This is a genomic window from Mycobacterium sp. 134 (assembly GCF_048282715.1).
Taxonomy (GTDB): Bacteria; Actinomycetota; Actinomycetes; order Mycobacteriales; family Mycobacteriaceae; genus Mycobacterium; species Mycobacterium septicum.
This window is the reverse complement of sequence record NZ_JBLVUN010000008.1, coordinates 2,833,855-2,946,970: the sequence shown is the minus strand read 5'-3', so window position 1 is coordinate 2,946,970 and position 113,116 is coordinate 2,833,855. Positions and strand designations below refer to the sequence as shown.

At 66.7% G+C, this 113,116-nt stretch carries 109 protein-coding genes, 1 tRNA gene, 3 rRNA genes and 4 pseudogenes (2 of these 117 running past the window's edge); 36 read left to right on the top strand and 81 right to left on the bottom strand.

From position 1 onward, the window contains the following. Nucleotides 1-820, top strand: partial view of a metal-dependent hydrolase gene (locus ACNQVK_RS18875; protein ID WP_418030711.1) — the 3' portion only. 80 nt of this gene lie to the left of the window's left edge; the window shows 820 of its 900 coding nt (coding positions 81-900); its start codon lies beyond the left edge, outside the window; it ends in the stop codon at nt 818-820. Between the two features lie 11 nt (nt 821-831). Further along, complete coding sequence (locus tag ACNQVK_RS18870) at nt 832-1,941, top strand: PDR/VanB family oxidoreductase (RefSeq protein ID WP_418030710.1); 1,110 nt, start codon at nt 832-834, stop codon at nt 1,939-1,941. Nucleotides 1,942-1,945: 4 nt separating this feature from the next. Here the strand turns inward: ACNQVK_RS18870 and ACNQVK_RS18865 are convergent, their stop codons facing one another. Next, entirely contained in the window at nt 1,946-2,443 is a 498-nt protein-coding gene (locus ACNQVK_RS18865) for an NUDIX domain-containing protein (RefSeq protein WP_418030709.1), read from the bottom strand. Nucleotides 2,444-2,742: 299 nt separating this feature from the next. Here ACNQVK_RS18865 and ACNQVK_RS18860 point away from each other — a divergent pair, with 299 nt between their 5' ends. Continuing rightward, a complete protein-coding gene (locus ACNQVK_RS18860) occupies nt 2,743-3,042 on the top strand; it encodes a hypothetical protein (protein WP_418030708.1) in 300 nt (99 codons plus the stop codon). A gap of 101 nt (nt 3,043-3,143) precedes the next feature. Next, nucleotides 3,144-3,914 carry an SGNH/GDSL hydrolase family protein gene (locus ACNQVK_RS18855; RefSeq protein WP_418030707.1) on the top strand — a complete coding sequence of 257 codons (771 nt, stop codon included), beginning with the start codon at nt 3,144-3,146 and terminating at the stop codon, nt 3,912-3,914. Here the strand turns inward: ACNQVK_RS18855 and ACNQVK_RS18850 are convergent. From ACNQVK_RS18850 to ACNQVK_RS18840, 3 genes are all read right to left on the bottom strand, one after another. Then, nucleotides 3,911-4,312: a DUF732 domain-containing protein gene (locus ACNQVK_RS18850; RefSeq protein ID WP_418030706.1), complete on the bottom strand. Its 402-nt coding sequence runs from the start codon at nt 4,310-4,312 to the stop codon at nt 3,911-3,913. The genes ACNQVK_RS18855 and ACNQVK_RS18850 overlap by 4 nt on opposite strands. Before the next feature lie 44 nt (nt 4,313-4,356). Further along, the gene (locus ACNQVK_RS18845) at nt 4,357-4,920 is read right to left on the bottom strand and encodes a hypothetical protein (protein ID WP_276128843.1); all 564 of its coding nucleotides are present in this window, start codon (nt 4,918-4,920) and stop codon (nt 4,357-4,359) included. A 71-nt stretch (nt 4,921-4,991) separates the two neighbouring features. After that, nucleotides 4,992-5,792, bottom strand: a complete 801-nt coding sequence (locus ACNQVK_RS18840) for a ketosteroid isomerase family protein (protein WP_418030705.1) — start codon at nt 5,790-5,792, stop codon at nt 4,992-4,994. A 90-nt stretch (nt 5,793-5,882) separates the two neighbouring features. On the opposite strand from ACNQVK_RS18840, the gene ACNQVK_RS18835 reads away from it, so the two are divergent. The 3 genes from ACNQVK_RS18835 (at nt 5,883) to ACNQVK_RS18825 (ending at nt 8,592) form a co-directional block, all read left to right on the top strand. Further along, nucleotides 5,883-6,269 (top strand): hypothetical protein, encoded by a 387-nt coding sequence (locus ACNQVK_RS18835; RefSeq protein ID WP_273736081.1) that lies wholly within the window; start codon nt 5,883-5,885, stop codon nt 6,267-6,269. Nucleotides 6,270-6,382: 113 nt separating this feature from the next. Continuing rightward, on the top strand, nt 6,383-6,820 hold the full coding sequence (locus tag ACNQVK_RS18830; protein WP_044518856.1) for a hypothetical protein: 438 nt from the start codon (nt 6,383-6,385) through the stop codon (nt 6,818-6,820). 101 nt (nt 6,821-6,921) lie between these two features. After that, a complete protein-coding gene (locus tag ACNQVK_RS18825) occupies nt 6,922-8,592 on the top strand; it encodes an acyl-CoA synthetase (RefSeq protein ID WP_418030704.1) in 1,671 nt (556 codons plus the stop codon). Nucleotides 8,593-8,618: 26 nt separating this feature from the next. Here the strand turns inward: ACNQVK_RS18825 and ACNQVK_RS18820 are convergent, their stop codons facing one another. From ACNQVK_RS18820 to ACNQVK_RS18810, 3 genes are read right to left on the bottom strand one after another with little or no spacing between them, the layout of a single operon-like run. Continuing rightward, a complete protein-coding gene (locus tag ACNQVK_RS18820; RefSeq protein WP_418030703.1) occupies nt 8,619-9,077 on the bottom strand; it encodes an SRPBCC family protein in 459 nt (152 codons plus the stop codon). 5 nt (nt 9,078-9,082) lie between these two features. Beyond that, a complete protein-coding gene (locus ACNQVK_RS18815; protein ID WP_418030702.1) occupies nt 9,083-10,267 on the bottom strand; it encodes a cytochrome P450 in 1,185 nt (394 codons plus the stop codon). Next, a complete protein-coding gene (locus ACNQVK_RS18810) occupies nt 10,264-11,100 on the bottom strand; it encodes a mycofactocin-coupled SDR family oxidoreductase (RefSeq protein ID WP_418030701.1) in 837 nt (278 codons plus the stop codon). The genes ACNQVK_RS18815 and ACNQVK_RS18810 overlap by 4 nt, the downstream gene beginning before the upstream one ends. 86 nt (nt 11,101-11,186) lie before the next feature. Between ACNQVK_RS18810 and ACNQVK_RS18805 the strand changes: the two genes are divergently transcribed. The 5 genes from ACNQVK_RS18805 (at nt 11,187) to ACNQVK_RS18785 (ending at nt 16,548) form a co-directional block, all read left to right on the top strand. After that, complete coding sequence (locus tag ACNQVK_RS18805) at nt 11,187-11,780, top strand: TetR/AcrR family transcriptional regulator (protein WP_418030700.1); 594 nt, start codon at nt 11,187-11,189, stop codon at nt 11,778-11,780. Then, on the top strand, nt 11,777-13,294 hold the full coding sequence (locus ACNQVK_RS18800) for an AMP-binding protein (protein ID WP_418030699.1): 1,518 nt from the start codon (nt 11,777-11,779) through the stop codon (nt 13,292-13,294). The genes ACNQVK_RS18805 and ACNQVK_RS18800 overlap by 4 nt, the downstream gene beginning before the upstream one ends. Nucleotides 13,295-13,648: 354 nt before the next feature. Beyond that, nucleotides 13,649-14,209, top strand: a complete 561-nt coding sequence (locus ACNQVK_RS18795) for a hypothetical protein (RefSeq protein WP_418030698.1) — start codon at nt 13,649-13,651, stop codon at nt 14,207-14,209. A gap of 6 nt (nt 14,210-14,215) precedes the next feature. Next, nucleotides 14,216-15,547: a Dyp-type peroxidase gene (locus ACNQVK_RS18790; protein WP_418030697.1), complete on the top strand. Its 1,332-nt coding sequence runs from the start codon at nt 14,216-14,218 to the stop codon at nt 15,545-15,547. Next, entirely contained in the window at nt 15,544-16,548 is a 1,005-nt protein-coding gene (locus tag ACNQVK_RS18785; protein WP_418030696.1) for a hypothetical protein, read from the top strand. Before ACNQVK_RS18790 ends, ACNQVK_RS18785 begins: the two co-directional genes overlap by 4 nt. 9 nt (nt 16,549-16,557) lie before the next feature. On the opposite strand, the gene ACNQVK_RS18780 is transcribed toward ACNQVK_RS18785, so the two are convergent. The 3 genes and pseudogenes from ACNQVK_RS18780 to ACNQVK_RS18770 form a co-directional block, all read right to left on the bottom strand. After that, complete coding sequence (locus tag ACNQVK_RS18780) at nt 16,558-17,649, bottom strand: hypothetical protein (protein WP_418030695.1); 1,092 nt, start codon at nt 17,647-17,649, stop codon at nt 16,558-16,560. A gap of 120 nt (nt 17,650-17,769) precedes the next feature. Continuing rightward, nucleotides 17,770-18,273 (bottom strand): nuclear transport factor 2 family protein, encoded by a 504-nt coding sequence (locus tag ACNQVK_RS18775; protein ID WP_418030694.1) that lies wholly within the window; start codon nt 18,271-18,273, stop codon nt 17,770-17,772. Then, nucleotides 18,270-18,656, bottom strand: a pseudogene (locus tag ACNQVK_RS18770) (short-chain dehydrogenase); the annotation flags it as partial. The gene ACNQVK_RS18775 and the pseudogene ACNQVK_RS18770, both read right to left, overlap by 4 nt. 47 nt (nt 18,657-18,703) lie before the next feature. Between ACNQVK_RS18770 and ACNQVK_RS18765 the strand changes: the two are divergent. Together ACNQVK_RS18765 and ACNQVK_RS18760 are read left to right on the top strand one after the other, a co-directional pair. Further along, complete coding sequence (locus tag ACNQVK_RS18765) at nt 18,704-18,994, top strand: transposase (protein WP_047040760.1); 291 nt, start codon at nt 18,704-18,706, stop codon at nt 18,992-18,994. 5 nt (nt 18,995-18,999) lie between these two features. Further along, complete coding sequence (locus ACNQVK_RS18760; RefSeq protein WP_082901982.1) at nt 19,000-19,884, top strand: IS3 family transposase; 885 nt, start codon at nt 19,000-19,002, stop codon at nt 19,882-19,884. A gap of 14 nt (nt 19,885-19,898) precedes the next feature. On the opposite strand, the pseudogene ACNQVK_RS18755 reads toward ACNQVK_RS18760, so the two are convergent. Beyond that, nucleotides 19,899-20,345 (bottom strand): annotated as a pseudogene (locus tag ACNQVK_RS18755) (SDR family NAD(P)-dependent oxidoreductase); the annotation flags it as partial. A gap of 60 nt (nt 20,346-20,405) precedes the next feature. Here ACNQVK_RS18755 and ACNQVK_RS18750 point away from each other — a divergent pair. Together ACNQVK_RS18750 and ACNQVK_RS18745 are read left to right on the top strand one after the other, a co-directional pair. After that, nucleotides 20,406-21,260, top strand: coding sequence for an SDR family oxidoreductase (locus ACNQVK_RS18750; RefSeq protein WP_418034215.1), 855 nt, complete (start codon nt 20,406-20,408; stop codon nt 21,258-21,260). Further along, the gene (locus ACNQVK_RS18745; protein WP_418030693.1) at nt 21,253-22,554 is read left to right on the top strand and encodes a spinster family MFS transporter; all 1,302 of its coding nucleotides are present in this window, start codon (nt 21,253-21,255) and stop codon (nt 22,552-22,554) included. Before ACNQVK_RS18750 ends, ACNQVK_RS18745 begins: the two co-directional genes overlap by 8 nt. On the opposite strand, the gene ACNQVK_RS18740 is transcribed toward ACNQVK_RS18745, so the two are convergent. Both ACNQVK_RS18740 and ACNQVK_RS18735 read right to left on the bottom strand, forming a co-directional pair. After that, on the bottom strand, nt 22,551-22,955 hold the full coding sequence (locus ACNQVK_RS18740) for a DUF4267 domain-containing protein (protein WP_418030692.1): 405 nt from the start codon (nt 22,953-22,955) through the stop codon (nt 22,551-22,553). The genes ACNQVK_RS18745 and ACNQVK_RS18740 overlap by 4 nt on opposite strands. A gap of 62 nt (nt 22,956-23,017) precedes the next feature. Next, nucleotides 23,018-23,179: a hypothetical protein gene (locus ACNQVK_RS18735; RefSeq protein ID WP_418030691.1), complete on the bottom strand. Its 162-nt coding sequence runs from the start codon at nt 23,177-23,179 to the stop codon at nt 23,018-23,020. Nucleotides 23,180-23,386: 207 nt separating this feature from the next. Between ACNQVK_RS18735 and aceA the strand changes: the two genes are divergently transcribed. Continuing rightward, the gene (gene aceA / locus ACNQVK_RS18730) at nt 23,387-25,666 is read left to right on the top strand and encodes an isocitrate lyase ICL2 (protein WP_418030690.1); all 2,280 of its coding nucleotides are present in this window, start codon (nt 23,387-23,389) and stop codon (nt 25,664-25,666) included. A gap of 15 nt (nt 25,667-25,681) precedes the next feature. On the opposite strand, the gene ACNQVK_RS18725 is transcribed toward aceA, so the two are convergent. From ACNQVK_RS18725 to ACNQVK_RS18710, 4 genes are all read right to left on the bottom strand, one after another. Then, on the bottom strand, nt 25,682-26,452 hold the full coding sequence (locus ACNQVK_RS18725) for an SDR family NAD(P)-dependent oxidoreductase (protein ID WP_418030689.1): 771 nt from the start codon (nt 26,450-26,452) through the stop codon (nt 25,682-25,684). A 16-nt stretch (nt 26,453-26,468) separates the two neighbouring features. Further along, nucleotides 26,469-27,470, bottom strand: coding sequence for a hypothetical protein (locus ACNQVK_RS18720; protein WP_418034214.1), 1,002 nt, complete (start codon nt 27,468-27,470; stop codon nt 26,469-26,471). 88 nt (nt 27,471-27,558) lie between these two features. After that, nucleotides 27,559-28,692 carry a sulfotransferase family protein gene (locus ACNQVK_RS18715; RefSeq protein ID WP_418030688.1) on the bottom strand — a complete coding sequence of 378 codons (1,134 nt, stop codon included), beginning with the start codon at nt 28,690-28,692 and terminating at the stop codon, nt 27,559-27,561. Between the two features lies 1 nt (nt 28,693). Next, a complete protein-coding gene (locus ACNQVK_RS18710) occupies nt 28,694-29,569 on the bottom strand; it encodes an SDR family NAD(P)-dependent oxidoreductase (RefSeq protein ID WP_418030687.1) in 876 nt (291 codons plus the stop codon). Nucleotides 29,570-29,690: 121 nt separating this feature from the next. On the opposite strand from ACNQVK_RS18710, the gene ACNQVK_RS18705 reads away from it, so the two are divergent. Both ACNQVK_RS18705 and ACNQVK_RS18700 read left to right on the top strand, forming a co-directional pair. Beyond that, a complete protein-coding gene (locus tag ACNQVK_RS18705; protein WP_418030686.1) occupies nt 29,691-30,644 on the top strand; it encodes a LysR family transcriptional regulator in 954 nt (317 codons plus the stop codon). Between the two features lie 102 nt (nt 30,645-30,746). Next, on the top strand, nt 30,747-31,088 hold the full coding sequence (locus tag ACNQVK_RS18700) for a hypothetical protein (protein WP_418030685.1): 342 nt from the start codon (nt 30,747-30,749) through the stop codon (nt 31,086-31,088). Nucleotides 31,089-31,166: 78 nt separating this feature from the next. On the opposite strand, the gene ACNQVK_RS18695 is transcribed toward ACNQVK_RS18700, so the two are convergent. The 15 genes from ACNQVK_RS18695 to ACNQVK_RS18625 all read right to left on the bottom strand — a co-directional run bounded on the left by ACNQVK_RS18695 (nt 31,167) and on the right by ACNQVK_RS18625 (nt 46,397). Next, nucleotides 31,167-32,564: an HNH endonuclease signature motif containing protein gene (locus tag ACNQVK_RS18695; protein ID WP_418030684.1), complete on the bottom strand. Its 1,398-nt coding sequence runs from the start codon at nt 32,562-32,564 to the stop codon at nt 31,167-31,169. An 85-nt stretch (nt 32,565-32,649) separates the two neighbouring features. After that, nucleotides 32,650-33,951: an acyltransferase family protein gene (locus ACNQVK_RS18690; RefSeq protein WP_418030683.1), complete on the bottom strand. Its 1,302-nt coding sequence runs from the start codon at nt 33,949-33,951 to the stop codon at nt 32,650-32,652. 44 nt (nt 33,952-33,995) lie between these two features. Beyond that, entirely contained in the window at nt 33,996-34,496 is a 501-nt protein-coding gene (locus tag ACNQVK_RS18685) for a CAP domain-containing protein (RefSeq protein ID WP_418030682.1), read from the bottom strand. Then, nucleotides 34,466-35,080 (bottom strand): hypothetical protein, encoded by a 615-nt coding sequence (locus ACNQVK_RS18680; RefSeq protein WP_418030681.1) that lies wholly within the window; start codon nt 35,078-35,080, stop codon nt 34,466-34,468. Before ACNQVK_RS18680 ends, ACNQVK_RS18685 begins: the two co-directional genes overlap by 31 nt. After that, a complete protein-coding gene (locus ACNQVK_RS18675) occupies nt 35,077-35,613 on the bottom strand; it encodes an Mce protein (protein ID WP_418030680.1) in 537 nt (178 codons plus the stop codon). Before ACNQVK_RS18675 ends, ACNQVK_RS18680 begins: the two co-directional genes overlap by 4 nt. Next, a complete protein-coding gene (locus ACNQVK_RS18670; RefSeq protein ID WP_418030679.1) occupies nt 35,580-37,040 on the bottom strand; it encodes an MCE family protein in 1,461 nt (486 codons plus the stop codon). The genes ACNQVK_RS18675 and ACNQVK_RS18670 overlap by 34 nt, the downstream gene beginning before the upstream one ends. 1 nt (nt 37,041) lies before the next feature. Continuing rightward, nucleotides 37,042-38,163 (bottom strand): MCE family protein, encoded by a 1,122-nt coding sequence (locus tag ACNQVK_RS18665; RefSeq protein ID WP_418030678.1) that lies wholly within the window; start codon nt 38,161-38,163, stop codon nt 37,042-37,044. 33 nt (nt 38,164-38,196) lie between these two features. Next, nucleotides 38,197-39,168, bottom strand: coding sequence for an IS481 family transposase (locus ACNQVK_RS18660; RefSeq protein WP_047328144.1), 972 nt, complete (start codon nt 39,166-39,168; stop codon nt 38,197-38,199). A gap of 58 nt (nt 39,169-39,226) precedes the next feature. After that, nucleotides 39,227-40,522 carry a virulence factor Mce family protein gene (locus tag ACNQVK_RS18655; protein ID WP_418030677.1) on the bottom strand — a complete coding sequence of 432 codons (1,296 nt, stop codon included), beginning with the start codon at nt 40,520-40,522 and terminating at the stop codon, nt 39,227-39,229. 2 nt (nt 40,523-40,524) lie between these two features. Then, nucleotides 40,525-41,850 (bottom strand): MCE family protein, encoded by a 1,326-nt coding sequence (locus tag ACNQVK_RS18650; RefSeq protein WP_418030676.1) that lies wholly within the window; start codon nt 41,848-41,850, stop codon nt 40,525-40,527. Continuing rightward, the gene (locus ACNQVK_RS18645) at nt 41,847-42,875 is read right to left on the bottom strand and encodes an MCE family protein (protein ID WP_418030675.1); all 1,029 of its coding nucleotides are present in this window, start codon (nt 42,873-42,875) and stop codon (nt 41,847-41,849) included. The genes ACNQVK_RS18650 and ACNQVK_RS18645 overlap by 4 nt, the downstream gene beginning before the upstream one ends. Further along, the gene (locus ACNQVK_RS18640; protein ID WP_418030674.1) at nt 42,872-44,251 is read right to left on the bottom strand and encodes an MCE family protein; all 1,380 of its coding nucleotides are present in this window, start codon (nt 44,249-44,251) and stop codon (nt 42,872-42,874) included. Before ACNQVK_RS18640 ends, ACNQVK_RS18645 begins: the two co-directional genes overlap by 4 nt. A gap of 5 nt (nt 44,252-44,256) precedes the next feature. After that, nucleotides 44,257-45,099, bottom strand: coding sequence for an ABC transporter permease (locus ACNQVK_RS18635; protein WP_044518893.1), 843 nt, complete (start codon nt 45,097-45,099; stop codon nt 44,257-44,259). After that, nucleotides 45,096-45,857, bottom strand: a complete 762-nt coding sequence (locus tag ACNQVK_RS18630) for an MlaE family ABC transporter permease (RefSeq protein WP_418030673.1) — start codon at nt 45,855-45,857, stop codon at nt 45,096-45,098. The genes ACNQVK_RS18635 and ACNQVK_RS18630 overlap by 4 nt, the downstream gene beginning before the upstream one ends. Nucleotides 45,858-46,190: 333 nt before the next feature. Then, nucleotides 46,191-46,397 carry a three-helix bundle dimerization domain-containing protein gene (locus ACNQVK_RS18625; protein ID WP_418030672.1) on the bottom strand — a complete coding sequence of 69 codons (207 nt, stop codon included), beginning with the start codon at nt 46,395-46,397 and terminating at the stop codon, nt 46,191-46,193. Between the two features lie 84 nt (nt 46,398-46,481). On the opposite strand from ACNQVK_RS18625, the gene ACNQVK_RS18620 reads away from it, so the two are divergent. Next, entirely contained in the window at nt 46,482-46,733 is a 252-nt protein-coding gene (locus ACNQVK_RS18620) for a hypothetical protein (RefSeq protein WP_418030671.1), read from the top strand. A 92-nt stretch (nt 46,734-46,825) separates the two neighbouring features. Then, nucleotides 46,826-47,476, top strand: a complete 651-nt coding sequence (locus ACNQVK_RS18615; protein ID WP_418034213.1) for a glycoside hydrolase — start codon at nt 46,826-46,828, stop codon at nt 47,474-47,476. A gap of 12 nt (nt 47,477-47,488) precedes the next feature. Here ACNQVK_RS18615 and ACNQVK_RS18610 read toward each other — a convergent pair whose 3' ends face one another. Continuing rightward, nucleotides 47,489-48,703, bottom strand: a complete 1,215-nt coding sequence (locus tag ACNQVK_RS18610; RefSeq protein ID WP_418030670.1) for an oxygenase MpaB family protein — start codon at nt 48,701-48,703, stop codon at nt 47,489-47,491. Nucleotides 48,704-48,783: 80 nt separating this feature from the next. Here ACNQVK_RS18610 and ACNQVK_RS18605 point away from each other — a divergent pair, with 80 nt between their 5' ends. Continuing rightward, nucleotides 48,784-49,422: a TetR/AcrR family transcriptional regulator gene (locus ACNQVK_RS18605; protein WP_418030669.1), complete on the top strand. Its 639-nt coding sequence runs from the start codon at nt 48,784-48,786 to the stop codon at nt 49,420-49,422. Here the strand turns inward: ACNQVK_RS18605 and ACNQVK_RS18600 are convergent. From ACNQVK_RS18600 to ACNQVK_RS18580, 5 genes are all read right to left on the bottom strand, one after another. Next, entirely contained in the window at nt 49,419-49,748 is a 330-nt protein-coding gene (locus ACNQVK_RS18600; RefSeq protein ID WP_418030668.1) for a DUF732 domain-containing protein, read from the bottom strand. The genes ACNQVK_RS18605 and ACNQVK_RS18600 overlap by 4 nt on opposite strands. A 79-nt stretch (nt 49,749-49,827) precedes the next feature. Then, nucleotides 49,828-51,822 carry a tetratricopeptide repeat protein gene (locus ACNQVK_RS18595; RefSeq protein WP_418030667.1) on the bottom strand — a complete coding sequence of 665 codons (1,995 nt, stop codon included), beginning with the start codon at nt 51,820-51,822 and terminating at the stop codon, nt 49,828-49,830. A 1-nt stretch (nt 51,823) separates the two neighbouring features. Continuing rightward, nucleotides 51,824-52,762, bottom strand: a complete 939-nt coding sequence (locus tag ACNQVK_RS18590) for a glutamate ABC transporter substrate-binding protein (protein ID WP_418030666.1) — start codon at nt 52,760-52,762, stop codon at nt 51,824-51,826. Beyond that, a complete protein-coding gene (locus ACNQVK_RS18585; protein WP_418030665.1) occupies nt 52,762-54,069 on the bottom strand; it encodes a hypothetical protein in 1,308 nt (435 codons plus the stop codon). Before ACNQVK_RS18585 ends, ACNQVK_RS18590 begins: the two co-directional genes overlap by 1 nt. A gap of 104 nt (nt 54,070-54,173) precedes the next feature. After that, the gene (locus ACNQVK_RS18580) at nt 54,174-55,538 is read right to left on the bottom strand and encodes a flavin monoamine oxidase family protein (protein WP_418030664.1); all 1,365 of its coding nucleotides are present in this window, start codon (nt 55,536-55,538) and stop codon (nt 54,174-54,176) included. A gap of 429 nt (nt 55,539-55,967) precedes the next feature. Here ACNQVK_RS18580 and ACNQVK_RS18575 point away from each other — a divergent pair, with 429 nt between their 5' ends. The 3 genes from ACNQVK_RS18575 to ACNQVK_RS18565 all read left to right on the top strand — a co-directional run bounded on the left by ACNQVK_RS18575 (nt 55,968) and on the right by ACNQVK_RS18565 (nt 60,122). After that, nucleotides 55,968-56,540 carry a hypothetical protein gene (locus tag ACNQVK_RS18575; RefSeq protein ID WP_418030663.1) on the top strand — a complete coding sequence of 191 codons (573 nt, stop codon included), beginning with the start codon at nt 55,968-55,970 and terminating at the stop codon, nt 56,538-56,540. 250 nt (nt 56,541-56,790) lie between these two features. After that, the gene (locus ACNQVK_RS18570) at nt 56,791-57,237 is read left to right on the top strand and encodes an MmpS family transport accessory protein (protein ID WP_418030662.1); all 447 of its coding nucleotides are present in this window, start codon (nt 56,791-56,793) and stop codon (nt 57,235-57,237) included. Further along, nucleotides 57,234-60,122, top strand: coding sequence for an RND family transporter (locus ACNQVK_RS18565; RefSeq protein ID WP_418030661.1), 2,889 nt, complete (start codon nt 57,234-57,236; stop codon nt 60,120-60,122). The genes ACNQVK_RS18570 and ACNQVK_RS18565 overlap by 4 nt, the downstream gene beginning before the upstream one ends. 6 nt (nt 60,123-60,128) lie before the next feature. On the opposite strand, the gene ACNQVK_RS18560 is transcribed toward ACNQVK_RS18565, so the two are convergent. Together ACNQVK_RS18560 and ACNQVK_RS18555 are read right to left on the bottom strand one after the other, a co-directional pair. Then, nucleotides 60,129-60,608, bottom strand: coding sequence for a hypothetical protein (locus ACNQVK_RS18560; RefSeq protein ID WP_418030660.1), 480 nt, complete (start codon nt 60,606-60,608; stop codon nt 60,129-60,131). 125 nt (nt 60,609-60,733) lie between these two features. After that, nucleotides 60,734-61,030 (bottom strand): hypothetical protein, encoded by a 297-nt coding sequence (locus tag ACNQVK_RS18555; protein WP_418030659.1) that lies wholly within the window; start codon nt 61,028-61,030, stop codon nt 60,734-60,736. 130 nt (nt 61,031-61,160) lie between these two features. Between ACNQVK_RS18555 and ACNQVK_RS18550 the strand changes: the two genes are divergently transcribed. The 4 genes from ACNQVK_RS18550 (at nt 61,161) to ACNQVK_RS18535 (ending at nt 62,918) form a co-directional block, all read left to right on the top strand. Beyond that, nucleotides 61,161-61,913 carry a hypothetical protein gene (locus ACNQVK_RS18550; protein ID WP_418030658.1) on the top strand — a complete coding sequence of 251 codons (753 nt, stop codon included), beginning with the start codon at nt 61,161-61,163 and terminating at the stop codon, nt 61,911-61,913. Then, nucleotides 61,910-62,269, top strand: coding sequence for a hypothetical protein (locus ACNQVK_RS18545; RefSeq protein WP_418030657.1), 360 nt, complete (start codon nt 61,910-61,912; stop codon nt 62,267-62,269). The genes ACNQVK_RS18550 and ACNQVK_RS18545 overlap by 4 nt, the downstream gene beginning before the upstream one ends. Before the next feature lie 88 nt (nt 62,270-62,357). Further along, nucleotides 62,358-62,678 (top strand): nuclear transport factor 2 family protein, encoded by a 321-nt coding sequence (locus ACNQVK_RS18540; RefSeq protein WP_418030656.1) that lies wholly within the window; start codon nt 62,358-62,360, stop codon nt 62,676-62,678. 6 nt (nt 62,679-62,684) lie between these two features. Beyond that, nucleotides 62,685-62,918, top strand: a complete 234-nt coding sequence (locus ACNQVK_RS18535; protein WP_418030655.1) for a hypothetical protein — start codon at nt 62,685-62,687, stop codon at nt 62,916-62,918. Nucleotides 62,919-62,987: 69 nt separating this feature from the next. Here ACNQVK_RS18535 and ACNQVK_RS18530 read toward each other — a convergent pair. The 9 genes and pseudogenes from ACNQVK_RS18530 to ACNQVK_RS18490 all read right to left on the bottom strand — a co-directional run bounded on the left by ACNQVK_RS18530 (nt 62,988) and on the right by ACNQVK_RS18490 (nt 70,519). After that, nucleotides 62,988-63,061, bottom strand: a tRNA-Pro gene (locus tag ACNQVK_RS18530). 80 nt (nt 63,062-63,141) lie between these two features. Next, nucleotides 63,142-64,083 carry a sulfite exporter TauE/SafE family protein gene (locus ACNQVK_RS18525; RefSeq protein ID WP_418030654.1) on the bottom strand — a complete coding sequence of 314 codons (942 nt, stop codon included), beginning with the start codon at nt 64,081-64,083 and terminating at the stop codon, nt 63,142-63,144. Between the two features lie 243 nt (nt 64,084-64,326). Further along, nucleotides 64,327-65,094, bottom strand: coding sequence for a sulfite exporter TauE/SafE family protein (locus tag ACNQVK_RS18520; RefSeq protein ID WP_418034212.1), 768 nt, complete (start codon nt 65,092-65,094; stop codon nt 64,327-64,329). Between the two features lie 85 nt (nt 65,095-65,179). After that, nucleotides 65,180-66,599: pseudogene (gene der / locus ACNQVK_RS18515) on the bottom strand (ribosome biogenesis GTPase Der). Continuing rightward, a complete protein-coding gene (cmk, locus tag ACNQVK_RS18510; protein WP_418030653.1) occupies nt 66,596-67,282 on the bottom strand; it encodes a (d)CMP kinase in 687 nt (228 codons plus the stop codon). Before cmk ends, der begins: the two are co-directional and overlap by 4 nt. Continuing rightward, the gene (locus tag ACNQVK_RS18505) at nt 67,279-68,022 is read right to left on the bottom strand and encodes a pseudouridine synthase (RefSeq protein WP_276130854.1); all 744 of its coding nucleotides are present in this window, start codon (nt 68,020-68,022) and stop codon (nt 67,279-67,281) included. The genes cmk and ACNQVK_RS18505 overlap by 4 nt, the downstream gene beginning before the upstream one ends. Before the next feature lies 1 nt (nt 68,023). Further along, nucleotides 68,024-68,761 (bottom strand): SMC-Scp complex subunit ScpB, encoded by a 738-nt coding sequence (gene scpB, locus ACNQVK_RS18500; RefSeq protein WP_276130855.1) that lies wholly within the window; start codon nt 68,759-68,761, stop codon nt 68,024-68,026. Between the two features lie 8 nt (nt 68,762-68,769). Further along, a pseudogene (locus ACNQVK_RS18495) lies at nt 68,770-69,638 on the bottom strand (segregation/condensation protein A). Then, nucleotides 69,635-70,519 (bottom strand): ParA family protein, encoded by an 885-nt coding sequence (locus ACNQVK_RS18490; RefSeq protein ID WP_418030652.1) that lies wholly within the window; start codon nt 70,517-70,519, stop codon nt 69,635-69,637. Before ACNQVK_RS18490 ends, ACNQVK_RS18495 begins: the two are co-directional and overlap by 4 nt. Before the next feature lie 151 nt (nt 70,520-70,670). Here ACNQVK_RS18490 and ACNQVK_RS18485 point away from each other — a divergent pair, with 151 nt between their 5' ends. Continuing rightward, nucleotides 70,671-71,423 carry an O-methyltransferase gene (locus ACNQVK_RS18485; RefSeq protein ID WP_418030651.1) on the top strand — a complete coding sequence of 251 codons (753 nt, stop codon included), beginning with the start codon at nt 70,671-70,673 and terminating at the stop codon, nt 71,421-71,423. On the opposite strand, the gene xerD is transcribed toward ACNQVK_RS18485, so the two are convergent. The 6 genes from xerD to ACNQVK_RS18455 form a co-directional block, all read right to left on the bottom strand. Next, on the bottom strand, nt 71,420-72,376 hold the full coding sequence (gene xerD, locus ACNQVK_RS18480; protein ID WP_044518921.1) for a site-specific tyrosine recombinase XerD: 957 nt from the start codon (nt 72,374-72,376) through the stop codon (nt 71,420-71,422). The genes ACNQVK_RS18485 and xerD overlap by 4 nt on opposite strands. Continuing rightward, on the bottom strand, nt 72,373-72,993 hold the full coding sequence (locus ACNQVK_RS18475) for an NUDIX domain-containing protein (protein ID WP_418030650.1): 621 nt from the start codon (nt 72,991-72,993) through the stop codon (nt 72,373-72,375). The genes xerD and ACNQVK_RS18475 overlap by 4 nt, the downstream gene beginning before the upstream one ends. Next, on the bottom strand, nt 72,986-74,761 hold the full coding sequence (locus ACNQVK_RS18470; RefSeq protein WP_418030649.1) for a CTP synthase: 1,776 nt from the start codon (nt 74,759-74,761) through the stop codon (nt 72,986-72,988). The genes ACNQVK_RS18475 and ACNQVK_RS18470 overlap by 8 nt, the downstream gene beginning before the upstream one ends. 136 nt (nt 74,762-74,897) lie before the next feature. Then, on the bottom strand, nt 74,898-75,839 hold the full coding sequence (locus ACNQVK_RS18465; RefSeq protein WP_418030648.1) for a copper transporter: 942 nt from the start codon (nt 75,837-75,839) through the stop codon (nt 74,898-74,900). Between the two features lie 15 nt (nt 75,840-75,854). Next, a complete protein-coding gene (steA, locus tag ACNQVK_RS18460) occupies nt 75,855-77,039 on the bottom strand; it encodes a putative cytokinetic ring protein SteA (RefSeq protein ID WP_418030647.1) in 1,185 nt (394 codons plus the stop codon). A 100-nt stretch (nt 77,040-77,139) separates the two neighbouring features. Continuing rightward, nucleotides 77,140-77,661 carry a CGNR zinc finger domain-containing protein gene (locus ACNQVK_RS18455; RefSeq protein ID WP_418030646.1) on the bottom strand — a complete coding sequence of 174 codons (522 nt, stop codon included), beginning with the start codon at nt 77,659-77,661 and terminating at the stop codon, nt 77,140-77,142. A 143-nt stretch (nt 77,662-77,804) separates the two neighbouring features. Between ACNQVK_RS18455 and ACNQVK_RS18450 the strand changes: the two genes are divergently transcribed. After that, on the top strand, nt 77,805-78,266 hold the full coding sequence (locus ACNQVK_RS18450) for a VOC family protein (RefSeq protein ID WP_418030645.1): 462 nt from the start codon (nt 77,805-77,807) through the stop codon (nt 78,264-78,266). Between the two features lie 15 nt (nt 78,267-78,281). After that, nucleotides 78,282-79,184, top strand: a complete 903-nt coding sequence (locus ACNQVK_RS18445; protein ID WP_418030644.1) for a pyridoxamine 5'-phosphate oxidase family protein — start codon at nt 78,282-78,284, stop codon at nt 79,182-79,184. Here ACNQVK_RS18445 and ACNQVK_RS18440 read toward each other — a convergent pair. The 12 genes from ACNQVK_RS18440 to ACNQVK_RS18385 all read right to left on the bottom strand — a co-directional run bounded on the left by ACNQVK_RS18440 (nt 79,181) and on the right by ACNQVK_RS18385 (nt 92,875). Further along, entirely contained in the window at nt 79,181-79,390 is a 210-nt protein-coding gene (locus tag ACNQVK_RS18440; protein WP_211154677.1) for a DUF4287 domain-containing protein, read from the bottom strand. The genes ACNQVK_RS18445 and ACNQVK_RS18440 overlap by 4 nt on opposite strands. An 87-nt stretch (nt 79,391-79,477) precedes the next feature. Continuing rightward, nucleotides 79,478-81,241, bottom strand: a complete 1,764-nt coding sequence (gene recN, locus ACNQVK_RS18435) for a DNA repair protein RecN (RefSeq protein WP_418030643.1) — start codon at nt 81,239-81,241, stop codon at nt 79,478-79,480. A 6-nt stretch (nt 81,242-81,247) separates the two neighbouring features. After that, nucleotides 81,248-82,171 (bottom strand): NAD kinase, encoded by a 924-nt coding sequence (locus tag ACNQVK_RS18430; RefSeq protein ID WP_418030642.1) that lies wholly within the window; start codon nt 82,169-82,171, stop codon nt 81,248-81,250. Further along, entirely contained in the window at nt 82,168-82,977 is an 810-nt protein-coding gene (locus tag ACNQVK_RS18425) for a TlyA family RNA methyltransferase (RefSeq protein ID WP_418030641.1), read from the bottom strand. The genes ACNQVK_RS18430 and ACNQVK_RS18425 overlap by 4 nt, the downstream gene beginning before the upstream one ends. Before the next feature lie 6 nt (nt 82,978-82,983). Continuing rightward, on the bottom strand, nt 82,984-83,190 hold the full coding sequence (locus ACNQVK_RS18420) for a hypothetical protein (protein WP_418030640.1): 207 nt from the start codon (nt 83,188-83,190) through the stop codon (nt 82,984-82,986). 13 nt (nt 83,191-83,203) lie between these two features. Continuing rightward, on the bottom strand, nt 83,204-84,220 hold the full coding sequence (locus ACNQVK_RS18415; RefSeq protein ID WP_418030639.1) for an HAD-IIA family hydrolase: 1,017 nt from the start codon (nt 84,218-84,220) through the stop codon (nt 83,204-83,206). Between the two features lies 1 nt (nt 84,221). After that, entirely contained in the window at nt 84,222-85,076 is an 855-nt protein-coding gene (locus tag ACNQVK_RS18410) for a tetratricopeptide repeat protein (protein WP_418030638.1), read from the bottom strand. Between the two features lie 180 nt (nt 85,077-85,256). After that, a 5S ribosomal RNA gene (rrf, locus tag ACNQVK_RS18405) occupies nt 85,257-85,370 on the bottom strand. 156 nt (nt 85,371-85,526) lie between these two features. Continuing rightward, nucleotides 85,527-88,647, bottom strand: a 23S ribosomal RNA gene (locus ACNQVK_RS18400). Nucleotides 88,648-89,017: 370 nt separating this feature from the next. After that, nucleotides 89,018-90,535: ribosomal RNA gene (locus ACNQVK_RS18395) — 16S ribosomal RNA — on the bottom strand. Together the 16S, 23S and 5S rRNA genes form the textbook arrangement of a ribosomal RNA operon. Nucleotides 90,536-90,949: 414 nt before the next feature. Further along, nucleotides 90,950-92,236: a tyrosine--tRNA ligase gene (gene tyrS / locus ACNQVK_RS18390; protein ID WP_418030637.1), complete on the bottom strand. Its 1,287-nt coding sequence runs from the start codon at nt 92,234-92,236 to the stop codon at nt 90,950-90,952. 27 nt (nt 92,237-92,263) lie between these two features. Further along, nucleotides 92,264-92,875 carry a DNA-3-methyladenine glycosylase gene (locus tag ACNQVK_RS18385; RefSeq protein ID WP_418034211.1) on the bottom strand — a complete coding sequence of 204 codons (612 nt, stop codon included), beginning with the start codon at nt 92,873-92,875 and terminating at the stop codon, nt 92,264-92,266. A gap of 80 nt (nt 92,876-92,955) precedes the next feature. Between ACNQVK_RS18385 and ACNQVK_RS18380 the strand changes: the two genes are divergently transcribed. From ACNQVK_RS18380 to ACNQVK_RS18370, 3 genes are read left to right on the top strand one after another with little or no spacing between them, the layout of a single operon-like run. After that, nucleotides 92,956-93,741 (top strand): ABC transporter ATP-binding protein, encoded by a 786-nt coding sequence (locus tag ACNQVK_RS18380; RefSeq protein WP_418030636.1) that lies wholly within the window; start codon nt 92,956-92,958, stop codon nt 93,739-93,741. Beyond that, nucleotides 93,666-94,493: an ABC transporter permease gene (locus tag ACNQVK_RS18375; protein WP_418030635.1), complete on the top strand. Its 828-nt coding sequence runs from the start codon at nt 93,666-93,668 to the stop codon at nt 94,491-94,493. Before ACNQVK_RS18380 ends, ACNQVK_RS18375 begins: the two co-directional genes overlap by 76 nt. Before the next feature lie 6 nt (nt 94,494-94,499). Next, nucleotides 94,500-95,126 (top strand): TetR/AcrR family transcriptional regulator, encoded by a 627-nt coding sequence (locus ACNQVK_RS18370; RefSeq protein ID WP_418030634.1) that lies wholly within the window; start codon nt 94,500-94,502, stop codon nt 95,124-95,126. Here ACNQVK_RS18370 and ACNQVK_RS18365 read toward each other — a convergent pair. The 3 genes from ACNQVK_RS18365 to ACNQVK_RS18355 form a co-directional block, all read right to left on the bottom strand. Further along, nucleotides 95,109-95,327 carry a Trm112 family protein gene (locus tag ACNQVK_RS18365; protein WP_418030633.1) on the bottom strand — a complete coding sequence of 73 codons (219 nt, stop codon included), beginning with the start codon at nt 95,325-95,327 and terminating at the stop codon, nt 95,109-95,111. The genes ACNQVK_RS18370 and ACNQVK_RS18365 overlap by 18 nt on opposite strands. Nucleotides 95,328-95,336: 9 nt before the next feature. After that, the gene (locus ACNQVK_RS18360; protein WP_418030632.1) at nt 95,337-95,873 is read right to left on the bottom strand and encodes a hypothetical protein; all 537 of its coding nucleotides are present in this window, start codon (nt 95,871-95,873) and stop codon (nt 95,337-95,339) included. A gap of 75 nt (nt 95,874-95,948) precedes the next feature. Beyond that, entirely contained in the window at nt 95,949-98,948 is a 3,000-nt protein-coding gene (locus ACNQVK_RS18355; protein WP_418034210.1) for an acyl-CoA synthetase, read from the bottom strand. A 151-nt stretch (nt 98,949-99,099) separates the two neighbouring features. Between ACNQVK_RS18355 and ACNQVK_RS18350 the strand changes: the two genes are divergently transcribed. Beyond that, nucleotides 99,100-100,887 carry an ABC-F family ATP-binding cassette domain-containing protein gene (locus ACNQVK_RS18350; RefSeq protein ID WP_409550444.1) on the top strand — a complete coding sequence of 596 codons (1,788 nt, stop codon included), beginning with the start codon at nt 99,100-99,102 and terminating at the stop codon, nt 100,885-100,887. Here the strand turns inward: ACNQVK_RS18350 and argH are convergent. The 11 genes from argH to ACNQVK_RS18295 all read right to left on the bottom strand — a co-directional run. Beyond that, nucleotides 100,884-102,311, bottom strand: coding sequence for an argininosuccinate lyase (argH, locus tag ACNQVK_RS18345; RefSeq protein ID WP_418030631.1), 1,428 nt, complete (start codon nt 102,309-102,311; stop codon nt 100,884-100,886). The two genes, ACNQVK_RS18350 and argH, sit on opposite strands and share 4 nt — an antisense overlap. 89 nt (nt 102,312-102,400) lie before the next feature. After that, nucleotides 102,401-103,600, bottom strand: coding sequence for an argininosuccinate synthase (locus ACNQVK_RS18340; protein WP_064928561.1), 1,200 nt, complete (start codon nt 103,598-103,600; stop codon nt 102,401-102,403). A 23-nt stretch (nt 103,601-103,623) separates the two neighbouring features. Then, the gene (locus tag ACNQVK_RS18335) at nt 103,624-104,118 is read right to left on the bottom strand and encodes an arginine repressor (RefSeq protein ID WP_210742105.1); all 495 of its coding nucleotides are present in this window, start codon (nt 104,116-104,118) and stop codon (nt 103,624-103,626) included. After that, nucleotides 104,097-105,020: an ornithine carbamoyltransferase gene (gene argF / locus ACNQVK_RS18330; RefSeq protein WP_418030630.1), complete on the bottom strand. Its 924-nt coding sequence runs from the start codon at nt 105,018-105,020 to the stop codon at nt 104,097-104,099. Before argF ends, ACNQVK_RS18335 begins: the two co-directional genes overlap by 22 nt. After that, nucleotides 105,017-106,192: an acetylornithine transaminase gene (locus ACNQVK_RS18325; RefSeq protein ID WP_418030629.1), complete on the bottom strand. Its 1,176-nt coding sequence runs from the start codon at nt 106,190-106,192 to the stop codon at nt 105,017-105,019. Before ACNQVK_RS18325 ends, argF begins: the two co-directional genes overlap by 4 nt. After that, complete coding sequence (gene argB / locus ACNQVK_RS18320; RefSeq protein WP_418030628.1) at nt 106,189-107,067, bottom strand: acetylglutamate kinase; 879 nt, start codon at nt 107,065-107,067, stop codon at nt 106,189-106,191. Before argB ends, ACNQVK_RS18325 begins: the two co-directional genes overlap by 4 nt. Beyond that, nucleotides 107,064-108,296, bottom strand: a complete 1,233-nt coding sequence (gene argJ / locus ACNQVK_RS18315; protein WP_418030627.1) for a bifunctional glutamate N-acetyltransferase/amino-acid acetyltransferase ArgJ — start codon at nt 108,294-108,296, stop codon at nt 107,064-107,066. The genes argB and argJ overlap by 4 nt, the downstream gene beginning before the upstream one ends. After that, nucleotides 108,293-109,327, bottom strand: coding sequence for an N-acetyl-gamma-glutamyl-phosphate reductase (gene argC / locus ACNQVK_RS18310; RefSeq protein ID WP_418030626.1), 1,035 nt, complete (start codon nt 109,325-109,327; stop codon nt 108,293-108,295). The genes argJ and argC overlap by 4 nt, the downstream gene beginning before the upstream one ends. A 124-nt stretch (nt 109,328-109,451) precedes the next feature. Beyond that, on the bottom strand, nt 109,452-111,953 hold the full coding sequence (gene pheT / locus ACNQVK_RS18305) for a phenylalanine--tRNA ligase subunit beta (RefSeq protein ID WP_418030625.1): 2,502 nt from the start codon (nt 111,951-111,953) through the stop codon (nt 109,452-109,454). Further along, on the bottom strand, nt 111,953-112,996 hold the full coding sequence (gene pheS / locus ACNQVK_RS18300) for a phenylalanine--tRNA ligase subunit alpha (RefSeq protein WP_090430909.1): 1,044 nt from the start codon (nt 112,994-112,996) through the stop codon (nt 111,953-111,955). The genes pheT and pheS overlap by 1 nt, the downstream gene beginning before the upstream one ends. A gap of 92 nt (nt 112,997-113,088) precedes the next feature. Further along, on the bottom strand, nt 113,089-113,116 hold the 3' portion of the coding sequence (locus ACNQVK_RS18295) for an adenylate/guanylate cyclase domain-containing protein (protein WP_418030624.1). Its footprint extends 860 nt past the window's final position; 28 of the gene's 888 nt are visible here — the last part of the coding sequence; its start codon lies off the right edge, out of view; it ends in the stop codon at nt 113,089-113,091.

The following is a 113,116-nucleotide window of genomic DNA, read 5'->3' as shown; positions in this document are numbered from 1 at the left end:
CGACGGCATACCGTTGCACTGGATCCCCGGCCACCCCGTGGCCGCGACGATGGTCAACCTGTTCAACGTGGTGCTGCCGATGGCCGAACACTGGTTCGTCGCGACGTTCAACGAAGCACTGCCCTACGTGCGCGATCCCAAGCTCGCCGATGACATGCGCGGCTTCATCGGCCAGGAGGCCACCCACGCCGAGACCCATGATCAGGTGCTCGACGAGTTCCTGACCGCCCATGGCGTGGACTACCAGCCCTTGATGGCCATGGTCGAGCACGTGTTCACCAAGATGCTGGGCCCGACCGAGTCCACCGACCCGCGCCGCCGGCTGTCCAACCTGTGCGACCGGCTGTGGCTCATCGCGGCCATCGAGCACTACACGGCGGTACTGGGCGACTTCGTGCTGAACTGCACGTGGGAGGACTTCGACGCCGACCCGACGATGACGGACCTGTTCCGCTGGCACGGCAGCGAGGAGGTCGAGCACCGCAGTGTCGCCCACGACGTCGCGATCTACTTCCAGGACAGCTACTTCAGCCGGGTACGGGCCATGTCGATCGCCGCGACGGCCGTCTACATGTTCTTCCAGCGCGGCTGCTGGGCCATGGTCAAGAGTGATCCGACCCTCGACATCAGCTGGTGGCGGATGAACCGGTTGCGGATGCGCGATTCCAAGCTGGGGCTGCTGCCGAAGTTCTCGCGGATGTTCGGCTCCAACACCCTGGCCTATTGCAGGCCCGGCTTCTCCCCCGAGGAGATGGGTTCGACGGCCCAGGCCGTCGCCTACCTGGCGAGCTCCCCTGCGGCGCGGGCTGCCCACCTGTGAGGGCTGCGATGATGTCGCCTCTACTGTCCCGCTACCGCCAGTTACCACCGAGTGCGTCGGGGCGGTTCCGGCACGATCCCATGCTCGGTTTGGCCGAGGTGTCCATCGCCACCATGTGGGGTGTGAACCGCTTGCTGCGGCGGCCCTCGCTTCCGCCCGAGCTCGACCGCACGATCACCTTGACCGTGACGGATCGGCAGGTGGTGGCCCACGATCAGGACGTCATCGCACTGACCCTGGCCGCCGCTGACGGCGGGACGCTGCCACCGTGGTATCCGGGTGCGCACATCGACCTGCACCTGGCCAGCGGCCGGGTGAGGCAGTACTCATTGTGCGGAGATCCCAGCGTGGCCGACCGTTATCGAATTGCGGTGCGGCGCATCCCCGATGGCGGCGGCGGTTCCCTGGAGGTGCACGACAGCCTGCAGGTCGGCAGCCGGGTGAGCACGCACGGCCCGCGCAATGCGTTCGCCCTCACGGTGCCCGGCTACGGGTCGCCCACCCAGCGGTTCCGCTTCATCGCAGGCGGAATCGGCATCACCCCGATCCTGCCGATGGTCGGGTTGGCGGCGCGGTTGGGCGTCGACTGGTCGATGGTCTACGCCGGGCGCAGCCGCGACAGCCTGCCGTTCCTGGATGAGCTCGCGCGGTTCGGCGACCGCATCCAGATCCGCACTGACGATGTCGACGGCCTGCCCACTGCCGAGGATCTTCTCGGCGAATGCCCCGACGGCACCACGGTCTACGCCTGCGGTCCGGCCCCGATGCTGACCGGAATCCGGTCCGCGCTCACCGGCCGTGACGACGTGGAGCTGCATTTCGAAAGGTTCGCGGCGCCACCGGTTGTCGACGGTGCCGAGTTCTCGGTGACCATCGCCTCCACCGGCGCCTCGGTGACCGTCGGAGCCGACGAGACCCTGCTCGCCGCATTGGGCCGGGCCGGCGTGAACGCCCCGTACTCGTGCCAGCAAGGTTTCTGCGGCACCTGCCGGATCAAGGTGACCGACGGGACTGTGCAGCACCGCGATACGTTGTTGACCGACCCGGAGCGTGACGCGGGTTATCTGCTCACCTGCGTGTCACGGGCCGAGGCCGGAGACCGGCTGACGCTCGACCTCTGAGCCCTCACCCGGTCTCCGGGTCACCTTCTCCGTAGCCGGCCAGTTCGGGTGCGGCCATCAGCTGGTCCAACAGCGGACGCTGCCCGTTCAGCAGCTTGGTGCGCGCCACTGCCACCGAAACCCACGCGACACGGTCGATTTCGGGGAATTCGACGAACCGTCCTGACCCTTTGGGCAGCTCCACACTGAAGGTGTTGCTCACGGCCGTCGCGGGATCGAAGTCCCCGCGCACCGCGTAGGCCGTCACCACCTTGCCTCCCGCCTGTCGCACCGGGTCGAGATCGATCCGCGGGCCGGTGGGCGGCGGTGCGCCGAGTTCCTCGGTGAACTCGCGTTGCGCCGCCGACCACGAGTCCTCCCCGTCGGTGTACTCCCCCTTCGGCACCGACCACGCCCCGGTGTCCTTACGGGCCCAGAACGGCCCGCCCGGGTGGGCGATCAGCACCTCCACATCGGTTCCGGCGAAGCGGTACAACAGGACACCGGCGCTCAGCTTTGCCACGGCTTGCACGCTACGCGAGGGCCCGGGCGCGACAACGCGGGTGATCCAGGACACTTTGCTGGATCCTCGTAACTCCGATCACTTCACCGTCGGCACCACGAACCCGCCCGCGGCAGCCGCCCGCCGGTTCCCGAGTGTGACGCAGCCCTCTGCATACCTTTTCGTGCAGCCGGAATTTTATTTGTGAACTGCCGGTTAACTCTTGTGTAACACCTATACGAACAAGCTACGGCGCCAACCGGCATCCCCTACCGGTGCGCCGTACGCGGCATAACAGAACAAGAAAGAAGGCACCAAAGATGATGAGAATCGGATTTGCCACAGCATTGGTTGGCGCGGCAGCCGCAGCGGTGATCGGCCTGGCCGCACCCGCCCAAGCCGCTCCGACCGGACCGGGCAACGCCCAACAGACCATCAGTGAACTGCAGGCCCAGGGCTACAAGGTGGTCGTCAACCACGTCGGCTCCACCCCGCTGGACAAGGCGTCGGTGGTGGCGGTACGACCGGGGCAGACCTTCACCCGGACAGATTCCGGTAACCCGGGCGACAGCTTGCAGACCAACGTCGTCAACAAGACGGTTTACGTGGACGTGAAGTAAGCCCAAACTTCTCGAAACATCAAGGAGGGGCGCCCTTTTCGGGCGCCCCTTCGACGTGTCTGGGTGCTGGGCCCGATCCGGTGCGCGCTAGAGTCCCCAGAGTGCGACGTTTCACCCGGTATGTCGCCCTGGGCGACAGCCAGACCGAAGGACTGTGGGATGGCGACGACACCGTCGGCCTGATGGGTTTCGCCGACCGGCTCGCGGTACGCCTCGACGGGCTCTACCCGGGGTTGGGCTATGCCAATCTCGCCATTCGCGGCCACCGCATCGGCGATGTGCTCCACACCCAACTGCCCACCGCGCTGTCCATGCGGCCCGACCTGGTCACCGTGTGCATCGGGATGAACGACGTGACCCGGCCCGGGCGCTCGTTCACCCGGGCGCTCGGCGATCTCGAGTATGTCTACCGCACCCTCGCGGATTCCGGGGCAACCGTCGTCACCACGACGTTCCCGGACATCACCCAGATCCTGCCGGTGGGCCGGTTGCTCGGAAAACGGGTGATCCAGATCAACGACGCGGTCAACGGTGCCGCCGATCGCTACGGGTTCCACCTTGTCGATCTGTACTCGGCGCCCTCGATGCGTGAACCGGAGACCTGGAGTCCCGATCGGGTGCACGGGTCGGCGAAGGGACACTGCCTGTTCGCCGCGGCAGCCGCGGAGGCACTCGGATTGCCTGGCAGTAACCATGATTGGGCGCTGGCCACCGGTCGTGACCAGACCCAGTCGTTCCGGTCCCGGGCGTACTCACAGGTGCTGTGGACGCAGAACATGCTCATGCCGTGGCTGTGGCGTCACCTTCGCGGCCAGTCGGGCGGCACCGGTCGCTCGCCGCGCCGGCCCGATCTGATGTACCTGAGTGCCTAACCGAAGCCGAGGATCGACCAGGCCAGATCGGCCGGGCCACCGGTCAGATTGCCCTCGCCGGCCTTGGCCACCATCGCGGGACAGAACGTCGAGATCGCGATCCCGGTGAACATCGTGGCCGGCCCCAGTGACATCCCGCCGGCATCGGCGACCTTGGCTGCCACATCGGCGGCGTTCTGCCCCGGCTCGGCGAGCATCGGGCACACCGACTGCCCGAGCGCCACGGCCTGGGCCGGATCTGCCGCGCCCACGCCCGCCTGGCTCAGCGCGTCGACGAAAGTCTGGTCCACCGGATCGGCGTGGGCCGGTGCGGCGATGACGACCGCTGCGATCCCGGTCACCACCGATGCCCCGACACCCGCGAGCACTCGACTGGACCGGATCACGTTGCGCTGCATGGCTTGAATGGTACGGGCCGACGCCCGACGCACCCGCCTCGGTGTCAGATCCCGCCCCACGCGGAGTCGAGCTCCTTGGCGACATCGATCACCTTGGCCTGCTCCGATTCCGGGCTGTCGATCTCACCGGCCACGTGCGCGGCGATGAACCGTTTGATCTCCGCGTCGACGCCCGCCAGGATGCGCAGCAGCTCGGCGCGCAGCGATTTCGAGGTGACGTGGATCGAGATGTCGGACGGACGCGGCTTCTTGACATCGAGGATCAGCAGCAGCGGTTCGGCGGCCAATGCCGAGGCCCGGAGGGCGATTTCGCCGAACACCATGAACTTGGGCCGGTCGATGCGCAGGTCGATCACCATGTCGATCTCCAGCGGGATCCGGATGGAGAATTCGATGGTCTCGCCGACGATTCGGCTCACCCGGGGCTTTTGGATCTTGACCCGCGCGGTCACCTTGGCGATCTTGCCCGGCCCCTGGGCGATCGGACCCAGCTCGAACTCATCGCCGGCGATCGCCCCGATGGCGTCGCCGACCCGGTCCTCGGATACGGCCACCTCGAAGAACCGCCGACCGAATTCCTCGTAGGTGATGTAAGCGTGATCAGCCATGATCCTTCTACGGTCTCACGCCGGTATGTGGGGATGGTGCAGCCGGGCCCGGATGCGTGTTCGTGCCGCGGTCACGTCGCGTCAGCGAAGTACCGCAAGCGGGCGATCGCGTGCGGCCGGCTGCCCAGATCGACGATCACGACCGCCCGGCGGCCGTCGCGGTCCAGCCCGGCCACCAGGCTCTGGCCGGACGCGATCATTTTGCGCCAGGACGCGCCCGAGGTGTGCTCCAGCAGCCCGGACGTACTCAGCGGTACATCGTCGCCCGCGCAGATGACGGTGTCGGCACCCAACCGTCGTTGCACCGCCACCGCGTCACCGCGGCACAGGTCGTCGAGCAGGCCGGCGATCAGGCGCTTGCCTTTGCGGCCCGCGCCACCCATTCCCTTGGCAAAACCGAGCGTGCCCGAAAGCCCCTGGTTCCGCAGCAACGCCGCGCTCAGCCGCAGCCCGACCGGCACGGCGCCGAGTCCGGCCCGGGCGAATTGCCCGATCATCGCCGGCAGCTCCCAGTAGGCCTGCAGTTCGTCGATTCGCGGTCCCTCCGTACCGGGGGCGACGGCGTAGCGCAGGTACGCGGGGATCCGCATGGTGACCGACGGGCTCATGACGACTTCGAGCTCGAGATCGCGGATCACCGTGGACCCGGCGACGAGGTCGGCGTCGCGGTGGAAGGTGATGTCGCGCGGGGCGATGAAGGTGTTGTAGAACCGCTCGATCTGGGCGGCTCCACGGTGTGGCCGCGAACCCACCGGGTCCTCGACCTTTCCGCCCGCAGCGAACAGTCCCACCCATCCCTGGCGGTCGTGTGCACCCGCTGCCTGCGGTGACAATTCGACGGTGGCTAATAGGTCGTCCCGTGTGAAGGCCATATGGTTCGTTTACCATCCCGCTCACCGCCGCGTGCGCGCACACTGGTGTTTGACACGTTGAGATTGCCCACAACCACCGAGGAGAGCGCCATGAGTGGCAGTGGACCGTTCGGATTCGACCCTGAGGACTTCGACCGCGTCGCCCGTGAGGCCGGTGAAGGGTTGCGCGATGCCCTCGACGGGTTGAGCAAGTTCATCGCAAATCCCGGCCAGGCCACCGGGTGGGCCGGCCTGCTCGATGAGGTGACCCGCTTCTCGCGGCCCAGGACCGAGCCCGAGACCACCGGCGAGAAGGGTGACGGGGTGTGGGCCATCTACACCGTCGACGACGCCGGCGGCGCCCACATCGAGCAGGTATATCCCAGCGAGCTCGAAGCCCTGCGGGCCAACGCGGGCAACACCGATCCGGTCCGGCGGGTGCGGTTCCTCCCCTACGGCATCGCGGTCAGCGTGCTCGACACCGATACCGGCGAGTAACAACGGCCCCAAATGGCGACTGCTCGCCTTGGCGACCAGCTAGGCTTCTGGCCCAAAGTCAAAGAACTGGCCAGCCGGATTCGACTGGCGGTCGGCAATGCTGAGGGTGGAACATGATTCGCGAACTCTTCGCCACGACGGCGGTCGCCGCGGCGGCACTGGCAACAGCGATCTCGGCAGCGCCGGGTGCCATGGCCGACGACGGCAGCAACATGTATCCCGACAATCCGGGCCGCTACCCCACCGATGTCCCTGGAATGAGCTACGAGGCGTCCAACGGCGCGCCCTGCTACAGCTGGGAACGCAACGTGTTCGGCCGCGGCCCGGGCGGCACCGCCATGCAGTGCAAGTGGATTCCCAACCAGTGGCCGCCGGTGTACACGGGCTTCTGGACCTACGCCTACCCGTTGAACGGCGTGCAGGAGATCGGGTCGCCGTGCCCGGGGCCGCAAGAGGCCGCTCAGTCGCCTGACGGCCGGCCGATGCTGTGCCTCGGACCGCAGGGCTGGCAGCCGGGCATTCTGACCGGAGACGGCTTCTTCCCGGTCTGACGGGCCCCTTGCCGGCCTGAGGCGCGGGTCACATCCCCCCGGCCATACAGCTGGGCTGTGCATGTATGGTCGTGGGGCCCGAATCCGTGACCAGGAGTGCCATGAGCGACGTCAAGTTCGACCTGTCCACAGTGTTCTCCACGGTGGCCAAAGCCGTCCCCGACCAGACCTTCCTGGTGTGGCGTGATCGCCGGTTCAGTTACGCCGAGTTCGACGCGCGCGTCGACGGCTTCGCCCACTACCTGGTCGCCGCCGGTCTCGGCACGCATACCGAGCGCGACGGGTTGTCCGGGCACGAATCGGGTCAGGACCACCTCGGCATCTACCTGCGCAACGGCAACGAGTACCTCGAGTCGATGATCGGCAGCTACCGCGCCCGGGTGGCACCGTTCAACGTCAGCTACCGCTACGTCGAGGAGGAACTCCTCTACCTGCTGAGGGATTCGAACGCGCGGGCCGTGATCTTCAACGCCGAGTTCGCTCCCCGGGTTGCCGCGATCCGCGACCAGCTGCCCAACCTGCAAGTGCTGATCCAGGTCGCCGACGAGTCCGGCAACGAACTGCTGCCGGGTGCCGTCGATTACGAGGCGATCCTGAAAACCCCTGCGCCGCAGGCGGGGATGCCGACTCCATCCGGCGACGACCTGTACATCCTCTACACCGGCGGCACCACCGGCATGCCCAAGGGCGTGCTGTGGCGCCAGCACGACATCTTCCTGTCGTCGATGGGCGGCCGGCCGTTCGGCAGCGACACCTTCATCGCGTCGTACGAGGAACTCGCCGAGCGGGCCGCCACCGCGGGCGGCGGATTGTCGTTGCTGATGATCCCGCCGTTCATGCACGGCGCCGCGCAGTGGGCCGCCTACAACGCCATCACCATGGGCGGAAAGCTCGTCATTCCCGACGATGTGGTGAAGATGCGCCCCGACAACGTGCTGGCCCTGGCCGCACGCGAACGCGTGCTGAGCATCCCGGTGGTCGGCGACGCGATCGCCCGGCCGCTGATCGACGAGATCGAGAAGGGCGACTACGACCTGTCCGGCCTGTTCACGATCACCAACGGTGGTGCGCCGCTGTCACCGACCGTGCGTGAGCGCATCCTGGCCGCGCTGCCGCACCTGATGTTGCTCGACGCCGTGGGTTCTTCGGAGTCGGGCACCCAGATGAGCACCGCTTCCACCGCGGGGACCGAGTCCGAGGCCGCCACCTTCAGCGCCCAGTCCGACACCGCCGTGGTGGCCGAGGACATGTCCCGGGTGCTCGGCCCCGGCGAGGGCGGCGGCTGGCTGGCCCGACGCGACCTGATCCCGCTGGGTTATCTGGGCGACGAGGCCAAGACCGCACGGACCTTCCCCACCATCGACGGAGTCCGCTGGGCGGTTCCTGGCGACCGGGCAAACGTGTTGGGCGACGGGCGGATCCAGCTGCTGGGGCGCGATTCGGTCACCATCAACTCCGGCGGGGAGAAGATCTTCGTCGAGGAGGTCGAGCGGGCCATCGCCGCGCACCCCGCCGTCTACGACGTGGTCGTGGTCGGCCGCCCGTCGGAGCGTTGGGGTAACGAGGTGGTCGCGGTCGTGCAGTTCGCCGAGGGCGCCTCGGCCACCGACGAGGAACTCGCGACGGTGTGTGAACGCGCGATCGCGCGCTACAAGATCCCGAAGGCATTCGTCCGGTCCCCGCAGATCGTGCGCTCCCCCGCAGGCAAGGCCGACTACCGCTGGGCGAAGACGGTGGCCACCGAGCACGCCGAGGCGGTCGCCACCTCGTAGTCCGAGGAGCCGCTTTCGCGAACCGCTCAGGCCGCGAACAGCTTTCCGATGGCCGCCAGCATCGTGGCGTGGGCGGCAACCGCCTGCTCCACGGTGATCGCCAGCAACGGCCTGGGCGCGGCGATGGTCAGCTCCTCGGTGATCCGGGTTCCGGTCCCCGTGGCCGCGAAGTCCACCCGGCTGTCCAGCCTCACCCGCGGGAACTGCCGGGCCTGCGCGGTCACCGGACCCGCGGTGGGAACGATGAGCCGGGCCCGGTAGGTGATCGGAAGTGCGAACGGCCCCAACGGGATTCGATCGCGCACCTGATAGTCCTGCCGATACCCGTCGGCCAGGTCCACCCGGGATGTGCTGCGTACCCATTGCACGAGCGGGTGCACCTGCGAGATGTTGTCCAGGTCGACGTAGAACTCCCGCACCTTCTCCGGTGGTGCGGGCACCTCACCGCTGACGCTGCGCCGGGCCTGTCCGATCCAGATGTTCACGGTGCTCAGTTCACCACAAGCCGCAGTTGCTCCCAGCCCCGAACCGTCGAAGTCGGCGCGAGTTGCGCGCTGTCGTAGTCGATCTCCCACTCGGGGAAGCGGTTGAGCAGCTCATCGAGTGCGACGCGGCCCTCCAGCCGGGCCAGGTTGGCACCCAGGCAGTAGTGCAGCCCCTTGCCGAAGGTCAGGTGACTGATGTTGTCGCGGTGGATGTCGAAGGTATCGGGGTTGCGGTAGCGACGCGGGTCGCGATTGGCGGCACCGAACAGCAGCAGTACCGCACTGCCGACGGGTACTGTTGTGCCGTTGTACTCGAAATCCCTTGCCACCCAACGTGCCACGTGCGGTCCGGTGGGTTCGAAGCGGAGCGTCTCATCGACCGCGCGGGTCAGCAGTGAGCGATCATCGGCGACCTCGCGACGCTGGTCGGGGTGTTCGGCGAGCACTTTCGCCAGCCAGCCGATGAGCCGGCCGGTGGTCTCGTTGCCCGCCCCGGCCACCACCTGCGTGTAGTGCAGGACTTCTTTGCGCTCAAGCTTGCGGGTGACTCCGAACTCGTCGGTGAACTCGACGTTGAGCAGGGCCGTCATCAGGTCGTCGGACGGGTTGTTGGCCCGCCACTCAACGTAGTCGGCGTAGATCCGGCCGTCGGCGATACGGTCGGCCTGCACGACCTTCATCGGCGCGCCGGGCTTGGTGCGCAAATTGGCGTCGTTGGCGTCACGAACCCCGATCTGCTCGGATTCCGGTATGCCGAGCAGCATTCCGATCACCCGCATCGGCATCATCGACGCCAGTTCGGCGATGATGTCGAACCCGTCCGAGCCGACCAGCGGGTCCAGGCAGCGCACACAGAACTGCCGGATCTGATCCTCGATCTCGGCCATGCGCCGCGGGGTGAACACCCGCGACATCAGCCCGCGCAGCAGGGTGTGCATGGGCGGGTCCTCGAACATCATCACACCTGGCGGCATGTCGAAGTCGGACTTGACCAGTTCGAGGATGTCGCTGCGGCTGTTGGAGAAGGTCTCCCAGTCCGACAGCGCCTTTTCGACATCGGCGTGCCGGGACAACGCCCAGAAGTCGTAGCGCTCGTTGTAGTAGATCGGCGCCTCGTCGCGCAGGCGGGTGTACACCGGATACGGATCGGCGACGATGCCGACGTCGTACGGGTCGTAATAGACGGTCATTTCAGGCAGCTGCCGGCGTCGACGGGCAACGTGACCCCGGTGATGTAACGGGCTTCGTCGGACGCCAGGAACAGGACCGCATTGCTGATGTCCTCGGGTGTGACCCACGGGATGGGAAGCATGTGGAAGGTCTGGCAGATCGGCGCCAGATCGTCCGGTCCCGGATTCTCCAGGTCCGGCCGGAACATCCGATAGGTCTTCTCGTTCATCAGCATCGGGCTGTTGACGTGGGTCGGGTGCACGGAATTCACCCGGATCGAATGCTGGCCCAATTCGACCGCGAAGCTGCGCATCAGGCCGACCACGCCGTGCTTGGCCGCGACGTAGTGCCCCGTGAACGGGTAGGCCTTCGACCCTGCCACCGAGCTGGTCAGGATGATCGAGCCGCCGCGTCCGCCCGCGAGCATATGGGGCACACCGGCTTTCACCGTCTTCCACACCCCACTGAGGTTGACGTCGATCATCTCCTGCCAGAGGTCCTCGTCCATCCGGTCCAGCTTCACCCCGGTGGTGCCGATACCCGCGTTGGCCGCGATGATGTCGAGCCGGCCCAGCTGTTCGACGCCGCTGTCGACCGCTGCCCTGAGTGCGGTGAAATCGCGCACGTCGACCTCGGCGGTGACGATTCGCCGCCCGAGGTTCTTGACCAGATCGGCGGTCTCGGCGAGATCCTCGGCCGTCGCTCCCGAGGCCGGTGACCGGTCGAAGGTCGCGCAGATGTCCACGGCGATGATGTCGGCGCCCTCGGCGGCCAGCCGCACGGCATGGCTGCGCCCCTGCCCGCGTGCCGCCCCGGTGATCAATGCGACCTTGCCGTCGACCCGTCCAGTCATCGCCCACCTTCCGACTTTGGGCGATCGCCCAATAATTACACTCAGGCCATGTCTAGCAGCCGCTGCCGCGCGTGGTCAAGGGTGCGATGAGTACGCAAAAGGCCCCTTCCGGACGCGAATCGACGACCCGCAGGGCGCTGATCCGGGCCACCGCCCAGGTCATGCTCGAAGAGGGGTACGCCGCGGCGACGTCGCGGCGGGTGGCAGCGCAGGCGGGGGTCAAACCCGCGCTCGTGCACTACTACTTCCCCAGCATGGACGACCTGTTCATCGCGGTCCTGGCGGCCGGCGCCGAGACCAACCTGAGCACCCAGCAGGAGGCCTTCGCCGAGGACTCCCCGCTGCATGCGCTGTGGGAACTCAACAGCGCGCAAGGCGCGGCGCTGTGGATGGAGTTCATGGCGCTGGCCAACCACCGCAAGGCCATCCGCAGCGAGATCGCCGGTTACGCCGACCGGTTCCGTGACCTCGAGGAGTCCGCGATGGCCGCGGCGCTGCAGGCACACGGCGTCGACACCGACGAGTTCCCACCCGTGGTGATGTCGATGATCGTGGCGAGCCTGGCGCGCATCCTGGTGCTCGAACAGGGCCTGGGCATCAGCCGCGGCCATACCCAGGCGCAGGATTTCGTGCGGCGATATCTGGACCGGTTCGAACTCCCCCCGGGTGGCCCGGCATGACCCTTCTGCATGAGTTGATCTCGGCGGCGGCCGCCGGTGCGCCTCAGCGCCGGGCCGTGGTGGCCGACGACGGCACCACCGCCACCTTCGCGGAATTCGACCGCCAGATCCGTGGTGTCGCAGGCTGGGTGACCGGCCGGACCGCTCCGGGTGACCGGGTGGCCGTGGTCGCCGACAACAGCGCCTCCTACGCGCAGCTGTACTACGCCGTGCCGCGCAGTGGACGCGTGCTGACGCTGATCAACCAGCGTCTCAGCCCGACCGAGCAGGCCGCGCAGTTGTCCACCGCCGCACCCTCCCTGTTGCTCGGCGACGAGCGATATCTGTCGGCCCTGGCCGGCTCCGGAGCTCCCGTCGAGCAGGCAATCGCGTTCGAAGACGCGCAGTGGCGGACCGCCGCCGCGGCCGATCTCCCCTGCCCTGATGGCACGAACTCGGACGATCCGGCCTGGCTGCTGTTCACCAGTGGGTCCACCGGCGTTCCGAAAGCTGTTGTGCACAGCCATCGTTCGATCCTCACGGCGGTCTGGGGCTCGGTCGAGGGCCGCTCCGTGCCGCCCGGCGGGGTGTACCTGCTGCCGTTCCCGATGTGCCACATCGCCGGATACAACATGCTGGTCCAGCATGCGGTGGCCGCCACGGTCGTCCTGTGCGCACAGTTCCGCCCGGAGGGTTTCGCCCAGCTCGTCCGCAGGCACGGAGTGACCTCGTGTTCGCTGGCACCGACGATGCTGCACTCGCTGCTCGGCCATCTGAACCGCACCGGGACCGGCCTGCCCAGCCTCACGGCGATCGCCTACGGATCGGCCGCGATGCCGCTGGATCTGCTGCGCCGCGCGATCGAGATGCTCGGCGTGGACTTCCACCAGGGGTACGGGATGACCGAAACCGGCGGGAACATCACATTTCTCGGCCCCGACGATCACCGGGCCGGGGCGGCGGACCAACCCGAGCTGCTCACCAGTGCCGGCTATCCGCACCGGGACGTCGAGATCGCAATCGCCGCACCGTCCGGGGACCTGCTGCCATCCGGGCAGATCGGTGAGATCGTGGTGCGCGGCGCCCAGGTGACACCCGGCTACTGGCCAGACGGTGTCACTACCGAGCACGGTTGGCTGCACACCGGCGACATGGGCCGCACCGACCCCGACGGCCGGCTGTTCGTCGTCGACCGGCTCAAGGACATCATCGTCACCGGCGGCGAGAACGTGTCCTCCCGGGAAGTGGAGGACGTTCTGTCCGGCCACCCAGCGGTGGATCAGGTGGCCGTGGTCGCGGTACCCGATGACTACTGGGGCGAGGCGGTATGTGCGGTGGTGGTCCCGGTGCCGGGACGCCGGCCGACCGCCGAGGAACTCGTCGACCACGTCCGCACGGAGATCGCGGGGTTCAAGCGACCGCGGGTGGTGCTGTTCACCGAGGCGCTACCGCTGACCGGCAACGGGAAGGTCGCGAAGGACCGGGTTCGCGCCTTCGCTCGCGCCGCGGTTCTGGCCGGCACCGAGGACGCGTAGAGGTCGGGTCTCATCCGGCCCCGTTCGTCACACCGGTACCAGTACCCCGTTGGCGCCGCCGGCGACACGGCAGGCGCCCGCCTCCATGCCGTGGCAGCCGCGGCCACGGCGAACACAGTCTCCTCGATCCTGCCGTCGCCATCACCTCATCCCTGAGGAATCGGCCTCAAGGACGGCCGCGGCCAACCCCTCAGACGGCCTCGACACAGCGGACGATACGCCCGGCACACGGGATTTCTGAGTTTTCCGGGAAACGCGCAGGCAAATTTTCTCGCCCGTCAATCGACGTCGTGTCGCCGGACGTATTGTGGTGCTACCGTTCAGCCCCGCCAAGACCGCATAGGGGGTTCCAAAATGACTGCCACCGAACCTGACTGGAGCAAGCCGGCGGCGATGGCCATCCCACCGGAGGGTTACTTCGAACTCAAAGAGGGCCGGTATGGTCCTACCTACCCGAGAACCCCTGCCTGCCACGGCTTTTCCATCATCGCGAAGGTGAAAGAAGGCCGCGAAGAGGCGGTCCGCGCGTACGGCAAGCAGATCGAGGAAGCCGTTGCCGCCAGCCCGGAAGTGCTTGCGCCGCTGCGGCTGCACTACTTGCGTTGGCAACTGTTCGATGTCGGCTCGGGTCTGCATTTCCAGTACCAGGGCATCTTCGACACCGACTTCGACAAGTACACCGAGGACGCGGTGCAGTTGTTCAGCGCCACCGGCATCACCACGGTCTTCACCAATCTGGAGGGTTTCCCGGAGGATTGGAAGGAGAACCCGCAGGCGTTCATCGAGTTCGTTCGGGCCCACCAGGTGCCGAGTTTTCTGGAATACGGCGAGTACCCGTACGTGACCGCCGACGAGATCAAAAAGGCCCTGCGCCTGAAGTCTGCTTTCTCCGCCATGCTCGACCAGATGCAGTAGCCGGCCGTGCTCGAGTTCGACGAGATCCAGCACATACTGCTGACTCGCACCCCGGCCATCACCGGGCGCTACGAGTTCCTCACCTTCGACACCCCCGAGGGTGGCCGGGCGTGGCTCACCGAACTCCTGGACAAAGTGTCCTCGGCCGCGGACGCGGTGTCCACCATGGACGAGTCCGACCGCTGGGTCACACTGGCGTTCACCTGGACCGGGCTTCGGGCACTCGGTGTCGACGAGGAGTCGCTCGCGAGCTTCCCGGCTGCGTTTCGGGACGGCATGGCGCAGCGTGCCCCGATCCTCGGGGACACCGGTGAGGCCGCGCCCGAATACTGGTTGGGCGGACTTGCCGGTGAGGATCTCCATGCGATCGCGATCCTGTTCTCGCGCACCGACGAGCAGTGCCGGCGCTCCATCGAGGAGCACGACAAACTGCTGGACCGAACGCCCGGAGTGCGCAGCCTGTCCTATCTGGACCTGAACGCGACGCCGCCGTTCAACTACGCACACGATCACTTCGGATTCCGTGACCGGTTGTCCCAGCCGGTGATGAAGGGTTCCGGGGAAGAGCCGACACCGGGTTCGGGCGACCCGCTGGAGCCCGGCGAGTTCATCCTCGGCTATCCCGACGAGGACGGATCTGTCCCCAACCTTCCCCAACCGGAGGTACTTTCGCGCAACGGCAGCTATATGGCCTACCGCCGGCTGGAGGAACACGTCACGCTGTTCCGGGACTACATCCGTGAGCGGTCCGATTCGCCGGAAGCCGAAGAACTACTGGCGGCGAAGTTCATGGGCCGGTGGCGCAGCGGCGCTCCCCTGGTGCTGGCACCCGACCACGACGATCCCGGGCTGGGCGCGGATCCCATGCGCAACAACGATTTCAACTACAAGGAGATGGACCCCTTCGGCTACGCCTGCCCCCTGGGGTCGCATGCGCGCCGGCTCAACCCACGCGACACCGCGCACTACATGAACCGGCGGCGGATGATCCGGCGCGGCGCCACCTACGGTCCGGCCCTGCCGGACGAGGCACCCGACGACGGAGCGGACCGGGGTATCGCGGCGTTCATCATCTGCGCCGACCTGGTGCGTCAGTTCGAGTTCGCGCAGAACGTCTGGATCAACGACAAGACGTTCCACGAGCTGGGCAACGAGCACGACCCCATTTGCGGCACGCAGGACGGAACCCTGGACTTCACCGTCCCCAAACGGCCGATACGTAAGGTACACAAGGGGATTCCGGCGTTCACCACACTCCGCGGTGGTGCGTATTTCTTCCTGCCGGGCATGTCGGGACTGCGCTATCTGGCCACCGCCGACAGGGAGGCAGTCTCATGACGGGTGCCCGCACGTACAACCAGACACACATCCCCCGCCGTCACGACGGGCGCCGCCGGATCAGCATCTACTGGACCTGGAGCTACCCGTGGGAAGCCCAACGCGATCCGGCGGCCATGGAGAACCGGTTCTCCACCATGACCGAGGTCCGCAACGTGCTGTGGCCGGCATACGAGACGCCCGAATACGATGCCGCCTCCTTCCTGCAAGGCATCGCCGGCACGCTGGAGTTGTTCCACCGTTCGACGCTGGCCTTCCAGGAATTGGCGGGCGAGGTCACCGGGCATCCGGTGGCCGTGTTCCAGCGGATCGATCAAGCCGGCTACCGGCTACCGATCGACGAGCGGGTTCTCGATGACTGCGACACCCTGATGGTGTTCGGCCTCGACCACATCCTGTCCGAACAAGAGGCCGACCCGACCGAGATCGCGGCGATCCGGCGCTGGCTTGAGCGCGAGGGCACCTGCCTGCTGCTGGCACCGCACCACGACGTCGGCGACACCGACGACTTCGCCCGGCGCCAGGTCGAGTACCTGCATCACGGCGATCCGCTGGTGCCACGGCAACAGCGCTTCGGGCAGTACACCCGGTCGCTGATGGCGGCGCTCGACGTCCCGGTTCACAACGTGTGGGGGCTACGTCCGGCCGTCGTCGAGGGCACCACCGAGATCGCGCCGCTGACGGCACTACGCGATCTGGACTCCCCCGGCTTGCTCGCCGATGTCAGCACCTTCAATTTCCATCCGCACCTGCCGCACTACGAACTGACCGCACCGGAAAGCGACGCACTGCGGGTGCTGGGGCGCCAGCTCGTCGACCCCAACCGGCCGCATCCGTTCACCGAGGCGGGCAACGCCGAGTTCAACGCGCTGATCTGGATGCCCCCGACGTCCGGCCGGGCCGGCGACATCGTCCTGGTCGATTCCACCAATTTCACGACGTTGTTCGGCGGCACGGACAGTCTCAGGCACTTCTGGAACAACCTGGCGACCATGGGTTGACCTCCCGCGCTACGGCATCGCGGCGAGCAGCCATCCGCTGATCGGATCAGGTGGAGGTACGGGGGCAGGCGCGGTAGCCGGCAGAGGCGCGGGGGCCAGTGACGGGGCGGGTGCCGACAAGGGAACGGGGGCCGACGCGGGGCCCGGCGACGGATCGGCCGCGATGTGGGCCTCGGCGACAGGCGATTGCGGCTGGACAACCGGCAGATGCGCGGCGGGGACTCCGGCCGACTGCTGCGCCGGCAGGTTCGACGCGACCGGCGCCTGCGCCGGAACAGCCATCTGAACGACTGGAACCGCTTGGGGCACAGCGGTTTGCACCACGGATACCGGCTGGGCGAGTTGCACGGGAGCAACGGGCTCGGTGGGCGTGACGTGTGCGGCCACGACCGGTTCCACCGGTTCCGCGATCAGTGCCCGTTCGGCCCGCTCGGCGACCTGCGCCTGGACGGGCTCCTCGGCGGGCAGCGTCGTCACCGCGCGTTCCGCGAATCGGGGCGCGGCGACGGTGACCAGCCGCGGAGCCGGGGCCGCCGCGGTGACGTCCCCCTCGTCGCCGGCCGGGATCGGTGCGGGTGCGGTGAACTGTGAGCCGACCGTCAGCATGCCCGCCGCAACCGTCGCCGCGGCGGCGGCCACCACGCGTGCGGCTCGGTGCTTGCACGGGGCGGGCGGGCGGTAGCGGGGCAGTTTGGCCGTCGCGGCGACCGCGTTGGTCGCGACAGCCCGCGCGGCAGCCTGCGCGTCGCGCACCTGCGCTTCGTCCTGGTCGAGGTCGTCGGCGCCGGTCTGCTCGGCAACCACACGCACATCGTCGAATCCCACAGCGGCAAGACGGTCGATGAGTTCGGCCAGCTGGTCATCCACACCGTCGGAGTCGAGCCCGTGCCAGGTCACACCGACCGAAGCGACATCCTGACCGCTGGAGGCGGCGATGGTCCGGGCGCTGCGGGCAGCGGCAGCGGCCCGGGCGGCCAGCTGATCGGCGACTTCGACATCGAAGGCGTCGTCATCGAGCACGGTGACATCCGCCGAGCCGCCGTCGACCAGCGCCCAGGCGATGCCGTGCGAAGTCACCGACAGCCCCAGCACTGTCTTCACCCCTGCGACCTCGATTCCCCTCGGCTGACACCCGACCGCGACGAGCCTAAGTCGCCCGGCCTGCATCGGCATCTCGGAGGAGAGATCGGTAACCGCCTGGGCACCGAGAATTCATCTGGGTCAGGTCGCGGGCTCTCCGGCCACACCGGCGATCAGCAACCGGTGTGCTGCCGGGTCGCCGTTGAGCAGGCGGCTGGACCGCCGGGTGATCTGCCAGTGCCCGTCTATTCGGGCCAGTTCGAAGCGATTGGCCGCTGCCCGCCACACCACATACTCGCCAGACCGGTCGTCGGGGGTCTCGCGGCGGACGAGCACCAGGGACTCACACACGGAAACCGCGGCGTCGCCGTCGACAGTCACCACGGCGGGGCCGAGAAAGTGACTGCATCCCTTGGCCACCAGGGCGCGGTGGGATGTCGAGCTGACCATCGCGTGGACGTCTGCCCGGCCTGCCATCGCCCAGCCCTCGACCTCATACCGACCGTCGGTCGCCCACAGCGCAGCGGTCCCGTCGGCGTCGGCGGTGTCCACCAGCGGGCCGTAGGACGCGATCAACCGAGCGATGTCGCGTTCGTCCTCGAGTCGGCGCAGCCGCGCCTCGAGCGCAGCCAGTTCGGATGTCATTGCGGCGCCCGCTGATTGATCAGGTTGCGGATCGCGGCGTCGGACTTGAGCACCACCTGCGCCCGGTCCGGCGCACTGTTCATCTCGGCGCGTTTGGCGTTGCCGCCTGCCACGTGAACCGGTCCCGCACCGAGGTGGTCCAACCCCTCCCGCGCGACGTCGGCCGGATCGTTGATCCGCATTCCCGGTGCCTCGAAGTTCAGGCCGGCGCGTTCCATCGCCGGGGTACGGGTCACGCCGAGCACCAGCTCCAGCACGTCGACGTCGTATTCGCGCAACTCCAGCCACAGGCTCTCCGCGAACAGCCGGCCGTAGGCCTTCACCCCGCCGTAGACGGTGTGCCGCATCGACCCGGCATAGCCCGCCAGTGAACCCACCAGCAGGTGAGGTGTACTACTGATGTGAGACACAGTTTGAAAGGATTGTGCTCATGTCTGCTCGACCTACCTATTCCGATGAGTTCAAGGCTGATGCCGTTGAGCTCGTGGTTTCATCTGGCCGTTCGCCGGCTTCTGTCGCTCCGGAGCTCGGCATTTCCGTCACCGCGTTGAAACGCTGGGTGCGGGTGTCCCGTGAGGGGCAACCAGGCGGTGGGGGGAAACCGGATGATCCGGTGGATCCTGCGAAATACAAGGCGTTGGAAGCACGGATGCGTGAGCTGGAGAGGGAGAACGATTTCCTGAAAAAAGTTTCGGCGTTCTTCGCCAAAGAACAACGGTAGAGGACTTGTACCGAGTTGTTCAGGAGAAGAACGCCGACTTCCCGGTGGCCTGGATGTGCCGCCAGCTTGGTCTCCCACGGGCGACGTATTACCGGCGGCTGGACGCCGGCGACACCCCGACTGCGCTGCGCCGCCGGGAACTGACGGATCAGGTGAAGACCGTCTTCGATTCCTCCGACGGGATCTTCGGGCACCGCATGGTCCATGCGAAACTTGCCGCCGCCGGCATCGAGGTTTCGGTGGGCACTGTCGCGGGGATCATGGCCGAAAACGGGTGGGCGGCAAAGCGGATGAGAGCGTTCAAGCGCACCACGATCGCCTCGGATCCGGATAAAGTCTTCGAGGACCTCATCGGCCGGGACTTCACTGCAGAAGCCCCTGGAACGCGTCTGGTGGGCGATATTACCTACCTGCGCACCGGCGAAGGGTGGCTGTATTTGGCCACTGTCATTGACCTGTGCACCCGCATGGTCGTCGGCTGGGCCATGGCTGAGCACATGCGCGCCTCGTTGGTTACCGGAGCCCTGACGATGGCCAGGGACAGCGGCCACCTGAGCCCCAACGCCATTTTTCACAGCGACCACGGAACGCAGTACACCTCCCGGGAAATGGGCGCCTGGTGCGCAGGAAACAAGATCCGCCAATCCATGGGCGCCACCGGGGTGTGCTGGGACAATGCAGTCGCAGAATCGCTGTTCTCATCCCTGAAAAACGAGTTCTACCATCACCACAGCTTCACCACCCGCCAGGACGCCAGACGGGCGACCATGCGCTACATCGAAGTGTTCTACAACCGCTGGCGCCCTCACACCAACAACGAGGGTCTGCCGCCCGCGACAGCAATGGCCAACTTCACAACCAGAAACCAGCCGCTTCCCGCTGCTGCCTGACCGAAAAGAAACTACCCGACTGTCTCACATCCTTGACACACCTCAAGGATGCCGCCCCGGCCGCGTGCGGCCATCGGCCTGCCGAAGTGCTGGACGAGCTCCATCATCCTGGTGATGTTGAGGTCGACGACATTCTGGAAATCGGCCAGCGGCGCATCCAGGAAGCGTTCGCTGCAGGTGTTGGCCCCGGCGTTGTAGATCAGCAGGCCGATCTCCAGGTCGGCGGTCGCCTCGGCGATCTGCGCGGTCGACGCATCGTCCACCAGATCCACCGCGACAGTGCGCACCTGCACACCCAGGTCCCGGCAGCGCTGCGCGGTGACCTCCAGCGGACCGGCCTTACGCGCCAGCAGGACCAGGTTGAACCCGTCTTCGGCGAGCATCCGGGCGAACTCCGCACCGACCCCCTCGGAGCCTCCGGCGATGAGGGCCCACGGCCCGTATTTGGCAAGGTCGGTCATGTCTCGGATGCTATCTTTGGCCGCCGGACCGGCCCACGATCGGGCCGCAAGGAGGCGATCATCGGCACATACACGGTTACCGGGTCCGCATCCGGCATGGGACTGCAGGCCGCAGAACGGCTGCGAGACCTCGGGCACACCGTGATCGGCGTGGACGTAAAGTCCGGCGAGGTGGTGGCCGATCTGTCCACCCCGCACGGGCGCCGGGCCGCGGCCGATGGCGTGTTGGCAGCGTGCGACGGGGTGCTCGACGGGGCCGTGCTGGCCGCCGGGCTGGGGCCCGGGCCCGGCGCTGACCGGAACCGGTTGATCGCCGAGGTCAACTTCCTCGGCGTGGTGGAGCTCCTGGATGCCTTGCGCCCGGCACTGGCCGCCGCAGATCGAGCCAAAGTCGTTGTGATCGCGAGCAATTCGACAACAACCGTACCGGTCGTTCCGCGCCGGACCATTCGGGCGCTGTTGGCGCGTGACACTGACAAGGCGGTGCGCTCGTTGCGGCTGCTGGGCCGCAACGGGTCGGCCATCATGTACGCGGCCTCCAAGATCGCGGTCAGCCGATGGCTGCGGATCAACGCGGTCACCGCGGCGTGGGCCGGTGCCGGGATCCGGCTCAACGCACTGGCCCCCGGGGCGATCCTGACGCCGTTGCTCGAGGCCCAACTCGCCGATCCGCGCGAGGGCCGCGCCGTACGGTCCTTCCCGGTACCGATCGGCGGCTACGGAGATGCCGGCCATCTGGCCGACTGGATCTGCTTCATGCTGTCGGACTCGGCCGATTTCCTCTGCGGCAGTGTGGTGTTCGTCGACGGAGGCTCCGACGCCTTCTTCCGTCCGCGGGACTGGCCGAAGTCCGTGCCGCTACGGCGGCTGCCGCAGTACCTGTGGCGGTTCGCGCGCGGCGTCCGGCATGGGTGAGACCGGCCAGGCGCCGCTGACCACCGTGCCGCCCGCAGCCGCCGACGGGCACGGGCCGCGCCGGGCGTGGGCGGCGGTCGCACTGCTGACCCTGGTCGGGACCCTCAACTACGTCGACCGGTTCCTGCCGGCGGTGCTGGCCGAGCCCATCAAACACGACCTCGCCCTGTCGGACACCGCGATCGGGGTGATCAACGGTTTCGGCTTCCTCATCGTGTACGCGGTGCTCGGCATCGCGGTGGCTCGAATCGCCGACCGGGGAACGTATGGCGCGGTGGTCGCGGCCTGCCTGACGCTGTGGGGCACCATGACCATGCTCGGTGGCGCCGTGCAGTCCGGATTTCAGCTCGCCCTCACCAGGGTGGGCGTCGCGGTGGGTGAGGCCGGCAGCACCCCGGCCGCGCACGCGTACGTGGCCCGCAACTTCGCCCCGCAGCGTCGCGCGGCACCGCTGGCGGTCCTCACCTTCGCCATCCCCCTTGCCAGCGGCGCCAGCCTGATCGGCGGCGGGCTGTTGGCCGACAACCTCGGCTGGCGAACGGCTTTCGTGGTGATGGGTGCGATCAGCGTGGTGTTCGCACCACTGGTGCTGCTGTTGGTCGGGGTACGCCAGTCACTGCCGGTGACGGCGCCCACGGAACCGGGCACGCAGGTCAAGTGGTGGGCACTGCTGCGCAAACGCAGCTTCCTGTCACTCGTCTGCGGCACCGCGTTCATCGCGGCCGCCGGGTACTCGCTGACCACGTTCACCCCGGCCTTCCTGATGCGGACCCGGTCGATGACGCTCAGCGAGGTCGGGTGGGAGTACGGCCTGGCCACCGGGGTGGCCGGAGTCCTGGGGCTGCTGATCGTGGGCCGGCTGGCGGACCGGCTGGCCGCGCGCGATCCGCGCTGGCTGCTGTGGATCGTGGTGCTGACCACGGCCCTGCTGCTGCCGGCCTCGGTGCTGGCGTTCACGGTGGAGAGTCGCGTGGCATGCGTGTGGTTCCTGGCGCTGAGCTACATCATCGGCACGTCGTACATGGCCCCGTCGATCGCGGCCATCCAGCGTCTGGTGCTGCCCGGGCAACGGGCGACCGCGTCGGCGATCTTCTTGTTCTTCAATGCCACCTTGGGGGCTGTCGGCCCGTTCGTCACCGGCCTGATCAGTGACACGCTGACCCCTGATCTCGGCGCACACGCGCTGGGCCGGGCGCTGCTGATCCTGGTGCCGACGCTGCAGCTGGTGGCCATGGGTTGCTATCTGATGGGCACGCGCTGGTACCGCGGCGACATCGTCGAGGCAGATTCCTAGCTCGCCTGGCCGGTGGCCGGGCCTGCCGCGCGCTCCCGACGGCGGGTGGCGCCCCACAGTCCCACCGCGATGCCGACAACGGCTCCCCCGAGGCCGACGACCTGCTGCGACCGTGGCAGCTGGTCGTGTACCGCCATCCCGCCGAGCAGGTCGGCGGCATCAGCCCCGCCGGAGGCCAGGAACCAACCGCGGGTGTCCCTGCCCCGCAGTCCCGCCGCCAGCAGCAGGCCGCCGATCAGCGCATCGCGATAGCCCATCGACCGCCACATCAGCTGCGCGCTGGCGTCTGGTGTTTCCCGTCCGCCCCACAACCGGTCGGCCCGCTTCGGGTCGACGAGAAACGAGACGCCCGACGCGAATCGGATGGCACCGGCGGCCAGCGCGGCCCGGTCGATCGACATGGCGTGCAGCCTAGGGTCCGGGCGGAGGCCACAGAACCGTTATCTGCGAATCCGGTCCGGCGTCAGGCCTTCTTGTTCTTCTTCGGATCGATGACCGTCGGCGGTCCGTCGGGATGCAGCGCACCGCCCTCGTTGAGCCAGTCGGCAATCTCCGCGGCATCTTCGCGCGTGACCGGCCGACGCCTACTGAACAGCGATTTCACCTTCTTGGTCAGCTTCGCCATACCCCGATCGTAGGTGCGAATCGAGGCAGCGGCCGCGGCTTGGCCAAGTCGGCGAAACCGCTTGTCAAACTGTCTGGAATACAGAGCTTTTCGAAGATGCCCAGACGCGGGCACCGCCGATCACGGTGACGATTTTTCCGCAACCGGTCCCTCGAATCGTCTCCGCCGCGATAATCGAGGGAGCCGAGCTCGAAGAGGAGCAAACCCATGGCCACCATCGAAGCCAACGCAGAGACATCACCGTTCCGGGAGGATGTCGAGGCCACCCAGGCCTACATCGACAGTCCTCGGTTCGCCGGCATCACCCGGCTGTACTCGGCGCGTCAGGTCGCCGAGCAGCGTGGCACGATCCCGTCGGATTATCCGGTGGCCCGTGAGGCCGCCACGGCGTTCTTTCCCTATCTTCGCGATCTGTTCGCCCAGAAGCTGAGCATCACCACCTTCGGGCCGTATTCGCCGGGGCAGGCGGTCGTGATGAAACGGATGGGGATCCGAGGGATCTATCTGGGTGGATGGGCCACCTCGGCCAAGGGATCCATCAGTGAGGATCCCGGGCCTGACCTGGCCAGCTACCCGCTGAGCCAGGTGCCCGACGAGGCGGCCGGGCTGGTGCGGGCGCTGCTGACCGCCGACCGCAACCAGCAGTATCTGCGGCTGCGGATGACCGCTGAACAGCGCGCGGCCACCCCGGCGGTCGACTACCGGCCTTTCATCATCGCCGACGCCGACACCGGTCACGGTGGCGATCCGCATGTGCGCAACCTGATCCGCCGCTTCGTCGAGTCCGGGGTGCCGGGTTATCACATCGAGGATCAGCGTCCCGGCACCAAGAAATGCGGCCACCAGGGCGGCAAGGTGTTGGTGCCCTCGGATGAGCAGATCAAACGGCTCAACACCGCGAGATTCCAGTTGGACATCATGCGGGTGCCCGGCATCATCGTCGCGCGCACCGACGCCGAGGCCGCGAACCTGATCGACAGCCGGGCCGATGAGCGTGATCAACCATTCCTGCTGGGCGCGACGAACCTTTCGGTGCCGACGTACAAGTCGTGTTTCCTGGCGATGGTGCGCCGGTTCTACGACCTCGGTGTCACCGAACTCAACGGCCATCTGCTGTACGCGCTGCCCGCCGGCGAGTACGCGACGGCCGAGGCCTGGCTGGAACGCGAGGGCCTCACCGGCACCATCGCCGAGGCCGTCAAGGCACATGTGGCCGGCGATTCGGTGGACACGATGTTCGACAAGGTCGAGTCGGCATTCGTCGAGGCGTGGCAGGCCGACGCCGGTCTGAACACCTACGGTGAGGCGGTTGCCGAGCTTCTGGAATTCCGCGAACGTGAGGGCGAGCCCGCCGCGATGAGTGCCGCCGACTGGCGCGCCTTCGCTGCCCGGGCATCGCTGTACACGGCGCAGGAGAAGGCGCACGAGCTGGGCGCCGACGTGGCGTGGGACTGCGAGCGGGTCAAGACCCCCGAGGGCTACTACCAGGTGCGCGGCGGCATCCCGTATGCGATCGCGAAGTCGCTGGCGGCCGCACCGTTCGCCGACATCCTGTGGATGGAGACCAAGACCGCCGACCTGGCCGATGCCAAGCAGTTCGCCGATGCCATCCACGCCGAGTTCCCCGACCAGATGCTCGCCTACAACCTGTCACCGTCGTTCAACTGGGACACCACCGGGATGACCGATGACGAGATGCGGGTCTTCCCCGCGGAACTCGGCAAGATGGGGTTCGTCTTCAACTTCATCACCTACGGCGGCCACCAGGTCGACGGCGTGGCGTGCGAGGAGTTCGCGACGTCCCTGCAGCAGGAGGGCATGCTGGCGCTGGCCCGGCTGCAACGCAAGATGCGGCTGGTCGAATCTCCTTACCGCACACCGCAAACCCTGGTGGGCGGGCCGCGCAGCGACGCCGCGCTGGCCGCCTCTTCGGGCCGCACCGCCACCACCAAGGCGATGGGCGCGGGCTCCACGCAGCACCAGCATCTGGTGCAGACCGAGGTGCCCAAGAAGCTGCTGGAGGAGTGGCTGGCGTTGTGGGGCGATTACTACAAGATCGGCGAGAATCTGCGGGTGCAGCTTCGGCCGCGCCGCGCCGGGTCGGACGTGCTCGACCTCGGCATCTACGGCGACGGTGAGGAGCCGCTGGCCAACGTCGTCGTCGACCCCATCAAGGACCGGCACGGCCGCAACATCCTGACGGTGCGCGACCAGAACACCTTCGCCGAGAAGCTGCGCAAGAAGCGCCTGATGGATCTGATCCATGTGTGGCTGATCCACCGGTTCAAGCCGGAGATCGTCTACTACGTGACGCCGACCGAGGACAACGTCTACCAGACCGAGAAGATGAAGGCGCATGGCATCTTCAGCGATGTCTACCAGGAGGTCGGCGAGATCATCGTCGCCGATGTGAACCAGGCCCGCATCGACGAACTGCTTGCACCCGATCGTGAGGCGCTGGGGCGGTTGATCCGCAAGGAAGACTAGAAGTTTCGAGCCGCCTCACTGGCGCATGTGCGACGCGCCGCCGACGTACCAGGTCTGACCGTTGATCCATTCGGCGTCGTCGGACAGCAGGAACGCGGTGACGGCGGCGAGGTCCGCGGGTTTGCCGAGCCGCGTGACCTTGGCCGCCATCAGGAACATCTGCTGTATCTGTAGATCGTTCTGGCGTTCCTGGGTCTCCCCCATCACCAGGCCCGGCATCACGGCGTTGCTGCGAATCCCCTTGGCCCCGTAGTTGTTCGCCACATGCCGGGTGAGCTGGTTGACCGCTGCCTTGGAGGCGTTGTAGGCGACGTGCATCGGGTCGGTTCCAAGTGAGCCCCCCGATGAGGTGTTGACGATGCTGCCGCCGCCGTTTTCGAGCAGATGCGGCAGCACCGCCCGGATGGTGCGCACGAAGCCGAGCAAGTTGACGTCGAGGGTGCGGTGCCATACCTCGAACGGGGTGTCGAGGATCGTGGTGTCACGTCCGAGATTGTCCTCCGACAAGTCGGCACCGACGTTATCCAATCCGTGGACCGCACCGAACTCCGAGATCGTGGCGTCGACGAGGTGCCGGACGGATTCGTCGTCGGCCAAGTCGAATTCGACTGCGATGGCACTGCCGCCGGCGGCCGTGATGTCTTCGGCGGTGGCTTTCGCCCCGGCCGCGTTGATGTCACCGACGACCACCGATGCGCCCTCGGCGGCCAACCGTTTGGCCGTACCGGCACCGATGCCGGTCGCTCCCCCGGCGATGATGAACGTCTTGCCCTCAAGCCCGCGCATGGTTGGTTCTCCCCTTTCAGCCCTGTGCGTCGCCGAGATCGACCTTCTCGATCGGGTTGGATCTTTCGAGCATGCCGAAGGTCTCCTCGCCGTCCCAGCGATAGCGCACGCCGGCTTGTTGCAGGGCCGGGAAGTTCGGGTTCTCCTTCTTCATCTCGCGCACCGAGAAGGTGTTGTCGTTGTGGTGGATGTCGTGGGTCGAGTACACCGTCTCTCCCTCGATGTGCACCGCGCCGTCGGCGGTTTCCAGCACCACCGAGACGTCTTCGCCGAGGGCCTGCAGCTTGGTCAGCCAGGGTGCCTCCACTGCCCGGGCCGGGATCAGCTCACCGTCACCGGTGAAGATGTAGCCCTCGTTGAAGGTGGGTCGGCCATCGTCGCGCGGTGGGTAGGCGATGTAACCAAAAGCCTTGCCGCTGGGGAAAACCGCCGATTGCCAAGCGTGGCCCCAGAAGCTGCCCAGCTTGCGGACCCCCTGCCTGCGGATCCGCAGACCGCTGCCGGTGAAATCCTGACTGTCCCCGTCGATCGTCACCGATCCGTTCGCCCGGAACAGTTGCTCGTAGCGGGGGCCGCCCATCAGCTCGCCTTCCACCGAGTTCTTGATCCGGTCGGCCGCGTCCTGCTGTAACGCCCCCTGGACCCATGGCGGGACGGCCATCTTGGCCTCGACGTGGAACGCCACGTCGACCAGGGGGCCGTCCGACTTGCCTGCGACCAAATCTGCCGCCGACGTCTGAACGGCCTTGCCCGCGTACGTCATCGTCCAGGTGTCGAACGGATCGATGCAGCGGAAGGCCAGGCCGCCGGCTCCGAGAACGGTCGGCTTGCCGTCGGGCCCTTCGGCAGGCAGGGACGGACCGCCGTCGCGCAGGCGGTACACCCGGCCGTCGGGGAACGCGACATTGATCTGCATCTCGTGGTTGTCCCAGTTCGCGGCGACGGCCTCGATCCCGATGCGGGGCAATCCGATCCGCCCGCGGTCGTCGACGGTCCAAAAACTCACCGAGTCCCGCATTTCCGGATTGTCCGGGCGGTGGGCGAACACGTACTCGCGGGACGGGTCGATACCGCCGGTGAGGTCGATTGCCATGTGAAGTCCTGTCCTAGGTGGCGTGGTTGGTCCAACGGGCGCTGTGTTCGGAGTACCGCGCGAAGCGGGGCCGGACCTGCCCCAGGTCGATGTCGAACATTGCCGGGTCGGCATGCGAGCTGGCCTCGCGTTCGGTGGTGGCCACGGTCCACCAACTGTCCATCCGCGCGGCGAACTCGTCGGTCACGGGCTGGCCGAGCCAGGCGTAGAGGCCGGTGACCTCGCCGATCGGATCGCCCTGCATGGCCCGGAAATCGATGTCGTAGAAGCGGTCCTGCGCGCCGTCCGCACGGAAGCGCAAGGCCCGGTCCATGCCCAGCGACCAGTGTTCGACATTGAGCCTGCCGATGTAGGGCCGGTCGATCTCGTCGGTGAAGGTTCCGATGATGTCGGCGTACAGGTCTGCCACGGACAGGATGACATCGGTCGGATCCCGGTGTGTCATCACGAATCTGGCGTCGGGAAACACCTGGCTGACCGCGTCCAGCCACAGCACGTGCGATGGACATTTCAGCCGCCACGGCCGGTCGGGTTCACCCCATTGCAGCAGCTTCATCACCCGCCGCTGATATGCCAGAGTCGTTGTCAGGTCGGCCTTCTCCACGAGCCAGGTGGAGTACGTGGGCACCTGGGCGAAAGACTGGAACAGATGTGACTTGAAGTCCAGGGCCATCAGCTCGTGGCATTCCATGGGACCGTGCGTGTCTGCGGGCACGTGATACCGGGTACCGACCATCTCCCCCTTGTCGGGCGGGACCCGCGGGTCCAGACCCCGAACTGTGGAAGGCGGCGGGCACGGCTGCGAGGATTCCCATCGCCGCAGATACCGGATGTCCGGGTCTTGCGCGAGCAGCATCGACAGCGCCGTAGAACCTGTGCGTGGCAGGCCCAGGCCGATGACGGGCGCGACGATCGGGACCTCGTCGATCTCCGGGTGGCGTCGGTACCAGTCTTCTACGTGCAGGCGCTGGGCCAGATAACCGGTGATGCGGGGGTAGAGGAACGCCTGTCCGCGCTCATTGAGCCGGGCCTCGGTGTCCAACGAGGACAGCAGGATGCCCAGTCCCTCTTCGAACGAATCGTCGCCGAAGTCCGTCAGACCGGTCTGCTCGGCGGCACCGGCCTTGATATCCGTGACAGTCGGCATCTCAGTTCATCCACTGCCCGCCGGCGACATCGATCGTCTGCCCGCACAGGTAATCCGCCGCCTCCGACGCCAGGAATGCCACCATGTTGGCCGCTTCCTCGGGCAGCGACGCGCGGCCGAGTTGCACCTGCGTGGTGATGGCCTCCAGGATCGCCCCCCGGCCCGCGAAATGGGCCGGCGTCTTCGGGTCGAGCAGGTACTCCATCATCTCCGGTTTGATCATGATCCCCGGCGCGACGCCGAGCACGTTCACCCCGCGCGGGGCCACCTCGTGGGCGAGATTGCGGGTGAAGCCGACGACACCCGACTTACAGGCGTTGTACACCACCAGGCCGCGCTGCTGGATGCGGCCGCCCACCGACCCGATGTTGATGATCTTGCCCGACCCCTGCGGGAGCAGGAATTCCAGCGCGGCATGGGCGCCGTACATCATCATGGTCAGGCTGCCCAGCACCGTGTGGTCGATGTCGGCCTTGGTGTGGTTCTCGAACGGACCGCCGACGACCATGACGGGGTTGTTGACCATGATGTCCAGCCCGCCCAGTTCTTCGTGCGCGGTGTGGACCGCATCGTGCACCTGATCCCAATCGGACATGTCGGCCTTCACCGGGTAGGCCTTGACCCCCCACCGCTGTTCGATCTCGGCGGCGCGGCGCTCTACCTTCTCGAAAGTTCGCCCGATCAATGCCACGTCGGCGCCGAGGCCCGCCAAACGGTTGGCGATGGCCTGCCCCAGGCCGTCTCCTCCGGCACCGGTCACAAACGCCTTCTTGCCCGACAGGTCCATCAACTCGGTGACCCGTTTGTCGATGATGTGGCGCGGCAGGCTGTCGAGATTCAGGGCCGCGATGGCCTCGGCGTCGTCTTGCACCGTCATGGGGTGTCTCCTCTCACCATGGCTTCGATCGCAAACGCTATGGCCCGGGACAAGCGGGGAGGTAATACCGATTTCGGGTTCCAGTCATGCCGAGATTCGATGGCTGGTATATCTCGAAGCGATGGACACCCACCGGCTCAAGTACTTCCTGCGCATCGCCGAGGAGCGCTCCATCACGCGCGCGGCCGGCGTGCTGGGCATCGCGCAACCGGCCTTGAGTCGCCAGCTTCAACTGCTCGAAGAGGACCTCGGCGTCACGTTGTTCACCCGTACCCGTCGCGGCGTCGAGCTCACCGAGGCAGGCGAGCGGCTGCGGGCGTCGACGGCCGGGCCGCTGCGGCAGTTGGAACTGGCCGTCCAGTACGCCGGGACCCCGCTGGCCCGGCTCGACCGCACCCTGCGCCTCGGGTTACCCGAGACCACCGTCGACGTGTTGGCCGCACCGCTGCTGGCCAGCCTGACCACCGTCTTCCCAGAGGCGACGTTCTCGGTGACCGTCGGGAGTACCGACCACCTCGTCGAGGCCATGCTGAAAGGTGCGGTCGACGTGGCGCTCATCAACCCGGTGCCCGATGAACGCGTCTTCTATCGAGAGTTGTTGGCCGAAGAGCTGTTCCTGATCGGTGGACCCGAGTCGGACCTCGATGGCGCCAGTGCCGTGGGGTTCAGCGATGTTGTCAAGTTGCCTCTGGTGGTACCCCGGTCGTCATCGGGTATCGGTGTGGCGCTGCAGAATGCGGCGTTGCGCGCCAAGGTCCAGTTCAGTCACCGGACGACGACGGATTCCGTTGCCGTGATGAAGAGCATGATCGAGGCGGGTATCGCCTACGGGGTCCTTCCGCTGTCGGCGTGCCGTCGCGAAATCGACGATGGGCGTTTGAGATTCGTGGTCGTCGCGGATTCCGCGCTCAGTCAGCGTCTCGGCGTCGCCGCAACCGAGCAACTCGACCTGCCTCGTGAGCTCAGCGTGAAGATCGGCGACACCATCCGCGAGGAAGTCGCCGCCCTGGTGAGGACCGGCAGGTGGAGTGCGGAGTTCGTCGCCACTCGACCCTGGAATCCGATGCACGGGTGATCTCGGCGCGTGTAGCCCAGATTGAGGACCAACGTCCCTATTCGCAGCGACCGCGGCGGCACATACTGACAACAGCCACACTCGTTCAGGAGGGCCGCAGACATGACCGAAGCGCCTCAACCCCGACCCGACGAACCAGCCGCCCGGCCCAACCGACTCGGGCAGGCTGCCGCCGTGGTGGGCATCGTCGCCGGGATCCTCTTCATCGTTGCCGTCATCTTCTTCAGTGGAATGATGATCGGTGCAGGCCAGGGCTATCACCACGGCGGCTACCGTGGCATGTCCGATGACCGGCAGACTTCCTGCCCGATGATGGACCACGGCAACATGATGGGACCGGGCGGCATGACGGGTCCGGGCGGGATGATGGGACCGGGCGGCAACATGGGGCCCGGTCGTACCTCACCGATGATGCCGAGCCCGGGACCCGCACCGCGGCCCTGATGCGCCAGGCACTTCATCGGGTTTCGTTGCCTGGCACGCCCGGTGCCTCGATCACCGGGCCAAGCCCGTGATCCACCACTACGGATCGTCACCCTCGTCTTCTTCCGGTGGATGGAAGAGATCCTCGGGATGCCAGTAGTGGTTGACCCGGTCCTGGCCGGTGTCCAGGAGTGGTGGCGGGATCCATTCGACGCGGCCGTCGTCGCGGATGCGGGTGGTCCATCCACCGTCGCGCACCAGCCGGTTGCTTTTCGGGCAGGCCAGGGTGAGGTCGGTGATATCGGTGCGGCCACCTGTCGCGAAATCTTGTCTTGCGTGGTGGCATTGGCAGCGGTCGGGTGGACAGGTGCAGCCTGGCCGGGTGCATCCGCGGTCACGGGCGTGCAAGACGAGACGCTGTGCGGGACTGGCGATGCGCTTGCTGCGCCCCAGATACAACGGCACCTCGCGGTGGTTTTCGAACACCGCCAGGTAGTGATTGGCGTGGGCAGCCATGCGGATGACATCGGCGATCGGTATTTGTGCGCCCGAGGCCGTCAGTCCGATTCCGGCCATGGTCTCGAGTTCCCGCAAGGTGGTGGTAACCACGATGGTGACCGGTAATCCGTTGTGCTGACCGAGTTCCCCCGACGACAGCGCGTTTCGGCCGATGGCGACCAGGGCGTCGTGGTTGCGTTCAGCGACGGTGCGGGTATCTGCCGCGATAGCCTCCGCGCTGGGAGTGCCAGTGGTGCAGGGATGTTCATCGGCGAGGTTGCACATGCCGGGGGCGCCATAGCGGGACAGGATCGGGTCGAGGGTGGCGCGGGCTTCGGGGGTGAGCCGGCCGCGGATTTCGCTCGTGCCGTCGGCGTTTTGGGGCCCGATGATGAGTTCCCCGTGACGTTCGGGTTGTTCGTCATTGGGTGCGTCACCGTCTTGGTTGAGCAGGAACGCGATCCGCTCGAGGCACTGGCCCAGGATTTCTGGGCTGTTGCCGGTGGCGATGCGGGCCAGGTCGGCGTCGATCTGGGCGTGGGTCGCGGCATCCAGCGGCACGGGTGGCTTGGCGAAGAACTTCCGGATGATCGCGAGGTGTTCGGCGTTGATCTGTCCCGCCGCCTGAGCTGCGGCAACTGCCGGCAACACCGGCTCCAACGCCTCACCGGTGACGGTGGTGCGTGGGCCCAGGTTCGCGGCTTCGATGACGCGCCGTTTGGCTTCTTTGGTGCTGATGCGTAGCCGGATGGCCAGGACATCGGCCCAACTTTTCGCACCGATCTCGGCCGCGGTGGTGCGCGACTGCATTTCAGCCAAGAGCCCGTGGTCCACCGCAGGCGCGCACCGGACCTGATGTTCGCGCCGCGACTGCAGTTCCAGCAGTTCAGGCAGGCTCAACGTCTGATAGTTGAGGGCGGCCATTTTCGCGCAAACGGCGTCATACTCGTCGTAGACAGCCAGCACCGTCTCCCGATCGGAGACGGTGTTCGAATACATGTTCGAATTCTACCGCCGATCACCGACTCCCCGAGCAGTTATCCACAGCGCACGATCTATCCACAGATCTTGCCGCACAAGGGAATCAGACCTTGACAGCCCGGCCAGCGGCCGCCCGCGCAGCAATGGCCGCCAGGACGAACCCGCCGAGCGCCGACCAGCCCAGCACGCCGTCGAGGCCGTTCTTGGCCATCAGGGTCAACGCGGCGCCGGCGACACACAACAGCACGCCGGTGACCACCGACCGGGCGCCGCTGATCTGAACCCGGTCGTCCCACCACGGCAGCGGGCGATGCTCCAGCGGCGACAGCAGCCGGAAGGCCGCCGCCATGAGAACAGCGAAAACCACTGCACGCAAAGCCAGATGGGGCCAGAAGGCCGGGGCGTGCGGGTCGAACGCATCCAGGCCGAGGGCATGCAGACTGAACGCGGCGATCGCGATCACCGGGATGTGCCACAGGTACAGCGTCATGGCTCCCCCATTTCCCGTCGCCACCACGTACCAGACTCGCGGACGCGCGGCCCAGCGCCGGATCGGGTCCGCAGCGGCGATGAACAGGCACGGCATCCAGGTGCAGTGCAGTGCCAGCAGAAGTGTCGGCGGTGACACGTTCGACACGTGCTCGGTTCCGGTGACGACGAGGGACACGTCGTAAATGCCGGTGAACGCGAGGATCACCTGCGCGGTGAAGGCGAGGACCGCGATCGCGATCGCCCGCCGCGCGCAGATCAGATGGCGTGCGTAGGCCACCCCGATCACCACCGGAATCAGCCAGACGATGATCAGGTTGGCGGTGCCCGCCTCGGGGGTGCCGACCGCGAAGCGGATCGCATCCACCACTCCCGACGCGGCGATCAGTCCGGCGACCACCCATGCCAGCGCCCGGCCCGTGTGCAGGCGCATCAGTGCCGGGACGAAGGCGAGCACCATCAGGTAGACACCGAGGAACCACAACAGGGCCACGCATTCGCGCCCGAGCGCAGCGGCGGACTCGGCCCCCATCGTCGCGTGCACCACGACCAGTACCACCGACCACACCGCCAGGTACCAGAACACGGGCCGGCACAGGCGCTGGGCACGGGCGAGTAACCACGCGCCCCACGAGCGACCGGAATGCCAGCTGTAGGCACCCGCAGCCCCTCCGGCCAGGAAGAACAGCGGCATCACCTGCAGCACCCAGGTGATCGGGGCCAATGCCGGGAGTGCACCGAGGATGTTGCCGACCCGTACGCCCCCGGAATCGATGGTGGCCAGCAACAGGGCGCAGTGCCCGAAGATCACCACGAGCAGGGCGCCCAGGCGCGCGACATCGACCGCACGGTCCCGGTCGGGCTTGGTGTCCTGGGTGACGGTGTCCTGGGAGGGCACAGCCTCGTCGATTGGCATGACCTCAGTCTGCCGGTCCGGGCGCCGGGTCGGGATGGGTATTACTACGTGTCTGCCGGCTGACCGAGCACGGCCACAACCACCGATCGGTCGAAACTATTGGCCGACCACACGCCGATAGCGGAGTTGGCGCAGTCGGACAGGATCGCGAAATCGATCGGGTCGTAGTACCACTGGTTGAGGATGTCGATGCCGTTGATCGCCAACGCCGGGTTGATGGCGACCGTTTCGGCGACCCGGCCGCGGAATCCGGCAGCCTCGGCCCGCGACTGAGGCGTCGATCCGTCGGAGCCGGCATGGTCGTCCAGGCTGCGGTCGGCGAGCAGATCGTTGGTGTGCCATTCGGCCGCCAACCGCAGCTTCGGGTCTGCCTTCACATTGGTCGTGCAGCCCGCCTGACGCTGGATCGTGAACACGTTGGCGATCACGCCGCTGTTCAGCCGCTGGTTGTCGGCGTGCGCGGGCGCTGGACCCCATGCGCCGGAAACCGCCGACAGGGTCGCGACGGTGGCGATCAGACCGGTTCGAATTGCGAAATGAGCCATCGGTTTTCGACCTTGTCGAGGGTGACCCGCACGCTGGAGGTGGATTTGGTCGGCGGACCGGTGCCGATCGTGGTGGTCTGGTCGACGAGCACCAGGACGACCGCGTGCCGGGGCGACGCCGATACCGACGCGGCAGCCGGCACTGTCGCCACCGCCGAGATCACCTGCTGCTTGGCCCCCGGGATGACGACGTCGTCGATCAGTTGCGTGTACTGGTCGCGGAACTCACCGGTGAGCCGGTCAGTGGCCGCGGGCAGCTCGGTGTCCACGGTGTCGGGTCGGTACGACAGGATCGCCACGGTGCTTTCGCTCGCGGCGCGGACGGATTCCGCGCCCGCCGCCTGTGCCGATCGCGCGGTCCCGTCCTGCCATTTCAGGAAACCCGCCCCAAGCGCCAGGATCAATGCCACGGCGGGCAGCACACCGAACGCCAGCACCCGCGTCCACGAGATGGACCGGCCTCCGGGCTGGTCCTGTTCTGCGGGCCCGGCGTCGTCCTCGATCACTCCTTCGACGGCCAGGTCGTCGGTCTCCAGCTCATCGGCCCTCGGATCGGAGAGCTCCGCTGCGGTATCTGTGGTCATGGCACGAACTCCACATTCGACACTTTGACGTCGTCGCCAACCTGCTCAACGCTGATGCGCATCCGCCAGCGGCGCGGATCTTGTTCGGGTGCAGCGCCGGTCGAGGTCTTCACCGACACGGCGACCAATACGCGCGCCTCGTCACCGGTCTCGGACTCCAGGCCGGCCTCGGCGACGGTCCCACGGGATGTCGACTGGGTCCGCTTGACGATCTCGACGAACGGGCCCGACCGCTTCTCGAAGTCATCGCGGAAGGTACCGGTCGCCGAATCCAGGATCCGCTGGATGTCGGCGTCGGCCTCGGAGTGGCTGATCGAGGTGAGGTTCACCGCCGCCTGGCGCGCCACCTGCACGAACAGGTCGCGCTGCTCCTCGGCGGCGTGGGATCGCTGATCGCGGTAGCCCAGCCAGCCGGTGAGGGCAGCCAGCGCTGCCACGACGACGAGCACCAGCGCGATCGGAATACGGATGCCGGGACGGCTGCCGGTGTCCGGCTGGTCTAGCCGCTCGGCGGTGTCAGCATGCTCTGCCATGTCTTGCCTTTCGTGCTGTCGGCGAGGTCGGAGTCGGTGTAGGACCGGCCGTCCGGCGCCAGATAGGTTCCGGTGGCCGGGTCGTAGGGGACGAAGGCCACCGGCGGCGGCGCGGTGCCGGTGCCTTGCGGGGGCGGCAGTCGCGGATCGGTGCCCGGCGCGTACTGCGGCACGCCCTGGCCGGACAGCGTCTCGTTCGGATCGCCCTTCCAGTTCAGGCCGTCGTTCAGCGGGACGTACTCCTCGTCGCTTTCGCACAGTTCGACGGTCGGCGCACGCTTCCACGGCTTGGTCTCGCACGGGATGTTGCGCACGCCACGAACATTGAGGGCCGAGTCCTGCGGAACCCGGCAGTACAGCTCGCCCGCGGGCCGTTCCGGGTAGTCCTGGTCGGACGGTGACCTCTGTTGGCGCACCGGCAGGAATCCGGTGTTGCATGGTGGCGGCAGGTTGAGGTTCAGATTGAAGTCGAGGTAGATGCCCCGGTACGCCTGTTTTGTGTCGGCGTTGGCCAGGGTGATCGCCGACATCACGGCCGTCCCCTGCGGGTACAGAACCAGCAACTGTTCCAGATCGTTGCGGTAGGTGACGGCGATGTCTCCGAGGCTCACCATGTTGGCCAGCAAGACGGGCAGGGTTGGGGCCACCCGGTCGAACAGCGCCTTGCCCTCCCTCAGTGCCGGCGCTCCTTTGGTCAGCAGATCCGCGAACGCGGCGTCCTGGGTTTTGAGCTGGCCGGTGATCGCGGCCATCCGCTGTGCCCACGTCGCAATCGAATCAGCAGTCTGCACTTGGGAATTGAGCACCGGTGGAGACTGATCGATCAACTGCGCGAGCGGATCGACGGTCTTGCCGCCTTCGATGGCCAGGGCGGTCGAACCATCGATGATGCGGGACAGCTCGGGTCCCAGTCCCCCGACGGCCTTGGCCGACTCGTCCACCACCGTGCGCAGATTGTCCGGCGGAATGGCCTGCAGGGCCTTGTTGGTCGCATCGAGCAGGTTCCCGATGTCGGCCGGGATACGCACCTTGTCGACGCCGATGACGTCGCCGTCGCGCAACGTACCGGTCGCGCCGGGGTCGGGAGTCAGTTCGAGGAACTGCTCCCCGACCGCGGACCGGCTGTGAACGGCGGCCGAAACCGGGGACGGCACTGCGATGTCCGAGTCCAGGGTCAGCACCGCATCGACTCCGGCACGGGTGACGCCGATCGATTTGACCCTGCCGATCTCGGTACCGCGGTAGGTGACCACCGAGGTCGGGTACAGCCCACCCGCGGCGGGCAGTTCGACCGTGACCGTGTACCGGCCGAATCCGATGAGGGCCGGGACCTTGACGAAGCCGAATGCCATGATGCCCACGGCGACGACGGTGATCGTGGACAGGATCGCCAACTGGATCCATACCGATCGGGACAGCCGGATCATGTCAGTACGCCCCCCATTGGTAGGGAGCGATCAGCGGGTTGCCTGCCGTGTACGGGCTGGGCATCTGGCCGATCGTGCGGCCCCACTGCATTTCGAGTTCGGTGAGGTTTCCTTCCCACCGGGTTCCGGTGAACAGACTGCTGTCGATCCGGCTCAAGGTCAGATCGACCACCAGCGTGATGTTGGCGAAGTCGCCGCGGAACCAGTTGGCCACCGTGCTCTTCACCCACGGATACGTCGACAGGAAGTCCAGGCCCCGGGTGAGTGCGGGTCCGGCGTTGGCGAGTTCCCGCAGCACCGGCGCGATGTTGCGCAAGTTGTCGACGAGCGATTCCTTGGTCTGGGCGACGGTCGAGGTGGCGATCGCACTGAACTTTCCGAGTGCGTCGACGGCATCGGCGATCTTGGTGCGCTGCTCGGACAACACGGCGAGCGCCTTCGGGATCGTGGTGAGCGCGGTGTCAACGGTGTTGTCCCGGGCCGCAACCTGACCGGCCAGCGAGTTGAGCCGCTCGGTGGCGGTGATGATGTCATCGGTCTGGGCGTTGAGCCCAGCGATGAAGGTGTCCAACTGGCCGAGGAGACTGCGCATGTCGTTCTCCCGGCCCGCCAGTGCCTTCGCGAAAGTCTGATTGATCTCCTGCAGCTGGGCCAGCCCGCCGCCGTTGAGCAGCACCGACACCGACGCGAGAGTCTGCTCGGTGGTCGGATAGGTGGCGGCGGCAGACAGCGGGATCACCGAGCCGTCGGTGAGTTCGCCGCGTGGCGCCTCGCCCACCGGCGGTGCGAGTTCGATGTGCATGGAGCCCAGCAGGCTGGTCTGTCCGAGTTTGGCGGTGCTGTTGGCCGGCAGGTGGACGCCGCCGTCGATGCGCATGGTCACCAGGGCATGCCAGTCCTGGACTTCGATCTTGGTGACATTGCCGATGTTGACGTCTCCGACGCGCACGCGGGTGTTTTGCTGGATCACCACCACATCGGGCAACTGCGCCTGGATGGTGTACGAGCCGTCTCCGTTGCCCTGAGTTCCCGGCAGACTCAGCGAATTCAGCCCGCGCCATTCACATCCCGGGATCACCGCCAGGCATACGACGATGAGTGCCGCGACCACCAGCCGCCTCATGGAGTCCCCCGGGGAACATCAAGCCCGGGAGCCCTAGTTGTTCTTCACGGGTAGGTTGTGAACGCGTAGGCGCTCGATTGGTGTCATTCCGCCGATGCCGGTGTGGGGTCGGTGGTGATTGTAGTGATGCAGCCAGTGCTGGTAGGTTCCGGCGCGTTCGGCCTCAGAGCGGTAGGTCTGCGCATAGGCCCATTCGGTGGTCAGGGTGCGGTTGAATCGCTCGACTTTGCCGTTGGTCTGTGGCCGGTAGGGCCGGGTCCTCTTGTGGGTGATGTCGGGGCCGAGCGCTTCAGCGAAATTCTTTGACCGGTAACAGGATCCATTGTCGGTCAACACTCGTTTGACGGTGATGCCGTGGTCGGCGAAGAACGCGTTGGCGCGTTTCCAGAATCCCGCGGCGGTTTCTTTGCGTTCGTCGGTGAGGTCCTCGGAGTAGGCCAGCCGGGAGTGGTCATCAACGGCGTGGTGCAAGAACGTGTATCCCATGCCGCAGCGGTTGCGCCGGCCGGCTTGGCGACCCAGCTTGCGATGGCCGCCCCCGTCGGGGATGCGGCCCAGTTTCTTGACGTCGACATGGACCAAGTCGCCGGGAGCCGGGTGCTCATAGCGGCGGGGTTTGGGCCGGCGTACCGGTAACCCGGTGTTTTGGTCCAGGTGCCGCAGCAATGGCATCCGGTAGCGGCGCAGCACCGCCTCAACGGTCGAGCGTGGCAGGTGCAGGTAAGCGGCGATGCGATGTGGGCCCCAGCGCCGGGTGAAGCGCAGGTTGACGATGCGCCGCTCACGTCGTTTCGGCAACCGCAACGGACTGCGATGCGGCCGGCTGGGCCGGTCTACCATCGCTGCTTCGCCACCGTCGCGATAACGGTCGGCCCATTTCTTGGCTGTGGCCACCGAACATTGGAACCGCTCAGCCGCGCGCCGCAAACTCCAGCCCTGATCAACAACCGCCTGCGCAAGCCGCAACCGCCCACGAGGAGTCAACGAAGCATTAGCGTGGACCATGAGGACCTCTCGGTAATCGGATGTGCGTATTTGGTAACCACACCGATACCGGAGGTCCTCACCTACTTCCGCTCACCACGCCGTTCACAACCTGTCTGGGAGTTACACCTAGTGCGGGATCGGTTTGGATCGGCGCAGGCTGGGATTCCGCCGGTGCCGGTGGCGGGGCCTGTGCTGCCGGCGGCAGGTGCGGATTGAGCCGGTCCTCGCTGTATGTGATCTCGTTGGGCCGCGCTGATGCCCCGACGAATGGATTGATCCCGAGCGGCGGGAAGTTGTACTGGCGGTTCTTGATGATCGGCGCGAGGTATTGCACGCACAACTTCGCCGATTGCTCCCAGTCCTTCCGGGACGCGGCTTGTACTGCGCTGCAGATGAACTGGACGGTGTTGGCGAAATTGACCGGCGCCAGGATCCCGGTCACCGCGCTCTGTGCCGGCTGGTAGATGTTCATGAAGTTCTGGAACACCGTCGGCGCGATGTGCAGGACCTGCTTGACGTCGGCGCGACTGTCGTTGAGTGCGGTGGTGATCGCGTTGAGGCGGTCGAACGTGACGCCGAGGCCCTCGCGGTTCTCCGCGACGAACCCGCGCAGGTCGTTGACCGCTACGTCGAGGGCCTGGGTGGCGTTGGCCACCTCGTCGGGGCTGTTGCTCAGCACGGTGCTGATGTCGGCGAGGTTGGTGTTGAACGACGCCAGCAGATCGCTGCTCGAGGTCAGCGCGGATACCAGCAGTTGCAGATTGCGGACGGTGCTGAAGATGTCGGTGCTGTGATCGCCCAGCGCCGAAACTGCTTGCGACAGTTTGATCACCGTGTCCCGGGCGGTATCGCCCTGGCCGCGCAGATTGTCTGCCGCACTGTTGACGAACTCGCCGACCGCACTCGGCCCGCCGGGGGTGGTTGGCTGCAGGGAGTCGGTGAGCTTCTCCAACTGCTGGCGCAGATCGTCCCATTCGACGGGAACCGCGGTGCGTTGCCGTGGAATGGCCGCGCCGTCGGCCAATTTCGGACCGCTCTCATAGGCCGGAACGAGTTGGAGTGCGCGGGCGCTGACCAGTGACGGCGACAGAATCGCCGCCTGGACGTCGGCGGGAACCGGGTATTGCCTGTCTACCGTGAAGGTGACCTTGGCGGCGTCGGGCTGGGGTTCGATGCTCTCGACCGTTCCCACCGCCACGCCGAGGATGCGCACCTCGTCCCCGGTGTAGAGCCCGTTGGTGTTGGCGAAGTAGGCGGTGAAGGTGTTGTCCCTGACCCGATCCCACCACGGGGTGGCCACCACGGTGATCGCGAAGACCAGGATGACGCTCAGCGCCGAGGCGATTCCGATCCGCAGTACGCGTGTCGACATGGTCACCGCCCGCCTTCTGCCGGTACCGGCGGCCCGAAACTGGGCGGCGGGAGTTCCCCTGGCGCGGGGGCCGATGCGGGCGGTCCGGGCGGCGGTCCACCCGGCGGCGGAGCGGGCAGTGGTTCCCGGTACGGATAACGCGGATCTCCCGGCTTGCCGGTGATCGCGTCGGGCAGGTACAGGTTCGGTTCCCCACCTTGTCCGGTGCGCGGGTACGGCATCGGCAGCGGCGGGGTACCCGGCTGGCCGGTTCCCGGATCGACCAGTTGCGACGGCAGCAGCACATTGGGATCCAGGCCCAGATCTGAGAACGCGGAATCGACGAAGGGCTGGGCGATCTGCCCGGGCAGCAGGTTGACCAGCGACGCCTTGAAGAACGGTCCTGCCCCGAGCACTTCGCCGAACGACATCGCATAGCGGCGCAGCAGATACAGCGTGCGCTGCAGTTCGCCCTTGCGGTTGTCCAGGATCTCCAGCACCCCGTTGAGCTTGTCGACTGCGGGTTTGAGTTGCGTGCGGTTGTCGGCGACCAGGCCCGAGATCTGGTGTGACACCGCGGTGAGGTTGTTCATCAACGCGTCGACCGAGTCACGCTGGGACAGCAGTTCGGCCAGGAGTGCGTTGGTGGTCACCACCAGGTTGGCGATCTGGTCGCTGCGCTTGGCGAGCACACCGGTGACCTTGTTGGCGTTGGCCAACAGGTTGCGCAGTTGGGCGTCACGGGAGTTGAGCGTGTCCGAGAACCGGGCCACGCCTTCCAGCGCGAGTTTCAGATCCGGCGGGGTGTCGCGGAATGTCTCCGCCAATGTGGTGAGCGCCGAGGACAGCTGCGTGGTGTCCAGTCCGCTGATCGTGGTGGTCAGATCCCCCAGCGCGGAGGGCAGGTCGTAGGGCGAGGTGGTCCGTTCGATCGGGATGGGTCCGGTCAGTGTGCCGTCGCCTCGGGAGGTCAGCTCGAGCACCTTGGTTCCGAGCACGGTCTCGGTCTTGATCGCCGCCTCGGTGCGCTCACCCAGTTCGACGCCGTCGCGGACGGTGAAGTCCACCAGAACCCGGGCTCCCTGGAGCCGGACCTGTGCGACCCGGCCCACGCTCAGTCCCGAAACCCGCACATCGCTGCCGGATTTGATGCCGCCGGCCTCTGAGAAGTAGGCAGAGTAATCGGATGTGCCCTTGACGAACGGAATCTTGTCGTAGGAGAAGGCCGCCAGCACCGCCGCAGCGAGCAGGAGGATGGCCACGGCACCAACGGCGGGCCGGCTGCGCTCCGCCAGCGGCTTGATCGTGGGCCGCTCGATGGTGAGCCGCTTGAGTTTCAGTCGCGTCATTTCGGCGTGCACCGTCCCGAATCCTGGCCGGCGAGTTTGACATACACCGGCTGGCCGCCTTTTCCGTTGAGCTTGAGAATCGCGTCGCACAGGTAGAAGCCGAAATAGTCGCCGTAGAGCCCGTTGCGAGCGAGCACCTGGTACGCGTCGGGCAGGGTCTTGACCAGGTCGTCCACGTAGTCCCGGTCGGCCATGATCTGCCCGGAGAACCGATCCGTCTGGGTCACGGCCTCTTTGATCGGTTCGCGCGCGGTGGTCAGCAGGTCGGCCACCGAGCCGGCGGCCGCGTTGACATAGGCAGTCCCGGTGGCGATGTCGGATTTGCGTTCGGCCAGCCCGGCAACCAGCTCCGACAGCTTGTCGAGGCCTTCGGCGAACTGTTCGTCGCGTTTGGCGAACGTGCCGAGCACGGTGTTGAGGTTGGTGATCACCTGACCGATCAGCTGGTCGCGCCCGGCCAGCGTGGTGGTCAACGCCGAGGTCTGGGCCAGTACCGACGAGATGGTGCCGCCCTGACCCTGGAACACCTTCAGCAGTTCCCCCGACAGCGCGTTGACCTGATCCGGGTCCAGCGCGCGGAACAACGGCCGGAATCCGCCGATCAGGGCGTCGACGTCCAGTGCGGGCGAGGTGCGCTCCAGCGGAATCGACTGTCCCGGCTGAAGTTTGCGAACAGATCCGGGCCCCTCGTCAAGGGACAGGTAGCGGTCGCCGATCAGGTTCTCGTAACGCACCGCGGCGCGGGTTCCCTCGGTCAACGTCAGGGTCTTGTCGATGGCGAAGTCGACGGTGACTGTCCCGTCCTTGTGCAGCGTGAGGTCCTTGACCTTGCCGACCTCGACGCCGGCGATCCGCACGAAATTGCCCCCCTTCAGCCCGGACACATTGGTGAACACCGCGCTGTAGGAAGCGCGTGCATCGAACCGGAACTGTCCGAACACGGTCACCAAGATGAAGGTGAAGACCAGGCTCAGTGCGGTGAACAGCACCACCCGCGTCGCAACGCGGAAAGTCGCGCGCCTCATGGCTGTCCCTCCTGTGGCGCCGGCTGCGGACCTGGCGGAGGGCCCGGTGGCGGTGGGTAGAGCGGCGCTCCGTCCGGTCCGAATTCGGGGGCGCCGTAAGCAGGTGCGCCCGGGTACGGCGGCAACGGACCCGGCGCAGGCGCGCCCGGATAGCGGATGCTCGGCGGTTCCGGCACCGCGCGGGTGACCGGGAAATAGTTGGCCCAGCCGGGAAATCCGATGCCGGGATTGGGCCGGACGTCCAGTCCCGTGCCGAACCCTGTGTCGGTCACCAGGTACTTCACTGGGAAGTTCTTGCTGACGTCCGGCAGCGAGCCGCAACTCGGCCTGCCACCGGGCCCGCCCGTGGCATTGACCACCGGAAGGTTGTCCGGATACCGGTAGGGATCGTCGCCTGCCAGCAGGGCCGCATCCATGATCACCGATTTTCCGTTGCCGCCCAGCGCATCCCGGCCGCCGTGTTCGAGGAACCAGACCGCCCCCTGGAACAGGCAGGTGTAGGTGGGTGAGTACTTCATGAACAGTGCGGTGGTCGGATCGAGCAGGTTCAGCGCACGCACGAGGTTGGGTTGGTTGGCGCCGAGGGTGTCGATGCCCGAGCGGGAGAAGCCGACCGCGGACAGCAGCAGCTCGTCGAGCGCTCCGGCGTGGGTGCTGATGGTGTTCGCCGTCGTCGAGAAGGAGTCCAGGATCGACAGGATGTCTTGCGCGGCAACGGAGTATGCCTGGGTCGTCGCTCCGAACAACTGCCAGTCCTGACGGATGGTGTCCATCCGGGGGTTCACCGCGAGCAGCACCTTGTTGGCGTCGGTGATGGCCTGGCCGATGACTTCCCCTTTGCCGCGCAGGGATTCGCCGACGGCGGCGAGGACCGCATTGAGTTTCGCCGGGTCGATCGCCGTGACAACGGACTGCAGGTTCTCGAACACGGTATTGACCTCGACGGTGACGTTGCGCGAGTGCAGCACCGCGCCCGGTCGGAGCGGCTCGGTACTCGCACCGCCGTCCGGGACGATGAGGTCCACGTATTTGGCGCCGAAGGCGGTGCTGGATTTGATCTCCGCCTCGACGTTGCCGGGGAGGTACGCGAAGTCGTCGGGATCGATCTTGAGTCGGAGCCTCGCGCCTGCGTCTCCCGCGGTGGCGTCGGCTGCGATCGACGAGACTTCGCCGATCTGGACACCGCGCAGCTTGACCTTGGCGCCGTCCTCCATCACCAGCCCGGCCCGATCGGAGACCAGGGTGAGCGGGACGGTACGGCGCAGCGTGCCGGTGAACAGCAGTGCGGTCAGGGCGGTCACGGCCACGATCACGATGACCAGGACCGGAGCCCACCAGATCGGGTCGATCTTTTCTCGCCGGGGTGAATTGGTCATCGCGGCTACCCCGACAGGTGGAAGTTTCCGGACTGCCCGTACACGGACAGCGTGATGGTCAACAGGATGAACACCCCGGCGGTGATCGAGGTGCGGACCGCGCGGCCGACCGCTTCACCGACGCCGGCGGGTCCACCGGTGGCGGTGTAGCCGTAGTAGGTGTGGATCGCCATCACCGCGGCCGCCATCGCGAGCGCCTCGGTGAACGACCACACCAGGTCGGCTGGGTGCAGGAACGTGGTGAAGTAGTGGTCGTACACACCCCGCGACTGGCCGTAGATGATCGTGGTGCCGAACCTGGTGGCCAGAAACGACATCAACACCGCAACCGTGTAGATCGGCACCACTGCCATCACCCCCGCGACGATGCGGGTGGACGCCAGATAGGTGATCGCCCGGATGCCCATCACTTCCAGCGCGTCGATCTCCTCGTTGATCCGCATGGCGCCCAGTTGCGCGGTGGCACCGGCACCGATGGTGGCGGCCAGTGCCACACCCGCGGTCGCGGGAGCTATGAACCGGACATTGAGAAAGGCGCCCAGAAACCCGGTGAGAGCTTCGATTCCGACGTTGGACAACGTGTTGTAGCCCTGGACGGCGATCAGCGCACCGGTGGTCAGGGTCAGGAATCCGACGATCACGACGGTACCGCCGATCACCGCGAGCGCTCCGGTGCCCATGCCCATCGTGGCGATCAGCCGAAGCACCTCGCCCGGATAGCGCCGCAACGCATCACCGGTGGACAACAACGCCTGGCCGTAGAAGGCGGTCTGCTCCCCCACGCGGCGGGTGCCGTCCACCGCCCGGTTCAGGATTTCAGGCCCACGGTCCTCGGAAGTGGTTGTCACGGAGCCACCTTCACTCCGAACGCGGTGGCCAGGATGTTGATGAAGAACAGCGCCATGAAGGCGAACACCACGGTCTCGTTGACCGCGTTGCCGACAGCCGTCGGGCCGCCGCCCACCGAAAGGCCCTTGTAGCAGGCGATCAGGCCGGCCGACAACCCGAACAGCAGCGCCTTGACCAGGGACACCACGACCTGCGGCAGACCGGTCAGCAGCGTCAGGCCGGCCACGAAGGCCCCGGGCGTGACGTGCTGGACGTAGACCACAAACACGTAGCTGCCGGTGAGCCCGACCACCGCGACCACCGAATACAGCATCAGCGCAACGAAAGTCGCGGCGATCACGCGCGGAACCACGAGCGCCTGCACCGGGTTGACCCCGATGACCTTCATCGCGTCGATCTCCTCACGGATGGTCCGCGCGCCCAGGTCTGCGCACATCGCGGTGGCGGCAGCGCCGGACACCACGATCGCGGTCACCACCGGACCGACCTGGGTCACCGACGCCAGGGCGGCACCGGCGCCGGACAGGTCACCCGCCCCCACCTCGAGCAGAACGATGTTGAGGGTGAACACGATCAGCACCGTGTACGGGATGGACAGCACTACGGTGGGCACAATCGACACCCGCGCCACGAACCAGATCTGATCGAGCAGCTCGCGCCAGGCGAACGGCGGGCGCGCCATCGCGGCGAAGGTCTCGCCGGCCAGGACGACGAAATCGCCGACCGCATAAGCGGGTTTGGCCCAGGCGACCCCCATCACGACCGACTGCCGAGGAAGACAGGCACGGGGTTACCCCGATCGCCGCGGGACGGCGACGCATGACGGCGACAGCGGCGTCGTTGCCGCGCTGTCCGAGCACTCCCGTGCGGATCCCACATTCATTCCCATCGTCGCCGAGCCTGGGCGGGAGGTTAGGAGTGGGCCGATTAGCTGTCAACGCACGTCAACGGGAAACATGGCCGTCAATTACCGATACTCGCTGGCTGCAACGTTTGCGCGGGTTCGGCTCAGGCCGATCAAATCAGGACGATCCGAGCTGTTGCGAGCGGGCCTGGTCGCGCGGATGATGCCCGCGCCCTGGCGCTGCGGTCAGACCCCGACGATCGGCCGGGCGAGCTCCGCTCGCGCGCGCCGCTCCACCAGCAACGGCACGAACTCGCGGATGGGGCTGGACTGGAAGTGTTCCTGGGCGCGGCGGACACATCCTGTGATGTCCTCGTCGGTCGTGTCCGGGTAGGCCGCCCCGAGGCGGATCAGCAGTTCGGCGATCATGATTTCTTCGCTGATCCTGACCATGGCTTCAGAATCCGCTGGACCTGCGCGTTAGTCAAGATCTGGGGAACTGAGCGGAATGAAGACACAGATGGCACGATCCGTAACGTGGACCACTCCGCCGACACCGCACAGGCTCAGTCCCTCCTGGGTGAGTTGTGGCGGCACGTGGAGGACGTGTCGACGCGCCTGGAGAAGGCGGAGCGGCGCAAGAGCCGTGCGTCGGCATGCGATCGCCGCGAGGCCGGCAAGTTGCGTGCCGATCTGTACGAGACGCATCACCTGATCGACGCCATTCATCGCAGGTTCCCCGAAACCTGCCCGCACCGCGAGGCCGAGACGGCACCGGGCGGGCCCTGACGGCCCGATTTCGGCCAATTCCGGGTGCCGTGGAGAAAGACATGAGGTTGCCGGACGCCGTTCCTGTCTCACCGGACTTGCGAGCGCAGTAAATTGCTGCCGTGGGGAAACGACGGTTGGCCGGCGGCAGGGGTCGGTTGCTGGCACTCGCGGTCTCGGTCACCGTTGCCGCGGGCATGGTCTATGTCCAGAACACCGAGTCGAAATGTTGCGCCGAGGTCCCTGCGGCGACGGCGCCCGTAGAGCAGCAGCAGCCGGCGCCGGCGGCTCATCAAGCCGAGTTGGTGGCGGCCAGCGCACCCGTGGTGGCCCGTGACTTCCAGTTCTCCCTGCCGAAGGGCCCGGCACCCGAGGGCGGCCTACAGGTCAAGACCATCTGGGTGGCCCGCGCCATCGCGGTGATGTTCCCCGAGATCACCACCATCGGCGGGTATCGGCAGGATGCGCTGAAGTGGCATCCGAACGGTCTCGCGATCGACGTGATGATCCCGAAGTATCACTCCAAGGAGGGCATCGAACTCGGTAACCAGATCGCCGGTTTCGCCCTGGCCAACGCCAAGCGGTGGGGTGTGCTGCACGTGATCTGGCGGCAGGGCCTCTATCCGGGCATCGGAGCGCCGCATTGGACCGCCGACTACGGGAACGAGACCCTCAACCACTTCGACCACGTCCACATCGCCACCGACGGCGGCGGCTACCCCACGGGCCACGAAACCTATTTCATCGGCTCCATGAGCCGCTAGACGGACTCGCGGTCAGGCCGCGCTGCTCACATACACCGCCGACTCGCCGATAGTGGCCACGCTGTCGCCGATGATGGTTCGCAGCAGGGCTTGCTGCTCGCGTTGTCCGCGGGATACCGCGCGATCCATGCCGCTCGGCGATGCCATCGCCGCGGCGCTGCGCACCAGATTCACCGGCATCTTGACCAGCGGATACCACGGCGGCATGTAGGCGGGCAGCCCGAGGACACGCATCGCACTGGGCCCGAGGAACGCGCTGGTGATCGACAGGTGCTGCGCCCATGCCAGGCGGCGACGCAGGCCCCCGATACCGCGGTAGTGCCACGACATTGGGTCCTCGGCCATCGGAACCGACAACTGCTGCGTCGTCTCGTCGGGAACGGCCAGCGCGGTGGACGTGTGATAGAGCACGCGGATGCTCTCGCGGAAGGTCCTGGGCAGCCATTCGTCCTCCACGCCGATCAGCCAACCGACATAGCGGGTCAGGTGCGCGATGGCGTCGAGTTCGCCTGGCGCAGGCAGGATTCCCATCGCGAGCGAGGCCACCGGCGGCGCGACGAGTGCACCGACCAGTGTCGCGGCCATATCGGTCTGGTTGACGGGTACCCCCCACTCGTCGGCGCGCCAGTCCGGCATCGTCGCCACGTGGCGACGCACGAACGCGTGGATCAACCGCACGTGCAGGGTGGACCGGTACCCGGCCCCCAGGGGGTCGAGGCCGCCGTCGGAGATGACGTCCATCGCCCACTGCATCGTCTCGGCGAAGCGCTTGTTCGACCCCTTCTCCAGGGCACCCGTGCGCAGCAGGGTCTTGTTGAACCCGGAGAACTGATAACCGCCGAGCAGCGACACGTCACGCGCGATCGACATGCCGTCGGAACCGCCCCGCAGCAGTGCGCGCTGCCCTTTGCGCAGTTTGTCGCGGTCCACCCACGCCGGGACAGTCTCGACGCCGATGAAGAACTCGCGCAACGGTTCCGGGGCGTCGGGCACGTTGTCGATACCCTCGGCCAGAGCCTTCTCGAACAAGGGACGCATCTGCGCCATCCCCGCCGACGACATCCAGTCGACCAGGCGGTCCATCGGCTCGTCCCCGACCGTCAATCGCTCGCCCAAGCGGCGCCACTGCTGCGCGTCGGGGTTGCGGACGCCCAGCATCATCGAGAACGTCCGAATGGCACCGGGAACGGCGAGCGGCCGTTCGGGATGGCGAGCCGGGATGTTCAACGTGACCTCCTGGACAGAACGGGCCGAGATGACTGACTACATACGTAGTCAGAATGTAGGCGCCGGGTAGGGTGCTGTCAATGAAGCGCGTACAGGTGGTGCGCGGCTACGGCGGCGTCAGTGCGGCCGACCGCCGCACGGAACGACGAGGCAAGCTGCTCGCCGCCGGACGCCAGATCTGGGGCGAATCCGGGATCACCGAGGTGACCGTGCGGGCCGTCTGCACCGCCGCCGGGCTGACCTCGCGCTACTTCTACGAACAGTTCGAGAGCCGAGACGCCTTGCTGTTCGCCATTTCCGATGACGTGCGGGATCAGCTGCTCACCGCGCTGGTGAACGCGGGCGTCGGGGACCCGGGCACGCTGTCCGACAAGCTGCGGTCGGCGCTCACCGCGTTCCTCGACATCATCGCGGCCGACCCCCACATCCACCGCATCGCCACTGGCGACGTGAGCAGCGTCGCCGGACTGGCAGAGCACCGCACGCACATCCTGGAGATGATCACCGGCCTGATCGTCCAGCTTGCGCCCGATGTCCTGCACGCCGCGACACCGGGCCCTGCCGAGTTGCGCCGCGGCGCACAGTTCATGGTCGGTGGCGTGAACCAGATCATCGAAGCCTGGCTGGCGAATCCCGCCGAAACCACCGAGGAACTCGCGGCCGAATGCGCCGACCTCTGCGTTGCGGTGGTGCGAGGGATCACCCGGGCGGGCGACTAGCTCACGCCCTGTGTGGCCGTCACATCCGGGCAGTAGTTGTGGAGCGCCGCGGTCACCACGAGCGTGGCCTTCTCGAACGGATATGCCGACCGGGCCTCGGCGATCTGCATCGCCAGATCATCGGGCCGCATCGCCGGATCTTCGTGGGCACTCAGACACGCCTGCTGACCGAGCTGCACGAGAACGTCCCGATTGTCATCGGAGACCGGCAGGCCCAGCGAGGACACCTCCGCGAGATAGCCCTGATCGTCGGCGCGAGCCGCCGGGGCCACGGCGAGCCCGGCCGCGGCCGCAGCCACCAATACGGAGATCATCGGCGCCTTCATGCTCGTCACACTGTCAGATCCGCGTCAGGATCCCGCGGACGCGCGCCGTCGGCGCAGCCCGGTTCTCACCGCGCCGGCCCTACATCCAGCTCGGCGGCCTGATCGAATTCGCCACGTCGACAAGCCGGTAACGATGCCGCCGCCGTGGCGAGTGCCGCGCCAGCTCCCGCAGCACCTCCTCGATGCCGACGCGCAAACCGCGTTGGTCGAAGGCATGGCCGAGGATCGGCTCGCCGGCCGAGGGCAGCGCGCCGGACCGGAGCCAGTCCAGCGCGACACCGAGAACGAACGCCCGGATCTGCAGAACGCGCGGCTCGGTCTCGGGCAGAGCAGCCACGCGCCGTGCGGCATCACGCAACTGCGCCTCGGTGATCTCGGCGTTGGTCCGCCCCTCGAGCAGCATCACCGCCGACGTCAGTTGGGCCTCCCCGTAGTGGCGTGAGGTCACCGGGACGTGATCGAGCACATCGATCGCGGCGGGCCGGTCGCCCTGGCCTGCGAGCAGTCGGGCCAGGCCGAACGCCGCGCTGACCATCGCATGGTCGGTGCGCCACAACGTCCGATAGCACCGTTCTGACAACTGCCGCAACCGTTCCGCGTTCGGCGCGTCGTCCGTGGCCAGCAGCAGTTCGGCAGTCGCGGCGGCGGCCAGCTTGGGTGCGGGCTCACCTGGAAGCAGGGCCGCGACCCGCTCGAAACTCGCCAGGGCCGCCCCGAGATCACCGGATGCCAGGCCGGCGATCCCATCGTCCCAGTCCTCCCGCCATTCGTCCTCGGCGTCCTCGACCGGTACCGGTTCCGGCAGGCCGTCCGCGACGTCGCGGGCCTCCAGCGCTACGCTGCGCCGACGCCCGTCGACGAACACATCGGTGCCCTGCAACGCCAGATCGACGCCGAATGTGGAGCGAGGCACGCTGAACAGTGTCGACGTCCGGGGACTCGGCAAGCCCGTCTGCTCGGCGACGATCTCGTGCAGGACGCCCCGGCACTGGTCCGCCATCTCGTCGACGGACGAGAACCGTTGTGCCGGCCGAGGGTTGGTCGCGCGGACGAGCAGCCGATAGAAGGATTCGTACCGCTCGAACAAGGGCACCTCGTCGCGGGCGGGCAATGTCTCGGCATAGCGATCGCTGGGCAGGTCGACGGTCAGCTTGGCCAGGGTTCGGCCCACCGTGTAGACATCGGTGGCGACCGACGGTCCGGTCCGGACGATCTCGGGTGCCTGAAACCCTTTGGTGCCGTAGATGTAGCCGAAATCCCCGACACCGGACACCGCGCCCATGTCGATCAATTCGATGTTGTCCTCGGTGAGCATGATGTTGTCGGGCTTGAGATCGTTGTAGACCAGGCCGAGTGAGTGCAGATACGACAGCGACGGCATGACGTCGAGCAGGTATCCCAGCGCCTGCTCCACCGGCATCATCGGTTTGGCCGGGTCCCCGGACGCTGCCTGCTGTTTCGCAAGGATGGCTTCCAGCGTGGTCCCGCCGATGTACTCCATCACGATGTAGCCGACCGGGCGCCCGTCGAACCCCGGGTGTTCGACGAAGTTGTAGATCTTGACGATGCCGGGGTGGTTCACCATCGCCAGGAACTGACGTTCGGCGACGACGATCGCCTGTGCCTGTTGCGCTTCGGGTTGGAGCAGACCTTTGAGCACCACCCACCGATCGCTGACATTGCGGTCGACGGCCAGATAGATCCAGCCGACACCGCCGTGGGCGATGCAACCCTGAACCTCGTACTGGCCCGCAACCAGCTCGCCGGTCTCCAGTTGTGGTGAGAACGAGAACAACGCGCCGCAATGCGGGCACACCCCTTCGCACGGCCCGGGCCCACCGGCAGTCCCCCGGCCGACCGGTCGGCCGCAGCCACTGCATTCCCGTTTCGACTCGGCGACAACGGGATTGGTGAGTAGCGCGCCGGCAGGCTCGATGTCCTCCCTGATCGGGATCTCGACCAGGCCATCCCCGATCCGACGACGCCCGGTACGCAACCGCGGGCGGGTGCCCTCGACCTTGACCGGTGACGACTCGGTCACCAGGACGGCTCGCGTTCCCTCCTGCTCCGCCATGTCAGTCTCGATACCTCGGCAGCGGCGGACTCGGCGGACCGAGCACCGTGAGCCATTTCCGGTATAGCGACAACCATGTCCCGTCTTGCCGGATCCGTTCCAGGCTCGCGTTGACGGCCCGGACCAGATCCTGACGGGACTTGTTCATGCCGATGCCGTAGGGCTCATCCTCCAGACTCGGACCGACCAGGTGCAGGTACGGATCCTGCACGGCCATCCCGGCCAGTATCGAGTCGTCGGTACTGACCGCATCGGCCTGGCCCTGCTGCAGCGCCACCAGGCAATCGTCCCAATTCTGGACGGCCAGCAGGACCGCTGCCGGCGCCACCCGGGCGACCGTGGCCAGCGATGTCGTGTCCACCTGCGAGCACACCCTCTTGTCCGCCAGGTCGGCCGGTCCCCGGATCGGCGAGTCCTTGGGCACGAGCAGCCGTTGGTGCGCATCGAAATACACCGTGGAGAAGGCGATCTCCTCGGCGCGGGCGCAGGTGATCGTCATCGCCTTCACGACGATGTCGACGGTGCCGTCCTGCAGGGCGGTGATGCGCTCGGGCGAGGTCAGCAGGCGGAACTCCACCTTGCCGGGGTCGCCGAGCAGGTCGCGGGCCACCTCGCGCGCGATATCGACGTCGAAACCGGTCAATTCGCCCGAAACGGGATCGCGAAAACTCATCAGATTGGTGTTCTGATCGATACCGACAATCAGCCGGCCCCGCTGCCGGATCGCCTGCACTGCCGGTCCGGACACCGCCGAAGGTCTCAAACTCGCGGTGGCATCGCAACTCTCGACCGGGACGCCGCGAACCCCGGAGGCCACCACGGCGCCGCTCGGCGTCGGCATCGTGGTGAGCGAGGCCGATACCTGGACAAGCGGTTGGGTCGCGGAACATCCCGTCACCACGGTCGCGGCGACGACGATGAATCCGGCTACGGCCCGCATCAGTGGTACTCGCTCAGTCTCGGCGCGATGCCCGCGGCGACAGCGAGCGCGGCCAGCACACCGATGGCCGCGGCACCGGCGGGCAACGCACTCAGCGCCCCGTACGCACGGGTGATCCCGTCGCGCTGCCGGTCACGCAATCGTGCGATGTCGTCCCCCAACGCCTGGTCCAGCCGGGTGAACTGTGCCGTCGAACCCCGTATTTCGTCGTCTCGTGCGATCGCCACGGCACCGGGATAGTCACCGCTGCCCAGCTTTCCGCGGATCTCGCCGTGTGCGGCTTTCCAGCCGTGCAGCGCGTCCTGCGCCCCGTTGACCGCATGTCTGTCGAGGATCCGTCCCACCTGCGTGGTCCGTTCTTCGAATCGGATGTCGGAGAGTGTGTCGGAGCCGCGTTTGAGCAGCCCGAGGATTTCGTCCGCGCGGGCCTGCTGCACCAGGATCCGGGCGGTCACCGCCGATTCGAGCGGCTCGCCTCCGGCCGCGCGGGCACCGTTGACGGCATGCGTCACAACGAGTCCGGCCACCGTCAGCCACACAGCGAGCGCAATCATCAACACCGATGCCAACAGCAGGCCTGGGTTGATGCGCCGATGGCTGCGCCGGGCGACGAAAACCTGCGCGAACAGCAACAACCCCACTGCCAGCGCGGCTCCCGCGATCAACGCAGGAGGCGCCGCAGCCGACCGTCCCGATGCCATGACGGCCTCGGCCTGCGTCCGGTACAACCGCTCGGCGTCCGGGAGGATGGACTGCTGCATCAGCGTGGAGGATTCGCTGAGGTACGCGACGCCGATCGGGCGGCCGTCGCGGTTGGCCGCACGAGCGGTCCCCATCATGCCGGTGTAGACCGCCAGCTGGTTGGACAGGTCGGTGAGCAACGTCAGCGACTGGATATCGTTGGGCGACACCCCATTCGAAGCGGTAACCAGGCCGGCCGACGCCTCTCCGACCGCGGCGTCGTAGCGATCGCGGACATCGCGCGGTTCCACACCGCCGGCGAGGAAGGCGGTGGCCGCCGTCGTGTTGGCGGACGACAGGGCACTGTAGATCCGTTGTGCGGCATCGGCCAGCGGTTCGGTGTGTGACCGCAGGGTCTGAAGCTCGCGTTGCCGATCGGCCGCCGTCGCCGATGCCGCCACGCCCACGGTCAGTACCGCCGCGATCACGATGACGGCCAGCACCGCGATCCGGCCGGGCGTGGCCCGCAGGAAGTCGACAACCGGGCGGTCTGGTTCCTCGGCGTCGGCCAGCACGGACGCGTCGAGTGTGAGCGCCTGCCGACTCTCCAACTCACCGCTGTGCACTCGACATCACCTCGTCGCGGGCTGGGCCCGGAACAGCGATACCGGACTCGATCGAACGCCGACGAATGCACGGTAGCCCCCGCAAACGCGCTACGTGGGCTTTATTACGCAGCCGCCACGCTCTCGGCGGCCAGCACCTCGGCGGCGGCACGCTCACCCGACCGCACCGCACCGTCGATCCAGCCGCACATGATGGCCGAACTCTCGGTGCCGGCCCAGTGGATCCGTCCGCACGGGGCGCGCAGCGCGGGCCCGAACTCGGTGAGCACACCGGGCGCGGCGTGACTGATCATCCCGCCACCCGAATACCTTTCGACCGTCCAGTTCTGCTCGTGATAGCCCACCGGTGACGCGGCCTTCGGACCGAAGCGGTCGATCAACTCACCGATCACGACAGCTTTGCGCTCGGCGGCGTCGAGCAGCCCCAGCCGACGGGCGGCGGGCCCCTCGGTGATGACGCACATGATTCCGGGAGTGCCGGTGTCGGTGCAGGCGTCGATGGTCAGCGTCGCGGGGCTGCCGGGTGCGGCGGACTGTCCGCACAGCCCGTCGGCCCGCCAGAATGCCGTGTCATAGATGACCGAGATCTTGAAGACGGCACCGCTGGGCATCCGCTGGTGGAGGAACATTCGGTCCACGGGAAGCATTGGCTCATAGATGATCTGGCTCGCCACAGCCAGAGGGACGGCGACGATCGCCTGCCGCGCTCGCACCGTCAGGCTCTCGGCGTGCATCGTCACGCCCTCGTCGTCGTGCGCGATGAGGTGCACCGGCTGCGAAAGATGCAGCGCGCCGCCCAGTTCGGCCGCCATCGGTCCGTAGACGGCGCCCATGCCACCGCGCACCCGGGCGTCCTGCGCGCCGCCCTTGTTGGAGATGACGAAGCCCGGGCCGCCGCCCGACCCCATCTGGTGAAGCGCCCACAACAACGACACCTCGGATCCCGCCGAGGTGTAGATGCCGGCGAGTGCCATCTCGAGCATCTCGCGCGCCTGCTTGGAGCGCATGTGACGGTTGATCCACTCCCCCAGGCTGATCCGGTCCCACTCGACCGCCTTCTTCGCCTCCCATGGGGCATCGAACGGAATGGTCCTGCACATCAACTCCACCTCGAGCAGTCCGGCGCCGAGGTTGGCGATCGCCCACGGGCTCATCGCCCACGGAATCGTGCCGGAATAGCGGTGCTGTTTGCCGTCGAGGATCATCATGGCGTCGCCGTCGACGTACTCCTTGTACTCCTCGACGCCGAACTCGGCCATCAGGGCCTTGATGCGGTCCTGCCCCGGTCCGATCCAGGCCCCACCGCGGTCGATCCACGTTCCGTCATCCAGCACCTCGGTGAAGGTCCGGCCACCGACCCGGTCACGCGCCTCGAGCAGGGCCACGGAGCGGCCCGCCTGTTTGAGCCGCAAGGCCGCGGCGAGGCCTGCGAAGCCCGCGCCCACCACGCAACAGTCGACATCTGTCATGGCTCGACCTCCCGTTTTCGACGGGGCTGGATTCGCTCAAATTACGCCGTCGTCAGCCGCCGCGTAGGCACTGTCGACCGACTGGTGTGGTAAATGCCATAACTTTTGCCCATCTGGGCACACATCACTCCGATCGAGCCCACTTCGGGCCCGCTGGCACACCGTGCCCGCCCCCTGAAATCCGGACCGGTGGCCGCGTGTGCGCTGATTTCTGACCTGCCGATACGCCGGGGTTCGCCCACTGTTCACCTCGCGTTCGCCGGACGCCCGTGCGCGTCAAGCATCGGTTGACGGATGACCGCCGAACTAGTTGCCATCGACAGCACCAGACAACTTCGCGATTCCGGGGATGGTCCACCCCGCCGGTAGGGTCCGGTCCTCGTGGGTAGACACCAGTTGAAAAAGGATCGGCGCCGCCGATCTGCAGCCATGGCTGCCGTCGTCGTGCCTGCCGCCGCACTCCTCGTCGTCGGCGCAGACACGGTGCCGGCCACCAAGGGCGGTGCCGAGGTTGTCGCGCCCCCTGCCGTCCAGCCGGCGGCCGCGCCTGCGGCACCCGCTGCACGTGCCGACCGCGCCGTCCGCCGGAACATGAGGTTCCCGCTACCCGCCGGCCGGGCCTCGGAGAAGGGCCTCCAGATCGAGACCATCCTGGCGGCCCGCGCGGTCAGCGCGCGGTTCCCCGAGATCCTGGACATCGGCGGGGTCCGGGCCGATTCCATGAAGTGGCACCCGAACGGGTTGGCGATCGACGTGATGATCCCGAACTACAGCACTCCGGAAGGCAAAGCCCTCGGAGACCGGATCGTCGCGTACGTCCTCGACAATGCCGATCGGTTCGGCGTGAACCACGTGATCTTCCGGCAGCAGATCTACTCCCGCGGCAAGGCCCCGCGAATGATGTCGGACCGCGGCGGAGCTACCGCCAACCACTACGACCACGTGCACATCGCCACCAACGGCGGTGGATTCCCCACCGGTCACGAAACGTACCTGACGTAATGTCCATCCGCCGACGCCCGACATTGCCATCGGCCGTCGTGGAGTCCCTGCACCCCTCTCTCCGTCGGTAGCCAACCGACCTTCGATCCACAGCCGTCGCCCGATTCCCAGGTGACGCACAGGAACATTCCGCAGCTACGCGGTTGTGGCGCCCGGCCCGGTGCCATACCGTGTCAACCTAGTTGATTAGTCGTCCTAGAGGAATGTTCTTGCGGTCCGCGCCTGTCACCGCGCATTGAAAGGGTCACGGATGCAGCGGTTTTCGATCGGACGCCGGCTGGTCCAACGCTGGATGTACCTGGTGGCGGTAGTGGTGATCGCGCTGGCCGGCTTCGTGGTGTTCCGGCTGCACGGCATCTTCGCGTCTGAGGACGTCACGGCGACACCGATTGGCTCTGGAAGCGACATCGTGCCGTTCAACCCCAAACACGTGGTCCTGGAGGTTTTCGGCCCGCCCGGCACGATCGCGACCATCACCTACATGGACGTCAACGCCCAACCGCAGCGCGCCGACGCCGTCACGCTGCCCTGGACCTACGACACGACCACCACCCAGCCCGCCGTCGCGGTGAACGTCTCAGCGCAGGGCAACGGCGACTCGATCGGCTGCCGGATCAAGATCGACGACGTGGTCAAGGACGAGAGAACAGTGAACACCTTGAACGCCTTCACCTACTGCCTGGACAAATCCGGATGAGCGCCCAACGGGTTCCGGATCTGATCCGGCGGTTCTCGGTGCTGATCGCCCTGTTCTGGTTGGGACTGGCGGTCGTGACGAATGTTTTCGTGCCGCAGCTGGAGACCGTCGCCGAGTCGCACAACGTGTCGCTGAGCCCCCAGGACGCGCCGTCGTTGCAGGCCGCAAAGCGGATCGGCAAGGTGTTCGACGAATTCGATTCCGACAGTTCGGCGATGATCGTGCTGGAGGGCGATCAGCCACTCGGCGCCGACGCACACCACTACTACGACGGCTTGGTCCAAAAGCTCCGCCAGGACACCGAGCACGTCCAGCATATCCAGGATTTCTGGGGCGATCCGCTCACCGCGGCCGGCTCGCAGAGCGCCGACGGCAAGGCCGCGCTGGTGCAGGTGTACCTCGCAGGAAACCAGGGCGAGTCGCTGGCCAATGAATCCGTCGATTCAGTGCGACGCATCGTCGATGACACACCGCCGCCGCCCGGAGTCAGGGCCTACGTCACGGGCGCCGCTCCGCTGGTCACCGACCAGTTCGAGGTGGGCCGCCACGGCACCCTGAAAACCACCCTGATCACCCTGGGGGTGATCTTGGTGATGCTGCTGTCGCTCTACCGTCGCTTCACGACGGCGATTCTCGTGATTTTCACGGTGATGATCGAGTTGACCGCATCACGTGGCGTCGTCGCGGTGCTGGCGAACGCCGGCATCATCGAATTGTCGACGTATTCGACCAATCTGCTGACGCTGCTGGTCATCGCCGCCGGAACCGACTACGCGATCTTCATCCTCGGCCGCTTTCACGAAGCGCGGTATGCCGGACAGGATCGCGTCACGGCGTTCAACACGATGTATCACGGAACCGCGCACATCATCCTTGGTTCGGGTCTGACGATCGCCGGCGCGGTGTTGTGCCTGACCTTCACCCGGCTCCCGTACTTCAACAGTCTCGGCGTGCCTGCCGGAATCGGTGTCCTCGTCGCAGTGGTGGCGGCGTTGACCCTGGCGCCGGCGCTCCTGGTCATCGGCAGGCACTTCGGCCTGTTCGAGCCGTCCCGTCCGATGCGCACCCGGGGTTGGCGACGCATCGGTACCGCCATCGTCCGCTGGCCCGGGCCCATCCTGGTGGTGACCATCGCCGTCGCCCTGATCGGTCTGCTCGCCCTGCCGCGATACAGCACGAGCTACGACGCCCGGCCCTACATGCCGGCAAGCGCCCCGGCCAATGTCGGTTACGCGGCCGCGGAACGCCATTTCTCGCAGGCCAGGCTGAATCCCGAACTGCTGATGGTCGAAGCCGATCACGACCTACGCAATCCCACCGACATGATCCTGCTGGAGCGCGTCGCCAAGGCCGTCTTCCACACCGACGGCATCGCTCAGGTGCAGTCGATCACCCGGCCGCTCGGCACGCCGCTGGACCACACGTCGATTCCTTTCCAGATCAGCGCGAGCAGTGCGGCGCAGATCAACAATCTGCCTTTCCAGCAGGCCCGCACGGCCGACCTGCTCAAGCAGGTGGACGTGATCAACAACTCGATCGACGTTCTGCGGCAGCAGTATTCGCTTCAACAGCAGTCCAGCGCAATCACCGATGAACAGAGCAAGGCTTTCCAGGAGACGGTCGCCACGGCCCAGAACCTGCGGGACAAGATCGCCGACTTCGACGACCAGTTCCGCCCGCTGCGCAATTACTTCTACTGGGAGCCGCACTGTTTCGATATCCCGATGTGCGCGGCGCTGCGGTCGGTCTTCGACGCACTCGACGGCATCGACGCGCTGACCGACCAGCTGGGCAACGTCTCGGGAAGTATCGCCAAGCTGGATGCGCTGCAGCCGAAGTTGTTGGCGCTGATTCCTCCTCAGATCGCCAGCCAACAGACCAACCGCGACCTGACGATGACGAACTACGCCACCAATTCTGGCCTCAACGACCAGAGTGCGGCGGCGTTGCAGAACTCCACCGCGTTGGGTCAGGCCTACGACGCGTCGAAGACCGATGACTCGTTCTATCTGCCGCCGGAGGCGTTCACCAACCCCGAATTCCAGCGTGGGCTCAAGCTTTTCCTGTCACCGGACGGCAAGGCCGCCCGCATGATCATCACCCACGACGGCGATCCCGCTACGCCCGAAGGCATTTCGCACATCGACGCCATCCGGCATGCCGCGCAGGACGCCGTCAAAGGCACTCCCCTGGCCGGGTCCAGGATCTATCTGGCCGGTACTGCCGCCACCTACAAGGACATTCAGGACGGCGCCAGGTACGACCTCATGATCGCGGCCATCGCGGCTCTCTCCCTGATCCTGCTGGTGATGATGTTCATCACCCGCAGCATCGTCGCGGCGATCGTCATCGTGGGCACCGTGGCCCTGTCCCTGGGCGCCTCGTTCGGGCTTTCCGTGCTGATCTGGCAGGACATCCTCGGCATCGACCTCTACTGGATCGTGCTCGCACTGGCCGTCATCCTGCTGCTGGCCGTGGGGTCGGACTACAACCTGCTGCTGGTCTCCCGGTTCAAGGAGGAGATCCACGCCGGTCTGAACACCGGCATCATCCGGGCGATGGCGGGATCCGGCGCGGTGGTGACGTCGGCCGGTCTGGTGTTCGCGGCCACCATGGCCTCGTTCGTGTTCGCCGACTTGCGGATCCTCGGTCAGATCGGAACGACGATCGCCCTCGGTCTGCTGTTCGACACGCTGATCGTGCGCTCGTTCATGACGCCGGCCATCGCCACCCTGCTCGGGCGCTGGTTCTGGTGGCCGCTGCGGGTGCGCCCCCGCCCCGCGAGCCAGATGCTGCAGCCCTACGGCTCGCGCGCAGCGGTGCGCCAGCTGTTGTTGTGGGAGGACGGAGACCCGGTCGCCGGGTCGTCACGCTCGAACAAGTAGCGAAATTCAGTTCGCGCCAACAGCACTGAGCTCATCGGCGGGTTCGGGTGCCGCCACCGAAACCTGCCCGAGCTTCCCCTTCAAGGCCGCGACGCGGCGCAACTGCGCCGCGATGTTCATCGACGTCAGCATCGGGATCCCCCCGATGAACGTCCGGAACGAGGGGTTGCCGCCGTGAACGTGGAGTTCGTAGAGGCAGCCGACCACATAGAAGAACCCCATGCTGAACAGGACGGCGGGTATCGCGTAGGCGAGCGGTGATCGAGCGTCGTTCACCAGTTCGGTCGCGTAGTCGAACTCGTCCCGCGACATCGGTTCGCGCTTGCGCAGTTTGGCCAGAACGGCCTTGTGCGCGCCCACTTTCTCACCGAGCGCAGCAGGGGTTCGCTTCTCCAACCGGCCGATGTACACGAAGACACACGCCGCGAAGGTCGCTGCCATCACGGCGGCAAGAATCGTGAGATCACCCCAGACACCGAGATCCACCGCGGCCGCTCCTCTGCTTCCCGACCGGACGTTGCCGGATTACCTAGAACCACTAACAACGCTACCGCAGGTTCGACCCAGGGAAACAGTGCTGACAGGGCTTTCGCAGGAAAGCCCGCCGGGTGCTACTCGGCGTCGCTGATGTCCTCCAGGCGCTGCGTCACTCGAGCCAGCGCCTCGTCGAAGACATCCACTTTTTCGCCGCGCTTCTCGTTGGCCGGCTGGGCCGCGCCCCGGCCACCTTCGGCCTCGACGCGAGCCGCGCCCTGGCGCCGCAACAGGCTGAAGTTCTTCTCACGTGCTTGTCTGAGCCGACTCTGCAGATCCTTCAGCGACTTCTCGTCCATGCGCGCCAGAGCCTCGAGATGGCTCTCGGCGATCAACGAGCTTTCCTGCGCGGTCAGGTTCACATGGTTGCTCACCCTTGATTCATAGCGCGGCCCGGCCGTAGCGGGAAGGGATTCGCTGTGTGAGCCAACACCCAACCGTGGAATTGCTGATCTACGGCGCGCCGGAACCGATATCGGACGCTACCGGAGCGATGATGCAGATGTGGTTGTTGATGCGAATGTGACAAACGGTGCGCCGGCGCCCGAGACCTCCGGGCCGGAAGCTGAGCAGGTGCAAGGTGAAGCACAGACGATTGCCGGCCCGCAGCCGGAGCCGCAGCGCGTGTGGTCGATGCCCAAGCCTGAGGTGACGCGCAAGAAGGCCGACGAGGTGGGGCGAATCGCGCGCACTGCCGGCACGGCCGTGATGAAGATGAGCGTCGACGCGGCCCGGTCAGGCACTCGCGCCGTGAGCCAGTTGTCCCGTGCGATCGCGGCGGTGCCGCCGGCCGTGCGCCTGGTGACCGCGGTGGGCGTGACCATGCTGCTGGGCATCGTCGGCGCAATCGCACTGCAGAACTCTTTCGGCCTCGCGTGCATCGTCGTGGTGGTCCCGGTGTGCTCGTTCGCCCTCGGTGCGCTCGCACACCGCTGGTACAGCGGACTGGGCGTTGAGCCCGCGCCTCGCGTGGAAAGCCAGGGCGCCTCGGCGCCCGAATTGCAGCGTTCGGTCGAGTACGTCGACAAGAAGCTCGCGGTCGCGCTCAACGCATTCGGCGCCGAACGTCAGCAGCACGCGATGATCGCGCTGTTCCAGGCCAAGACGGCCGTCGAACTCACGCTCGGGACGGAGCAGGACGAGGCGAGCCACGTCGACGCGCTGCTGTCCCTGGAAGGCCACGATTCACGGCCGCGCATCAGGGCAGGCTCAGCGCCCAAGTCCTTGCGAGAAAGCAATTCACTGGCGGCGTCATGACCGACGGGCACACTCTCTCGGGCCAGGTCGCCCTCATCGAGGACGACTACACATTGGTGATCAATCGCGGCGCTGAGGCAGGTGTGGTGCCGGGCATGGTTTTTGCCGTGCACTCCGATTCGGACCAGGTGATCACCGATCCCGAATCCGGCCGGGAATTGGGCAGACTCACCCGCGAGAAGCTCCGGGTGCGGGTGTTCGACGTGCAGCCGTTGTTCTCCCGCGCACACACCTTCGCCAGGACCGACGACTTCTACGGCCTGTTCCAGGCGACGGCCGTCGTGACGATAGACGTCGGCGACAACCTCGAATTGGTGGCGGGCGAATCCGGGTCCCGTCGGGCGGTGTCGGGATAGCGACCCGCAGGACCGTTCGCGAGAGCTGCCTCTTGCCACACATGTCGAAATCCCTACGGCCATGGCAGAACAGTGGGATCGTGCAGACATGCGATCAACAGAGATCGTCGCGGCGTTCTGGAACGACGTCTGGTACGCCCACGAAGCCGCCGCCCTCGGCCGGTTCGCCGCCGCCGACATCGTCATCGAAGCAAGCGGTCGGAGAATCTCTGGAGTAGACAGCGTCAAACGCTGGGTGCAGCAATTCCTCGATCACGTCGACGACTTGCACATCTATGCGGTCGAACCCTTTCAGAACGAGGATGGCACCCGCGTCACCTCCGTGTGGTCCGTGGCCGACGGCAAGCTGCAGCACGGTCGGGTCGAACAGGTCTCGTTCGAGCCGTATCACTCGTTGCTCACGAAGTAGCACGCTGTGCTGGCACGATTCGGGCGGCGGGCGATGGCGGCGAGCACGCTCGCCCTATCCGCCATTGTCGGCGCGCCGAACGCCTCGGCCGAGCCGATCGCCACCTGCACCAGCGACGTTGTCGATGGCGTAGAGGTCGATTACTGCGTCGGCAACCCGAACGCGAACCCGGACACCGTCACCGGTGCGCCGGGCGTCAACGTGGACGTCGAGTTCGGTTTGGGAATCGGCCTGGGCTGACATCAGCCGGGTACGAAAAAGGCGGCTTCCCTGTCTCGGGAAACCGCCTCTTACCTGCTACTTCATCTGTCGGGCTGACAGGATTTGAACCTGCGACCACTTGACCCCCAGTCAAGTGCGCTACCAAGCTGCGCCACAGCCCGCTTGCTTCCGGCTTGCACCGGCAGCGAGTCGAAAGCTTACCGTAGAGACTCGCTTTCGCCCCAATCGCTCCCCCGTTGTGTCACCGCGCCGCGGTGTCCGGCTCGTCTGCCAGCTCTTCTTCGGCATGCTCCTCGGCGTCGAGCTGCTCGGGCAGGTATTCCGGCGCCCGCGAGGTGCGCCAGGCGTACAGCACCAACCCGGCCCATGCGATCGCGATCGTGGCGTAGATGGCCGTCGAGGCCGCGCCGTGAATGCCGAAGTACTTCAGCAGCTTCTGCGCATTGGTCAGCACGATCACGCCACCCACCGCGGTGCCCAGCAGCGCGGGGCTGACCTTCGACACCAACCAGGCGGCCAGCGGTGCGGCCAGGACGCCGCCCGCCGCCAAGCCCGCCACGATCGGGAGGTTGTGCAGGAAGTCGGACCGCAGGCCCACCAGGAAGCCCAGCGACGCCGATACCGCGACCAGGAACTCCGAGGCGCTCACCGATCCGATCACCGTGCGGGGCGCGGTCTTGCCCTGCGACAGCAGCGTGCTGGTGGTCACCGGACCCCAGCCGCCACCACCGGAGGCGTCGATGAAGCCGCCGAACAAGCCCAGCGGGGTCAGGAACTTCGCGGTGTGCGAGGAGCTGCCGGTACGGAACGCCGGCGGCGAACCCAGTGAGAACCGCAGCAGCACATACACACCGATGCCGAGCAGGATCGAGGCCATCAGCGGCGCGGCGTCCTCGGTCGACAGCGAGGAGAGCACCGTGGCCCCGAGGAACGCTCCGATCGCGCCGGGCACACCGAGCTTGAGCACGATGCTCCAGTCGATGTTCTTGAACCGCCAATGCGACAGACCGGACGCCAGCGTGGTGCCGACCTCCGCCAGGTGCACCGCGGCGCTGGCCTGCGCCGAGGCCACCCCGCTGAGCACCAGCAGGGTCGAGGCGGTGACACCGAAGGCCATGCCCAGCGCACCATCGACCAACTGGGCCCCGAGGCCGACGAGCGTGAAGATCAGAAGCGAACGCATGGGTTCGGCTGCTTTCGATTGTGGTCGCCGGGCGACCTGATGACTGACGGGCGCGGATCAGATGCGCGCGCGACACCATTCATCGAAAGCCATCAACCGGCGCGACGGCCAGAACGGCTCGAGAGCAGCAAGAGCAGACGGTGCGGTGCGGTATGCACGTTCGGCCACCGGTCGCCCCTCTCCCTCGTCGTTAGACAGACTGAGCAAGCCTACAAGAGTCCGGGCGGAATCCCGCCGATGGGCTCACACCGTCAGCAACCGGTACAGCCCGATCAGGCCCACCACGACGATCACGGCCCGCAACGCGTTCGGCGACAGCCGGCGGCCGTAGTGCGCGCCGAGGAATCCGCCGATCAGCGAACCGATCGCGATCAGGCCCGCCGCCTCCCAGCTGATCCGGTCGAACGCGACGATCGTGTAGGCCAGGGCCGCCACGATGTTGACCAACAACGACAGCAGGTTTTTGGCGGCGTTCATCCGCTGCATCGACTCGGGCAGCAGCGCACCCATCACCGCGATCAGCAGGATTCCCTGGGCCGCGGTGAAGTAGCCGCCGTAGATACCGACGGCGAACGTGCCGATCACCAGCACGGCCATGCGCTGCGGGCTGACATGGTCGGCCGACTGGCCGGACGCCTCCGCGCGCTGCCGTGCCCAGGCTTGGATCCGCGGCCCGACGACCACCAGAACCAGGGCCAGGATGAGCAGGATCGGCACCACTGTGACGAACACTTTTTCCGGCAGGTGCAGCAGCAGCCAAGAGCCCAGGCCGGCACCGATCACCGATCCGGGAATCTGCCAGCGCAGCCGCTTCCACTGCCCGCGCAGTTCTCGCCGGTAACCCCAGGTGCCCGAAACCCCGCCGGCGACCAGACCGACGGCATTCGACATCGTCGACGTGACCGGCGGAATCCCCAACGCCACCAGCGTGGGGAAGGTGATCAGCGTGCCGGACCCGACGATGGCGTTGATCGCTCCCGCGCCGACGCCGGCCAGGGCGATCAGGATCATATGGGTGACAGACACTCGGGCCACCCTATCGGCCGGACTTGTGCACGGCTCGTCACGCCAGGCATTACCCGGCGTGCACAAATCGCTAGCGCTTCTTCGGTGCTCCGCGCTTCTCCCGGACCCGGACATTGATCCGCACCGGGCTGCCCTCGAAACCGAACTGCTCACGCAGGCGTCGCTCGAGGAACCGGCGGTAACCGGCCTCCAGGAACCCGGAGGTGAACAGAACGAAGGTCGGTGGGCGGGTGGCCGCCTGGGTGGCGAACAGGATCTTGGGCTGCTTGCCACCGCGCACCGGTGGCGGTGTCGCGGAGACGATCTCCTTGAGGAAGTTGTTGAGCTGTCCGGTCGAGATCCGTTTGTCCCAGGAGGCCAGCGAGGTCTCCAGCGCCGGCACCAGCTTCTGCACCGCCCGGCCGGTCATGGCCGAGATGTTGACCCGCGGCGCCCACTGCACCTGCACCAGTTCCCGGTCGATCTCTTTGTCCAGCAGGTACCGCCGGTCCTCGTCGACCAAGTCCCATTTGTTGAATGCGATGACCAGTGCCCGCCCGGCCTTCGATCACCATCGACAGCACCCGCAGGTCCTGCTCGGTCAGCGGCTGGGAGGCATCGATCAGCATGATCGCCACTTCGGCCGCATCGATCGCGCCGTGGGTGCGCACCGAGGCGTAGAACTCGTGGCCGCTGGCCTGGCCGACCTTGCGACGCAGGCCGGCAGTGTCGACGAAACGCCAAGTCTTGCCGCCCAATTCGATCAGCGAGTCGACGGGATCGACCGTGGTGCCCGCGACGTCGTGCACCACCGAACGCTCGTCGCCGGCCAGCCGGTTCAGCAGCGAACTCTTGCCGACGTTCGGCTTGCCCACCAGAGCCACGCGGCGCGGGCCGCCGGCACCGCTGCCACCCACCTCCGAAACCTCGGGCAGCTTTTCCATCACGGTATCGAGCAGATCGGCCACGCCCCGGCCGTGCATGGCGCTGATCGCGTGCGGCTCGCCGATGCCCAGCGACCACAGTGCCGCGGCATCGGATTCGCCCCGCTGGGTGTCAACCTTGTTGGCCGCCAGGAAGACCGGCTTGCCCGACTTGCGCAGCATCCGGGCCGCCGCCTCGTCGGCCGAGGTCGCGCCGACGACCGCATCGACCACGAGGATGATCGCGTCGGCGGTGCGCATCGCCACCAGGGCCTGATCGGCCACCAGCTGCTGCAGGCCCTTGGCGTCGGGTTCCCATCCCCCGGTGTCCTGCACCATGAACCGGCGGTTCAGCCAGTTCGCGTCATAGGACACCCGGTCGCGGGTCACTCCGGGAATGTCCTGCACGACGGCTTCGCGACGCCCCAGGATCCGGTTCACCAGAGTCGATTTCCCGACATTGGGCCGGCCGACGACGGCGACCACCGGAGGCGGCGCGGCGGCCTCCTCGAGAACCTCGGCAACTTCGTCGCTGAACTCCCAGTCGCTCTCGTCCGACCAGGTGCCGTCACCATCAGAGTCGCTCATCGGCGCACCCCCGCATGCTGGGTCACCAGGTCGAGAAGGTGTGCCACGACCTGTGTTTGGTCCATGTCACTGGTGTCGACCACCAGTGCATCCTCGGCTGCCCGCAACGGGGAAACGGCCCGCGTGGAATCGAGGTGGTCGCGCCGCTGCACGTCGGCGAGCACCGTCGCGTAGTCGTCGGGCAGTCCGCTCGCGATGTTCTGCGCGTTGCGGCGCCGGGCCCGCTCCTCGGCCGAGGCGGTCAGGAAGATCTTGACGTCGGCCTTGGGCAGCACCACGGTGCCGATGTCACGGCCTTCGACCACCACCCGTCCACCAGCAGATGCCAGCTCGCGCTGCTGATCGACGAGCCGGGCACGCACCGCGGGGACCGCCGACACCGCCGACACCGCGCGGGTCACCGCGTCACCGCGGATCTCGTCCGAGACGTCTTCACCACCCAGGAACGCGCGATCCTCACCGGGATCCGAACCCACACCGATCGCCGCCTCCGACGCCACCGCGTCGATGGCCGCGGCATCGTCCAGGTCGGCCCCGGCGCGCAGGACCGCCAGCGTGACGATCCGGTACATCGCGCCGGTGTCCAGGTAGCTCGCCCCCAGGGCTTGCGCCAAACCTTTTGACACCGAAGACTTTCCGGTTCCTGCCGGCCCATCGACCGCCACCACCAGAGACCCGCTCACATTCCCACCGCCTGATAAAGCTCGCCGACTTCCTTACGGCTGAGCGCCCTGATACTGCCCGGCCGCTGGTCCCCCAGCGCCACCGAACCGATGTCGGTGCGGACGAGTTCCTGCACCGGGAAGTCCACCGCGGCCAACATGCGCCGCACGATGCGGTTGCGGCCCTCGTGCAGGGTGACCTTCACCAAGGTCTTGCCCGGCACGGTGTCCACCACCGCGAAATCGTCGACGTGGGCCGGGCCGTCGTCCAGTTCGACACCGGCGCGCAGCTTCTTGCCGAGTCCGCGCGGCACCGTGCCGATCACCGTCGCCACATACGTTTTCGGGATCTCGTAGGACGGGTGCATCAACCGGTGCGCGAGCTCCCCGTCATTGGTCAGCAGGAGCAACCCCTCGGTGTCGGCGTCGAGCCGGCCGACGTGAAAGAGCTTCTTGTTGCCCCGGACCCGGTGCTCCACCAGGTCGCCCACACAGGGGCGGCCCTTCTCGTCGGACATCGTGGACATCATGCCGCGCGGCTTGTTGATCGCCAGGTACACCAGGGTGTCGTCGAGCACGACGCGCGATCCGTCCACCCGGATCTCGGCGACCGCCGGGTCGACCCGGGTGCCGAGTTCGGTCACCAGGCGGCCGTCCACCTCGACCCGGCCGTCGGTGATCATCCGTTCGGCCACCCGCCGGGAAGCAATTCCGGCCTGGGACAACACTTTTTGCAGTCGTACGCCTTCTTCGTCAGCCATGTCAGTCCTTGTCCACGTCGAAGGCCAGCGGCTGATTGCTGCCGGTTGAGCCACCGTTGAGTTTGGCGAAACGCGGCTCGTCGCCAAGTGATTCGCTCAGATCGTCGATCACGTCGACATCGGGCAACAGCGGCGCGATGTCGGGCAGATCGGTGAGCGAAGACAAGCCCAGCCGTTCCAGGAACAACTCGGTGGTGGCGAACGTCACCGCACCCGAATCCGAATCGGTGCCCGCCTCGGTGATCAGGCCACGTGCCACCAGGGTGCGGATCACCGCGTCCACGTTGACGCCACGGACGGCACTCACCCGGGCCCGGGTCACCGGCTGCCGGTAGGCCACCACGGCCAGGGTCTCCAGAGCTGCCCGCGTCAGCTTGGACCTGGCGCCGTCGAGCAGCAGGCGTTCGACGTAGGGGGCGTAACGCGCCCGGGTGTACATCCGCCATCCTCCCGCGGCCTCGCGCAGGTCGATGCCGCTGTCCCGGGCGGCGAAGTCCTCGGCCATCAGCCGCAGCTTGGCCATCACCCGGTAGGCGGGTTGTTCGGTCGCCGAGGCGAGCGCATCCACCGTCACCGGCGTGTCCACTACCAGCAACAACGCTTCGAGTACGGCACCCAGTTCACCGTCTTCGAGCTCGGGAACCGTCGCCACGTCGATGCCCAGGTCATCTCCGACCGGGATCACATCACCCGGGGCATCATCGGACTGAACTCCGGAATCGGAGATCTCGTCTGTCATTGTTCTCGCTATTCTTCCGCATCAGCGGTTGCCAGATGTTCGCTGGTCGGCCGATCTCCGGTCCACGAAACCTGGAGCACACCAAGCGCTTCTGGTTGCTCGAATGCTACCGCCCTGGCCCGGAACAGTTCGAGCAGCGCCAGGAACCGGCCGACGATCTGCAATCCGTCCGTGCACTCGGCCACCAGTTCGGAGAATGTGGCCCATTCGCCGATCCCGCGCTGTTCCAGCAGGGCGATGATGCGATGTGCCTGCTCGGGCACCGACACCTTGGGCGCGTGAATGTGGTCGATGCCGACCGTGGGCACCGGCCGCGGGGTGAAGGCAGCCGCCGCGATCTCGGCGAACTTCCCGGCGTCGACGCCCAGCATCACCTCGGGCAGCAGGTCGGAGTAGCGGTCCTCCAGCGACACTGCCCGCGGATAGCTGCGCAGTGCCGCGGCCTCCAGTTCGGCGAACATCAACGCGACATGTTTGAACGCGCGGTACTGCAGCAGTCGCGCGAACAGGAGGTCGCGGACCTCCAGGAGGGCGAGATCCTCCTCGTCGTGCACCTCGCCCGAGGGCAGCAGCCGGGCCGCTTTCAGGTCCAGCAGCGTGGCCGCGATCACCAGGAACGTCGTGGTCTCGTCGAGCTCGAGCCGGTGCCGATCTCCTTGGTGTACGCGATGAAATCGTCGGTGACCTGGTGTAATGCCACCTCGGTCACGTCGAGCCGGTGCGCGAAGATCAGCTGCAACAGCAGATCGAACGGTCCCTCGAAGTTGGTGAGCCGAACCTGGAAGCGGTTCTGCTGGTCGCCGGCAGTCGGTTCGTCCCCGACCGCGGCATCCGCTTGGGCGCCCTCGGTGGTCGGGTTGTTCAGGACATCGTTCACGCGCCGAACCGGTCGATGACTTCGCGTGCCAGCGATCGGTAGGCCACGGCGCCGCCGGACTTGGGTGCCCAGGTGGTGATCGGCTCGCCGGCCACGCTGGTCTCCGGGAACCGCACGGTCCGGGTGATCACGGTGTCGAACACCAGGTCGCCGAACCGCTCCACCACGCGGGCCATGACCTCGCGCGCGTTGACCGTGCGCGGGTCGTAGCGGGTCACCAGGATGCCGCTGATGGACAGCTTCGGATTGAGCCGGTCGTGCACCTTGTCCACGGTGTCGGTCAGCAGCGCCAACCCGCGCAGCGAGAAGTACTCACATTCGGTGGGGATGATCACACCGTCCGCGCAGGCCAGCCCGTTGACCGTGAGCAGGCCCAGCGACGGCTGGCAGTCGATCAGCACGTAGTCGTAGCGGTCGAGGATCGGGTACAGGGCCCGGGCCAGTGACTGCTCGCGGCCCACCTCGTTGACCAGCTGGATCTCGGCGGCCGACAGGTCGATGTTGCTGGGCACCAGGTCCATGCCGCTGACCCGGGTCTTGATCACGACGTCGTCGATCGACACCCGCGGTTCGATCAGCAGGTTGTGCACCGTGTGCTCGAGTTCGTAGTGCGGGACGCCGAGGCCCGCCGACAGCGCGCCCTGCGGGTCCAGGTCGACCAGCAGGACCCGGCGGCCGTACTCGGCCAGGCTGGCCCCCAGATTGATGGTCGAGGTCGTCTTGCCGACCCCGCCCTTCTGATTGCACATCGCGATGACCTTGGCCGGGCCGTGCGTCGAACGGGGCCGCGGTTCGGGGATGTCCCTCGGTGGCCGCCCGGTCAGACCGAGCTCGGGTGAGCTGTGCTCGAACAGTCCGTCATGCCCGCCGTCGTCTGTCACGTCGGCTCCTCGCCCAAGCGCTCGTCGGTCACACCCGTACCCTCGCTGGTCAGGCATCCCGCAGTCTTGGCGCACATCCCCGCAAGTTTAACGTCGGTACGCAGCCAGGACGGGCAGACCCGCGGGCAATCGGGCGCATATGGTGTGCGTCATGAGTCTCAAGCAGCGGCTGCCGCTGTTGCGGTGGTCGTTCATCCGGATGGGAATCGGCGCCAGACACTTCGCCCGCACCGGGCAGTGGGGCGATGGCCGGGAGGCCGCGGCCGCCGATTATGTCGTGGCCAACGCCCGCGCGGGCGACCTCGACGATGTCATCGCCACCATCGACAAGTTCGCCTACGAGAAGTCGTTTCTGATCAACGTCGGCGACGAGAAGGGTGCGCTGCTCGACGCGGCGGTCGTGCGGGCCAACCCGCGCCTGGCGCTGGAACTGGGCACCTATTGCGGCTACGGGGCCATGCGCCTCGCCCGCGCCGCGCCGGCCGCCCGGGTGTTCTCGGTCGAGTTCTCCCCCACCAACGCCGACATCGCGCGACGCATCTGGGCCCACGCCGGGGTTGCCGACCGGATCACCTGCGTGGTCGGGACCATCGACGACGGCGGACGCACGCTCGACGCGCTCGCGGCAGGCGGGTTCGATGCCGGCGGGCTGGATTTCGTGTTCCTCGATCACGACAAGAACGCCTACCTGACCGACCTGCAGAGCCTGCTGGACCGGGGCTGGCTGCACCGGGGCTCGATCGTGGTCGCCGACAACGTGAAGCTTCCGGGAGCGCCGAAGTACCTGGCCTACATGCAGGAGCAGCAGGGTTCACTCTGGAATACGAAGCATCACAAGACGCATGCCGAGTACCAGACCCTGCTGCCCGACCTGGTGCTGGAATCGGAGTACCTGGGCGGTTAGCGTGCCCGCGGGTGCGCGCCCGCCCAAACCTCGCGCAGCGTGTGCACGGTGACCATGGTGTAGATCTGCGTGGTGGTCACCGAGGCGTGACCGAGCAGTTCCTGTACGACGCGTACATCGGCACCGCCGTCGAGCAAGTGGGTCGCGAACGAGTGCCGCAACGTGTGCGGCGAGACCGCCGACGTGATCCCGGCCCGCTCGGCCGCATCCTGCAACACCTGCCAGGCGCTCTGCCGGGACAGCCGCCCGCCGCGAGCGTTGAGGAAGATCCCCGGCGTGCCCCGGCCGCGCCGGGCGAGGTCCGGACGGCCCCGCACCAGGTAGGCGTCGAGTGCGCTGACCGCGGGACGGCCGATGGGCACCAGTCGCTGCTTGCCGCCCTTGCCGCGCAGCAGCACCGAACGCGCCTGGGTGTCGATGTCGTCGATGTCGAGTCCCACGGCCTCCGAGATTCGCGCCCCGGTGGAGTACAGCAACTCCAGCAGCGCCCGGTTGCGGAGTGTCAGCGGACCGTCGGCCTCGCTGTCCCCGCCTGCGGCCTCGAGCAACGCGAGCACTTCGTCGAGGGTCAGGCTCTTGGGCAGCCGGCGACTGGGCGTGGGTGGCTTCACCCCGCGGGCGACATCGAGTGCGGTGATGCCCTCGGCCGTGGCGAACCGGTGCAGTCCGCGGACCGCGACCACGGCCCGGGCGGCCGAGACCGCCGACAGCGCAGCCACTCCCGACTCGGGGTCACCCCGGCGCAGCGCGATCAGGAAGTCGCTGACGTCGGCCTCGGCCACCTTGGCCAGATCATCGATTCCACGCTGAGTCAGGTGCTCTGCGTAGCGGCGCAGGTCGCGCCGGTAGGAGCTCAAGGTGTTGGCCGCCACGCCCCGCTCGATCGTCAGGTGATCGAGGTAACCCTGCAACTGGTCGTCGAGGGCCGATCGGACGGGGGACGGCGTCGTCATAGCAGGCCTTTGCGCCGCCTGAACGCTGTCGGCCGGTCGGTCCACGGCGCCTCGACCGGTCGTAACGCCTCGCCGTCGGGCATCGCGTGCGCAGCCAGAATGCCTGCCACCGCAATACCGTTCACGATGTCTCCGGAGAACACCCGACGGACGGCTTCGGCCAACGGCACCCGTTCAACCACCATGTCGGCTTCCTCGTGCTCGGCCTCGGGGCGTTCCACGTCGGTCAGCCCGGTGGCCAGGAAGATCCGCACACTCTCGTCCGAGAACCCCGGCGTCGAATCGAGATCCACCAGCACCCGCCAGTGATCGGCTCTCAGGCCGACCTCTTCGACGAGTTCGCGGGCCGCGGTCACCTCGGGAGGCTCCCCACCGAGGTCGAGCAGGCCGGCGGGCAGTTCCCAGAGCCGACGGCCCAGCGGGTGCCGGTACTGATACACCAGCACCACGTTGCCGTCCTCGTCGAGAGCCACCACTGCCACCGCGCCGTAATGCTCGACGACCTCGCGCCGGGCCGAACCGCCGCCGGGCATGCTGACCTCATCCGCGCGCAGCGCGAAAATGTTTCCGACGTAGACGGTTTCGCTGGCCAGGGTCTCGAAGTCGTGTTCAGCCAAGTGAAGCGGCTTCGGCGTCGTCGACAGGACTTTCGCCGGCTTCCACTTCCCCGGCCTCCTCGGCGAAATGCTCGGGCAGGTCCATGCCGGGCAACCGCTCCTCGGCCTTGTAGTCCAGCGCCGCGCCGATGAACGCGGCGAACAGTGGATGCGGCCGCGTCGGCCGGCTCTTCAGCTCGGGATGGGCCTGGGTCCCGACCAGGAACGGATGGATCTTCGAGTCGTACTCCACGAACTCCACCAGGTGCCCGTCCGGCGAGGTGCCGCTGAACCGCAGCCCACTCTCGGCGATCCGGTCCCGGTAGGCGTTGTTCACCTCGTACCGGTGCCGGTGCCGCTCGGACACCTCGGTGGCCTGATAGGCCTGGGCCACAATCGATCCCGCTTCCAGGACCGCGGGATACGCACCCAGCCGCATGGTGCCGCCCAAGTCCGCCTCGCCGGCGACGGCGTCCTTCTGATCGGCCATCGTGGAGATCACGGGGTCCACTGTCTTCGGATCGAACTCGGCGGAGTTGGCACCGGCGATACCGACCGAGCGCGCCGCCTCGATCACGATGCACTGCAGTCCCAGACACAGTCCCAGCACCGGCAGGCCGCGCTTGCGGGCGAACGAGATCGCCCCGAGCTTGCCTTCGATGCCGCGGATGCCGAAACCGCCCGGAATGAGTACCCCGTCGACATCGGACAGCGCGGCCGCCGCACCGAGGTCGGTCTCGCAGTCATCGGAGGCCACCCACCGGATCTCCACCTTGGCGCGGTGTTTGAAGCCGCCGGCGCGCAGCGCCTCGGCCACCGACAGGTAGGCGTCGGACAGGTCGATGTACTTGCCCACCAAGGCGATCCGAACCGTCTCCTGCGGCTCGTGCACCCGGCGCAGCAGGTCGTCCCACTCTGACCAGTCCACATCGCGGAACGGCAGGTTGAGCCGGCGCACCACATACGCGTCGAGTTCCTCGCGGTGCAGCACCTTGGGGATGTCGTAGATGGACGGCGCGTCCGGAGTGGAGATCACACCATCGATGTCGACGTCGCACATGAGCGCGATCTTGTTCTTGAGCGGTTCGGGGACGTCACGATCACACCGCAGGATCAGGGCATCGGGGGTGATGCCGATGCTGCGCAGCGCGGCCACCGAGTGCTGGGTCGGCTTGGTCTTGAGCTCACCGGACGGGGCGAGATAGGGCACCAGCGAAACGTGCAGGAAGAAGCAGTTGTCCCGGCCGACCTCATGGCGCACCTGACGGGCGGCCTCCAGGAACGGCAGCGACTCGATATCGCCCACGGTGCCGCCGATTTCGGTGATCACCACGTCGGGGCGCTGTCCGGACGAATCGGGTTCGGCCATGGCCAGGATCCGGCTCTTGATCTCGTCGGTGATGTGGGGAATCACCTGCACGGTGTCGCCCAGGTATTCGCCGCGGCGTTCCTTGGCGATCACCGTGGAGTACACCTGGCCGGTGGTCACGTTGGCCGACTGGGACAGGTTGCGGTCCAGGAACCGCTCGTAGTGGCCGACATCGAGGTCGGTCTCGGCGCCGTCCTCGGTGACGAACACCTCACCGTGCTGGAACGGGTTCATGGTGCCCGGATCGACGTTCAGATAGGGGTCGAGCTTCTGCATCGTCACCTGCAACCCTCGCGCGGTCAGCAGCTGACCGAGGCTCGAAGCGGTCAACCCCTTGCCGAGCGATGACGCCACACCACCGGTGACGAAGAGGTGTTTGGTGGCGGTGTGCGGGTGCTTGCGTAAGGCGGGCAAAAGCATCCTCCGTGACGACGGGCAGGGAATCGAGAAACTGCTGTGGCCTGCCGACCCACGGAATCTCACCTTAACACCGACACCGACAAGCCGTCGCTGACGCGCCGCGCGTACGCGGAGCAGTTGGGCGGCCCGCGGCCCGCTACTGCGGGACGGTGACCGACGTCGCGCCCTGCCCGGTGCCGTACTTGCCGGGCTTCGCACCGCTGACGAGGTCACCCAAAGCCAGGACGGCGGTGATCTGACCGGCGCTGGAATCGGCGTCGTCCACTGTGCTCACCAATGCGGTCAAACCGGCATCTGACCTGGTCACAGCCACCGGACCGGTTCCAGAAGCCGACCCCGAGCGTCCCGCGAGCACAGTGCCGGTGCCGTGCGGCGCCAACCCGGCAGCAAACCGGGCCATGGTGGAGCCCCGGTTGCCGCCGTCCTCGCCGAGGCCGCCTCCGGTCACGATCAGCGCCGTGTTGGCGGCGCCGATGTGCGGATCGTCATAGGTCAGGAACCCGGTGTCGCGCAGCGCAGCGAGCACGGTCTGGCGCTGGGTGTCGTCGACAGGCGCGGCGGCCGGGTTCTTGTCGATCAGCAGAGTGAGGCCCAGGAGGTCGCCTGCCTGCGATCCCTGGTCCACCGCCGCGGTGCTCAGTTGCTTACCGGCGGGCACGATCGGCGAGTTGACCACCGAGAGCAGTTTGTCGGCCGAGTTGGCCTCGACGAATTCCTGGGTGAGCGAGACCTTGCCGGTCACGGTGCCGCCCGCATCGCGGACGAACCGCGACACGGCGTCGACGTCACCATCGACGGCATCCGGCGTGCGGAACACCACCACCGACTTGTCCTTCAATGCGTCGTGCACCATCCGCGGTGCCATCTGTGCATCGAATTCGCCTGCGGCCTTGAGTTTTTCGTTCAGCGCATTCTTGCCGTCGGTGAGGGTCTCGATCTGGTGCTGCAGTTCCTTCTTGTCGTCACGAAGTCCCGACAGCACGGTGTTCGACAGCAGCCCCGAACCGAGGGCCACCCCGATGGCCAGCGCCAGGAACACCGCCGCCAGGGAAATCGCATGCGCACGTAGCGTGATCACAGCTCACCGACCCGTTCAGCTGACGAGACCCTGTACCCAGAGCGTGAAACGGTTCCAGTAGTCGACAACCCAGTCGAGCACGGCACCGTCGGCCCGGGACACCCACAGCGCGACAACCACCGCCACGAGCATCGCCAGCACCAGCAGCGCGATCGCCCCGCCGGACACCCGGCTGCGGTACAGCGTCGCCACCGCTTTCGCGTCGACGAGCTTCTCCCCGACCTTCAGCCGGGTCAGGAACGTGGACGGATTGCTGCGCTGGCGCGTCCGGTCGAAGAACTCCTCGATCGAGGCCGTGTGACCGGCCGTGACGATCAGCGACGCGCCGTGGTGGTCGCACAGCAGCAGGGCCAGGTCGGCTGCCGATCCAGCGGCCGGGAAGGTCATCGCGCCGACTCCGAGGTCCTGGATGCGCTCCAGACCGGCGGCATGGCCGTCGGCATCGGCGGGCAGCACCACCTGGGCGCCGCATCGCAGCACCTCGACGCTCATCTTGTCGGGGTCGCCGACGATCAGCGCGGGCCGGTATCCGGCCTTGCGCAGCACGTCCGCGCCGGCCCCGACACCGACCAGCACGGGCTGGTACTCCTTGATGAACGGCTTGAGCGCCTTGAGGTCATCGGCTGCGTCGGGCTCCTCGGCAACGATCACCACGTGCCTGCGGTGCAGGTCCACGTCGATGTTCGGGATTCCGATGCCGTCGATGAGCAGCGGGCTCTCGCTGCGGATGAACTCGATGGTGTTGCCGGCGAAGGCTTCCAGGTGTGCCACGAGCCCACTCTTGGCGTCGTGCATCAACTCGTGGATCTCTTGATCGTTGCGCTCGGTGCCCACCGCGATGCGCCGGTCACCCGAGTACACGCCGCCGTTGTTCAGCCGGATCCGCGCCCCGTCCTTGATCTTCTTGAAGACTTCCGGCCCGGCCTCGTCGATGAGCACCACCCCGTTTGCGACGAGCACTTCGGGCCCCAGGTTCGGGTAGCGCCCCGAGATGGACGGCGAGGCGTTGACCACGCCGGCGATCTGCGCCTCGACCAGCGCATCCGCGGTGATCCGGTCCAGATCCTGGGCATCGAGAACCACGATGTCCCCAGGGCCGACACGGCGCAGCAGCCGATCGATGTCGCGGTCCACTCGAGCAGTGCCGGTCACTCCCGGACGTGTACTGGCATTGCGGGTGAGCAGAGTGGCCATCTTCATGCGCCGATTCTGTCGAGCATCGCCTGCCAGTGGGCGGAGGCGCGCCGTAACACCAGCCTCACAAGTTGGCTTTAGTCACATCAGTAACAGGCAAACGGTCTCAATCCCGCTTCGCCGCGTAGTGCCGCGCGGCCTTCGCGCGGTTGCCACAGGTGGCCATCGAGTGCCAGCGCCGGGCCCCGTTTTTGGAGGTGTCGTGGAACCACAGGATGCAGTGCGGATGTGCGCACTGCTTGATCCGATCAGGCGCCTCACCCAGCAACCGCAACAAGTCCTCCGCGGCCAGCCACCCGGCGAGCCATTCCGGCTGCGACACCTCGGCGGCCTCGGCGGGGCCGGACGCCGTGAGCGTGCGCCGGATCCGGCCGCGTTCCAGCACCTCGTTCACCTCGTCGAGGGATTCGTCCCGGAGGGCCCGAAGGATGGCCTCGCGGGCCGAGACCAGGGCGATCCGCGCCTTCTCATCCGCCTCGCATCGATCCTCCAGCCCGTTGGCCAGCAACCAGCACCGCAGACCCTCGACGTCCGCCAGAAGGTCCTGTGGTCCATCCGCCGACATCCACCGGGTGTTCAGTAGATCCAGCGCGAGAGGTTCGCCGACATGCGGGCGCGGATCACGCATACCTGAGGGTAACCACGCACCGACGACGCCAAGGACCACCCGCCGAACTAACCGTCGAAATCCAATTAGAAGGTTGACGGCTCGCCCATCACCGTTCTAACCTGTTTAAGCAAGTACATCGGTTAGCCATTCAGGAGGACTGCATGACCGGGACCACCACGCCCCAGCTCGCCGCCGGACACGTCGGCATCAACGTCACGGATCTGGACCGCTCGGTCGCCTTCTATCGGAACGCACTGGGTTTCGAACCGCTGGCCGTCAACAGCGAGGGTGACCACCGGTACGCCTTTCTCGGCACGGGCGGGACACTGCGGCTGACCCTCTGGCAGCAGAGCAACGGCCGGTTCTCCACGGAAACACCGGGCCTGCATCATCTTTCGTTCGAGGCGGCCAGCATCGACGAGGTGCGGACCGTCGAAGCGGCATTGAAGGCGCTGGGCACGGAGTTCGCCCACGACGGCGTCGTAGCGCACGGCGAGGGGACGGCGTCCGGCGGCATCTTCTTCACCGACCCGGATGGAACCCGGCTCGAGGTGTACGCCCCCGACGGGGCGCAGACCGCTCCCGCGCCAACCGGAGCGGCCCCCACCTGCGGATTCTTCTGAGCCGAGCAGGTGAACATGTATCACCCGGGTGAGTTGGCGGTGCAGCGGCGCATGGGGCAGGAGGCCATCGCCACTCGCGTCGGCCGCATGATCCGCACCGAAGTTCCCGCGGCCGCCGCCGAGTTCCTCGCCGAACAGCCGATGATCGTGATCGCCGCGGCCGACGACGACGGCCGGGTGTGGACCAGCTTGATCGCCGGCCCGCCCGGCTTCGTCCACGCCGACGATCCGCGCACGATTCTGCTCGACGGGCTGCCTGCGCCGGGCGATCCGGTCCGTGATGCGCTGGGCAGCGGACGGCAGATCGGGATGATCGCCATCGAGCCGCAGACCCGGCGCCGGATGCGGGTGAACGGCTCGGCCGAGCCGGCCGGGACTGGCCTGCGGATCCACACCGATCAGGTGTATTCGAACTGCCCGAAGTACATCTCACGCAGGCACATCGCCGAGGTGCGGTCCGTCGTGGGGCTGTCCGACGTGCAGCGTCGCGAATCACTGACCGATCGACAGCAAGCGCTCATCGCGGGTGCCGACGCCTTCTTCATCGGGTCGGCGGATGCGGCGGGCAACGCCGACGCGTCGCACCGCGGCGGCAATCCCGGTTTCCTGCAGGTGCTCTCACCCCGGCAGCTGCGGTGGCCGGACTACCGCGGGAACTCGATGTTCATGACGCTGGGCAACATCGCGGCCAATCCGCGGTGCGGGCTGTTGGTGGTCGACTGGTCTTCCGGATCGACGATCCAGCTCACCGGAACCGCTGAGATCAACTGGGATGAAGCCGATTCCGGTGCCGGCACGCAGTGCGCTGTCGACTTCACGATCGGCGAGGTGGTGGAGCTGACCCATGTCAGCCCACTGCGATGGAGTTCCGCGGAGCTGTCGCCGGCCAACCCGGGCCCGACCGGCGATCAGGACTAGGCGCGCGCCTCGGAGAGAGTGTGGGCGACCAGCGCGTTGGCGTGCCCGTGCCCGAGGCCGTGCTCGGATTTGAGCCAACCGACCAACTCCATGTGCTTGGTCAACGGCGACGACCGAATCAGCTCCAGCCACTCGGCGATCGGCCGTCCGTACTTCTTCTCGATCGACGGGAAGTAACTCGCCGGCCCCTTCACGGATTCCGCCATGGGTGCTCCTTCGGTTGTGATTGCAGGTCTATGCGTACCGACCGGCAACCCGGCGCAAACTCATCGCAACACCACCGGAAGTCGCGCCTACGGCGCGCTGCGCTCCTGCTGCGCTGCCTCGAGCAGCTCCCTGGCGTGGGCCCGGCCGCTGTCGGACTCCCCCAATCCGGCCAGCATCCGGGCCAACTCGGCGACCCGGTCCTCGTCGTCGATGCGGCGCACACCGCTGGACTTGGCCCGGCCATTGCCGCTGTCGACCACGAGGTGGGCGTCGGCGAAGGCCGCGACCTGAGGCAGGTGGGTCACGACGATGACCTGATGAGTGCGCGCCAGGCGGGCCAGACGGCGCCCGATCTGTACTGCGGCCCGACCGCCGACCCCGGCGTCGACCTCGTCGAACACCATCGTCGTGCCCGCCGTCGATGCCGACAGCACCACCTCGAGGGCCAGCATCACGCGGGACAGCTCACCGCCGGAGGCGCTCTTGGCCAGCGGCAGCACATCCGCACCGCGGTGCGCGGTGAAGCCGAACTCGACGGCGTCCACACCGTCGTGGCCGGCATGCAGCATCTCGCCGTCGGGCATGGTCACCGGCGCGGAATCGTCGGCCCGCGCCGGCATCGGACCGACCCCGATGGTGAACACCGCATTCGTCATGGCCAGCCCGGCCAGTTCGGTGGTCACCGCCTTGGCCAGCCCCTTGGCGGCCTTGGACCGGGCCTTGGTGAGTTCGCTTGCCGCCGCGACCAGTTGAGCCTCGAGCTCGGCGACCTTGCGGTCCAGGGCAGCCAGGCTCTCCTCCGACACGTCGAGCTGCGCCAACCGGTCGGCGGCATCGCGGGACCACTCCAGCACCCCGTCGATGTCGGCGGCGTACTTGCGGGTGAGTGTCCTCAGCTCGGCCTGCCGCGCCAGTTTGGTCTCCAAAGTGCTGGCATCGCTCGGCAATTCGGACAGATAGTCGCCGAGTTCGCCGGACACGTCACCGATCACCGCCATCGCCTCGGCCAGGCGGCCGCCCAGTGCCTGCAGCACCGAGTCGTCGGTGGACTCCAGCGCCGCCTGCGCGCGGCCCACACCGTCAGCCGCCGACGTGGATTCCGGCGTGGGCTCATCGAGCTCGCCGGCCAACGCGAAGCGGGCGGTCTGCGCGGCTTCGCGAAGGGCGTCGAGTTCAGACAGCCGACGGATGTCGGCGACGATCGCCTCGTCTTCACCGGGTTCCGGTGCGACCGCATCGATCTCGTGGATTCCGAAGCTGAGCCGGTCGGCTTCCTGGGCCAGTTCCCGGGCCCGCCGGCGGCGGTCCGCCAGGTCACGGCGCGCCGTCAGCCATTCGTCGCGGACACTCCGGTAGCGGGCCAGCGGCTTGTCGACGTCGGCGAACCGGTCCAGTGCCGCCCGCTGCTCGTCAGGTCGCATCAGCCGCAGCTGGTCGTTCTGGCCATGCAATGTCAAAACCTGGGCGGTGAAGCTGCTCAGCGACTTGGCCGGCACACTGCGCCCACCCAGAAACGCCCGCGACGGTCCGGCCCGGCTGACGGAGCGAGCCGCGATCACACTGCCGTCGTCGTCACGCTCGGCGCCGGAGGAATCCAGGATCTCCTCGACCCGCCCCGTCACATCCTCACCGAGTTCGATTGTGCTGAAACGGCCTTCCACCACAGCACGGTCAGAGCCAGAACGCACCCTCGTCGCGTCCGCCCGCGCCCCACCGAGCAGGTGCAGGCTGGTCACCACCATCGTCTTACCAGTACCGGTTTCACCGGTCAGCACCGTCAACCCGCGGTCGAACTCCGCGGTGGCAGCACTGATCGCGCCCAACGACTCGATACGAATCTCCGACAGCACAGGTATCTACTGTCCCCGCCATCCGGTGACAGGCAACCGGAACTTGCGCACCAGGCGATCGGTGAACGGTGCCGAGTCCAGCCGCACCCATTTCAGCGGCGTACCGCACCGGGTCACCTCGAGCCGACCACCTGCCGGCACCACCATCTCGCGGCGACCGTCGCAAAACACCAGGGCGTCGTTGCCGCTTGCCTCGATCTCGATCGCGATACTGGCCAACGGGCTGGTCACCATCGGACGGGCGAACAATGCGTGAGCATTGTTGGGTACCACCAGAATCGCCTCCAGGTCCGGCCACAGCACCGGGCCGCCCGCCGAGAACGCATAGGCCGTGGATCCCGTCGGGGTCGACACCAGCACCCCGTCGCAGCCGAACGACGAGACCGGGCGGCCGTCCACCTCCAACACCACGCCGAGCACTCCGAGCCGGGGACCCTTCTCCAGGCTGGCCTCGTTGAGTGCCCAACCGCGGTTCACCACATCGGTCCCGACCCGCACCGCGATGTCGAGGGTCATCCGCTCCTCGACGCGGTAGTCGCGCTCGATGACGCGGTCGAGCACATGGTCGATCGCCTCCGCCTCGGCTTCAGCGAGGAATCCGATCCGGCCCAGATTGACTCCCAGCACCGGGATCTCGACATTTCGCGCGAGCTCCGCGGCTCGCAGGAACGTGCCGTCCCCGCCGAGCACGAGCACCAGTTCACAACCTTCGGCCGCGCGCTCGTCGGCGTCGACGACCTCGATGTCGACGCCGAGGGCGCGCATGTCATCCGGCGCCAGATGCAGCGGGCCGCGGTCCACGGCTTCCGCCGAGAGAACCTTCAGACCAATGCCGTTGTCGCCGAGCACCTTTTCCACTCGACGGGCAACTTCGGTCGCCTCGTCCCTGCCGGTGTGCACCACCAGCAGAATCGTGCGTTCAGCCGTCATTGCGGCCCCTCCTCGACGGCCCGCCGCACTGCCTGCTCCAGCGACTCTCCATCCAGCGGACGGTCGCCCTGGGCACGCAGGTGCAGGAAATACTCGACATTGCCCGATGGTCCGGGGAGCGGGCTGGCCGTCACATCGACAGCATGCCACTGCAATGTGGCCGCCTTGCGGGCGACCGTACACACCGCGTCGATCCGCAACTCGGGATCTGACACCACACCGCCCGCACCCACCCGGTCCTTGCCGACCTCGAACTGCGGTTTCACCATCGGAACGATATCGGCGTCGGGGGCCGCGCAGGCTGTCAGCGCAGGAAGAACCGTGGCCAGCGAAATGAACGAGAGATCGGCCACGATCAACTGCACCGGCCCGCCGATCGCCTCGGGGGTCAACTCCCGCACATTCGTGCGTTCCAGCACATGTACCCGGTCGTCGGATCTCAGTGGCCAGGCCAGCTGGCCGTAACCCACGTCGGCGGCCACCACCTCGGCGGCGCCACGGTCCAACAGCACCTCGGTGAAGCCCCCGGTCGAGGCGCCGGCGTCCAGGCAGCGGCGGCCTTCGACGACCACCTCGAACGCGTCGAGCGCACCGATCAGCTTGTGCGCACCCCGCGAAACCCAGGTGCGCTCCGCGGAAGCAATCACGGTGATGTTGGTGTCCGGTGCGACGGCGGTCGCCGGTTTTGCCGCGGGCATGCCGTCGATCCGGACGCGACCGGCCTCGATCAGCTCGGCTGCCTGCTGACGTGACCGGGCCAGGCCCCGCCGCACCAGCTCGGCATCAACGCGAGCGCGCCGCGCCACAGGCGCTCACCTTTCGGTCGCCTGCGATCCGCCCGGTTGCCCCCTGTCGACGGATTCAAGCGCCTGCACGAGCAGATCATGGGCCTGCTCGAGCCGTGCAGCCACCACGTCGATGTCCATGCCGTCGAGTGCGGACGGGTCCACCGCCGGATCCGGCACATCTGCCAGCACCGCGGCGACCTGCGCACGCAGCTGGTCTGGATCGGTAGTCATAGCGACACTCACGCTAGTCGATGGGTGCCGACAGCAACGACCAACGTTGCAGTGCCCGGCGCGCTGTGTCGTCGCCGGCGGAGACCGTCACAGCGGTCTGCCCCTGGCCTGCGCCCCACACCGCGTGCGCGGTCGCCCGCACCACGGACAATTCGTCCTGGGAATCCTGCCCGGTGGCGTACACGGTGACCGTGTCGGTGTCGATGTCGATCCGCCAGGCCGGGTCGGGCCCGATTCGGAGCGCATCGGCATCGGCGTGCAGTCCCCGCAGATCCGCCGCGAGGTATCCGGGACGCTCCGCGGGCACGGCATGTACCGCTTCGCTCGCGGTGCTGACACCCGTGAGCACCATCAGGCTCGGCAGCCCGGCCGCGACCGCCCCGGCGATGTCGGTGTCGAGCCGATCCCCCACCACGAGCGGGGTCACGAAGGTCCCGCGGCTCAACGCGTCGTTCATCAGTGTCGGCTGGGGCTTACCCGCCACCAGCGGAATCTGCTGGGTGGCCACCCGCAACGCGGCCACCATCGAACCGTTGCCCGGCAGCAACCCGCGTTCCGAAGGAAGCGTCAGATCCACGTTGGCGGCCACCCACAGCGCTCCGGCGCGGATGGCCAGCGCGGCCTCGGCCAGATCCGGCCATGCGGTGTTCGGCGAGTGCCCCTGCACCACCGCGACCGGACCCTCGTCGAACGTGCGAACCGGGCGAAGCCCGACCTTGGACACCTCACCGGCCAGTGCATCCGTCCCAACGACGAGAACCGCGGAGTCCGGCGGCACATGGGCGGCCAACAAGTGTGCGGCGCTCTGGGCGCTGGTCACCACGTCGTCGGAAGCGGCTGCGAATCCGAGGTCACGCAAGTGCTCGGCAACCTGCTCGGGAGCCCGTGACGCGTTGTTGGTGACATACAGCACCCGGGCGTCCAGGCCTGCCAGGCTCTCGACCGCACCCACGGTCGGCTCGTGACCACGAAACACCGTGCCGTCGAGATCGAGCAGCAGGCAATCATGTTGCCGTGCAAGCGTGGTCACGTCAGGAAAGCTCCGTGATCCGGTCTTCCGCGTCGGTGATGCCCTCGATATCAGCCTGCTCGGCGTGGAGGAACCACTGCAGGGCCTCCTCGGTGCGTCCCAGCGCGAGCAGAGTGTCGGCGTACACGTAGAACAACCGAGCCGCCGTCTGGCCCACCTTGGTCGGGTCGAGCTGCGGTGTGGACAGGATCGCCAACGCCTGCTCGAACTGCCCGAGATCCGAACGCGCGCCGGCTGTGACGATGCGCAGCTCGTCGGCATCCTCACCGGTGAGCGCGGTGGCCTCGTCGCTGCGAGCCAGTTCCAACGCCCGCTCGGGCCGTCCCACACCGCGTTCGCAATCGGCGATCATCGGCAACAGCGACGACTTGCTCCCCATCCGCCGCGCAGCACGCAATTCGGCGAGAGCCTGTGCCCAGTCACCGCTGTGATAGGCCGCGATGCCGACAGCCTCACGCACCACCGCGATCCGGCCGGCCCGGTTACGGGCGGCACGGGCGTGGGCGAGTGCGGCATCAGGATCTTCGTCGAGCAACTTGCCGGCCATTACGAGATGACGGGCCACGAAATCTGCGGTCGTCTTGTCCAGAGTGACCAGTTCCCGACGTACGTCAGGGGCCAGTTCCTTGGCCTCGACGTCGGCCGGCAATCGCGGACCCTCGGGCCTGGTATCGCCATCTGCGCTCGGCTGTGCCGCACGCGCGCGGCCCGGCCCGGAAGTCCTGGGCGCGCCGGAACGTTGATCCCGCCCGCGCTGGTCGTAGTGCCGCCGAGGACCCGAACTGTTGCTCGATGTGCGGTCGTTGGATGCACGCCGCGGGCGCCGCTCTGCGTCGCCTTGTCTGTCTCCGACCACGTGTGCCTTTCTACCCGCCCTTCCCGCAAAGGATACTGGCAGCAGCCACAGCCGACATAATTATGTGAGCGCCGACGCAGCGGGTAATCACTCGAATATCAATTGAATTCGACGAATCGAATAGGAAAATAAAAGCGAATCGCCCCCCACGTAAAACGTGGGGGGCGATTCTTAATTTGTGTTCGGCGGTGTCCTACTTTTCCACCCGACAGGGTAGTATCATCGGCGCTGGCAGGCTTAGCTTCCGGGTTCGGGATGGGACCGGGCGTTTCCCTGCCGCTATGGACCGCCGTAACTCTATTCACTCGTTGTTGAGTGTACATCTTGTGTTTTGGTGGTGGGGCATGGGGAACCATGTCCCGACACAAGTGTCGTGTGTGGTCTATGAATGTGGTTGCGTAGCAAGGTGTGCGTCTTACTGAAACTCATCAAACATTGGTGTTTGTTGGTTGTTGTAAGTTTTCGGCCGGTTAGTGCCAGTTCCCTGCACCTATTACTAGGCTTCCAGGTCTGGTCTATCAATCCCGTGGTCTGCGGGGGGCCTTATCCCTCTAAAAGGGTGAGAAGCCTGGTCTTGGAGGGGGTTTCCCGCTTAGATGCTTTCAGCGGTTATCCTGTCCGAACGTGGCTATCCAGCGGTGCTCCTGGTGGAACAACTGGTATACCAGAGGTTCGTCCGTCCCGGTCCTCTCGTACTAGGGACAGATTTCCTCAAGCTTCTGACGCGCGCGGCGGATAGAGACCGAACTGTCTCACGACGTTCTAAACCCAGCTCGCGTGCCGCTTTAATGGGCGAACAGCCCAACCCTTGGGACCTGCTCCAGCCCCAGGATGCGACGAGCCGACATCGAGGTGCCAAACCATCCCGTCGATATGGACTCTTGGGGAAGATCAGCCTGTTATCCCCGGGGTACCTTTTATCCGTTGAGCGACACCCCTTCCACTCAGAGGTGCCGGATCACTAGTCCCGACTTTCGTCCCTGCTCGACATGTATGTCTCGCAGTCAAGCTCCCTTGTGCACTTACACTCAACACCTGATTGCCGTCCAGGTTGAGGGAACCTTTGGGCGCCTCCGTTACATTTTGGGAGGCAACCGCCCCAGTTAAACTACCCACCAGGCACTGTCCCTGAACCGGATATACGGTCCGAGGTTAGAGGCCCAATACGATCAGAGTGGTATTTCAACAACGACTCCACCCACACTGGCGTGTGAATTTCACAGTCTCCCACCTATCCTACACAAACCGTATCGAGCACCAATACCAAGTTGTAGTGAAGGTCCCGGGGTCTTTTCGTCCTGCCGCGCGTAACGAGCATCTTTACTCGTAGTGCAATTTCGCCGAGTCTATGGTTGAGACAGTTGAGAAGTCGTTACGCCATTCGTGCAGGTCGGAACTTACCCGACAAGGAATTTCGCTACCTTAGGATGGTTATAGTTACCACCGCCGTTTACTGGGGCTTAAATTCTCTGCTTCACCCCGAAGGGTTAACAGGTCCTCTTAACCTTCCAGCACCGGGCAGGCGTCAGTCCGTATACATCGTCTTGCGACTTCGCACGGACCTGTGTTTTTAGTAAACAGTCGCTTCTCACTGGTTTGTGCCACCCCCTCCCGCTGCCGGCCGCAAGAGCCTTGACGATATGGGGGTCCCCCTTCTCCCGAAGTTACGGGGGCATTTTGCCGAGTTCCTTAACCATAGTTCACTCGTACGCCTTAGTATTCTCTACCTGACCACCTGTGTTGGTTTGGGGTACGGGCCGTGTATGTCCTCGCTAGAGGCTTTTCTTGGCAGCATAGGATCACCGAATTCGCCTCAAACGGCTATGCATCACCTCTCAGGATTAATGCCAGACGGATTTACCTATCTGACTCCCTACCGGCTTACCCCAGTACAACCACTGACTGGTACGGCTACCTTCCTGCGTCACCCCATCGCTTGACTACTACCCACCGGGGTCCCACGCAGCCCCGTCAACGCCTCACCCCGAAGGGATCGGTCACGACGGTTTTGGATGGTTAGCACAATGGATTCATCATGGACGCACATACACGGGTACGGGAATATCAACCCGTTGTCCATCGACTACGCCTGTCGGCCTCGCCTTAGGTCCCGACTCACCCTGGGAGGACTGGCCTGGCCCAGGAACCCTTGGTCTTTCGGCGGGCAAGGTTCTCACTTGCCTATTCGCTACTCATGCCTGCATTCTCACTCCCACACCCTCCACAGCTAGATCACTCTGCTGCTTCACCGGATGCAGGACGCTCCCCTACCCAACGATAAATCGTTGCCGCGGCTTCGGCGGTGTACTTGAGCCCCGCTACATTATCGGCGCACAATCACTTGACCAGTGAGCTATTACGCACTCTTTCAAGGGTGGCTGCTTCTAAGCCAACCTCCTGGTTGTCTTCGCGACTGCACATCCTTTTCCACTTAGTACACGCTTAGGGGCCTTAGCCGGCGATCTGGGCTGTTTCCCTCTCGACGCACGGAGCTTATCCCCCGCCGTCTCACTGCCACATTCTTGGACTTGTCGGCATTCGGAGTTTGGCTGACGTCAGTAACCCTGTGGGGCCCATCGGCCATCCAGTAGCTCTACCTCCAACAAGAAACATGTGACGCTGCACCTAAATGCATTTCGGGGAGAACCAGCTATCACGGAGTTTGATTGGCCTTTCACCCCTACCCACAGCTCATCCCCTCAGTCTTCAACCTAAGTGGGTTCGGGCCTCCACGCGGTCTTACCCGCGCTTCACCCTGGCCATGGGTAGATCACTCCGCTTCGGGTCCAGAACACACCACTACACCAACCCCTACGGATTGGATACGCCCTATTCAGACTCGCTTTCGCTGCGGCTACCCCACACGGGTTAACCTCGCGACATGTCCCTGACTCGCAGGCTCATTCTTCAAAAGGCACGCCATCACCCCACCACGAAGGAGGGCTCTGACGGATTGTAAGCGCACGGTTTCAGGTACTATTTCACTCCCCTCCCGGGGTACTTTTCACCATTCCCTCACGGTACTAATCCGCTATCGGTCACTGGGAAGTATTCAGGCTTACCGGGTGGTCCCGGCAGATTCACAGCAGATTTCACGGGCCCGCTGCTACTCGGGAACACCATTAAGGTAGATGTCAGGTTTTCACGTACCGGGCTCTCACCGTCTACGGCAGGTCATCCCAAACCATTTCCGTTAACCACGACATTTTCTTACTACCCTCCAGTCGGATAGAACTGGAAAAACAGGTCCCACAACCCCGCACACACAACCCCTACCCGGTATCACATGCATACGGTTTAGCCATCCTCCGCTTTCGCTCGCCACTACTCACGGAATCACTTTTGTTTTCTCTTCCTACGGGTACTGAGATGTTTCACTTCCCCGCGTTCCCTCCTGCACCCTATGTATTCAGATACAGGTAACACGACATCACTCGTGCTGGGTTTCCCCATTCGGACATCCTCGGATCAACGCTCGGTTGGCAGCTCCCCGAGGCATATCGCAGCCTCCAACGTCCTTCATCGGCTCCCAGTGCCAAGGCATCCACCATGCGCCCTTAAACACTTACAACACAAAAACCAAAAAATGAGTTTCAAAAGAAATTGCACATCAACACACAAAACCAGGCCCCACCCACAAGGAGTGAGACCACACATTTCGCGTGCTAGATGCTCGCAACCACTATCCACAAATCAAACACCACACCCCACCACCAAAGTGTGAGGCAACAACACGCCGACACCCCCAACGGGATGCCACCCCCCGAAAGGGGCACGGGCCTGTTGTCTCAAAGCCCAATAGTGTGTCTGGCAGTTCTACAAGTTTGTTGTTGCACCAGACCCCCACCCACTACAGGTGCGAGGCCATCCAACGAATCGCCTGAAAGCTCAGCTGATCCCGCGATTTACGGGGCCGGCCCAGGTCTCGTGGTGCTCCTTAGAAAGGAGGTGATCCAGCCGCACCTTCCGGTACGGCTACCTTGTTACGACTTCGTCCCAATCGCCGATCCCACCTTCGACGGCTCCCTCCACAAGGGTTAGGCCACCGGCTTCGGGTGTTACCGACTTTCATGACGTGACGGGCGGTGTGTACAAGGCCCGGGAACGTATTCACCGCAGCGTTGCTGATCTGCGATTACTAGCGACTCCGACTTCACGGGGTCGAGTTGCAGACCCCGATCCGAACTGAGACCGGCTTTGAAAGGATTCGCTCCACCTCACGGCATCGCAGCCCTTTGTACCGGCCATTGTAGCATGTGTGAAGCCCTGGACATAAGGGGCATGATGACTTGACGTCATCCCCACCTTCCTCCGAGTTGACCCCGGCAGTCTCTCACGAGTCCCCACCATTACGTGCTGGCAACATGAGACAAGGGTTGCGCTCGTTGCGGGACTTAACCCAACATCTCACGACACGAGCTGACGACAGCCATGCACCACCTGCACACAGGCCACAAGGGAACCAATATCTCTACTGGCGTCCTGTGCATGTCAAACCCAGGTAAGGTTCTTCGCGTTGCATCGAATTAATCCACATGCTCCGCCGCTTGTGCGGGCCCCCGTCAATTCCTTTGAGTTTTAGCCTTGCGGCCGTACTCCCCAGGCGGGGTACTTAATGCGTTAGCTACGGCACGGATCCCAAGGAAGGAAACCCACACCTAGTACCCACCGTTTACGGCGTGGACTACCAGGGTATCTAATCCTGTTCGCTCCCCACGCTTTCGCTCCTCAGCGTCAGTTACTGCCCAGAGACCCGCCTTCGCCACCGGTGTTCCTCCTGATATCTGCGCATTCCACCGCTACACCAGGAATTCCAGTCTCCCCTGCAGTACTCTAGTCTGCCCGTATCGCCCGCACGCCCACAGTTAAGCTGTGAGTTTTCACGAACAACGCGACAAACCACCTACGAGCTCTTTACGCCCAGTAATTCCGGACAACGCTCGGACCCTACGTATTACCGCGGCTGCTGGCACGTAGTTGGCCGGTCCTTCTTCTATAGGTACCGTCACTTGCGCTTCGTCCCTATTGAAAGAGGTTTACAACCCGAAGGCCGTCATCCCTCACGCGGCGTCGCTGCATCAGGCTTGCGCCCATTGTGCAATATTCCCCACTGCTGCCTCCCGTAGGAGTCTGGGCCGTATCTCAGTCCCAGTGTGGCCGGTCACCCTCTCAGGCCGGCTACCCGTCGTCGCCTTGGTAGGCCATTACCCCACCAACAAGCTGATAGGCCGCGGGCCCATCCCACACCGCAAAAGCTTTCCACCACACCCCATGAAGAGCACGGTCATATTCGGTATTAGACCCAGTTTCCCAGGCTTATCCCAAAGTGCAGGGCAGATCACCCACGTGTTACTCACCCGTTCGCCACTCGAGTACCCCGAAGGGCCTTTCCGTTCGACTTGCATGTGTTAAGCACGCCGCCAGCGTTCGTCCTGAGCCAGGATCAAACTCTCCAAACAAAAACCCCTCATCCAAAGACAAGGCAGAATTCAATCAGAAAAATCCGATCACAAACAAAAGACACCAACAATCTGGCATCAAAAAAACAGCCACCCATCATGATCGGAAGACGGGGAGTCCCCCAAAATGAGTGGCAAAAAACAACAAACAAAAACCACCAAACACACTATTGAGTTCTCAAACAACACGCCCGAGTTTGTCGCGCAGAAATCCCGCGGCGAAAAGCCGCTGAACTTTACTGCGGGCAGTGAGAATACCCACCGTAATGGGTGTCTCTCTCGGATTTCGTCTTCGCTCTCCGGCGCTTGTCCGTGTCGCTCTGACCTGGAATAAGTTACGTGAGCGCTAACAGCGAGTCAAATCGCCTGGTCGCTCCGACGTTTTCCCAGGTCAGAGCCCGGCCGTCGGTTGGCCTAGGCGCCCACGCGCTCGACCCCGGCAATGTGCCGCTTGCCACGTCGCAACACGAGCCAACGCTCATGCAGAAAATCGGAATGCTGTGGTAACCACTCGTCGCTTTCAATACGAACGTTGTTCACGTAGACGCCGCCCTCCGCGACATTGCGGCGTGCCGCTCCCTTACTCGCCGCCAATCCCGTGCCGACCAACAAATCGATGATCGAATCCGGGCCGCCCGGCTTCAGCTCGGCGACCTGTCCATTGCTGGCCTCACGCAACGCGGCGCCGAGGGTGGATTCGTCGAGATCGGTCAGCTCGGCCCGGCCGAACAGGGCCTGACTGGCCAGCTCGACCCCTGTCGTCGCGCCTTCCCCGTGGACCAACGTGGTGAGTTCACGCGCCAGCCGCTTCTGCGCGGCGCGTTCATGGGCGCGGTTCTGGGTGGAATCCTCCAGCTCGGCGATCTCATCCGAGGACAGGAAGGTGAACCAGCGCAGGTAACCGATCACGTCGGCATCGGCGGTGTTCACGAAGTACTGGTACCAGGCGTATGGGCTGGTCATCTCCGGATCGAGCCACAGGTTGCCGCCGCCGGTGGACTTGCCGAACTTCTTGCCCTCCGAGTCGGTGACCAGCGGAGTCGTCATGGCGTGCACGGTGGCGCCCAGCTTCTGGCGGACCAGTCGGGCACCGGCCACGATGTTGCCCCACTGATCGGAACCACCGATCTGCAACGCGCAGCCGTGCCGCTGGTGCAGCTCCACGAAGTCGTTGGCCTGAAGAAGCATGTAGCTGAACTCGGTGTAGGAGATGCCGTCGCCCTCCAGCCGGCGGCGCACCGTCTCCCGGTCGAGCATCACGTTCACCGAGAAGTATTTACCCAGGTCACGCAGGAATTCGATCGCCGAGAGCTGGCCGGTCCAGTTCAGGTTGTTCTCGACGATGGCGCCGGTCGGGGTGTCGTCGAACTCGACGAACCGTTCCAGCTGCCCGCGGATGCGACCGGCCCAGTCGGCGACCGTGTCGGCGGTGTTCAGTGTGCGTTCCCCGGTATCGCGAGGGTCGCCGATCATTCCGGTGGCCCCGCCGGCGAGCACGATGGGCCGGTGCCCGGCACGCTGAAACCGGCGCAGAGTCAGCAACGGCACCAGGTGACCCGCGTGCAGGCTCGGCGCGGTCGGGTCGAAGCCCGAGTAGACGGTCATGGGTCCCTTGGCCAGGTCATCAGCCAGCGCGTCGCGGTCGGTCGACTGCGCGATCAGGCCACGCCAGTCCAGCTCATCGAGGATTCCCATGCTCATGACGACGATCATGCCGCATCGCCGACATCAATCACTGGCACCGGGCGCGGGCGCCCGCGGGCTGCGCCGGTACGCCGACACCTCTCCCCTGCCCGCCAGCCACAACCGCCATCTACGATCGGCGGCCTTGCTCACACCGACCCGTGGGCCGTCGACTGCCGGAAGCGGATCACCCAACGTCAACCGGACCGGGCTGTCGGCGTCGAACAGGTCAATTCCGTTGTCCTCCATGGTGATTCCCAGGGCCGAACAAAGGTTTCCCGGTCCCCGCGCCAGCGCCGCCGGGCGAATCGCCGGTCCACGGCGGGCGCCGGCGACCTCGGCGCCCTCGCACACCGACGCCGCGCGCAGCAGTACCGCGCCCGCGATGCCGTCGTGCCCGCAGACCACATTCGCGCAGACGTGTATGCCGTGGCTGCGGTAGGTGTACAGGTACCCGGGCGGGCCGAACATCACGAGGTTCCGTCCGCCCGCACCGCGAAACGAGTGTGAGGCGGCGTCCGGCCAGGGCCCATCGGGCGGCCCGCCGTACGCCTCCACCTCGACGACGACGGCGCTGACACCGCGACCGGTCAGCTCGGCTCCCAACAGTCGGCGGGCCGCGAGCAAGGGATCACCAGTCAGCAGCTCGGTGCCCATCCGCAAGCCCACCCGAGCGATTCTGCACTTCGCAAGATCCACCGTTGACACCGGCCGCACTTGGGCGCAGTATTCACCACATGATGACTTCATCGGTTGATGAATTCTCCACAGGATTCCCCGCCGGGGCTGCTCCCCCGGCCATCGACATCGCCGGACTGCAGGTCAACCGTGGTGGGCGGCCGGCGATACGCGACCTCACCGTGCAGATCGGCGGCGGCAGCATCACCGGTCTGCTCGGCCCATCGGGCTGCGGCAAGTCCACCCTGATGCGCAGCATCGTCGGGACCCAGATCGTCGCGGCGGGCACCGTCACGGTGCTCGGTCACCCCGCCGGTTCCGCACCGCTGCGGCACCGGGTCGGGTACGTCACCCAGGATCCGACGATCTACGACGACCTGCGGGTGATCGACAACGTGCGGTATTTCGCCGCGCTGTACGGAACGTCGGCGGACTCGGCGGCAGATGCCATCCGGTCGGTCGGTCTCGACGATCACCGCACCGCCTACTGCGGCAATCTGTCGGGGGGACAACGCACCCGGGTCTCGCTGGCGTGCGCCCTGGTGTCCGAGCCCGAACTTCTGGTGCTCGACGAACCCACCGTCGGCCTCGACCCGGTACTTCGCGTCGACCTGTGGGACCAGTTCAACGAACTGTCGCGACGTGGCACCACGCTGCTGGTCTCCAGCCACGTGATGGACGAGGCCGACCACTGCGGAGACCTGCTGCTCATGCGTGACGGCCGATTGCTTGCCCACACCACCCCGGACCAGCTACGGAAGGACACGGAATGTACGTCCCTGGAGGAAGCGTTTCTCACCGTCATCCGGCGCAGCGACTCGGGCGCGATCAACCGAGCCGACTGAGCCCGGCGGCCTATCTGGCCACGACCGGCCGGATCCTGCGGCAACTGGCCGCCGACCACCGCAGCGTCGCGATGATCCTGGTGGTGCCCAGCCTGATCATCACGCTGATGTACTTCATGTTCCAGAATGCGCCGCACCAGCCGGGACACCCGACGCCGTTCAACAACGCGTGCCTGATCATGCTCGGCGTCTTCCCGCTGATCGTGATGTTCCTGATCACCTCGATCACCATGCAGCGCGAACGCGTCTCGGGAACCCTCGAGCGCATCCTGACCACACCGCTGCGCCGCTTCGACCTGCTGGCGGCCTACGGCACCGCGTTCTCGATCGCGGCCGCGGCCCAGGCCACCCTGGCCTGCATCGTCTCGTTCTGGTTCCTCGGCCTCGACACCGCGGGCAGCCCCATCCTGGTGTTCCTGATCGCGATCATCAACGCCGTCCTGGGCGTCGGGCTCGGCCTGTTGTGCAGCGCGTTCGCCCGGACCGAGTTCCAGGCAGTCCAGTTCATGCCCGTCGTGATCGCACCGCAGCTACTGTTGTGCGGCATCATCGTGCCGCGCGCCGCTCTGCCGGAATGGCTGCAATGGATCAGCAACGTGCTGCCGGCCAGCTATGCGCTGGAAGCCCTGCAGCAGGTCGGCGCGCATCCCGAGCTAACAGCCATCGCGGCCCGTGACATCGCGATCGTGGTGGGATTCGCTGTACTGGCGCTCTGCTTGGCCGCCGCCACCCTGCGCCGCCGCACACCCTAGGAAGCCGTGAGTACCGACATCGATTCCGAACGAGAACGCAAACGGCCCGGACGCCCCGCCGGGCCGTCGGACAGACGTGAGCGCATCCTGGCCAGCGCGCGGGAGTTGTTCTCCCGCAACGGGATCGACAAGACATCGATCCGTGCCATCGCGGCCGACGCCGGGGTGGACGCCGCGCTGGTGCATCACTACTTCGGCACCAAGACCCAGCTGTTCGCCGCCGCCATCCACATCCCCATCGATCCGATGACCGTGATCGGAAGGCTCAAAGAAGTCCCGGTCGAGCAGATCGGGCACACTCTGCCGTCAATCCTGTTGCCGCTGTGGGATTCCGAGATCGGCAAGGGCTTCGTCGCGACGCTGCGCTCCATCCTGGCCGGCAACGACGTATCGCTGGTGCGGTCGTTCCTGCAGGAGATCATCATCGGAGAGATCGGGCCCCGGGTGGACAACCCGCCCGGCAGTTCCCGGGTGCGCATCCAGTTCGTCGCCTCACAACTGGTCGGGGTGGCGATGGCGCGCTACATCCTGGAGCTGGATCCCTTCGCCACGCTGCCGGCGGATCAGATCGCCGAGACGATCGCGCCCACCCTGCAGCGCTACCTCACGGGTGACCTACCCGGACTCGCCTGACCCGGCCAGATCCAGCAGCCGGCGGTGCTCGGCGTCGTCCTCGATGGCCACGGCCTCGTCGACGAGCAGCACCGGGATGCCATCCTCGATCCGGTAGGCCAGCCGCAACCGGGGGTTGTAGAGCCAGTCGGTACCGGCCAGCAGCAGCGGCCCGCGGTCCTGCGGGCACACCAGGATGCTCAAAAGCTTGTCGTCGACCACCACGTGAAGCTAGCCCAGCGGGATCGAGATGCCGCCACTGGGCTGACCGCCGCCCCCGCCCGGAATGGGAGCGATGCCGCCCGGGAACTGGCCCACTCCCGGGTTGAGACCACTCTGCTTCGGAATCTGCGCCTGGGACTGTGCCTGCAACTTGCGCTGATAGGACAGCGTGCTCTTGAGGGCGTCGATCAACGGCACCTGGTTGGGCCGCTTGTCGAGCGCCTTCGTGATGGCTTCCCGGTTGGCGTTCGACGGCTTGTACCCCTGCTGACGCAGCTTCAGGATGTCGTGGATCAGCGTCGAGATCTGGCCACCGCCCTCACCGGTGTCGTAGTCCTTGGCGATGATGGACAGTGCTTCGTCCGCGGTCATCTGCGTCGGCGCAGGCGCATCAGCAGGCGCATCCGCCTGCGGGGTCGGCTGAGCGGGATCGGCGACCGCCGTCGGCGCACCCACGCCCACCAGCGCGCCCAGGACTAGCGCACCGCCCGTCACACATCCGGTGACGACCCGACGCCAGCTGTTCGCACCCGATCCCGATGTCATCGATCCTCCAGTCGTTCGGCCGTCCGCCGGAGCCTAACAGCGCATTCGCGCCCCGGCACCCCGCCGACATAGGGCCTAGTCGGTCTCCGGCTCGTCGTCGGCGGCTCCTGCGACGAGTTCGGCCCGGCTGGCCGCCGTCAATTTCTTGTACGTACCTGTATCGGCATCTAAGTACCAGCAGTTACGCCGGCCTGCCTTCGGAATGCCAGCCGCCCGCAGCGGACCGATGAGCGGGCGGTATGACGCGCCGAGCTCCATGTCGGTCACCACGTACACCACATCGGGCGGGTTTCCTGCGGCCAGATCTTCCAGCGCATGGGTGAGGTCGGCGGTCGGGACGCTGCCGCCCGGGCGCAGCGCCAGGGCGGTCACCGCCAGTTGCCGGCCCGACTCCTCGACGCCGTACGTCACCGACATGTCGACCGCGTCCAGGCGACCGACCGCATCGTTGACGCTCGTCGCGAATACCGGTCCCCGTTCGGTCCGGATCACCGCGCTGCGGTTGTCGACCAGCCAGTAGTCGCCGTCCTCGTCACGCCGGAACAGGAACTCGGTGGACACCCAGGTGTCGGCGGGCGCGAACACGCCCCTCTTGACCACGGCGGTCGGATCGACCGGGCCGCGCGGGTGAGCCAGGAGCACTCCGACCTCGTTGGCCTCGGCCTTCCGCACGAAACCCTGCTCGTCCTCCAGGATCAGGTCGTCGTCGGCGTCGTAGGCGGCGAGTTCGACAGTGCCGCTGCCCGGCAACGGACGTCCCTTGCTGCCGATCTTGGCGCCGGAGACGTTGGCCAGCACGGCCTGTCCGTCCGTGGTGGCGAAGAACTCCACGACATGGGCCGGTTCGAACACATCGACCACGCGCTTCCACAGCCCGGCGGGCATACCCGAGCCGATGAACAGCCGAACCGGATGACTGCCCGTGAGCGAGAACGACGGATCGTCGATGACCTCGCGCAGCATGGCCCAGGTGTAGGACACCACCGTGACGCCGTACTGCCGGATCTCCTGCAGGAACCGGTCGGGCTGCAGCCCGCGCGACAGCGCGATGCGCGAGCCGCCGACCACCGCACCGCCCAGGCTGACCAGCAGCCCGGACTGGTGATGCAACGGGGTCAGGCAGTAGACCGTGTCGCCGCGGCCCAGATTGGCCGCCGACGCGGTGCCGAACGCCGACAGCGCCCACCGGAAGTTGGTGATCTGACGGGCCACGAGCTCGCCGCCGACCTCACTGAAGGCGACGAAGGCCAGGTCGCGGGCCAGACCTGGGTTCGGCCGGTACCAGCCGGGCAGCTCGACGACGTCGGGGTCGATCTTCTCCATGTCGACGATGGACGCGCCGTCGGCTTCGTACTTGTTCAGGTGCAGATCACGGCTCTCACCGCCGCCGAGGACCAGCACCCGCATGTCGAGTTCGCGGGCCACGTCGAGGTGGCTCGGATCCGCGATGATCTCGGCCACTCCGCCGAGGCGGGCCGCCTCGGCCAGATCCGCCTCGGGCAGCAGCACTGCCACCGCTCCCAATCGGGACAACGCCGCGATCGCGACCAGCGCGCTGGGCCGGGTGTCCATCAGGACGCCGACCCGGGCGCCCTGGCGCACCCCGACGTCGATCAGGCCGCGAACGACGTTGTTGATCCGGCGGTCCACCGCCTCGTAGGTGTGCACCCGACCGTCGAAGAGCAGCGCTTCGCCGTTGGGGACGCTGCGCGCCTGTTCGCTCATGATCCGGCCGAGCGAGATCCGGGTGTGATCGTTGACCTGACCCAGCCGGGCCAGACGTGGCAGCGTGCGGGCTGTCTCGATGACCAGGGTCCGGGCGTTCTTGTTGGCGGCCACCAACGCTTCGGCGGCCGAGCGCGCCACCCCGAACGCCATCTCGGTGGCTGCGGTCGCACTGTGGGTGACACGGGTGGAGAACGACACCCCGCCCTCGGGATGATCGGCCGGCTGTGACCCCATCGGGACCACACCTTCGGGCATCTGTTCTCCGCCAAGCCATTTCACCCACTGCGCCACCGTCGGCCAGGTTTGGGTGGAGGCCTTGGACCCCACGACCAAACCGAAATGCCCTGCCCTGATCAGATATTCGTAAACATCCGCATCGGGCGCGGCCCGCTTGATACCCCGGACCGCGGCAGGTTGGCCGATGTCGTCGACCTCACCGACCACCGCGAGGATCGGGCAGTCGATGTCGGACAGGGTGACGAGGTCGCCGTGGACGGAAAAGCCTCCCGTCATCATCCGGTTGTGGGCGATGAACTGCTTGAGCAGTTCGGCGATCGCAGGCCCGGACCAGGCGATCCAGCCTTCCGACGAAAGGAAGCGGCGCTGCTGCTCACGTGGCAGCAGGGCTTCGCGATCATGCAACTGCCGAAGGAACTCGAGACGCGACTGCGCGGTCTTGATCGGGTCGAGCATCTGAAAACCGGTGCGGGCCAACCAGCCCGGGATGTCGATGCGGCTGAACACATGGTCGGCCATGAAATCGGCCGCACCCGCGGCCACGCCGGCGGGAAGGTTCATCGGCAGCGCGGCGAGGGTGTCCACCGGGGAACCGAAGGCGATGATGCTGGCCAGGTCCTTGGACCGCCGATAGGCCGCGGCCTGGTAGGCGAACATGCCGCCCTGCGAGTAGCCGGCCAGGTGCACGTCGCGACCGCTGACCTCTTTGACGATGTCGATGGCTTCCGACAACGCCACCACGTGGTCGGCGAGGTTGCGCTGCATACCGCCCTCGACCTTGTCCGGCGAGCCGAAGTCGATCACCCACGGGTCGATACCCGCGGCATGCAGGATGCCGACTGCGCCGTCATCGCGCGTCACATCCCACATGTCGGCCGACATCATCATCGGGTGCACCATCAGTACCGGGGGGCGCGGATCCTGGACACCGGGGCGGACGTCCGGCGGGAAGTACCGCCGGAGCCGGTACATCGGCACGCTCTGGATGATCTGGAACGGCGACGGGACCGAGCCGGTCTCCAGTCCCCCGTAGCGCAGCACCTCCAGACCGTTCTGCGCGGTCGCCAGCAACCGCTCGACGGGTCTGGTCACTGCCGAGAAATCCACCAGCTTGCTCCCCACATCGAAACTCACCCCGACCCCCGATTGACGAGGTCATCATGGCACAACAGCAACCGATCACCGACTTGATCACCCGGACGTCGGCAGTGCCCCCATGCGATGCCACTGTCACGGCCACCGGCAGATAGGGTCGGCGGCGATGGCACACCTGCTCGGGGGCGAAACCCTGCATCTGGAATACCCCGCCGGGGTGGTGTTCGACTCGGTCACCGTCGGTGTCAGCGAAGGCGACCGGATCGGCATCGTCGGCCGCAACGGTGACGGCAAATCCAGCCTGCTGGCCATGCTGGCCGGCCGGCTCGAACCCGATTCCGGACGGGTCACCGTGCGCGGTGGTGTGCGGGTCGGGGTACTCGATCAGGCCGACACCCTCGACGACGCCGACACCGTCGGCCACGCCGTGGTCGGCGATGTGCCCGAACACGAATGGGCCGGCGACCCCCGTGGGCGCGACGTCATTTCCGGCCTGCTCGGCGACCTGCCTTGGGACGCGGAGCTCCGCACGCTGTCGGGCGGACAGCGGCGTCGGGTCGCTCTGGCCAAGCTGCTGGCCGGGGATCACGATGTGCTGGCGCTCGACGAGCCGACCAACCACCTCGACGTGGAGGCGATCACCTGGCTCGCCGAGCACCTCAAGAAGCGCTGGTCCGCGTCATCCGGTGGGCTGCTGGTGGTGACGCACGACCGCTGGTTCCTCGACGAGGTCTGTACGACCACATGGGAAGTGCACGACCGCATCGTCGAACCGTTCGACGGCGGCTACGCCGCCTACATCCTGCAGCGCGTGGAACGCGACCGGCAGGCGGCCACGATCGAGGCACGCAGGCAGAACCTGGCCCGCAAGGAACTGGCCTGGCTGCGCCGCGGCGCCCCGGCTCGCACGTCCAAACCCAAATTCCGCATCGACGCGGCCAACGCCCTGATCGCAGACGTACCGGAGATCCGGGACAAGGTCGCGCTGCAGTCCCTCGCGGTGTCACGGCTGGGCAAGCAGGTCGTCGACCTGCTTGATGTGTCGGTGAGCTACGGCGACCGCGAGGTGCTGCACCAGGTCGAGTGGCGGATCGCCCCAGGTGAGCGCACCGGGATCCTCGGCGTCAACGGCGCCGGAAAATCGACGCTGCTGGGCCTCATCGACGGTTCGGTGCAACCGACCGCCGGCCGGGTCAAACACGGTAAGACGCTGCAGGTGGCGACGCTCAGACAGAGCGTGGACGAACTTGCGCCCCACCTCGGCGATCCCGTGCGGGTGGTACTCGCCAATCTGCGCACCACGTATGTGTTCGGCACCGGATCAAAGGCCCAGGAACTCACGCCCGGACAGCTGCTGGAGCGCCTCGGGTTCTCCAGCGCCCAGTTGTCGACACCGGTGAAGGACCTCTCCGGCGGGCAGCAACGTCGCCTGCAACTGCTGTTGATCCTGCTCGCGCAGCCCAACGTGCTGATCCTCGACGAGCCGACCAACGACCTGGACACCGACATGCTGTCGGCCATGGAGGATCTGCTCGACTCGTGGCCCGGCACGCTGATCGTGGTGAGCCACGACCGGTATTTTCTGGAGCGCGTCACCGACCAGCAGTACGGCATCCTCGGTGGACGCCTGCGGCATCTGCCGGGCGGGGTGGACGAATACCTGCGGTTGCGCGCCGCACATGCGTCGGCGACCGGCCCGGCACCGGCCGGCAGTACTGCAGCGGAAGGGTTGTCCGGCGCCGACTTGCGGGCCGCGCAGAAGGAAGTGTCCGCGCTGGAACGCCGACTGGAGAAACTGCAGGAACAGATCGACCGCTCCCGCACGGCGATGGCGGACCACGACCAGTCGGATTTCGAGGGACTCGCGGCCAAGGTGGCCGCCATCCGCGCGCTTGAGGACGAAGTCACCGAGGTCGAGGAACGCTGGTTCGAACTCGGCGAGCAGATCGGCTAAGGGCGCAGCCTGATTCGTAATTCCTCTGCGGTCTTACGGACGACGCCCAACTGCTTCGCGACCTGCACCGGTGCGGTGCCACCCCGTGCGCTGCGCGCGTTCACCGAGCCCTCGACGGTCAGCACCTCGCGCACCTGCGGGGTGAGCGCCGGGTTGATCGCGGCGAACTCGTCATCGGTGAGCTCGTCGAGCCCCACGCCCCGACCCTCGGCGGTCTGCACCGCGCCGCCCGCCGCCTCATGGGCGACTCGGAACGGAACACCCTGGCGCACCAGCCATTCGGCGATGTCGGTGGCCAGCGTGTAACCGGCCGGCGCCAGCGCGGCCATCCGGGCCTCGTCGAAGGTAAGCGTGCCGACCAGTCCGGCCATCGCCGGCAGGAGCAGCTCCAGCTGCGCCACCGAGTCGAAGACCGGTTCCTTGTCCTCCTGCAGGTCCCGGTTGTAGGCCAGGGGCTGCGCCTTGAGGGTGGCCAGCAGACCGGTGAGGTTGCCGATCAGCCGCCCGGATTTCCCGCGGGCCAACTCGGCGATGTCCGGATTCTTCTTCTGCGGCATGATCGAGCTGCCGGTCGACCAGGAGTCGTGCAGCGTGACGTAGCCGAATTCGGTTGTGCTCCAAAGGATGATGTCTTCGGCGAGCCGGGACAGATCCACCCCGATCTGGGCGAAGATGAACGCCGCCTCGGCGGCGAAGTCCCGCGCCGCGGTGGCGTCGACGGAATTGTCCGCGGCCGTTGCGAATCCGAGGTCTTCGGCGATCGCGTCGGGATCCAGACCGAGCGACGAGCCGGCCAGCGCCCCAGAGCCGTAGGGCGATACCGCGGTGCGGTCGTCGAAATCGGCGAGCCGGTCGACGTTGCGCAGCAGTGGATGAGCGTGCGCCAGAAGATGATGCGCGAGCAGGATCGGCTGGGCGGCCTGCAGGTGGGTCTTGCCGGGCATGATCGCCGTCGGATGCGCCGCGGCCTGCACCGCCAGCGCGTTGACCACCTCGAGCACACCATCGGCGACGCGGCGGATGGCGTCGCGCAGCCACATCCGGAACAGCGTGGCCACCTGGTCGTTGCGGGAGCGTCCGGCGCGCAGCCGGCCACCCAGATCGGGCCCGACCCGGTCGATCAGGCCGCGCTCCAGCGCCCCGTGCACGTCCTCGTCGGTCACCAGCGGCTCGAAACTGCCGTCGGCGACATCGGAACCCAGGCTGTCCAGGCCCGCGAGCAACCCGTCGCGCTGCTCGTCGGTGAGCAGCCCGGCCCGGTGCAGGACCCGGGCATGGGCCTTGGACGCCGTGACGTCATACGGCGCCAGCACCCAGTCGAAGTGGGTCGACTTACTCAGGGCCGCAAGGGCGGCCGAGGGACCGTCGGCGAACCGCCCGCCCCACAGCGAGCCCTCGTTGGTGGTTCCGTCGTTGGTGCTCATCTCATCCAGCTTCCTGCCGCGCGAGCGACCGTGGGTGTACATCCAAGGCGGCGTGTCGCCGTACAGACACGGTCGCTCGCGGTGCGAAGTTAGAGGCCCAGGTCGCGCTTGGCCGAGATCTTGGAGCTCAAGCCGTGCAGCTGCACGAAGCCCTTGGCCGCGCTCTGGTCGAAGCTGTCGCCCTCGTCGTAGGTGGCGAGGTTGAAGTCGTAGAGCGACTCACCGGAACGGCGGCCGTTGACGATGATGGCCCCGGCGTGCAGAACCAGCCGGATGTCGCCGGACACGTGCTGCTGCGTGTGCTCGACGAACGCCTCCAGCGAACGCTTCAGCGGGCTGAACCACAGGCCGTCGTACGTGAGCTCGCCCCACTTCTGGTCGACGCCGCGCTTGTACCGGCCCAGCTCGCGCTCAAGCGTCACGTGCTCGAGCTCGGTGTGCGCGGTGATCAGCACCATCGCGCCCGGGGCCTCGTAGATCTCGCGGCTCTTGATGCCGACCAGCCGGTCCTCGACCACGTCGAGCCGGCCCACGCCCTGGGCGCCGGCCCGGGTGTTGAGCTCCTGGATGATCTCCAGCACGCTCAGCGGACGGCCGTCGATCGCTACCGGGCGGCCCTTGTCGAAGCTGATGATCAGCTCATCGGGAGCGTTGAAGTTGACCGTCGGGTCCTGGGTGTAGTCGTAGACGTCCTTGGTCGGCGCGTTCCACAGGTCCTCGAGGAACCCGGTCTCCACCGCGCGGCCCCACACGTTCTGGTCGATCGAGAACGGCGAGCGCTTGGTGACGTTGATCGGGATCGCGTTCTCCTCGGCGAACGCGATGGCCTTCTCGCGGGTCCAGGCGTAGTCGCGAACCGGTGCGATGACGTCCAGTTCGGGTGCCAGTGAGGCGAATCCGACCTCGAACCGCACCTGGTCGTTGCCCTTGCCCGTGCAGCCGTGCGCGACGACGGTGCCTCCATGGCTGCGCGCCGCATCCACCAGGTGCTTGACGATCAGGGGGCGGCTGATGGCCGACACCAGCGGGTAGCGATCCATGTAGAGCGCGTTCGCCTTGATGGTCGGCAGGCAGTATTCGTCGGCGAACTCGTCACGGGCGTCGACCACGACCGCCTCGACCGCACCGCAGTCCAGGGCACGCTGGCGTACGACGTCCATGTCCTCGCCGCCCTGACCGAGATCGATGGCGACGGCGACGACCTCTTTGCCGGTCTCCTTGCCGATCCAGCTGATCGCGACCGAGGTGTCCAGACCTCCGGAGTACGCCAGGATGACGCGTTCGGACATGAGCAATCTCCTTGTTTTGAGCTCTACTTCAAGTTCTCGATGGTGTTGGCAAGTTCGGCCCCGGTCATCGGTTCGCGCGCCACCATCAGGATGGTGTCGTCACCGGCGATGGTGCCGACCACATACGGCAGGGCGGCGCGGTCGATCGCGCTGGCCAGGTAATGCGCGGCCCCGGGCGGGGTGCGCAGCACGGCAAGGTTAGCGCTGGCGTCGGTCGATACCAGCAACTCCCCCAACAAGCGGGTCAACCGCTCGGTGCCACCGGACACACCCCGCACCGGGCTGCCGTCCTCGGGCACCACATAGACGCCGACGCCGCCGTCGGCGCCGCGCAGTTTCACCGCGCCGAGTTCCTCCAGGTCGCGCGACAACGTCGCCTGGGTGACCTCGATGCCCTCCTGACCCAGCAGTGCGGCCAGTTCGGTCTGGCTGCTCACCTGCCTGGACGACAGCAGGGCGATGATGCGGGCCTGACGGCCGGCGCGCGTCGGTGCGCTCACCGGTTCTCCAGCAACCAGACCAGCAGCGCTTTCTGGGCGTGCAGCCGGTTCTCGGCCTCGTCGAACACCGCGCTCTGCGGGCCGTCGATCACCTCGTCGGTGATCTCGTGCCCGCGGTGCGCCGGAAGGCAGTGCAGCACAATGGCTGCCGGGTCGGCGAGCTTGAGCAATTCGGCGTTGACCTGGAACGGACGGAACGGCCGCACCCGGTCGAGGCCGTCGTTCTCCTGCCCCATCGAGGTCCAGGTGTCGGTGACGAGCACGTCGGCTCCGTCGGACCCGGCCCTCGCGTCGTCGGTGAGCGAGACCGTCGCCCCGGTCTCGGCCGCACGGCGCTTGGCGGCGTCGACGAAATGCGGGTCTGGTTCGAAGCCGGCCGGAGCGGCGATCGTGACGTCGATGCCCGCGGTGACGCCGCCGAGCATCAGCGAGTGCGCCATGTTGTTGGCCCCGTCGCCCAGATAGGTCATCTTCAGCCCCTTGAGCTGACCCTTGCGCTCGGCCAACGTCTGCAGGTCGGCCAGCACCTGGCAGGGGTGGAATTCGTCGGACAGCGCGTTGACGATCGGCACGCTCGATCCGGACGCCATGGCCGTCAGCCGCTCCTGGGCGAAAGTCCGCCACACGATGGCATCGACGTAACGCGACAGTACCGCGCCGGTGTCCTCGAGGGTCTCCTCGCGGCCCAGCTGGGTGCTGCGTCCGTCGACCACCACGGCATGGCCGCCGAGCTGGGCGATGCCCATCTCGAACGAGAACCGCGTGCGGGTCGAGTTCTTCTCGAAGATCACCGCGACGCCGCGCGGACCCTCGAGCGGGCGCCGCGAGAACGGCGCCTTCTTCAGTTCGGCGGCCAGGGCGAGCACCTCGGCCTGCTCGTCGGGCGACAGATCGTCGTCACGCAGGAAATGCCGGGTCATGAGACTGCCTCCACAGCGGTGTCGAGAACGGTGGGCAGAGCGGACAGGAAGGTCTCGATCTGCGGTTCGGTGATGATCAGGGGCGGTGCCAGCCGGATCACGTCGGCGGCCGCGGCGTTGACCAGGAAGCCGGCGTCGCGCGCGGCAGCCTCGACGGCCTTGGCGTTCGGCGCGGTCAGCACCACGCCCTGCAGCAGCCCCTTGCCACGCACGTGATCGACGAGCGGATGGCCCAGCTCCTCGATGCCGTGGCTCAGGGTCTTGCCGAGCACCCCGGCCCGTGCGATCAGGTCCCCGTCGGCCAGCGCCTTGAGCACGCCCAGCGCGGCCGCGGTGCACACCGGGTTGCCGCCGAAGGTGCTGCCGTGCAGGCCCGGGGTGAGCAGATCACCGGCCGCGCCGATGGCCAGGCAGGCACCGATCGGCAGTCCGCCGCCGAGTCCCTTGGCCAGGGTCACCACGTCGGGAGTGATGCCGTCGTGCTGATGGGCGTAGAACGCACCGGTGCGCCCCACGCCGGTCTGCACCTCGTCGAGAATGAGCAGCGCGCCGTTCTTCGTGGTGATGTCCCGGGCGGCGGCCAGGTATCCGGCGGGCGGGACGACAACGCCGCCCTCCCCCATGATCGGTTCCAGGAACACCGCCGCGGTGTCCGAATCGAGCGCGGCGGCAAGGGCTTCCGCGTCGCCATAGGGCACGTGGGTGACGTTGCCCGGCAATGGCTCGAACGGCGCCTGCTTGCTGGGCTGGCCGGTCAGCGCCAGCGACCCCATCGTGCGGCCGTGGAAGGCGCCTTGGGCGGCAACGATATTCGTCTTGCCGGTGAGCCGGGTGATCTTGAAGGCGACCTCGTTGGCCTCGGTGCCCGAGTTGCAGAAGAACACCCGCGCCTGGGTTCCCAGATGCCCCACCAGCGCCTCGGCCAGTGCGATGCCGGGCTCGGTGGCGTAGAGGTTGGACGTGTGCCCCAGCGTATTGAGCTGGGTGGTGACGGCCTCGATGACGGCCGGGTGGCGGTGTCCGAGCAGGTTGACCGCGATACCGCCGAGCAGGTCCAGATACGACTTGCCGTCGGCGTCGGTGACCACGGCGCCGTCGCCGCTGGCCAGTGCCAACGGCGGGGTGCCGTAGTTGTTCATCATCACCGCTTCCCAGCGGTCCTGGAGGGTCATGCGGCTACCACCTTGGTTCCGGTTCCTTCATCGGTGAAAAGCTCGACCAGCACGCAGTGTTCGACGCGGCCGTCGATCACGTGGGCGCTCGGCACACCACCTTCGACCGCCCGCAGGCAGGCCTCGATCTTGGGCACCATGCCCGATTCGAGTGACGGCAGCAGTTGCGTCAGTGCGGCGGTGTCGATCTCGGTGACCAGCGAGGAGCGGTCGGGCCAGTCGGTGTAGAGACCTTCCACGTCGGTGAGCATCAACAGCTTCTCGGCGCCCAGCGCCTCGGCCAGGGCTGCAGCGGCGGTGTCGGCGTTGATGTTGTGCACCACACCGTCGATGTCCGGCCCGATGGTCGACACCACTGGAATACGCCCTGCGGCAATGAGATCCATGATGGATTCGGCGTTGACGTACTCGACGTCGCCGACCAGACCGATGTCGGTGGCCACCCCGTCCACGGTGACGCTGCGCCGCACGGCGGTGAACAGGTGCGCATCCTCACCGGTGAGGCCAACCGCGTAGGGGCCGTGGGCGTTGATCAGGTTGACCAGTTCGCGGCCCACCTGACCGAACAGCACCATGCGTGCCACATCGAGCACCTCCGGGGTGGTCACCCGGAAGCCGCCCTTGAAATCGCCTGCGATGCCGAGCTTCTTGAGCATCGCGCTGATCTGCGGGCCGCCGCCGTGCACCACCACGGGATGGATGCCGCAGTTGCGCAGGAACACCATGTCGGCGGCGAAGGCCGCCTTGAGGGTGTCGTCGGTCATCGCGTTGCCGCCGTACTTGACGACGACGATCTTGCCGTGCAGTTGCTTGAGCCACGGCAGTGCCGAGGCGAGCACCTGGGCCTTGACGCCGCGCTCGATGGCCTCGCTCATGAGCTGTAGGCCGAGTTCTCTTCGACGTAGGCGTGCGACAGGTCGGTGGTCCTGATGGACGCGCTGCCGCCTCCCACCCCCAGGTCCACGACGACGATGATGTCCTCGCCGGACAGGTCGACCTCGCGGGCGCCCGCGGCACCGGCACCGTCGACGCACACCGGAGAACCGTTGAACGACACGCTGATCCGTTCCGGATCCAGCTTGACCGGAGCGATGCCGACTGCGGCCAGGACCCGGCCCCAGTTCGGGTCGGAGCCGAACAGTGCGGTCTTGACCAGGCTGTCGCGGGCGATGACGCGCGCCGCGACGAGCGCATCGTCCTCGGTGTCGGCGCCGGTCACCGTGATGACGACGCGCTTGGTGACACCCTCGGCATCGGCCTGCAACTGGGCGCACAGGTCGTCGCAGACCCGCAGCACGGCCTCGTTGAGATCGTCCTGGCTCGGAGCGATTTCGCTGGCGCCCGAGGCGAGCAGCAGCACGGTGTCGTTGGTCGAGCAGCTGCCGTCGACGTCGAGCCGGTCGAAGGTCAGGGCCGCGGCGCGCTTGAGCGCGGTGTCCAGCGCCGCCGCGTCCGCGACGGCGTCCGTGGTCAACACCACCAGCATGGTGGCCAACGACGGTGCCAGCATGCCGGCGCCCTTGGCCATCCCGCCGAGGGTCCAGTTCTCCCCCGATTCCACCGAGTGGTGCAGCGCAACCTGTTTCGGCACGGTGTCGGTGGTCATGATGGCCCGCGCGGCGTCGTCTCCGCCGGTCAGTCCGCCGGCGATCTCGTGCACGATCTCGGTGACGCCGGCCAGCACCTTGTCCATCGGCAACCGGTCGCCGATCAGGCCCGTCGAGCACACCGCGACCTCGATGGCACCGGTCTCTGTGCCCCAGTCGCTCAGCGCGCTGGCCACGGCCTCGGCGGTGGCGTGGGTGTCCTGGAAACCCAGCGGGCCGGTACACGCGTTGGCGCCGCCCGAGTTCAGGACCACCGCACGCAGCCGGCCGGTGGTCAGCACCTGCTGCGACCACTGCACCGGCGCGGCCTTGATCTTGTTGCGGGTGAATACCCCCGCCGCGGCGTAGTCGGGCCCCTCGTTGAACACCAGAGCCAGGTCCGGTGCGCCGGATGCCTTGATACCGGCGGCGATTCCCGCGGCCCGGAAGCCGGCCGGTGCGGTGACGCCCTGGGTGCGGACCAGCTTGGCGGCCTGGGTGGTCTTTGCGTGCGTCACGGTGCCACTCCCACGATCGAAAGTCCTTCGGTTTCAGGCCAGCCCAGCGCCAGGTTCATCGACTGCACCGCGGCACCGCCGGTGCCCTTGGTGAGGTTGTCGATGGCGGCGATGGCCACCAGTGTCTTCGCCTGCTCATCGACGGCGACCGCGAGTTGCGCGGCATTGCTGCCGATCACCGACCCGGTCTTGGGCAGCTGCCCCTCGGGCAGCAGGTGGATGAAAGGCTCCGCGCCGTAAGCCTTTTCGTAGGCGGCCCGCACCTCGGCCTCGGATGCCTCGGTGCGGGCGGTGCAGGTGGCCAGGATCCCCCGGGAGGTCGGGATCAGCACCGGGGTGAACGAGACGGTGACGTCCTTGTCGGTCACCGACCGCAGGCCCTGCGCGATCTCCGGGGTATGCCGGTGCTTACCGGCGATGTTGTAGGCGCGAGCCGAGCCGATCACCTCGGAGCCCAGCAGGTCCACCTTGGCAGACTTGCCCGCGCCCGAGGTGCCGCTGACGGCGACGACCGTGACGGCCGGTTCGATGAGGTCGGCGGCCACCGCGGGCAGCAGCGCCAGCAGCGCGGCGGTCGGATAGCAGCCCGGCACCGCGATGCGCTTGGTGCCCTTGAGCCGGTCCCGGGCGCCCGGCAGCTCGGGCAGCCCATAGGGCCAGCTGCCGGCGTGCGCCGAACCGTAGAACTTCTCCCAATCGGCGGCGTCGGTCAGCCGGAAGTCGGCACCACAATCGATGATCAGGGTGTCGGGACCGAGCTGCTCGGCCAGCGCCGCGGAATGACCGTGCGGCAACCCGAGGAACACCACGTCGTGACCGGCCAGCACCTCGGCGTCGGTGGGCTCCAGAACACGCGAGGCCAACGGCAGCAGGTGCGGATGATGCTCGGCCATCGTCGTCCCGGCACTGGAGGCCGCGGTCAACGCCCCGATGGTCAACCGGCCGTCAGCGTAGGCCGGGTGCCCGAGCAGCAATCGCAGGATCTCTCCGCCGGCGTAGCCGCTGGCGCCGGCCACCGCTATCGAAGTCATGTGGCAATTCTGCATTGTTATGCATACAGATGCAAATTCATTAATCGGCGTGAAGACGAGCGTGGGGGCTGTGCACGCAAAACCCCACAAATGCGTGCACAGCCCCCACGTTCGCGCTCAGAATTCAGCCGCGAAGGACGGCGCCGACGCGCTCACCGGCCACCACGACGGCGGCGTCGCGGGCGGCGCTGGCCTCGTCCTCGGTGAGGGTCCGGTCAGCGGCCCGGAACCGCAGAGCCAGGGTCAGGGACTTGCGGCCCTCCCCGATCTGCGGACCGGTGTAGACGTCGAACAGCCGGACGTCCTCCAGCAGCTCGCCGGCCCCGTCGCGGACGGCATCGACGACGGAGGCAGCGGCGACGTCGTCACCGACGACCACGCTGATGTCCTGGAACACCGCCGGGAACGGTGACACCGACGGCGCGGGCAGCGCCTCGACGATCGGCACGGCATCGAGATCGAGCTCGACGGCACAGGAGCCCTTGGGCAGGCCGGTCCGCTCGACGACTGCCGGATGCAGCTGGCCTGCGTAGCCCACCACCGTGTCACCGACGAGCACCTCGGCACAGCGGCCCGGATGCCACGGCAACTCCTGGGCGGCGCGCAGGGTGAACTCCACTCCGGCCGCCCGGCCGATCACCCGTACCGCCTCGAACGCATCGGCGGCCTCGACGGGCCGACCCGGACCCCACGGTCCGGCAGGCTCACGCAACCCGGTGAGCACCGCCGCGACGTGCTGCGGCTGATGCGGCAGCGAAGCGTCCAGCCCGGCGATCTCCTCGTCGGTGGGCCTGCGGTCGTTCGGGATGCGCTCGACGGAGCGGGTCTCGGCCGTGGGATGCACCACCTGCTGGATCGCGAACAGTGCGACATCGGCGGCGCCACGGGATACGTTGCGGCCCAATGCTTCCAGCAATCCAGGCAGCAGCGTGGTGGCCAGCTGCGGGCGGTCGGCCTCCAGCGGGTTGAGCACCTTGGTGGCGTTGCGGCGCGCGTCGTCGGCGGGAAGACCCCACGCGTCGAACACCCCGGCGGGCAGGAACGGGGTGGGTAGGACCTCGACGAATCCAGCCAGCGCCAGCGACTTTCCGATCGCGCGGCGGCGCTTCTGGACCGCGGTCAGACCACGTCCGGCCGGTGCTGTGGGCAGCACCGAGGGGATGGACTCCAGCCCCTCCAGCCGCAGCACTTCCTCGACGAGGTCGGCGCGCTGACGCATGTCGGGCCGCCAGCTCGGCGGAGTGACGGTCAATGACGTGGAACCGGCCGCTTCAACAACATCGGCGCCGATCTGGGTGAGCCGGCGTGCCGTCGTACCCGCGGCGTACTCGACACCCGCGGTGCGGTCAGGCAGGTCGGCGGGGATCTCGATGGCCGGCTGGGACCAGTCGGTGCGCTCGTCGGCGCGCCAGTCCGTGAGCTTCGGCTCGACCTTCCCGCCGGCGATCTCCGCCAGCAGGGTTGCGCAACGATCCAGTGCGGCAACCGAAATCGCCGGATCGACCGACCTCTCGTAGCGGCGACCGGCCTCGCTGGCCAGGTGCAGGCGGCGCTGGGTGCGCGATACCGCGGCCGGATCCCACACCGCCGCTTCCAGCAGCACGTCGGTGGTGGTGTCGCGCACCTCGGTGGTGCCCGCGCCCATCACGCCGCCGATCGCGGCGGTCGCGACGTCGTCGACGATCAGTACGTCGGCGGAGTTCAGCGTGCGCTCGACATCGTCGAGCGTGACGACCTTCTCACCGTCACGGGCGAAGCGCACCGCGAAGCCGCCGGTGATCAGGCTGCTGTCGTGGGCGTGCATCGGGTGGCCGAGTTCGAGCATGACGTAGTTGGTGACATCGACCGCGGGTGAGATGGCGCGGATGCCGCTGAGCATCAGCCGTCGCTGTATCCACCACGGTGACACGGCAGCCGGGTCGATCCCCGTCACGGGGCGTAACCCGAAGCGCTGCACGCCCGTTCCGGGCTCCACGGTCAGGGGCCAGGCCTCCCCCTCGGCAGGCAGCGGCGCCACGTCGGCCGGATCGACGAAGTCCAGATCGTGGGCACACGCGATCTCGCGGGCCAGGCCGCGCACCGACAGGCAGTAACCGCGATCCGGCGTGATGGCCAGGTGGAACACCACGTCGTCCAGGCCGAGGAGCTCGGCGGCCGGGGTACCCGGTTCGGCGGTGCCCTCGGGCAGCACGAGGATGCCCGACTGGTCGACACCGAGATGCATCTCCGATGCCGAGCAGATCATGCCGTCGGAAACCCGGCCGTAGGTCTTGCGCGTGGCGATGGTGAAGTCGCCCGGCAGCACGGTTCCCGGCAGCGCCACCACGACCAGGTCGCCGACCGCGAAATTCGTCGCCCCGCACACGATGTCGCGAGGCTCGCCGTCGACATTCTGGACACCGACGTCGACCTTGCAGGCCCGGATCGGTTTCTTGAACTCGGTGAGTTCCTCGATCGCGGCGACCCGGCCGACGGTCAGCGGTCCACTCACCGGCCCGATCGGGATGATCTCCTCGACCTCGTGTCCGATACGGATGAACGTCTGCTCGAGTTCCTCGACCGACGCATCCCAGTCGGGCGCGCCGGCACGAACGGCCTCACGCAGCCAGCTGAACGGAATCCGCATCAGGCACCGACCCCGAACGGCAGCGAGAACCGGACATCGCCCTCGACCATGTCGCGCATGTCAGGAATTCCGTTGCGGAACTGCAGGGTTCGCTCCAATCCCATGCCGAAGGCAAATCCGGAGTAGACGTCGGGGTCGATACCGCAGGCGCGCAACACATTCGGGTTGACCATGCCGCAGCCGCCCCATTCGACCCAGCCGGGGCCGCCCTTCTTACCGGGGAACCAGATGTCCACCTCGGCCGACGGCTCGGTGAACGGGAAGAAGTGCGGACGGAACCGGGTGCGTCCCTCAGGCCCGAACTGGGACCGCGCGAACGCATCCAGCGTGCCGCGCAGATTCGCCATGGTCAGGCCCTTGTCCACCGCGAGCCCCTCCACCTGGTGGAACACCGGGGTGTGGGTGGAATCGAGTTCATCGGTGCGGAAGGTCCGCCCGATCGAGACGACGTAGACCGGCAGCTCGCGTTCCAGCAGTGCCCGGATCTGCACCGGCGAGGTGTGGGTGCGCAACACCTGCCGCGACCCATCGGGGGCGATCTGGAAGGTGTCCTGCTCGCTGCGGGCAGGGTGGTCGGGCGGGAAGTTCAGGGCGTCGAAGTTGAACTGCTCGGTCTCGACCTCGGGTCCCTCGGCCAGCTCCCAGCCCATCGCGACGAAGGTGTCGGCGACGTTCTCGGCCAGGATCGTGATCGGGTGCCGGGCGCCCAGCGGCTGGCGGGTCGAGGGCAGCGTCACGTCGATGCGTTCGGCGACCAGCACCGCGGCGTCGCGCTCGGCGCGCAGCGCGGCCAGCCGCTCGTCATACGCACGCTGGGCCTCGCCGCGGGCGACGTTGACGCGTTTGCCGGCGTCGGCGCGGTCGGCCTTCGGCAGCGTCGCCAATGCCTGGCGGGCCAGGGCGATCGGTGCACGATCGCCGAGGTGCTCGGTCTTGGCGCGTGCCAACGCATCAAGGTCACCGGCCAGCTCAAAGGCATGCCGGGCCGCACTGACGGCTTTGGTCAGGGCTTCTTCTGAGAGATCACTGGGCTGCTCAGCCACCCGGCGATCATAGGCGATCGGCGAATCACACCTCGAATGCCTTTACCCTCAGCTACCCCGCCGGCCGCGCTGATCCGGCGCTCCGGCAGCGCTCAGGGAGCCGGCGACGGCCCTGACGTC

Coding starts and splice junctions, on each gene's coding strand:
- ACNQVK_RS18870 (WP_418030710.1), top strand. CDS start 832: ATGTCGCCTCTACTGTCCCGCTACCGCCAGTTACCACCGAGTGCGTCG.
- ACNQVK_RS18860 (WP_418030708.1), top strand. CDS start 2,743: ATGATGAGAATCGGATTTGCCACAGCATTGGTTGGCGCGGCAGCCGCA.
- ACNQVK_RS18850 (WP_418030706.1), bottom strand. CDS start 4,312: ATGCAGCGCAACGTGATCCGGTCCAGTCGAGTGCTCGCGGGTGTCGGG.
- ACNQVK_RS18845 (WP_276128843.1), bottom strand. CDS start 4,920: ATGGCTGATCACGCTTACATCACCTACGAGGAATTCGGTCGGCGGTTC.
- ACNQVK_RS18840 (WP_418030705.1), bottom strand. CDS start 5,792: ATGGCCTTCACACGGGACGACCTATTAGCCACCGTCGAATTGTCACCG.
- ACNQVK_RS18835 (WP_273736081.1), top strand. CDS start 5,883: ATGAGTGGCAGTGGACCGTTCGGATTCGACCCTGAGGACTTCGACCGC.
- ACNQVK_RS18830 (WP_044518856.1), top strand. CDS start 6,383: ATGATTCGCGAACTCTTCGCCACGACGGCGGTCGCCGCGGCGGCACTG.
- ACNQVK_RS18825 (WP_418030704.1), top strand. CDS start 6,922: ATGAGCGACGTCAAGTTCGACCTGTCCACAGTGTTCTCCACGGTGGCC.
- ACNQVK_RS18815 (WP_418030702.1), bottom strand. CDS start 10,267: ATGACCGTCTATTACGACCCGTACGACGTCGGCATCGTCGCCGATCCG.
- ACNQVK_RS18810 (WP_418030701.1), bottom strand. CDS start 11,100: ATGACTGGACGGGTCGACGGCAAGGTCGCATTGATCACCGGGGCGGCA.
- ACNQVK_RS18805 (WP_418030700.1), top strand. CDS start 11,187: ATGAGTACGCAAAAGGCCCCTTCCGGACGCGAATCGACGACCCGCAGG.
- ACNQVK_RS18800 (WP_418030699.1), top strand. CDS start 11,777: ATGACCCTTCTGCATGAGTTGATCTCGGCGGCGGCCGCCGGTGCGCCT.
- ACNQVK_RS18795 (WP_418030698.1), top strand. CDS start 13,649: ATGACTGCCACCGAACCTGACTGGAGCAAGCCGGCGGCGATGGCCATC.
- ACNQVK_RS18785 (WP_418030696.1), top strand. CDS start 15,544: ATGACGGGTGCCCGCACGTACAACCAGACACACATCCCCCGCCGTCAC.
- ACNQVK_RS18775 (WP_418030694.1), bottom strand. CDS start 18,273: ATGACATCCGAACTGGCTGCGCTCGAGGCGCGGCTGCGCCGACTCGAG.
- ACNQVK_RS18765 (WP_047040760.1), top strand. CDS start 18,704: ATGTCTGCTCGACCTACCTATTCCGATGAGTTCAAGGCTGATGCCGTT.
- ACNQVK_RS18745 (WP_418030693.1), top strand. CDS start 21,253: ATGGGTGAGACCGGCCAGGCGCCGCTGACCACCGTGCCGCCCGCAGCC.
- ACNQVK_RS18740 (WP_418030692.1), bottom strand. CDS start 22,955: ATGTCGATCGACCGGGCCGCGCTGGCCGCCGGTGCCATCCGATTCGCG.
- ACNQVK_RS18735 (WP_418030691.1), bottom strand. CDS start 23,179: ATGGCGAAGCTGACCAAGAAGGTGAAATCGCTGTTCAGTAGGCGTCGG.
- aceA (WP_418030690.1), top strand. CDS start 23,387: ATGGCCACCATCGAAGCCAACGCAGAGACATCACCGTTCCGGGAGGAT.
- ACNQVK_RS18725 (WP_418030689.1), bottom strand. CDS start 26,452: ATGCGCGGGCTTGAGGGCAAGACGTTCATCATCGCCGGGGGAGCGACC.
- ACNQVK_RS18720 (WP_418034214.1), bottom strand. CDS start 27,470: ATGCGGGACTCGGTGAGTTTTTGGACCGTCGACGACCGCGGGCGGATC.
- ACNQVK_RS18715 (WP_418030688.1), bottom strand. CDS start 28,692: ATGCCGACTGTCACGGATATCAAGGCCGGTGCCGCCGAGCAGACCGGT.
- ACNQVK_RS18710 (WP_418030687.1), bottom strand. CDS start 29,569: ATGACGGTGCAAGACGACGCCGAGGCCATCGCGGCCCTGAATCTCGAC.
- ACNQVK_RS18705 (WP_418030686.1), top strand. CDS start 29,691: ATGGACACCCACCGGCTCAAGTACTTCCTGCGCATCGCCGAGGAGCGC.
- ACNQVK_RS18700 (WP_418030685.1), top strand. CDS start 30,747: ATGACCGAAGCGCCTCAACCCCGACCCGACGAACCAGCCGCCCGGCCC.
- ACNQVK_RS18695 (WP_418030684.1), bottom strand. CDS start 32,564: ATGTATTCGAACACCGTCTCCGATCGGGAGACGGTGCTGGCTGTCTAC.
- ACNQVK_RS18690 (WP_418030683.1), bottom strand. CDS start 33,951: ATGCCAATCGACGAGGCTGTGCCCTCCCAGGACACCGTCACCCAGGAC.
- ACNQVK_RS18685 (WP_418030682.1), bottom strand. CDS start 34,496: ATGGCTCATTTCGCAATTCGAACCGGTCTGATCGCCACCGTCGCGACC.
- ACNQVK_RS18680 (WP_418030681.1), bottom strand. CDS start 35,080: ATGACCACAGATACCGCAGCGGAGCTCTCCGATCCGAGGGCCGATGAG.
- ACNQVK_RS18675 (WP_418030680.1), bottom strand. CDS start 35,613: ATGGCAGAGCATGCTGACACCGCCGAGCGGCTAGACCAGCCGGACACC.
- ACNQVK_RS18670 (WP_418030679.1), bottom strand. CDS start 37,040: ATGATCCGGCTGTCCCGATCGGTATGGATCCAGTTGGCGATCCTGTCC.
- ACNQVK_RS18665 (WP_418030678.1), bottom strand. CDS start 38,163: ATGAGGCGGCTGGTGGTCGCGGCACTCATCGTCGTATGCCTGGCGGTG.
- ACNQVK_RS18660 (WP_047328144.1), bottom strand. CDS start 39,168: ATGGTCCACGCTAATGCTTCGTTGACTCCTCGTGGGCGGTTGCGGCTT.
- ACNQVK_RS18655 (WP_418030677.1), bottom strand. CDS start 40,522: ATGTCGACACGCGTACTGCGGATCGGAATCGCCTCGGCGCTGAGCGTC.
- ACNQVK_RS18650 (WP_418030676.1), bottom strand. CDS start 41,850: ATGACGCGACTGAAACTCAAGCGGCTCACCATCGAGCGGCCCACGATC.
- ACNQVK_RS18645 (WP_418030675.1), bottom strand. CDS start 42,875: ATGAGGCGCGCGACTTTCCGCGTTGCGACGCGGGTGGTGCTGTTCACC.
- ACNQVK_RS18640 (WP_418030674.1), bottom strand. CDS start 44,251: ATGACCAATTCACCCCGGCGAGAAAAGATCGACCCGATCTGGTGGGCT.
- ACNQVK_RS18630 (WP_418030673.1), bottom strand. CDS start 45,857: ATGGGGGTCGCCTGGGCCAAACCCGCTTATGCGGTCGGCGATTTCGTC.
- ACNQVK_RS18625 (WP_418030672.1), bottom strand. CDS start 46,397: ATGGTCAGGATCAGCGAAGAAATCATGATCGCCGAACTGCTGATCCGC.
- ACNQVK_RS18605 (WP_418030669.1), top strand. CDS start 48,784: ATGAAGCGCGTACAGGTGGTGCGCGGCTACGGCGGCGTCAGTGCGGCC.
- ACNQVK_RS18600 (WP_418030668.1), bottom strand. CDS start 49,748: ATGAAGGCGCCGATGATCTCCGTATTGGTGGCTGCGGCCGCGGCCGGG.
- ACNQVK_RS18595 (WP_418030667.1), bottom strand. CDS start 51,822: ATGGCGGAGCAGGAGGGAACGCGAGCCGTCCTGGTGACCGAGTCGTCA.
- ACNQVK_RS18590 (WP_418030666.1), bottom strand. CDS start 52,762: ATGCGGGCCGTAGCCGGATTCATCGTCGTCGCCGCGACCGTGGTGACG.
- ACNQVK_RS18580 (WP_418030664.1), bottom strand. CDS start 55,538: ATGACAGATGTCGACTGTTGCGTGGTGGGCGCGGGCTTCGCAGGCCTC.
- ACNQVK_RS18575 (WP_418030663.1), top strand. CDS start 55,968: ATGGCTGCCGTCGTCGTGCCTGCCGCCGCACTCCTCGTCGTCGGCGCA.
- ACNQVK_RS18570 (WP_418030662.1), top strand. CDS start 56,791: ATGCAGCGGTTTTCGATCGGACGCCGGCTGGTCCAACGCTGGATGTAC.
- ACNQVK_RS18565 (WP_418030661.1), top strand. CDS start 57,234: ATGAGCGCCCAACGGGTTCCGGATCTGATCCGGCGGTTCTCGGTGCTG.
- ACNQVK_RS18545 (WP_418030657.1), top strand. CDS start 61,910: ATGACCGACGGGCACACTCTCTCGGGCCAGGTCGCCCTCATCGAGGAC.
- ACNQVK_RS18540 (WP_418030656.1), top strand. CDS start 62,358: ATGCGATCAACAGAGATCGTCGCGGCGTTCTGGAACGACGTCTGGTAC.
- ACNQVK_RS18525 (WP_418030654.1), bottom strand. CDS start 64,083: ATGCGTTCGCTTCTGATCTTCACGCTCGTCGGCCTCGGGGCCCAGTTG.
- ACNQVK_RS18520 (WP_418034212.1), bottom strand. CDS start 65,094: ATGATCCTGATCGCCCTGGCCGGCGTCGGCGCGGGAGCGATCAACGCC.
- ACNQVK_RS18505 (WP_276130854.1), bottom strand. CDS start 68,022: ATGGCTGACGAAGAAGGCGTACGACTGCAAAAAGTGTTGTCCCAGGCC.
- scpB (WP_276130855.1), bottom strand. CDS start 68,761: ATGACAGACGAGATCTCCGATTCCGGAGTTCAGTCCGATGATGCCCCG.
- ACNQVK_RS18485 (WP_418030651.1), top strand. CDS start 70,671: ATGAGTCTCAAGCAGCGGCTGCCGCTGTTGCGGTGGTCGTTCATCCGG.
- xerD (WP_044518921.1), bottom strand. CDS start 72,376: ATGACGACGCCGTCCCCCGTCCGATCGGCCCTCGACGACCAGTTGCAG.
- ACNQVK_RS18470 (WP_418030649.1), bottom strand. CDS start 74,761: ATGCTTTTGCCCGCCTTACGCAAGCACCCGCACACCGCCACCAAACAC.
- steA (WP_418030647.1), bottom strand. CDS start 77,039: ATGAAGATGGCCACTCTGCTCACCCGCAATGCCAGTACACGTCCGGGA.
- ACNQVK_RS18455 (WP_418030646.1), bottom strand. CDS start 77,661: ATGCGTGATCCGCGCCCGCATGTCGGCGAACCTCTCGCGCTGGATCTA.
- ACNQVK_RS18450 (WP_418030645.1), top strand. CDS start 77,805: ATGACCGGGACCACCACGCCCCAGCTCGCCGCCGGACACGTCGGCATC.
- ACNQVK_RS18445 (WP_418030644.1), top strand. CDS start 78,282: ATGTATCACCCGGGTGAGTTGGCGGTGCAGCGGCGCATGGGGCAGGAG.
- ACNQVK_RS18440 (WP_211154677.1), bottom strand. CDS start 79,390: ATGGCGGAATCCGTGAAGGGGCCGGCGAGTTACTTCCCGTCGATCGAG.
- ACNQVK_RS18430 (WP_418030642.1), bottom strand. CDS start 82,171: ATGACGGCTGAACGCACGATTCTGCTGGTGGTGCACACCGGCAGGGAC.
- ACNQVK_RS18420 (WP_418030640.1), bottom strand. CDS start 83,190: ATGACTACCGATCCAGACCAGCTGCGTGCGCAGGTCGCCGCGGTGCTG.
- tyrS (WP_418030637.1), bottom strand. CDS start 92,236: ATGAGCATGGGAATCCTCGATGAGCTGGACTGGCGTGGCCTGATCGCG.
- ACNQVK_RS18385 (WP_418034211.1), bottom strand. CDS start 92,875: ATGGGCACCGAGCTGCTGACTGGTGATCCCTTGCTCGCGGCCCGCCGA.
- ACNQVK_RS18380 (WP_418030636.1), top strand. CDS start 92,956: ATGATGACTTCATCGGTTGATGAATTCTCCACAGGATTCCCCGCCGGG.
- ACNQVK_RS18375 (WP_418030635.1), top strand. CDS start 93,666: ATGTACGTCCCTGGAGGAAGCGTTTCTCACCGTCATCCGGCGCAGCGA.
- ACNQVK_RS18360 (WP_418030632.1), bottom strand. CDS start 95,873: ATGACATCGGGATCGGGTGCGAACAGCTGGCGTCGGGTCGTCACCGGA.
- ACNQVK_RS18350 (WP_409550444.1), top strand. CDS start 99,100: ATGGCACACCTGCTCGGGGGCGAAACCCTGCATCTGGAATACCCCGCC.
- argH (WP_418030631.1), bottom strand. CDS start 102,311: ATGAGCACCAACGACGGAACCACCAACGAGGGCTCGCTGTGGGGCGGG.
- ACNQVK_RS18340 (WP_064928561.1), bottom strand. CDS start 103,600: ATGTCCGAACGCGTCATCCTGGCGTACTCCGGAGGTCTGGACACCTCG.
- argF (WP_418030630.1), bottom strand. CDS start 105,020: ATGACCCGGCATTTCCTGCGTGACGACGATCTGTCGCCCGACGAGCAG.
- ACNQVK_RS18325 (WP_418030629.1), bottom strand. CDS start 106,192: ATGACCCTCCAGGACCGCTGGGAAGCGGTGATGATGAACAACTACGGC.
- argB (WP_418030628.1), bottom strand. CDS start 107,067: ATGAGCGAGGCCATCGAGCGCGGCGTCAAGGCCCAGGTGCTCGCCTCG.
- argC (WP_418030626.1), bottom strand. CDS start 109,327: ATGACTTCGATAGCGGTGGCCGGCGCCAGCGGCTACGCCGGCGGAGAG.
- pheT (WP_418030625.1), bottom strand. CDS start 111,953: ATGCGGATTCCGTTCAGCTGGCTGCGTGAGGCCGTTCGTGCCGGCGCG.